81 protein-coding genes and 1 pseudogene (2 of these 82 running past the window's edge) are annotated in these 115,343 nt (G+C 71.7%); 30 read left to right on the top strand and 52 right to left on the bottom strand.

Features of this window, described 5'->3' with window-relative positions:
- Positions 1-339: the end of a glycerophosphodiester phosphodiesterase gene (locus tag POL72_RS05915; protein WP_272094035.1), read on the top strand. Its footprint begins 468 nt before the window's first position; only the last 339 of its 807 coding nucleotides appear in the window; the start codon falls outside the window, past its left edge; the stop codon is at positions 337-339.
- 26 nt (positions 340-365) lie between these two features.
- On the opposite strand, the gene POL72_RS05920 is transcribed toward POL72_RS05915, so the two are convergent.
- The 3 genes from POL72_RS05920 to POL72_RS05930 form a co-directional block, all read right to left on the bottom strand.
- On the bottom strand, positions 366-1,835 hold the full coding sequence (locus POL72_RS05920) for a serine/threonine-protein kinase (RefSeq protein ID WP_272094036.1): 1,470 nt from the start codon (positions 1,833-1,835) through the stop codon (positions 366-368).
- A 160-nt stretch (positions 1,836-1,995) separates the two neighbouring features.
- Complete coding sequence (locus tag POL72_RS05925; protein ID WP_272094037.1) at positions 1,996-2,883, bottom strand: LolA family protein; 888 nt, start codon at positions 2,881-2,883, stop codon at positions 1,996-1,998.
- 224 nt (positions 2,884-3,107) lie between these two features.
- A complete protein-coding gene (locus POL72_RS05930; RefSeq protein ID WP_272094038.1) occupies positions 3,108-5,021 on the bottom strand; it encodes an HTH domain-containing protein in 1,914 nt (637 codons plus the stop codon).
- Between the two features lie 863 nt (positions 5,022-5,884).
- Between POL72_RS05930 and POL72_RS05935 the strand changes: the two genes are divergently transcribed.
- Entirely contained in the window at positions 5,885-6,277 is a 393-nt protein-coding gene (locus tag POL72_RS05935) for a hypothetical protein (RefSeq protein ID WP_272094039.1), read from the top strand.
- Positions 6,278-6,310: 33 nt separating this feature from the next.
- On the opposite strand, the gene alaS is transcribed toward POL72_RS05935, so the two are convergent.
- The 3 genes from alaS to POL72_RS05950 all read right to left on the bottom strand — a co-directional run bounded on the left by alaS (position 6,311) and on the right by POL72_RS05950 (position 12,574).
- Positions 6,311-9,061, bottom strand: coding sequence for an alanine--tRNA ligase (alaS, locus tag POL72_RS05940; RefSeq protein ID WP_272094040.1), 2,751 nt, complete (start codon positions 9,059-9,061; stop codon positions 6,311-6,313).
- Positions 9,062-9,240: 179 nt separating this feature from the next.
- On the bottom strand, positions 9,241-10,080 hold the full coding sequence (locus tag POL72_RS05945; protein ID WP_272094041.1) for a HEAT repeat domain-containing protein: 840 nt from the start codon (positions 10,078-10,080) through the stop codon (positions 9,241-9,243).
- 301 nt (positions 10,081-10,381) lie between these two features.
- On the bottom strand, positions 10,382-12,574 hold the full coding sequence (locus POL72_RS05950) for a TIGR04551 family protein (protein ID WP_272094042.1): 2,193 nt from the start codon (positions 12,572-12,574) through the stop codon (positions 10,382-10,384).
- An 875-nt stretch (positions 12,575-13,449) separates the two neighbouring features.
- Between POL72_RS05950 and POL72_RS05955 the strand changes: the two genes are divergently transcribed.
- Positions 13,450-14,241, top strand: coding sequence for an OmpA family protein (locus POL72_RS05955; RefSeq protein ID WP_012237759.1), 792 nt, complete (start codon positions 13,450-13,452; stop codon positions 14,239-14,241).
- 96 nt (positions 14,242-14,337) lie between these two features.
- Here the strand turns inward: POL72_RS05955 and POL72_RS05960 are convergent, their stop codons facing one another.
- From POL72_RS05960 to POL72_RS05995, 8 genes are all read right to left on the bottom strand, one after another.
- Positions 14,338-18,213, bottom strand: a complete 3,876-nt coding sequence (locus POL72_RS05960; protein WP_272094043.1) for a serine/threonine-protein kinase — start codon at positions 18,211-18,213, stop codon at positions 14,338-14,340.
- Between the two features lie 85 nt (positions 18,214-18,298).
- On the bottom strand, positions 18,299-19,579 hold the full coding sequence (locus POL72_RS05965; RefSeq protein ID WP_272094044.1) for a WD40 repeat domain-containing protein: 1,281 nt from the start codon (positions 19,577-19,579) through the stop codon (positions 18,299-18,301).
- Positions 19,580-20,034: 455 nt separating this feature from the next.
- Positions 20,035-23,910: a serine/threonine-protein kinase gene (locus POL72_RS05970; protein ID WP_272094045.1), complete on the bottom strand. Its 3,876-nt coding sequence runs from the start codon at positions 23,908-23,910 to the stop codon at positions 20,035-20,037.
- A gap of 360 nt (positions 23,911-24,270) precedes the next feature.
- Entirely contained in the window at positions 24,271-26,973 is a 2,703-nt protein-coding gene (valS, locus tag POL72_RS05975; protein WP_272094046.1) for a valine--tRNA ligase, read from the bottom strand.
- 211 nt (positions 26,974-27,184) lie between these two features.
- Positions 27,185-27,919: a ferredoxin--NADP reductase gene (locus POL72_RS05980; protein WP_272094047.1), complete on the bottom strand. Its 735-nt coding sequence runs from the start codon at positions 27,917-27,919 to the stop codon at positions 27,185-27,187.
- Positions 27,920-28,132: 213 nt separating this feature from the next.
- Positions 28,133-28,342 carry a hypothetical protein gene (locus tag POL72_RS05985; RefSeq protein WP_272094048.1) on the bottom strand — a complete coding sequence of 70 codons (210 nt, stop codon included), beginning with the start codon at positions 28,340-28,342 and terminating at the stop codon, positions 28,133-28,135.
- A gap of 903 nt (positions 28,343-29,245) precedes the next feature.
- Positions 29,246-29,950: a hypothetical protein gene (locus tag POL72_RS05990; protein ID WP_272094049.1), complete on the bottom strand. Its 705-nt coding sequence runs from the start codon at positions 29,948-29,950 to the stop codon at positions 29,246-29,248.
- Between the two features lie 133 nt (positions 29,951-30,083).
- Positions 30,084-31,409 (bottom strand): peptidase MATCAP family protein, encoded by a 1,326-nt coding sequence (locus POL72_RS05995; RefSeq protein WP_272094050.1) that lies wholly within the window; start codon positions 31,407-31,409, stop codon positions 30,084-30,086.
- A 161-nt stretch (positions 31,410-31,570) separates the two neighbouring features.
- Between POL72_RS05995 and POL72_RS06000 the strand changes: the two genes are divergently transcribed.
- Together POL72_RS06000 and POL72_RS06005 are read left to right on the top strand one after the other, a co-directional pair.
- A complete protein-coding gene (locus POL72_RS06000; RefSeq protein WP_272094051.1) occupies positions 31,571-33,031 on the top strand; it encodes a serine/threonine protein kinase in 1,461 nt (486 codons plus the stop codon).
- Positions 33,032-33,561: 530 nt separating this feature from the next.
- Positions 33,562-34,602 carry a serine/threonine-protein kinase gene (locus tag POL72_RS06005; RefSeq protein WP_272094052.1) on the top strand — a complete coding sequence of 347 codons (1,041 nt, stop codon included), beginning with the start codon at positions 33,562-33,564 and terminating at the stop codon, positions 34,600-34,602.
- A gap of 135 nt (positions 34,603-34,737) precedes the next feature.
- Here POL72_RS06005 and POL72_RS06010 read toward each other — a convergent pair whose 3' ends face one another.
- On the bottom strand, positions 34,738-35,772 hold the full coding sequence (locus POL72_RS06010) for a serine/threonine-protein kinase (RefSeq protein ID WP_272094053.1): 1,035 nt from the start codon (positions 35,770-35,772) through the stop codon (positions 34,738-34,740).
- A gap of 169 nt (positions 35,773-35,941) precedes the next feature.
- Positions 35,942-37,711, bottom strand: a complete 1,770-nt coding sequence (locus tag POL72_RS06015; protein ID WP_272094054.1) for a serine/threonine protein kinase — start codon at positions 37,709-37,711, stop codon at positions 35,942-35,944.
- Positions 37,712-38,006: 295 nt separating this feature from the next.
- Between POL72_RS06015 and POL72_RS06020 the strand changes: the two genes are divergently transcribed.
- The 3 genes from POL72_RS06020 to POL72_RS06030 all read left to right on the top strand — a co-directional run bounded on the left by POL72_RS06020 (position 38,007) and on the right by POL72_RS06030 (position 40,078).
- On the top strand, positions 38,007-38,957 hold the full coding sequence (locus tag POL72_RS06020; RefSeq protein WP_272094055.1) for a sigma-70 family RNA polymerase sigma factor: 951 nt from the start codon (positions 38,007-38,009) through the stop codon (positions 38,955-38,957).
- Between the two features lie 165 nt (positions 38,958-39,122).
- Positions 39,123-39,539: a VOC family protein gene (locus POL72_RS06025; RefSeq protein WP_272094056.1), complete on the top strand. Its 417-nt coding sequence runs from the start codon at positions 39,123-39,125 to the stop codon at positions 39,537-39,539.
- A 35-nt stretch (positions 39,540-39,574) separates the two neighbouring features.
- Complete coding sequence (locus POL72_RS06030) at positions 39,575-40,078, top strand: SRPBCC family protein (RefSeq protein ID WP_272094057.1); 504 nt, start codon at positions 39,575-39,577, stop codon at positions 40,076-40,078.
- Positions 40,079-40,135: 57 nt separating this feature from the next.
- Here the strand turns inward: POL72_RS06030 and POL72_RS06035 are convergent, their stop codons facing one another.
- Positions 40,136-44,026 (bottom strand): ATP-binding protein, encoded by a 3,891-nt coding sequence (locus POL72_RS06035; RefSeq protein WP_272094058.1) that lies wholly within the window; start codon positions 44,024-44,026, stop codon positions 40,136-40,138.
- 394 nt (positions 44,027-44,420) lie between these two features.
- Between POL72_RS06035 and POL72_RS06040 the strand changes: the two genes are divergently transcribed.
- Both POL72_RS06040 and POL72_RS06045 read left to right on the top strand, forming a co-directional pair.
- Positions 44,421-44,687, top strand: a complete 267-nt coding sequence (locus POL72_RS06040) for a DUF6289 family protein (RefSeq protein WP_272094059.1) — start codon at positions 44,421-44,423, stop codon at positions 44,685-44,687.
- A 159-nt stretch (positions 44,688-44,846) separates the two neighbouring features.
- Complete coding sequence (locus POL72_RS06045; protein ID WP_272094060.1) at positions 44,847-46,037, top strand: endo-1,4-beta-xylanase; 1,191 nt, start codon at positions 44,847-44,849, stop codon at positions 46,035-46,037.
- A gap of 91 nt (positions 46,038-46,128) precedes the next feature.
- Here the strand turns inward: POL72_RS06045 and POL72_RS06050 are convergent, their stop codons facing one another.
- Positions 46,129-46,494 (bottom strand): DUF4180 domain-containing protein, encoded by a 366-nt coding sequence (locus POL72_RS06050; RefSeq protein ID WP_272094061.1) that lies wholly within the window; start codon positions 46,492-46,494, stop codon positions 46,129-46,131.
- Positions 46,495-46,652: 158 nt separating this feature from the next.
- Entirely contained in the window at positions 46,653-47,585 is a 933-nt protein-coding gene (locus POL72_RS06055; RefSeq protein WP_272094062.1) for a DUF2935 domain-containing protein, read from the bottom strand.
- Positions 47,586-48,095: 510 nt separating this feature from the next.
- Here POL72_RS06055 and POL72_RS06060 point away from each other — a divergent pair.
- The 3 genes from POL72_RS06060 to POL72_RS06070 are packed head-to-tail and all read left to right on the top strand — an operon-like array spanning position 48,096 to position 50,845.
- Complete coding sequence (locus POL72_RS06060) at positions 48,096-48,488, top strand: YciI family protein (RefSeq protein ID WP_272094063.1); 393 nt, start codon at positions 48,096-48,098, stop codon at positions 48,486-48,488.
- Complete coding sequence (locus POL72_RS06065) at positions 48,488-49,750, top strand: RNA polymerase sigma factor (RefSeq protein ID WP_272094064.1); 1,263 nt, start codon at positions 48,488-48,490, stop codon at positions 49,748-49,750. The genes POL72_RS06060 and POL72_RS06065 overlap by 1 nt, the downstream gene beginning before the upstream one ends.
- Before the next feature lie 12 nt (positions 49,751-49,762).
- On the top strand, positions 49,763-50,845 hold the full coding sequence (locus tag POL72_RS06070) for an AraC family transcriptional regulator (protein WP_272094065.1): 1,083 nt from the start codon (positions 49,763-49,765) through the stop codon (positions 50,843-50,845).
- A 64-nt stretch (positions 50,846-50,909) separates the two neighbouring features.
- Here the strand turns inward: POL72_RS06070 and POL72_RS06075 are convergent, their stop codons facing one another.
- The 11 genes from POL72_RS06075 to POL72_RS06125 all read right to left on the bottom strand — a co-directional run bounded on the left by POL72_RS06075 (position 50,910) and on the right by POL72_RS06125 (position 62,025).
- Positions 50,910-51,209, bottom strand: coding sequence for a hypothetical protein (locus POL72_RS06075; RefSeq protein WP_272094066.1), 300 nt, complete (start codon positions 51,207-51,209; stop codon positions 50,910-50,912).
- Positions 51,210-51,254: 45 nt separating this feature from the next.
- Positions 51,255-51,704 carry a hypothetical protein gene (locus POL72_RS06080; protein ID WP_272094067.1) on the bottom strand — a complete coding sequence of 150 codons (450 nt, stop codon included), beginning with the start codon at positions 51,702-51,704 and terminating at the stop codon, positions 51,255-51,257.
- A 216-nt stretch (positions 51,705-51,920) separates the two neighbouring features.
- Positions 51,921-52,766 carry a hypothetical protein gene (locus tag POL72_RS06085; RefSeq protein WP_272094068.1) on the bottom strand — a complete coding sequence of 282 codons (846 nt, stop codon included), beginning with the start codon at positions 52,764-52,766 and terminating at the stop codon, positions 51,921-51,923.
- 21 nt (positions 52,767-52,787) lie between these two features.
- A complete protein-coding gene (gene coaA, locus POL72_RS06090; RefSeq protein ID WP_272094069.1) occupies positions 52,788-53,714 on the bottom strand; it encodes a type I pantothenate kinase in 927 nt (308 codons plus the stop codon).
- Between the two features lie 44 nt (positions 53,715-53,758).
- Positions 53,759-55,219, bottom strand: a complete 1,461-nt coding sequence (locus tag POL72_RS06095; protein ID WP_272094070.1) for a hypothetical protein — start codon at positions 55,217-55,219, stop codon at positions 53,759-53,761.
- 173 nt (positions 55,220-55,392) lie between these two features.
- Complete coding sequence (locus tag POL72_RS06100; protein ID WP_272094071.1) at positions 55,393-56,034, bottom strand: bifunctional 4-hydroxy-2-oxoglutarate aldolase/2-dehydro-3-deoxy-phosphogluconate aldolase; 642 nt, start codon at positions 56,032-56,034, stop codon at positions 55,393-55,395.
- Complete coding sequence (locus POL72_RS06105) at positions 56,031-57,128, bottom strand: sugar kinase (protein WP_272094072.1); 1,098 nt, start codon at positions 57,126-57,128, stop codon at positions 56,031-56,033. The genes POL72_RS06100 and POL72_RS06105 overlap by 4 nt, the downstream gene beginning before the upstream one ends.
- 109 nt (positions 57,129-57,237) lie before the next feature.
- Positions 57,238-58,902 carry an MFS transporter gene (locus POL72_RS06110; protein ID WP_272094073.1) on the bottom strand — a complete coding sequence of 555 codons (1,665 nt, stop codon included), beginning with the start codon at positions 58,900-58,902 and terminating at the stop codon, positions 57,238-57,240.
- A complete protein-coding gene (locus POL72_RS06115; RefSeq protein ID WP_272094074.1) occupies positions 58,899-59,672 on the bottom strand; it encodes an SDR family NAD(P)-dependent oxidoreductase in 774 nt (257 codons plus the stop codon). The genes POL72_RS06110 and POL72_RS06115 overlap by 4 nt, the downstream gene beginning before the upstream one ends.
- Positions 59,669-60,787 (bottom strand): hypothetical protein, encoded by a 1,119-nt coding sequence (locus POL72_RS06120; RefSeq protein WP_272094075.1) that lies wholly within the window; start codon positions 60,785-60,787, stop codon positions 59,669-59,671. Before POL72_RS06120 ends, POL72_RS06115 begins: the two co-directional genes overlap by 4 nt.
- Positions 60,784-62,025 carry an enolase C-terminal domain-like protein gene (locus POL72_RS06125; RefSeq protein ID WP_272094076.1) on the bottom strand — a complete coding sequence of 414 codons (1,242 nt, stop codon included), beginning with the start codon at positions 62,023-62,025 and terminating at the stop codon, positions 60,784-60,786. Before POL72_RS06125 ends, POL72_RS06120 begins: the two co-directional genes overlap by 4 nt.
- A 575-nt stretch (positions 62,026-62,600) precedes the next feature.
- Here POL72_RS06125 and POL72_RS06130 point away from each other — a divergent pair.
- Entirely contained in the window at positions 62,601-63,461 is an 861-nt protein-coding gene (locus POL72_RS06130; protein WP_272094077.1) for a PAS domain-containing protein, read from the top strand.
- A gap of 69 nt (positions 63,462-63,530) precedes the next feature.
- On the opposite strand, the gene POL72_RS06135 is transcribed toward POL72_RS06130, so the two are convergent.
- Together POL72_RS06135 and POL72_RS06140 are read right to left on the bottom strand one after the other, a co-directional pair.
- On the bottom strand, positions 63,531-64,142 hold the full coding sequence (locus POL72_RS06135) for an antibiotic biosynthesis monooxygenase family protein (RefSeq protein ID WP_272094078.1): 612 nt from the start codon (positions 64,140-64,142) through the stop codon (positions 63,531-63,533).
- A 56-nt stretch (positions 64,143-64,198) separates the two neighbouring features.
- The gene (locus POL72_RS06140; protein ID WP_272094079.1) at positions 64,199-64,639 is read right to left on the bottom strand and encodes a hypothetical protein; all 441 of its coding nucleotides are present in this window, start codon (positions 64,637-64,639) and stop codon (positions 64,199-64,201) included.
- A gap of 255 nt (positions 64,640-64,894) precedes the next feature.
- Here POL72_RS06140 and POL72_RS06145 point away from each other — a divergent pair, with 255 nt between their 5' ends.
- The 3 genes from POL72_RS06145 (at position 64,895) to POL72_RS06155 (ending at position 70,381) form a co-directional block, all read left to right on the top strand.
- Positions 64,895-65,431, top strand: a complete 537-nt coding sequence (locus POL72_RS06145; RefSeq protein WP_272094080.1) for a GNAT family N-acetyltransferase — start codon at positions 64,895-64,897, stop codon at positions 65,429-65,431.
- Positions 65,432-65,540: 109 nt separating this feature from the next.
- On the top strand, positions 65,541-66,227 hold the full coding sequence (locus POL72_RS06150) for a GNAT family N-acetyltransferase (protein ID WP_272094081.1): 687 nt from the start codon (positions 65,541-65,543) through the stop codon (positions 66,225-66,227).
- A gap of 209 nt (positions 66,228-66,436) precedes the next feature.
- Positions 66,437-70,381, top strand: a complete 3,945-nt coding sequence (locus POL72_RS06155; protein ID WP_272094082.1) for a serine/threonine-protein kinase — start codon at positions 66,437-66,439, stop codon at positions 70,379-70,381.
- Positions 70,382-70,396: 15 nt separating this feature from the next.
- Here POL72_RS06155 and POL72_RS06160 read toward each other — a convergent pair whose 3' ends face one another.
- The 4 genes from POL72_RS06160 to POL72_RS06175 are packed head-to-tail and all read right to left on the bottom strand — an operon-like array spanning position 70,397 to position 74,341.
- Complete coding sequence (locus POL72_RS06160; RefSeq protein WP_272094083.1) at positions 70,397-71,167, bottom strand: response regulator; 771 nt, start codon at positions 71,165-71,167, stop codon at positions 70,397-70,399.
- A complete protein-coding gene (locus POL72_RS06165; protein WP_272094084.1) occupies positions 71,164-72,699 on the bottom strand; it encodes a sensor histidine kinase in 1,536 nt (511 codons plus the stop codon). Before POL72_RS06165 ends, POL72_RS06160 begins: the two co-directional genes overlap by 4 nt.
- A complete protein-coding gene (locus POL72_RS06170) occupies positions 72,696-73,613 on the bottom strand; it encodes a hypothetical protein (protein ID WP_272094085.1) in 918 nt (305 codons plus the stop codon). The genes POL72_RS06165 and POL72_RS06170 overlap by 4 nt, the downstream gene beginning before the upstream one ends.
- On the bottom strand, positions 73,610-74,341 hold the full coding sequence (locus POL72_RS06175; protein ID WP_272094086.1) for a sensor histidine kinase: 732 nt from the start codon (positions 74,339-74,341) through the stop codon (positions 73,610-73,612). The genes POL72_RS06170 and POL72_RS06175 overlap by 4 nt, the downstream gene beginning before the upstream one ends.
- 1,073 nt (positions 74,342-75,414) lie before the next feature.
- Between POL72_RS06175 and POL72_RS06180 the strand changes: the two genes are divergently transcribed.
- Complete coding sequence (locus POL72_RS06180) at positions 75,415-76,479, top strand: GDSL-type esterase/lipase family protein (RefSeq protein ID WP_272094087.1); 1,065 nt, start codon at positions 75,415-75,417, stop codon at positions 76,477-76,479.
- 198 nt (positions 76,480-76,677) lie between these two features.
- On the opposite strand, the gene POL72_RS06185 is transcribed toward POL72_RS06180, so the two are convergent.
- Positions 76,678-79,320 carry a pentapeptide repeat-containing protein gene (locus POL72_RS06185; RefSeq protein ID WP_272094088.1) on the bottom strand — a complete coding sequence of 881 codons (2,643 nt, stop codon included), beginning with the start codon at positions 79,318-79,320 and terminating at the stop codon, positions 76,678-76,680.
- Between the two features lie 192 nt (positions 79,321-79,512).
- Between POL72_RS06185 and POL72_RS06190 the strand changes: the two genes are divergently transcribed.
- Positions 79,513-80,379: a hypothetical protein gene (locus POL72_RS06190; RefSeq protein ID WP_272094089.1), complete on the top strand. Its 867-nt coding sequence runs from the start codon at positions 79,513-79,515 to the stop codon at positions 80,377-80,379.
- A 163-nt stretch (positions 80,380-80,542) separates the two neighbouring features.
- On the opposite strand, the gene POL72_RS06195 is transcribed toward POL72_RS06190, so the two are convergent.
- The gene (locus POL72_RS06195) at positions 80,543-81,379 is read right to left on the bottom strand and encodes a hypothetical protein (RefSeq protein WP_272094090.1); all 837 of its coding nucleotides are present in this window, start codon (positions 81,377-81,379) and stop codon (positions 80,543-80,545) included.
- A gap of 561 nt (positions 81,380-81,940) precedes the next feature.
- Here POL72_RS06195 and POL72_RS06200 point away from each other — a divergent pair.
- A complete protein-coding gene (locus POL72_RS06200; protein ID WP_272094091.1) occupies positions 81,941-86,170 on the top strand; it encodes a TOMM system kinase/cyclase fusion protein in 4,230 nt (1,409 codons plus the stop codon).
- A gap of 145 nt (positions 86,171-86,315) precedes the next feature.
- Entirely contained in the window at positions 86,316-86,765 is a 450-nt protein-coding gene (locus POL72_RS06205; protein WP_272094092.1) for a BMA_0021/BMA_0022 family TOMM bacteriocin, read from the top strand.
- Between the two features lies 1 nt (position 86,766).
- Here the strand turns inward: POL72_RS06205 and POL72_RS06210 are convergent, their stop codons facing one another.
- On the bottom strand, positions 86,767-87,939 hold the full coding sequence (locus tag POL72_RS06210) for an amidohydrolase family protein (protein ID WP_272094093.1): 1,173 nt from the start codon (positions 87,937-87,939) through the stop codon (positions 86,767-86,769).
- A 668-nt stretch (positions 87,940-88,607) separates the two neighbouring features.
- On the opposite strand from POL72_RS06210, the gene POL72_RS06215 reads away from it, so the two are divergent.
- Positions 88,608-89,714, top strand: a complete 1,107-nt coding sequence (locus tag POL72_RS06215) for a sensor histidine kinase (RefSeq protein ID WP_272094094.1) — start codon at positions 88,608-88,610, stop codon at positions 89,712-89,714.
- Positions 89,715-89,732: 18 nt separating this feature from the next.
- On the opposite strand, the pseudogene POL72_RS51570 reads toward POL72_RS06215, so the two are convergent.
- A pseudogene (locus POL72_RS51570) lies at positions 89,733-90,164 on the bottom strand (hypothetical protein); the annotation flags it as partial.
- Positions 90,165-90,366: 202 nt separating this feature from the next.
- On the opposite strand from POL72_RS51570, the gene POL72_RS06220 reads away from it, so the two are divergent.
- The gene (locus POL72_RS06220) at positions 90,367-92,220 is read left to right on the top strand and encodes a sigma 54-interacting transcriptional regulator (RefSeq protein WP_272094095.1); all 1,854 of its coding nucleotides are present in this window, start codon (positions 90,367-90,369) and stop codon (positions 92,218-92,220) included.
- 332 nt (positions 92,221-92,552) lie between these two features.
- Here POL72_RS06220 and POL72_RS06225 read toward each other — a convergent pair whose 3' ends face one another.
- Positions 92,553-93,350: a sensor histidine kinase gene (locus POL72_RS06225; RefSeq protein WP_272094096.1), complete on the bottom strand. Its 798-nt coding sequence runs from the start codon at positions 93,348-93,350 to the stop codon at positions 92,553-92,555.
- A 912-nt stretch (positions 93,351-94,262) separates the two neighbouring features.
- On the opposite strand from POL72_RS06225, the gene POL72_RS06230 reads away from it, so the two are divergent.
- Positions 94,263-95,438, top strand: coding sequence for a lactonase family protein (locus tag POL72_RS06230; protein ID WP_272094097.1), 1,176 nt, complete (start codon positions 94,263-94,265; stop codon positions 95,436-95,438).
- Positions 95,439-95,771: 333 nt separating this feature from the next.
- Here POL72_RS06230 and POL72_RS06235 read toward each other — a convergent pair whose 3' ends face one another.
- Entirely contained in the window at positions 95,772-96,236 is a 465-nt protein-coding gene (locus POL72_RS06235; protein WP_272094098.1) for a nuclear transport factor 2 family protein, read from the bottom strand.
- A gap of 84 nt (positions 96,237-96,320) precedes the next feature.
- Between POL72_RS06235 and POL72_RS06240 the strand changes: the two genes are divergently transcribed.
- Together POL72_RS06240 and POL72_RS06245 are read left to right on the top strand one after the other, a co-directional pair.
- Complete coding sequence (locus tag POL72_RS06240; protein WP_272094099.1) at positions 96,321-96,956, top strand: TetR/AcrR family transcriptional regulator; 636 nt, start codon at positions 96,321-96,323, stop codon at positions 96,954-96,956.
- 24 nt (positions 96,957-96,980) lie between these two features.
- Positions 96,981-97,532: a beta-propeller fold lactonase family protein gene (locus POL72_RS06245; RefSeq protein WP_272094100.1), complete on the top strand. Its 552-nt coding sequence runs from the start codon at positions 96,981-96,983 to the stop codon at positions 97,530-97,532.
- 63 nt (positions 97,533-97,595) lie between these two features.
- On the opposite strand, the gene POL72_RS06250 is transcribed toward POL72_RS06245, so the two are convergent.
- Positions 97,596-98,816 (bottom strand): Acg family FMN-binding oxidoreductase, encoded by a 1,221-nt coding sequence (locus tag POL72_RS06250; RefSeq protein WP_272094101.1) that lies wholly within the window; start codon positions 98,814-98,816, stop codon positions 97,596-97,598.
- A 124-nt stretch (positions 98,817-98,940) separates the two neighbouring features.
- Here POL72_RS06250 and POL72_RS06255 point away from each other — a divergent pair, with 124 nt between their 5' ends.
- Positions 98,941-99,948: a LysR family transcriptional regulator gene (locus tag POL72_RS06255; RefSeq protein ID WP_272094102.1), complete on the top strand. Its 1,008-nt coding sequence runs from the start codon at positions 98,941-98,943 to the stop codon at positions 99,946-99,948.
- Between the two features lie 118 nt (positions 99,949-100,066).
- Positions 100,067-100,987 (top strand): transposase, encoded by a 921-nt coding sequence (locus POL72_RS06260; protein WP_272094103.1) that lies wholly within the window; start codon positions 100,067-100,069, stop codon positions 100,985-100,987.
- Between the two features lie 58 nt (positions 100,988-101,045).
- On the opposite strand, the gene POL72_RS06265 is transcribed toward POL72_RS06260, so the two are convergent.
- From POL72_RS06265 to POL72_RS06275, 3 genes are all read right to left on the bottom strand, one after another.
- Complete coding sequence (locus POL72_RS06265) at positions 101,046-102,833, bottom strand: hypothetical protein (protein WP_272094104.1); 1,788 nt, start codon at positions 102,831-102,833, stop codon at positions 101,046-101,048.
- On the bottom strand, positions 102,820-103,581 hold the full coding sequence (locus tag POL72_RS06270; RefSeq protein WP_272094105.1) for a S8 family peptidase: 762 nt from the start codon (positions 103,579-103,581) through the stop codon (positions 102,820-102,822). The genes POL72_RS06265 and POL72_RS06270 overlap by 14 nt, the downstream gene beginning before the upstream one ends.
- Positions 103,582-103,655: 74 nt before the next feature.
- On the bottom strand, positions 103,656-104,606 hold the full coding sequence (locus POL72_RS06275; protein ID WP_272094106.1) for a hypothetical protein: 951 nt from the start codon (positions 104,604-104,606) through the stop codon (positions 103,656-103,658).
- Positions 104,607-104,812: 206 nt separating this feature from the next.
- Between POL72_RS06275 and POL72_RS06280 the strand changes: the two genes are divergently transcribed.
- The gene (locus POL72_RS06280; protein WP_272094107.1) at positions 104,813-105,418 is read left to right on the top strand and encodes a hypothetical protein; all 606 of its coding nucleotides are present in this window, start codon (positions 104,813-104,815) and stop codon (positions 105,416-105,418) included.
- Positions 105,419-105,455: 37 nt separating this feature from the next.
- Here the strand turns inward: POL72_RS06280 and POL72_RS06285 are convergent, their stop codons facing one another.
- Positions 105,456-107,480 carry an ABC transporter ATP-binding protein gene (locus POL72_RS06285; protein WP_272094108.1) on the bottom strand — a complete coding sequence of 675 codons (2,025 nt, stop codon included), beginning with the start codon at positions 107,478-107,480 and terminating at the stop codon, positions 105,456-105,458.
- A gap of 18 nt (positions 107,481-107,498) precedes the next feature.
- On the opposite strand from POL72_RS06285, the gene POL72_RS06290 reads away from it, so the two are divergent.
- Positions 107,499-108,173, top strand: coding sequence for a hypothetical protein (locus POL72_RS06290; protein ID WP_272094109.1), 675 nt, complete (start codon positions 107,499-107,501; stop codon positions 108,171-108,173).
- Positions 108,174-108,584: 411 nt separating this feature from the next.
- Here the strand turns inward: POL72_RS06290 and POL72_RS06295 are convergent, their stop codons facing one another.
- From POL72_RS06295 to POL72_RS06315, 5 genes are all read right to left on the bottom strand, one after another.
- Positions 108,585-110,087, bottom strand: a complete 1,503-nt coding sequence (locus tag POL72_RS06295) for a pyruvate kinase (RefSeq protein ID WP_272094110.1) — start codon at positions 110,085-110,087, stop codon at positions 108,585-108,587.
- 231 nt (positions 110,088-110,318) lie between these two features.
- Positions 110,319-112,787: a SpoIIE family protein phosphatase gene (locus tag POL72_RS06300; protein ID WP_272094111.1), complete on the bottom strand. Its 2,469-nt coding sequence runs from the start codon at positions 112,785-112,787 to the stop codon at positions 110,319-110,321.
- A 19-nt stretch (positions 112,788-112,806) separates the two neighbouring features.
- Positions 112,807-113,184 carry a hypothetical protein gene (locus POL72_RS06305; RefSeq protein ID WP_272094112.1) on the bottom strand — a complete coding sequence of 126 codons (378 nt, stop codon included), beginning with the start codon at positions 113,182-113,184 and terminating at the stop codon, positions 112,807-112,809.
- Positions 113,165-113,578, bottom strand: a complete 414-nt coding sequence (locus tag POL72_RS06310) for a hypothetical protein (protein ID WP_272094113.1) — start codon at positions 113,576-113,578, stop codon at positions 113,165-113,167. The genes POL72_RS06305 and POL72_RS06310 overlap by 20 nt, the downstream gene beginning before the upstream one ends.
- A gap of 291 nt (positions 113,579-113,869) precedes the next feature.
- Positions 113,870-115,343 carry the 3' portion of a SpoIIE family protein phosphatase gene (locus POL72_RS06315; protein WP_272094114.1) on the bottom strand. Its footprint extends 1,016 nt past the window's final position, so only the last 1,474 of its 2,490 coding nucleotides appear in the window; the start codon falls outside the window, past its right edge; its stop codon occupies positions 113,870-113,872.

Raw genomic sequence — 115,343 nt, forward strand, 5'->3', positions numbered from 1 at the left:
GCCTGGGATCCCCGCCACGCCTTGCTCGTCTCCTCGTTCGATCCGGTCATGATCGCCTCCTTCGGCGCCCTGGTGCCGGCCGTCCCGCGCGCGCTCCTCGTGCACCGGAGCCGCTACCACGACGCGGCCGTGCGCCTCGCGCCGGCGCTCGGGGCGCTCGCCGCGCACATCGAGCGGACGATCGCGTCGCCCGAGCGCATCGCGCTCCTGAAGCGGCAGGGCCGCGTGATCAACGTGTGGACCGTGAACGACCCGCGGGAAGCGCAGGACCTCGCGGCGCTCGGCGTCGACGGGCTCATCACCGACACGCCACGCCGCATCCGCGACGCGCTCGAGTAGCCAGCGTCGTCCGGCGCGGCCGGGCGCTACCTTCGCTGCCAGGGGTCGATGATCTCGCGCGACCGGCGCGGGCTCCGGCGCGGGGCCGACGGAGCCCGCGGGGCCTTTCGCTCGGCGGACGCAGCCGGCTCCGCCGTGGCCGCGGGCAGCGCGGCGTCCGCGGCTGGCGCGACCTCGGCCGCGGGCAGGCGCACCACCACCGCGGTCGATGCGCGGACCACCTCCAGAGCCGGCGCAGGCGCAGCTGCGCTCACGCTCTCGGGCTCGATCGGCGCGATCACGTGGTAGGGCGCGGCGTCCTCCTCGCCGACGGGCCGCAGCGCCGTCACCGCGACCGTCCCGCTGATCGCGGACAGCGCGCCGCACGCCACGAGCCAGCGGAGCGTCGCGCTCGCGTGAGGCCTGCGATCCGCGCGCACCTCACCGGCCGATGCCGCCGTCAGCGTGCCGTGCTGGGACGGCTCGGCCAGCGGGACGAGCGCGTCCTGCCGCGGGCCCTGGTCCCCGGACCGGGAGAGGGGGGCGAGCTCCCCTGGGGCCTCCAGCTCGCCGGTGCCGCCCGGTGACAGCCCGAGCAGCGTCCCCGTGCGCGACGTCACGGGCGCCGGCTGCGGCGCCGAGGGCACGGGCAGCGGGATGCTCGGATCGCCCGCTGCGGCGACGAAGGCGTGCACCATCTCCTGCGCCGACTGGAACCGCTGGGCCCTGTCGCGCGAGAGCGCGCGAACGAAGAAGCCGTCGAGATCGGCCGGCACGTCGGGCGCGAGGTGCGTCGCGAGCGGGATCGGCTCGACGAGGATCCGCGACAGCACCGCGCCGAGCACGTCGCCCTCGAACGGGAGCTTGCCCGTGACCGCGCGGAAGAGGATGACCCCGAGCGACCACAGGTCGCTGCGCGCGTCGAGGTTCCTGTCGCCGCGCGCCTGCTCCGGGCTCATGTAGAACGGCGAGCCCAGGAGCTCGCCGGTCCTCGTCGTCTCGTCGGTGAGGAGCTTGCCGGTGAGCTGCTTGGCGATGCCGAAGTCGAGGACCTTGACGATCTCCTCGTCCTCGTCGACGCGCGAGAGGAACAGGTTGCCGGGCTTGAGATCGCGGTGGACGAGACCGGACTCGTGCGCGCGGCGCAGCGCCTTGCCGGTCTGGATCGCGATGCGCGCCGCCTCGGCGAGGGAGACGCGGCGGACCCGCCTGAGGCGACGGCTGAGATCCTCGCCCCGGAGCAGCTCCATGACGAGGTACGGGACGGTCCCCCAGATCCCGTAGTCCTGCACGCTCACCACGTGCGGGCTGTCGAGGTTCGCCGCGGTCCGCGCCTCGCGGTAGAAGCGCGCGCGGAACTCCGGCGAGGCCGCGTGCTCCGGATCCATGAACTTGATCGCCGCCGGCGCCCCCAGCTGGAGGTGCCGGGCCAGCCACACCGAGCCCATCCCGCCCCGCGAGAGCGGCCCCTCCAGGCGGTATTTATCGCCGACGATCGTTCCCGGCTCGACGTCCATCGCCGACTCCTCCCGCCACGGCGAGGTAGATGGCGTCTGTCTAGACGTTCGGGCGAGCGGCGTCCACGCCATCAGGCGAGCGCTGCCGTACGCCAGCGGCGCCACCCCAGATGGCCTTTGTCCTTTCAGGAGCCGCCTGAGCGCGCCTGCTCAGAGCACCTTAGTCCTGGCAGTCGACATGACGGCGGACGACGCCGCCCGGGACCGGCTGCGTGAACGCCCCCGAGATGATGGGCGGATTCCACTTCGCCTCCTTGTACTGAAAGATCACGTCGTCCTCGGTGTTGGGCACCCGCATGCGGATCGATCGGGGGATCTCGGCCAGGCAGGCGCCGCCGCTCGGCGGGATAGGATCGTCGATCCCCTCCGGATCGACGCGCGGCGGCGCGGTGCGGATGGCCTCGTGATGGCTCAGCTCCACCTGATAGAGGTCTGTCCCGCGCTGCGCGACCCGGACCTCGCGGACGCGCAGGCGCTGCTGGCTCCACGGCGCGAGAAAGTCGCGGGGGTGCGGCTCGAGGTGGATCTCCTCCACCGCGTCGCGGGAGCCCTGGATCAGCACACGGTAGAACCCGTCGCCGTCCCAGGCGATCGAGGCGCCGTGCGGCTCGTGAGCGAGCACCGGCGCCTCGCCGCGGAGCAGCGAGACGAGGGCGTGCCCGGGGATGGGCACCTGGGTGAGCCGCGCCAGGTTGCACGTGCTCGCGGGCCCATGCAGGAACTGCTTCTCCCGGACATCCAGCATCTGGAACTGGGTGCCATTCGACGTGAGCGTGAAGAGCGTCGCGCCGAACGGGCTCACCACGTCGAAGCGCACCCGATCCGGATTGACCGCGAGGATGTACATGTCCCCGCGGAGCCGCCCCTGGCGCGAGAAATGGTCGACCTTGGCGGTGCCCTGGACGCCGTTCACGCAGGCATAGGAGGCCTTCATCCGGTCGAGCGCCGCGTCGGCGCTCGGGAACCGGGACGCGGGCGGATCCACGGAGGCACAGCCGGTCACGAGCACGGCGAGGGGCGCGGCCCACACGATCGCGCGATGGCGCATGGGCGCGGACGCTGGCAAGGATCGCCGAGCCCGTCAACCGCGGAAGCGGCGCCGAGCCCGTCAACCGCGGAAGCGGCGCCGAGCCCATCCACCGCCGGAGCGGCGCGAGGGGCGTGGCCGGGGAGGAGGGGTGTCGACGGGGGGCCGAGGGCCCAGGAGACGACGACGGAAGGGCCGCGCGTCCGGCCCGGAGCGAGCCCCCGGCCGGACGCGCGCGAGCAGGATCAGGACGCCCGGAGCGCCTCGAGCAGATCGACGTCGGGGATCGCGACCGGGAGGCGGGCGCGGAGCACGGCGACGTCGTTGTCCTCGCAGAGGCGAGCCACCGCGAGCCCGTCGAAGAGGGAGATGGGCGCGGTCCCCACGATCGCGGCCTCCTCGCGCGCACCGGAGAGCATCTGACCGGCGGTCAGGATCCAGCCGGCGGTGGCGGGGCCGTAGTGGTGGAGCGAGCCGCGCAGCTCGGTGACCCGCTCGCGGCCGACCTCGCGGCCGTCCCGCCGGATGACCAGCGCGAGCTTGATCTCGTCACCCGCCGTGCGGAGCGCGCCGGAGAAGTGGCTCTCGCCGCCCGGCGCCCCGGCGCGGCGCACCGCGCGCAGCTGGCCGATGCCGATGCGCTCGAGGGCGAGGACACAGATCTCGACGAAGGCATGGCCCGGGAGCTCGGAGAGCTTGCGCACGAAGGCGCGCCGCGCGGCATCGCGGTAACGCTCCACCGCGGCGAGCGCCTCCTGCTCCAGCCGCGCGAGGTCGCCCGGCAGCAGCCAGTCCGTCAGCGCGATCCTGCCGCCGGCGAAGCGGAAGCGAGGCCGCTGCCCGGCGGCGGTGCGGCGCGCGTTGTCGGCGCGCACGGCGGCCGCGACCTGGGACTGCACGAGCTGCACGTCGCCGGCGAGGCGGCCGCGGCGCTGCGCCGTCTCCGCGATCTGCCGGAGCGAGACCGCGCCCGCGTTTCGATCGAAGGTCGAGAGGATGCCGGCGACCGCATCGGCGAGATCACGGCCGGCCAGGTCGTCGAGCGCGTGCCCTTCGCCGCCGGTGAGCTCGATGACCTGCGGGCCGCGGTAGACGGGCTCGGCGCCGAAGCTGTCGGGGCGGTCCGCTCGGTCGATGCGCTCGGCCCGATCGGTGCGCTCGACCCGATCGGTGCGCTCGGTCCGGTCGGTGCGCTCGGCCCGATCGGTGCGCTCGCCTCGCTCGGGGCGATCGAAGCGCTCGGTCCGGTCGGAGCGCGGCGGCTCGCGGCCGTTCTCGCGCCGCGCCTCGAACACCGGCGTCGCGACGTAGGAAGGCAGCCCGCCGGTGCTCGGGTTGGCCTCCGCGGTCCCGCGGCCGCGGCGGCGCCGGCGGCGGCGGCGGCGGCCCTCGCCCTGCTCGCCCGACGAGCCGGGCGCCGCGCGGTCCTCGCCGCCGAGGATCGGCTGATCGTCGTCGTCCTCTTCGTCGAAGAGCTCCGCGGCGCCGGCCACGGCCTCGGCCCGCATCGCCTCGTCCGGGCCCGGCGGCTCCGCGTCGTCGAGCTCGCCCTCTTCCTCGTCGACGTAGGCGCTCGCGGCGCGCGGGGACGACGGCGTCGGCGACGGCACGGGCTCGCGCGCTGCCGCGATGTCCACGCCGTTCAGCCCGGCCGCGCTCGTCGCGCCGGCCACGACGTCCTCGTCGTCCTCGTCCTCATCGTCGATCGCAGGCGCGGCCTGCGCCGCCTCGCTTGCGGCTCCGCCCTCGACCTCGACCGCTCCGCTCTCCGCCTCGAGCTCCGCGGGAGCGCCAAGTTCGCTCTCTTCCGCCGCGTCGTCGGCGCCCGCATCGAACAGGGTCGGCTGCTCCTCGTCCTTGCGCGCCTTGGCCGCCTCGGGCTTGCCGCCGCGCTTCGCCTTCTTGCCGTCGAGCCCGGACTTGATGGTCTTCTCGTCCCACTCGCGCAGCGCGAACACGCCCGGCTTCACGCGCACCAGGGGGTTGTCCGCCGTGTCCTTCTTCAACGTCGCCGCCAGGCGGGCGCCCATCGTCACCTCTGGGCTCTTTCCAACGTGGCTAAGGAGGTTCTTCTCGATCGCGATATCGGTGATCTCTTTATAGTGAAGCGGTCTACCGATGAGGCGAAGCACCTCGGCGGCTGCATCCGTGAACGTCATCTTTGTTCGCCCTTCGGGCGCGCCGCCCGGCGGGCGCCCTCGTCGTCCCCATCGCGGCCGCCCCGTCCAAAGTGGCTGACGAAGCGCGCGGGATACCCCACCGCAGCCGGGAAACGCACATTCGCTCCCACTCGGCCACGACGCGCGGAACGGCGTGCTCGTAGCATGCTCGGAAACGGCGGTCAACGGGCCGCGCGATCCGGCTCAGGAGAAGCCGCTGACCGACCTCTAGGGCGCGGAACCGGGGGGCGGGCGGCGCGAGGCCCGGATCGACCGCGCGCCGCGCCGAGGGGAGCGCGCGGCGGCCGGCGACGGCAGCCTGAATGAACGCGCGGCCACGGCGCGTGGGCTCCTGGATGAGCATCGATATGGCTCGTGAGTGGATGTCGGCCAGTCCGGAGCACGGGAGAAGGCAAAGGAAGAAGATGAGTTGATGCGTTGCTCTGTCGAGGCGTGGAGTGCGTCGATATATCCTGGAGTCCAGGAGTCGAAGTCTCTCGCTCAACTCACCGCGTCGCCGCACGACCGCGCCACCACCGCGCGACCGAGGAGCGCTATGCGATGACGGAGGATGCGATTGGCCGCTGCGCGCCGGACCGACCGGGCATCACCGCAGTTCACCACCCGTAATCATGCGTGATCATGCGTGATCATGCGTAACCGCGCGCACCCACGCGTAACCGCGTGTAACCGCGTGTAACCGCGTGTAACCGGGCGTGGAAAGGCGCTCCAGGACGGCGCGCCGCGGTCGTCACGCGGTCGTCACGGCCGCGGCTCGCCCGGCCACGGGTGGCGCGGCGCGGCGCGGGCAACAGCGCTTTTGCGCTTTGCCATCTGCCGGACAGGAGGGCTACGCTAGGTGGGTGGAGCTTTCGCGGCTGCTCGACGAGCTCACCCTGGCGGCGGACAAGGTCGGCATCGCCGTCAGGATGGAAGCGTTCGATCCGCACCTGTCGGACGCGCGCAATCCGCGGGGCGGGCTCTGCACGGTGCTCGGCCGGCGGATCATCCTGGTCGACGCCAACGCGTCGCTGCCGGATCGCATCGCGACGGTCGCGGGCGCGCTCGCGCGCGTCGACCTGGAGTCCGTGTTCCTGCCGCCGATCGTGCGCGCGACCATCGGCGCTCACGCCCGCGGCGCGCGGCCCCGGGCGGCCGCGCCGGGCGAGCCAGCGCGGCTGCCGGCGCGCCCCGCGCGGGGCGGGAAGGCCCCGAAGCTGCTCCCGCTCGCCCGCACCAAGTGGCGTGACGCCTGAACGACTGTCCCGGCGGGGCGCGGGCAGCGCGCGCTACGAGGCGAGAGTCCGCTCGACCTCGGCGTAGAGCGCCGCGATCGCCGCGTCGAGCTGCGCCACGTCGGTCCCGCCGGCCTGCGCCATGTCCGGGCGGCCGCCGCCGGAGCCGCCCACGATGCGGGCGATCGGCTTGATGAGCTCGCCGGCCTTGAGCCGCTCGGTCGCCGACTTCGAGAGCATCACGGCGAGCTGCGCCTTGTCGCCCACGACCGCGCCGAGCAGCACCGCCGAGCGATCGCCGAGCTTGTCGCGCAGCTTCTCCGCGAGATCGCGCAGCGCGCCGGGGTTGGTGCCGTCCGGCACCCGGCGCGCGAGCACCTTGATCCCGCCGATCTCCCGGGCGCCGTCCAGCATCGCGTCGATGCCGCCGCCGCCGCCCTGCGCGGGGCCCGCCCCCTCCAGGATCCGCCGCTCGAGCTCGGTGACCTTCTTCTCGAGCTCCCGCTCGTGCGCCACGATCTTCCCGATCTTCTCGGCGAGATCGCCGCCCTGCGCCTTCGCGACCTGGCGCGCCCGGGCGAGCTCGGCCTCGACGCCCCGCGTGTACGCGAGCGCGTTCAGCCCCGTCGACGCGAGGATCCGCCGCACGCCCGCGGCCACGCCGCCCTCGCTCGTGATCTTGAACAGCCCGATGTCCCCCAGCGCGCACGCGTGCGTGCCGCCGCAGAGCTCCACCACCTCGGGCGTCATCGTGAGCATCCGCACCGTGTCGCCGTACTTCTCCTCGAAGATCGCCATCGCGCCCCGCCGCCGCGCCTCGTCCATCGGCAGGATCTCGGTCGTCACCTTCGCGTTCGTCAGGACCTTCTCGTTCACCAGATCCTCGATCCGCGAGATCTCCTCGCGGGTGAGGGGCCGGTTCTGCGTGAAGTCGAAGCGGAGGACGTCCGGGCCGACCCGCGAGCCCTTCTGCTGCGCGTGCTCGCCGAGCACCTTGCGCAGCGCCCAGTGCAGGACGTGCGTGGCCGAGTGGTTGCGCCGCGTCGCCGACCGCGCCGCGTGGTCCACCGCCAGGTGGACGCGCTGCCCCACGGCGATCGCCCCCTCGCTGACCACGCCCTCGTGAACGACCAGCCCGGCGAGCGGCTTCTGCGTGTCCTTCACCTCGACGCGCGCCCCGTCCGCCGTCACCTCGCCGACGTCGCCCACCTGGCCGCCCGACTCGGCGTAGAACGGCGTCTCGCGCACGACGATCTCGACCGTCGCCCCGGCCTCCGCGCGCTCGACGAGCGCGCGGACCTTGCGCGCCCGGTCGCCTTCGCCCTGGACCTCAACCCGGACGATCGCGACGATCTCGCTGTCGCCCTCCTCGTGCTCGTAGCCCGTGAACACCACCGGCTGCGCGAGCTTGGCGCGGGCCTCGCGGTGCGCCGGGTCCACCGCGGCGGTCGGATCGATCGGGCCGTCCGCCTCGCCGGCGCCCTTGATGATCGCCTCGGCCCCCTGGACGTCGACGCCGAAGTTCGACTCGGCGCAGATGACCTGGGTCAGATCGAGCGGGAAGCCATAGGTGGTGTAGAGATCGGCCGCGGCGGCGGACGGGAGCGTCCGCTCGCCGGACGAGCGCATCTCGTCGAAGCGCTCATCGAGGATCTTCATCCCGCGCTTCAGCGTGGAGCGGAAGCGGACCTCCTCGTCCTCGGTGACGCGGGCGATGAGCTCTCGCCGGTCGCGGAGCTCGGGGTACGTCTCGCCCATCCGCCGGACCACCTCGAGCGCGACCTCGTGCAGGAACGGCCGATCGATCCCGAGCCGGTGCCCGTGGCGGATCGCGCGGCGCATCACCCGGCGGAGCACGTACTCGCGCCGCTGCCGCTCGGGCATCACCCCCTCGGCGATCAGGAACGCGGCTGTCCGTGCGTGATCCGCGATGACCCGCATCGACACGTCGTCGTCGGCGCTGCCCCCCGTGTACGGCTTGCCGCTGAGCTCGGCCGCCTTGTCGACGAGCCCGCGGAGCAGGTCCGTGTCGTAGTTCGAGGTCACGCCCTGGAGCACGCTCGCGAGCCGCTCCAGGCCCATGCCCGTGTCGATGCTCGGCGCCGGCAGCGGCACGAGCGGGCCGTCCTTCTCGACGCGCTCGTACTGCATGAACACGTTGTTCCAGATCTCGGTCCAGCCCGTGCCGTCGATGCGCGGCTCCTCGCCGAAGCGCGCGACGTCGGGCTCCTTCCCGTGGAAGAAGTGGATCTCCGAGCAGGGGCCGCACGGGCCGACGTCGCCCATCGTCCAGAAGTTGTCGGCCAGGCCGAGCCGGAGGATCCGGTCGTCGCCGAAGCCCGTGACCTTGCGCCAGATCGCCGCGGCTTCATCGTCGGCCGGGAAGCCCCCCTCGCCGTTGTAGATGGTGACCACGAGCCGCGACGGCGAGATATCGTAGACCTTCGTCAGGAGCTCCCAGGCGAAGGCGATCGCGTCTTCCTTGAAGTAGTCGCCAAAGCTGAAGTTGCCGAGCATCTCGAAGAACGTCTGGTGGCGCGCGGTGACGCCGACGTTCTCGAGATCGTTGTGCTTGCCGCTGATCCGGATGCACTTCTGGCTCGAGGTGGCGCGCTGGTACGGGCGCCTGTCCTTGCCCGTGAAGACGTCCTTGAACTGCACCATGCCCGCGTTCACGAACATCAGCGTCGGATCGTTCTGGGGCACGAGCGGCGCGCTCGGGACGATCTCGTGCCCGCGCTGGGCGAAGAACTCGAGGAATGTGCGGCGGAGCAGGTCGGAGCTGGCAGGCGTTGCGATGGACATAGGAGGACGCGCGGTCTAGCACGACCGGAGAGCGGCTTCCGCCTGCTCGACGCGCGCCCGCGACGCCCGCCGCGGAAGACGCGCGCGCCGGGCCGGTGTGCGCCGGGTCGGGTTGCGAGCCGGCTCGCGCCGGGCACGGTGGCGCGCTGGCTCACGCCGGCGAGGCCGGACCCGCCGGGTCAGCGGCCGGAGGCGACGACGCTGCTGCCCGAGGCGGCCTCGAGGGCGAGCGGAGCCCTCTGGAGCGCGCTCTCGATCGCGCCGGCGACGGCGTCGCTCTGCAGCTGGGCGAGCTCCCTCAGGCCCTGGGCGCGCTTCGCCTCGGCGAGCGCCTGGGCCGAGCCGGTCATCGAGCCCTTCAGCGTCTGGCTCGGCATCTCGCGGATCACGTACTCGACCTTCGCGGCGAAGCCGACCCCCTCCGCCCCATGGCGCTTGCTCAGGTGGATGACCGAGCCGTCCAGCGTGAAGGCCGGCAGCTTGCGGCTCTTGCCTTCAGCGGCCACGTCCGTGCCGTCGGCCACGATCTCGATGTCGGCGAACTGCGCCACGCGGTTGCGCGTCTGCTGCCTCAGCTGCGATCCGAGCTTCGCGTCCTTCACGCCGGAGCGGTTCTCGAACTTGCCGAGGCTGACAAGGAAGCGCGCCTTGGACGACGAGCGCGACAGCTTCTCGATGGCGGCCTCGATCGGGCGCTTGAGGTTCGGGGCAGGCTCGAGGTTGAGCGCCGCCTTGAGCGCCGGGACCGCCGCGGGGTTGCCCATCGCGCCGAGCGCCGCCGCGGCCGACGCGCGCACCGCCGGGTGCGGGTCCCTGAGCGCCTTCTCGAGGGCAGGCCGCGCGCCGGGGCTCTTCGACCTGCTGAGCGACAGCGCCGCCGCGACACGGAGCCGGTAGTCCTTGCCGACCGCGATGTCGCGGAAAGCGGACGTGTCTGCGTCCTGGGCGACGGACAGGGCGGTCGACCCGAGCACCATCGACGCCGCCAAGAACATCGCAATGAAGAGACGACGAACCATCACGTCCCTCCGGAGAACGGCGGCTCGCGCCACCCGTTCTCCTCGGTGAACCACGGAAGTATCGCGACGCGCTGGCGTCCAGACAATCCTATCCTTGGCCAGGACGGTCGCGAGATCAAGGGCTGTTTGGCCCCGGATGGCTCATGCAGGACTCATGACGAGAGCGACGACGTCGCCGTTTCGCGCCGTCTCGCGCCGTTTCGCACGGTTTCGCGCCGTCTCGCACCGATTCGCCGCCCCGAGCGTTCATTTCCAGACACGCGGCGACGCGCGAGGCTGGCTGAGCGCCGGCGGGTCCGGCTCAGAAGAGGATACCGAGATACCAGCGCACCGTCTGTGCGGTCTCGAGATCGATCTTCTGGACCGTGTCTTCACCCCTGAGCTGGCCGAGCCCGCCGAGAGGAAACAGCACGCCGTACTGCACCGCCGTGTAGAAGCCGCCCATCTTGTCGGGGTCGTCGTTGAGCGTCCCGTCCTTGGACTGGAAGTACAGCTGCGCGTTCAGCTCGATGCCGAGATCCCGGGAGTTGCCGGGAGCCTGGAGGAACTCGGAGGCGCGGCTCCAGATGGCCGCGGCGCCGAGGCCGGCGCGCTGGCCGTTCTTGTCGCGGGCGAAGTCCCAGTCGACGCCAGGGCGGAAATAATACGCCCCCTGGACCCGAGAGAGGATGTTCCTGAAGAGGATCTGGTCGACCCGGTAATCGGGGTGGAAGCGGAATGTCGAGTAGGTACGATCGGTCGAGTTCTGGGGATCCATGGCCCCGAGCTGCGTCCCCTGCGGCTTGAGGGCGGGCGCGTCGTCGTCGCCGCTCGCGTACCCGAAGCCGAAGTGGACGCGCAGCCGGCCCTCCATCTCGGTGAGCTCGGCCTGCGTGGCGAGCCCGAACTGCCGGATGCCCCAGCCTGTGTCCTTCGGCGAGAGGACGTTCGCATAATCGCTCTCGTCCTGCCCGCGCAGGTCGAGGGATCCATAGATCATCGCCGCCTCGAGCTCGAAGCGGAACTTCTTGTAAAGGAGCTGGAGCCACACGTCGGGGATGACCATCTCCGCACCCCGATGCACGTACCCCGCCGCGACGTTGTCGGCGCTCTGGCCGAGCGACGCGGACAGCTCGGCGTTCGTGTCGCCGGCGGTGACGTCGTTCGCCAGCGTCTGCTGCCGGTAAGCGAAGTAGACGCCGCCGTTCATGACCATGTTGCCGCGGGCGAGCTCGAGCTTCTGGAGCTCGGGATTCTTGCGGCGGACGGCGACGAACACGTACTGATTGACGTCATCGGACTGGGCGAGGTCGTACGGCTGGCCCTCGAGGTCCTGGAGCGAGGCGCTCGTCGCGCCCTCGTTGGCCCAGTCCCACGCGCCGGCGAAGTAGATGTCGTATTTCTTGATGCCCGTGACGAACATCAGCCGGTCGACGGTCGACTGGTAGTCGGAGTCGTACCCATCACCGCTGTTCGCCACCATACCGAGGCCCCAGTGGTTCGGCATGCGGCCGAAGCGGAGGAGACCGACGGGGGTCATGTACTCTCCCCAGATCCGCTTGACGGAGATCGAGTCTTTCGTCGAGTTGACGCCGGCGCTGGGCGCCCACTGGGTGCTGGAGAAGGCCCCGAGCGGCGAGTAGCCGCCCCGGCGGGCGACCTGGTAGCCGCCGCCCGCCGCCGGCTGGTTCGCGTAGCCCTCCGGGGTCGAGCCGAGCACCACGTTGTCGAGGAGATCGACCTGCGTGAGGATGCGCAGGTTGTCGCTGATGTGCAGCTCGGGGTTGAGCCGGAAACGCATGTTCGCGCCGGCCTGGGTATCGTTCTTGCATGCGTCGAACGAGCGGGTGCCGCCGCTCGTGGTCTCGCTCGGGTTGCAGAGCGAGAGCACGCTCCCCTTGTAGGAGTTGTCGGCCGGCTGCGGCCAGAGCGCGCGATTGCGCGGGTCGATGCGGCCGAGGGCGAAGCTGTTGAAGAGCTCCCAACGGAGCCGGTAGTAGCCGTGGAACTCGAACGTCGGTCGCGCGTGGGACCACCAGTCCTCGGCGTAGACCTCGCTGGGCCGGGCGCCGATCTCGGCCTGGATCGCCTGCCGCTCGGGCTGCTCGGCCGCCGCAGCGGCTGCGGGCCCCTCCGAGGCGGCCGGCGCGACCGGCTGCGGCGCGGAGGGAGCGGCCGTGTCGGCCGGCGGCAGGAGCGGCTCGCGCGCCGCCGGGGGTTCGGGCGTCTCGGCGCCGGCCGGCGCGGCGCCGGGCTGGACCGGCGCGGCGGGCTGGGCCGGCGCGGCGGGCGCTGCACCGGGCTGGGCCGGAGCGGCGGGCTGCGCAGCGGGGGCGCCCGCCTGCCCGGCGGGCGGCTGCGCTGGGGCCGCCGGCGGCTGGGCCGGCCGGCGTGCCGGCTGGGCGGACGCGGAAGACGCGCCCAGCACGAGCGCGAGCGCGAGGCCCGACCGGAGGCGACGGCGAGGGGTGCCAGGGCGGCACGACGTACCCGGAGACCGCGACGAGATGGGCATCTGCTTGGTTTCGTTCGCGCGTTTTCGCCCCGCGCGCAGGAAGAGGTTGAAGATCCGAGCTCTCGGTGGCCCGGAGGCCGGGGGCCGATGTCTCACGCCCGGCCTGTGTGGTCAAGGCACCGCTCGGCCCCGAGCCCTGGAAGCCGGTCACGGATACACACCCGGGACGCACCGAAGCAGGGGCCACCGGCCACCTCAACCTCGGTCGGCTGGCGGGGCCGCCTCAACCTCGGTCGGGGTGGCGGCCACCTCAACCTCGGTCGGCTGGCGGGGCCGCCTCAACCTCGGTCGGGGGTGGCGGCCACCTCAACCTCGGTCGGGGTGGCGAGGCCGCCTCAACCTCGGCCACCTCAACCTCGGTCGGGGTGGCGGCCGCCTCAACCTCGGTCGGGGTCGGCCACCTCAACCTCGGTCGGGGTGGCGGGGCCGGGGCCGCCTCAACCTCGGTCGGGGTCGGCTACCTCAACCTCGGTCGGGGTGGCGGGGCCGGGGCCGCCTCAACCTCGGTCGGGGTCGGCCACCTCAACCTCGGTCGGGGTGGCGGGGCCGGGGCCGCCTCAACCTCGGTCGGGGTCGGCAACAACAAGAGCGCCCTGGGACGCCAGAAGCACCGGCGCGTCGAGTTCATCCTCGTGCACTCGCCGAAGGAGCCGCAACGGACGCCAGCAACGCCCGCGGCCACCGCGCCATCGCCTCCGGCAGCGCCGCCGCTCTCGCCTGCGCCGCCGAAGCCCCGATCCCTCCCCACCCGCAGCGCACGGCCACGCGGACGGGCGGATCTCGCCGTCCTCCCCTCTGGATCTCTCGCCCGAGCTGAGCGACGCTCTCGCCCGCAGCATCCCGCTCCCGCCGACGGAGCCATGGAGAAAGCGCTCATGAACCGGACACTCATTGCACTACCCCTCGCGCTGTCGTCGCTGCTCGCCGCGGGCTGCGGCCACTCCGAGCAGGAGTGGAAGTCGCAGCTCGACAAGTACAACCAGCTCCAGAACCGGAGCCAGAAGAGGGAGGCCGAGCTCGAGAAGGAGCTCGCCGACGCGAAGCAGCGCGTCGAGGAGCTCGAGAAGAAGCTCGCGGACCAGGGCGCCGACATCTCGAAGATGAGCTCGACGCTGGAGGACCGCGAGAAGGCGCTGGCCGAGTACAAGGCGCGCGCGAAGCAGCTCGAGGCGATCCAGGCGCGGTTCGACCTGCTCCGGAAGAAGCTCGAGGAGCTCGTCAAGCTCGGCCTGGAGGTCCAGGTCCGCAGGAACCGGATGGTCATCTCGCTGCCCGGAGACGTCCTGTTCGACTCGGGCAAGGACACGCTGAGCAAGGACGGCCAGCAGATCCTGAAGAAGATCTCGGACGTCATCCGGGGCGACAAGTCGCTCGTGGACCGCGACTACCAGGTCGCCGGGCACACCGACAGCCAGCCGTACAAGAGCGGCCCGTTCCAGGACAACTGGGGGCTGTCGCTGATGCGCGCCCGGGCCGTGCTGCTGTTCTTGATCGGCAAGGAGGGCCAGCTGCCGACGAGGCACTGGAGCGCGGCAGGGTTCGCGGACACGGACCCCATCGCGAGCAACAACACGCCGGCCGGCAAGCAGAAGAACCGCCGGTGCGACCTGATCGTGCTCCCGGACGTCGACGAAATGCTCGACCTGACGAAGCTCGCCACGAAGTAAGCGCCCGCAAAAGACGGGCCCGTGACGCCGGCAGCGGCGTGCCGCTTCGTGCGCCACGGGCTCACCCGCGTCGTTCGGCGCGCTCGCGGCAGTGGCTCAGCCGCCAAGCCACTGCCGCGCGAGCTCGAGCGTGCAGGCGTTGTCCGGCACGTCGCGGAGGAAGCGCTCGCGCCAGGTCGGATCGCTGAGCTGCTCGGCGCGCGCGAGCAGCGCCGTCCTGGCCGACGCGATCGCGACCTCGGCCTCGGCGCGCCGCCCGCTCGCGGCGAGCGCCTCGGCGTAGGTCAAGCGGACGAGCGACTCCCCCTCTTCCAGCGTGCCAAACTCTGCCAACCGCGCGCTCGCCTCGGCGGCAGCCCGCATCGCCTCGTCGGTGCGCCCGAGCCCGAGCAGCACGCGAGCGAGGATGGAAAATGCCTGCACGCCCAGGGTCGGCGCGCTCTCGAAGAGCGCGATGGCGGCGCGCGCCTCGCGCTCGGCGGCCTCGGAATCGCCCATGGCCAGGGCGATCTTCGCCAGGTAGCAGCGAGCGAAGAGCTCCGTGCGCACCATGCCCGCCCCCTGGCTCGACGCGACCGCCTCCTCGGCGAGCGCCCGCCCTTCGGCGAGCTGACCACGGTACCCGAGGACCTGCGCGAGGTTGGCCTGCCCAGAGACCTTCAGCTCGTCCAGGTGCATCCGGTCGGCGGCCTCCAGGGCTGCCCGCAGCATCGACTGGGCCGTCTCGAAGTCGCCGAGCTCCATGCACACGGCGCCCAGGCTCGCCCGGGCGCTGAGCGCGTTGCGATGATCGCCGGCCTGCTCGAAGGCGAGCAACGCGGCTTCCTGGCTGCCTGCACAGGAGCCCAGGTCGCCTCTGCACATCTCATAGGCCGCGCGCGCGTCGTGGAGGTGCGCGACCACCTCGAGATCCCTCGTCTCCGCGCTCGCGAGGGCGCGCTGGACCACATCGAGCAACGCGGCGCCCTCGGCGTACCGCCCGCCCAGCGCCAGCGCGCTCGCGCCTGCGGACAGGCAGCGGAGCTTCGCGTCCTGCGCGTCCCCGGAGGCGGCCACGTCCACCGCCTCGGTCGTCACGCGAGCGACGACGTCCAGTCGACCCAGCTTCGACGTGGCCCATACGAGGGGGATGATGGCCGAGAACCATGCGGCCGAGCCGCGCTCCACCAGGCCCAGCGCCTCGCTCCCCCGCTCCGCGGAGAGCGCGAGATCGCCGCGCCACACATGGGCTTCCGCCTGGATGTGGCGGAGCCTGCCCGCGGCGTCCCCGGCCGCGCCGCAGCCGATACCCCGCTCGGCCCGCGCGATCGCCGCGTCGAGATCGCCACCCCGGAGCGCCTCCTCCGCCGCGCGCAGGTACGCCTCCGCCGCCCGCGCCGGCGCGCCGCCGAGCTCGAAGTGCTCCGCCAACGCCATGGCGTCCGCCCCGCCGGCCCGCGCCAGCCAGTCGCCCGCAAGGCCGTGCCCGACGCGGCGATCGCGCTCGGTCAGCATGCCGTAGGCGGCCTCCCGCACCAGCGCGTGCCGGAACTCGTACTCCACCTCGCCCGCGATGCGCGCCTCGCGCCGCCGCACCAGGAGCTCGCGCCGCCCGAGCTCCGCGAGCGGCTGCGCCACCGGCGCGCCGCCCACCAGGGCCGCCACCGCGCCTTCCCACGACGTCTCGCCGAACACGCTCGCCGCGCGCAGCACCCGCCGCTCCTCCACGCCCAGCGCCTCCAGCCGCGCCTGCACCATCGCCAGCGCCGTCTCCGGCATCCCCTCGCCGCGGCCCTCGGCCACCGCGCGGATGTGCTCCTCCAGCACGAACGCGTTGCCCTCGGCGCGCGCAAGCAGTTCGTCCACCTGCGCAGCGCTCACGCCGTCGCCGAGCACCTGCCGCACCAGCCGCTCGCTCGCGCGCCGGGGCAGCGGCGCGAGCCGCAGCCGGAGCCCGACCCGCTGGCGCCACAGCTCTGGAAACAGCTCGTCCACCTCGGGGCGCGCGAGCGCCAGCACCAGCAGCGGGAGGTCCCTCGCGTGCTGGAGCGCCGCGTCGATCAGCCGCACCGTCGGCAGGTCGCCCCAGTGCAGATCCTCCAGCACCAGCAGCACCGGCTGCCGCTGGCACTCGGCCCGAACGAAGTCCTCGAACGCCTGGCGGATCCGGTCGCCCATCAGCACCGGGCTCTGGCGCGCCGCCTGCAGCTGCACATCGCCCTCGTCAGGAAAGGGCGCCCCCACCAGCTCGCCGAGGAACGCCGCGACGTGCGGCCCCGTGCTCCCGAGCCCGTCGAGCCGTTCGACCCGGGCCAGCACCTTGCTCCGCCGCACCTCCAGCGACTCGCCGTCGAGCAGCCCCATGGCGCGGCGGAGCGCCTGGGCGAGCAAGCCGAACGCCGAGCCGGCCGCCATGGGATCGGCCCTGCCGATCCAGACCTCGGCGGCCTCGCGCTGCTCCTCGACGGCGCGGAGGAACTCCCAGGCGAGGCGCGACTTGCCCATGCCCGCCGCGCCAACGACGACCACCGCGCTCGCGGTCGGCTCGTCCACGCAATGGCGCCACTCGGCCGCGAGCTGCGAGAGCTCGCGCTCGCGCCCCACGCACGGCGTCGGCTTCCCGAGCAGCCTCGGCACCGTGTCCGGCTCCTCCTTCCGGCCCCGCAGCCAGCACCCCTCCGGGCCCTGGACGGTCTCGAAGCGGCTCGCGAGCAGGCTCGCCGTCGCGCTGTCGAGCCGGATTCCCCCGGACGGCGGGCCGTCGCGCCCGACGATCAGCTGGGCCACGCGATCGACGAGCTCGCCGACAGGCAGCCTCCCCTCGATCTCCGCCAGCCCCGTCGCCACCGCCACGGGTGCGCCGCCGACCACCGTCCGGAGCGCGAGCGCGCAATGGGCCGCTCGCACCGCGAGGTCCGTCGGAGACTCGGCGCCCGACAGCGCGATGAGCAGCCACTTCGACTGCAGGAAATCGAGGCTCCCCCCGTGGCGCGCCGCGAGGTCCCGCAGCGCCTGGGCCTGCGCGATCCCATCGGCCTCCGCCAGCGTGGCGTCGGTCTCCTCGCTGCCATGGGCGGCCAGGATGACGCACATGACCCGCCGCTCCGACGTCGTGATCTCCTCGCCAGGCGCGCGCGGCGCCGCGATCGCGCCCCCTCCTGCGGCGAGCCCCTCGCCGGCGAAGGCGGCGAGCTCCGCCGCGACGGCGGCGCCGTCGCTCGGCCGGTGCGCCGCCGACTTCGCCAGCATCCGGGCCACGAGGCGCTCGAGCGGCTCGGGGATGCCGTCGCGCAGCTCCCCGAGCCGCGGCGGCTCTTCCAGCACGACCTTCACGAGGAGCGACAGCAGGTTGTCGCCCAGGAACGGCCGGCGCCCCGTGAGGCACTCGAACAGGATGCACCCGAGCGCGAACACATCCGCGCGGGCGTCCACCGGCGCCTCGCCGCTCACCTGCTCGGGGGCCATGTACCCGGGCGTCCCGAGGATCGCTCCGGGCGCCGTCAGGCTCCGCGTGAGCCAGAGCTCGCGCGCGATGCCGAAGTCGAGCAGCGTGGCTCGCTCCACAGCACCGCCCACCAGCATCAGGTTGCTCGGCTTCAGGTCGCGGTGGACGATGCCCTGCTGGTGGATCGCGCCGAGCGTCGCCGCCACCTGCGCCGCCAGCGTCACGCCCTCGGCGATCGAAAGCGGTCCTTGGGCGAGCCGCTGCTCCAGGGTGACGCCGTCGAGCCATTCCATCGCCAGGTACGGCTGTCCTGCGGCGGTCGTCCCGTGCGCCACGTACCGCACGACCCCTGGCAGCCGGAGCGCGACGAGCACCTCCGCCTCCCGCGCGAACCGGCGCAGATCGCTCGCGCTCGCGCCTTGCAGCACCTTCAGCGCGACCGCCTCCCCCGACCGCCGGTCACGCGCGCGATAGACGTCCCCCATCCCGCCGCTTCCGGCGAACCGCTCGATCTCGAACCTTTCCTCGACCACGTCCAAATCGCGCATTGCGTCTGCGATGTCGTTCACACGGGCCTCTGGCGGCGGCCCTCCCCCGCAGGATCACGGCGCCCCGCCAGGAGCCATATGTGATCTACAATACGATCATTCCGATGTGTGGTCTATCTCGACACCTGGATCGCAGAACGACCACGACGCGTTCTGGTGCCCGGGCGTCCGGAGACATTCGCGCGTCGGGGGTGGCGGCGATGGAGTGGATGGGCGCGTGCTCCTCGATGCGGAGCGGCGCTGCGGCGGCGCCGGCGTGAATCGGCCAGCGGACGAGCGCTTCATCGTCACCGCCGGCCCAGAGGTGCTCGGGCGTGAGGACCAGGGCGTGGACCTGACGTTCGAGCCCCTCGAAGCGGCGGGGCGGGGCGTCGCCGGGCTCGGCGTCGCGGAGCGCCACGGTGCCGTCGGTGCCGGCCTCGGCGAGCCAGCGGCCGTCGGGGCTGTAGGCCAGCGCCATCACGCTCTCTCGGAGCATGGTGGCCCGTGGCCAGGATGCGTTCCGGTCTTCCGCCTGGACGAGGCTCACCCGGAGCACTCGTCCCGTCATCCCGGCGACGACCACTTCAGGACGGCCGGGGGCCACGGCGAGGGCATAGAGCGGCCGCCGCTCGGAGAGCAGCGTGGCCGGCGCCCCGCCCTCGCCGAGCGGCAGGAGCGTCAGATCCCCTGCGGCATCGGCCGACAGGACGGACATGCCGTCAGGGCTGGGGCGAAGCGCCCAGGGGAAGTTGCGCAGCTGGCCAATCCGACGAGGGGGAGCGCTGGAGACGCCCGACATCGCGACGACGGCATGATCGAGACCCCCGGAGACCCAGCCACCATCGGGAAGCGCGGCCAGCGCGGTCACCTCGCCCGCGTGGGCGGACCACCGGCCCGCGAGCGACCATGTGGCCGTCGACCACGCGCTGACGTTGCCGGCGCCGTCTCCGACGAGCACGGCTTGCCCCGCCGCGACGCTGCGCATCCGCCGCTGCGGGATCCCGAGCTGCCGCACGGCGAGCTGGCGATCCACGCCCGTGCAGTCCGCGACCCTGGCCAGCGCGATCGAGCCATCGTCGCCGGCCACCGCGAACCAGGTCCCGGTGGGATCGAACGCAGCGGCGGAGATGCCCGCCGATCGCTTCAGCTCACACCGCAGCGACCTGTCGGCGAGGCGGAAGACGCGGGCGCTGCCGGCGGCGTCTCCGGCGAGCAGCAGATCGCGCCGCGGGCTCAGCGCGAGCCCGTACACCCAGCGCTCCAGCGCGCCGAGGCGTTCGAGCGCGCCGCCGGGCTGGAGCAGCGTCACCTCGCCCTCGCCGCCGAGCGCGAGGAGGCCGCCAGGCAACGCCACCGCGCTCGCGGCGTCGTACCTGGCTGTCACGGCCTGTCGCCCATTCCACACCACGACACCGGCGTTCCCGCCGGCGAACGCGCGCCACCCGACGCCGGCCGCGCGGGACCAGATGACGCGCGCGGCATGCGCCGTGCGGCACGGAATCACGCGCAAAGGCACGCGCAAAGTGTCCTGATGGGAGGCTGGCATGTCCTGATGGGCACCGGCGTGTCCTGATGGCGGCCGCGCATGTCCTGATGGGAGGCTGGCATGTCCTGATGGCCCCGAAGATGTCCTGATGGCCCCGAGGATGTCCTGATGGCCCCCGGAGTCATCCAGACGGTCACCGCGCATGTCCTGATGGCCGCGTGGTCAGCACCCGGGCCCCGCGGTGCGCACCTCGCTTGGCCTCAACGTCAACCGCTGGCGCTCCGATGACGTTCGTGGTGCACCGGGACATGGCCTGTGAGCAGGGCGCATCCGTCTCGGTCAGCCCCGATCGCTCACCCGCCGAGCCACCGCCGCGCGAGCTCGAGCGTGCGGGCGTTGTCCGGCACGTCGCGGAGGAAGCGCTCGCGCCAGGTCGGATCGCTGAGCTTCTCGGCGCGCGCGAGCAGCGCGGCCCTGGCTGACGCGATCGCGGCGGCGGCCTCGGCGTGTCTGCCGCTCGCGGCGAGCGCCTCGGCGTAGGTCAGGCGGACGAGCGACTCGCCTTCTTCCACGGTGCCGAACTCTGCCAGCCGCGAGCTCGCCCCGGCGGCAGCCTGCATCGCTTCGTCGATTCGCCCGAGCCCGAGCAACGCGCGCGCAAGTACAGCAGTGGCCTGTACGGCGAGCGTCGGTGCGCTCTGCGTGAGCACCACCGCGGCGCGCCCGGCGCGCTCGGCGGCCTCGAAATCGCCCATGGCGAAGGCGATCTTCGCGAGGTAACAGTGCGCACATAGCTCCTGTCGCACCATGCCCGCTCGCCGGCTCGACGTGACCACAGACTCGGCGAGCCCCCGCCCGTCGGCGAGCTGACCACGAGCCGCGAGCACCTGCGCGAGGATGTTCTCGATGCCGAGCTTCAGCTCGTGCAGGTGCATCCGGTCAGCCTCCGCCAATCCTATGCGTATCAAGGGCTCCGCCCTCTCGAAATCACCGATCTCCGCGTAGATGGAACCCAAGTTTGTGCGAGCACTGCATGCATTGCGGTGGTCGCCGGCTTGCTCGAAGGCGAGCAACGCGGCCTCCAGACTGGCAGCGCCGGCGCCCAGATTACCAGTGCAGACCGCGTAGGCCGAGCGCGCGTCGTTGAGGTGCGCGACCACCTCGAGATCTCGCGCTTCCACATTCGCGAGAGCGCGCTCTACGAGATCGAGCAGCGCGGCGCCTTCGGCGTACCGTCCGGCCAGCGTCAGATTGGCCGCGCCGGCAGACAGGCAGCGGAGCTTTGCGCCCTGCACGTCGTCGCGAGCAACCACGTTCGCCGCTTCGGTCATCCAGCGGTCGACATCGTCCAGTCGACCCAGTTTGAATGCGGCCCATACCATGGGGGTAATGGCCGAGAACCATGCGGCCGAGCCGCGCTCCACCTGGGCTAACGCCTCACTCCCCCGCTCCACGGCGAGCATGAGCTCCCCGCGCCAGACATGTGCCTCCGCCTGGACACGCCGGAGCCTGCCGGCGGTGTCCCCTGCAGCGCCGCAGCCGATACCCCGGTCGGCCCGCACGATCGCCGCACCGAGATCGCCGCCCCGGAGCGCCTCCTCGGCCGCGCGAAGGTACGCCTCCGCCGCCCGCGCCTGCGCGCCACCGATCTCGAAATGCTCGGCCAGCGACATCGCGTCCGCGCCGCCGGCGCGGTTTAGCCAGTCGCCTGCGAGGCCGTGGCCGACGCGGCGGTCGCGCTCGGTGAGCGTGCCATATGCGGCTTCCCGCACCAGCGCGTGCCGGAACCCATACTCCACCTCGCCCGCGATTCGCGCGTCGTACCGTCGCACGATGAGCTCCCGCCGCGCGAGCTCGGCAAGCCGCCGCGCAACGGGCACGCCGCCCACGAGGGCTGCAACCCCGCCGTCCCAGAACGTCTCCCCGAAGACGCTCGCCGCGCGCAGCACGCGGCGCTCCTCGATGCCCAGCGCCTCGAGCCGCGCCTGCACCATCGCAAGCGCCGTCTCGGGCATGCCCTCGCCCCGGCCCTCAGCGACCGCGCGGATCTGCTCCTCCAACACGAACGCGTTGCCCTCGGCGCGCGCCAGCAGCTCGTCCACTTGACCCTCGCCCACGCCGTCGCCGAGCACCTCGCGCACGAGCCGCTCGCTCGCGCGCCGAGGCAGCGGCGCGAGGCGGAGCCGAAGGCCCTTGCGCTCGCTCCAGAGCACCGGGAACAGCTCGTGGACCTCCGGGCGGGCGAGCGCCAGCACGAAAAAGGGCAGATCCGCAGCGTGCTGGAGCGCGGCGTCGACCAGGGTCACCGTGGGCAGGTCGCCCCAGTGCAGATCCTCCAACACGAGCAGCACCGGCCGCCGCTGGCACTCGGCCTTCACGAAATCCTCGAATGCCTCGCGGAGGCGGTCGCCCATCAACAGTGAATTCCGTCGCGCCGCGTGGAGCTGCACATCGCGCTCGTCGGGGAACGGCGCCCCGACAAGCTCGCCGAGGAACGCCGCAACGTGGGCGCCCTTGCCCCCGAGGCTGTCGAGCTGCTCGACCCGGGCGAGCACCTTGCTCCGCCGCACCTCGAGCGGCTCGCCATCGAGGATGCCCATGGCGCGGCGGAGCGCCTGAGCGAGGAGGCCGAACGCGGAGCCGGCAGCCATGGGATCGGCCCTGCCGATCAAGACCTCGACCGCGCCGCCGGCCTCCTTGAGGGCGCGGAGGAATTCCCAGGCGAGGCGCGACTTGCCGAGGCCCGGAGCGCCCACGACGACCACGGCGCTCGCGGTGGGCTCGTCCACACAATGGCGCCACTCGGTCGAGAGCTGCGCGAGCTCGCGCTCTCGCCCGACGCACGGCGTTGGCTTACCGAGGAGCGTGGGGATCGTCTCCGGCTCCTCCTTCGGGCCCCGCAGCCAGGATCCTTCGGCCTCATGCGTTATATCGAAGCGGCTGGCGAGCAAGCCCGCCGTCGCGCTGTCGAGCCGGATGCCCGACCCCGCCGCTCGGGCATACCGCGAGAAAAGCTGAACGACGCGATCGATCAGCACACCGACCGGCAGCCGGCCGGCGACCTCTGCCAGCCCTGTGGCGATGGCCATAGGCAAGCCGCCGAGCTCCGCCCGCAGCGCGAGCACGCAATGAGCCGCGCGCGCGGCGAGATCCGTCGGGGCCTCGGCGCCGGACAGCGCGATGAGCAGCCACTGCGACTGGAGGAGCTCGAGGCGCCCGCCGTGCCGCACCGCGATATCGCGCAGCGCCTCCAACCGCGCCGCGCCCTCGGCCTCCGAGAGCGTGGCGTCCGTCTCCGGGCTGCCGTCGGCCGCCAGGATGACGCACATGACCCGGCGCTCTGCCGTCGTGATCTCCACGAGCGGAGCGGGCGGCTCCGCCATCCCGCTCGCTCCGACGCGGAGCCCTGATTGCGCTGGGGTTGCGAGCTCCTCAGCGACGGCGGCGCCGTCGCGCGGCCGCTGCGCCGCCTCTTTCGCCAGCATCCGGGCCACGAGGCGCTCGAGCGGCTCGGGGACGCCGTCGCGGAGCTCCCCGAGCCGCGGCGGCTCTTCCAGGACGACCTTCATGAGGAGCGAGAGCGCGTTATCGCCAAGGAACGGTGGGCGCCCCGCGAGGCACTCGAACAGCATACAGCCGAGCGCGAATACATCCGCGCGGGCATCGACGGACGGCTCGCCGCGCGCCTGCTCGGGGGCCATGTACCCCGGTGTGCCGAGGATCGCGCCTGGCGCCGTCAGGCTCCGCGCAAGCCGGATATCCCGAGCGATGCCGAAGTCGAGCAGCGTGGCGCGTTCGACCGCGCCGTCCACCAGCATCAGGTTGCTCGGCTTCAGATCGCGGTGGACGATCCCGAGCTTGTGGACTGCGCCGAGCGTCGCCGCCACCCGTGCTGCCAGGATCACGCTTTCGGCAATCGAGAGCGGTCCTTGAGCGAGCCTCGCGTCCAGGGTGATGCCATCGAGCCACTCCATGGCCAGGTAGGGCCGCCCCGTGGCGGTCATTCCGTGCGCCACATACTGCACGACCCCTGGCAGCCGGAGTGTGATGAGCGCTTCAGCCTCGCGCGAGAGCCGGCTCAGGTCGCGTATGTTCGCGCTCTGCAGCACCTTCAGCGCGACCACCTCCCCCGACCGCCGATCCCGCGCACGGTACACGTCCCCCATCCCGCCGGATCCGGCGAGCCGTTCGATCTCGAACCGATCCCCGACGACGTCCGAAGCGCGCATCGCCCTTCTTTAGGTGCTTCGCGCGAGCCCCCCGAATGCCGACCTCTCGCGCACGACCAGCACAGCTCACCACAAACGCAGGTTGATTTCCATCATCCAAACGTTGGTTCCCCTCGACGTCCCGGGGTCCACGTGCCCTGAAATGCCGCCGCGCTCTTTCGTCCCTACAGCAAAGCCATAGGCCCTCGCGGAGGGAGCACGCCGCGCGGCGCGCGCACGGGCTGTTGTCTGAGCCCAATTGACGTCCTGTGTCCGGCGCGCTCCGCGCGACGGGCACAGGACGTCTCAGGCGAGTTCAGCCCGTGCGCGCGCCGCGCGGCGTGCTCCCTCCGCGAGGGCCGGGCGAATCAGAACCCGCGTCTACTCCGTGGCCGCCGCCTCCCCTGCCCCGGCCGCCGCCGGCGCCGCCGCCACCTCCAGCTCGCAGCGCACCACCTGGACCTCGCCGTCCGCGAGCTCCGCCCGCTCCACGAGCTCGTGCTTCCCCGCCCGCACCGCCGCGAGCACGTCCCCCAGCGCCGGCCCGAGCCGCGCCAGCGTCGCCGCGTTCGCCCCCAGCGCCAGATGCGTCACCACGCGCCCCACGCTCGCGCCGAGCTCGCTCTTCCGCTTGTTGACCGCCGCCATCGCCGCAGCCGCCAGCTCCAGGAGCCCCGCGTCCGCCGGCGCCGCGACCTCCGCGAAATCCCCCGCCGCCGGCCACTTCGCCCGGTGGATCGACCGCTGTCCCGTCTCCTCCGCGTACACCCAGGCCCAGACCTCGTCGGTGATGTACGGAAGCACCGGCGCGAACAGCCGCAGCAGCACCGAGAGCCCGAGCCGCAGCGCAGCCACCGCCGAGCCCCGCGCCGCGTCGCCAGCGCCGCCCTCGCCGCGCGCACGCGCCTTGGCCAGCTCCAGGTACGCGTCGGTGAACCAGCGCCAGAAGAAATCCTCCGTCCGCTCGAGCGCCGCCGCGAACTCCTGTGCCTCGAACGAGCGCGTCGCGTCCGCCACCACCGCCGACAGCTTGTGCAAGAACGCCCGGTCCAGCTCCTCGGAGACCGGATGGACCTCCGCAGACTGGCTGAGCACGTACTTGCCCGCATTCCAGATCTTCGTCACGAGGCGCTTGCCGATCTTCAGCACCTTCTCGTCGAACGCCGTGTCCGTGCCGAGCCGCGCGCTCGCCGACCAGTAGCGGACCGCATCCGACGAGTAGTTGTCGAGCAGGTGCATCGGCGTCACGACATTGCCCTTGCTCTTCGACATCTTCTTGCGATCGGGGTCCAGGATCCACCCCGAGATCGCGATATGACGCCACGGCACCGACGCCTCGTGCAGCATCGCCTTCGCGATCGTGTAGAACGCCCACGTCCGGATGATGTCGTGCGCCTGCGGGCGCAGATCGGCCGGGAACAGCCGCGCGTGGCGCCCCTCGTCGAGCCCCCAGTGCGAGCTGATCTGCGGCGTGAGCGAGCTCGTGAACCACGTGTCGAACACGTCGGACTCCGCCGTGAAGCCGCCTGGCTTGTCCCGCTGAGACGCATCGTATCCGGGCGGCACGTCGACCGTCGGGTCGACCGGGAGCATCTCGCGCGTCGCGAGCAGCGGCCTACCGTGATCCGGGTTGCCCTCGGCGTCGAGCGGATACCAGACCGGGAACTGCACGCCGAAATACCGCTGGCGGCTGATGCACCAGTCGCCCTGGAGCCCCTCGGTCCAGTTGCGGTACCTGAGGCGCATGAAATCCGGGTGCCACTCGATCTTGTCGCCGAACTCGAGGAGCTTTTCCTTCTTGTCCGCGAGCCGGACGAACCACTGCCGCGTGGGCACGAACTCGAGCGGCTGATCGCCCTTCTCGAAGAACTTCACCGCCCGCTCGATCGGCTTCGGCTCGCCCCGCAGCGCCGGGCCCGTGCCCGCCACCGCCGCGTGCTCGTCGCGGCGGAGGAGCTCGACCACGGCCGCGCGCGCCTGCTTCACCCCCTTGCCCTGGAGCGGGGCATACGCCGCGTTCGCGGCGGCCGGATCGCGGCTCTGCCAGTCGCCCTCCCCGAACGTCACCGGGAGGACACGGCCGTTCTTGCCGAGCATCTGGCGGAGAGGGAGCTTCTGCTCCCGCCACCAGATCACGTCCGTCGCGTCGCCGAAGGTGCAGACCATCAGGATGCCCGTGCCCTTCTCGCGATCCACGAGCGTGCTCGGGAAGATCGGCACCGGCGCGCGGAAGATCGGCGTGAGCGCCGTCTTGCCGAAGAGGTGCTGATACCGCGGATCCTCGGGGTGGGCCGTCACGCCGACGCAGGCCGCGAGCAGCTCCGGGCGCGTCGTCGCGATGACGAGCTGCTCGCCCGTGCCCTCCACCGCGAACGCGATGTCGTGGAACGCGCCGGACTGCGGGCGATCCTCGACCTCCGCCTGCGCGACCGCGGTCTGGAAATCGACGTCCCACATCGTGGGCGCGAAGACCGAGTAGAGGTGGCCCTTCTCGTGCAGATCCAGGAACGACAGCTGCGCCGTCCTGCGGCAGTGATCATCGATAGTGGCATACTCGTACTGCCAGTCGACCGAGAGGCCCACCCGGCGGAAGAGCGCCTTGAAGACCTGCTCGTCCTCGCGCGTGACCTTGTGGCAGAGCTCGATGAAGTTCGGCCGCGACACGATGCGCGGCGGCTCCTTCTTGAGCGCCTCCGGCGCCGCCTGCGGCAGCGAGAGGCCGCGCTCGTAGGGCGTGCGCACGTCCGTGCGGACGTGGAAATAGTTCTGCACGCGCCGCTCGGTGGGCAGGCCGTTGTCGTCCCAGCCCATGGGATAGAAGATGTTGAACCCGAGCATCCGGCGCTGCCGGACGATGACGTCGGTGTGCGTGTAGCTGAAGACGTGGCCGATGTGCAGCGAGCCCGAGGCGGTCGGCGGAGGCGTGTCGACCACGAAGGTCTCCTCGCGGGGGCGCGAGGGGTCATAACGGTACGTCCCGTCGGCCTCCCACGCGTCGGCCAGGCGCTGCTCGGCGACGGGCGAGTCGAAATGCTTCGGGAGCGTCGCTGGATCGATGGTGCGGAACGTCTTCTTGGTCGTCACGTGATCACCTGCAAAACTGACCCCGCAGGTACCGCCCGCGGGGGCGCGCATCCTACGTCGTACCCAGGGTAACGCTCAAGGCGCGCCGCGTCACCGGAGGGCGATCCACGCTCGCGTCCGCCCGGGATCGGCGGCTCCGTCCTGGAGAGCCCGGTGGCTCCGCCGCGGCGCTCGACCTCGACGCGCTCGACGCGCCCGCCGAGGCGGCGGCTCAGTCGTAGCGCTCGACGTGGACGTGCTTGCGGGGGACGCCGAGCTCGCCGCGGGCAAGCTCGCGCACGAGCGAGACCATCCGATCGAGGCCGCAGATGAAGACGTGCGGGGCCGGATCCCCGCTCACCCCGGCGAGCTCCCGGTAGAGCTCGGGCACGTGCGCCTGCACGTAGCCGCGGCGGCCCGGCCAGGACGGGCCGCCGCGCGAGAGCGTGATCTCGTAGCGGATCCGGTCCGAGCCGCGCGCGAGCGCCTCGAGCTCGTCGCGGTAGATGACGTCCTCCTCGAAGCGCGCGCCGAACAGGACCCACAGGTGCGCGGCCGCCCCGGCGCGCAGCGACGCGTGAAGCATGCTCCGGAGCGGCGTGACGCCGGTGCCGGTGGCGACGAACAGCGAGGGCGCTGGGCTCTCGGGATCGCGCGTGAAGAGCCCGTGCGGGCCGACGGCGCGGAGCGTCGCGCCGGGCTCCAGCCGGTGCAGGTACTCCGAGCCGGCCCCGCCCTCTACGCGGGTGACCGCCAGATCGAAGCGAGGCGAGCCGTCGGGCGCAGAGGCGATCGAGTAGGCGCGCTTCACCTCACCGCCCGGGAGCGGGAGGACGAGGTTGACCCATTGCCCGGCCTCGAACAGGAACGCCCTGCCGTCGCTGCGCTCGAACGAGAGCTCTCGCACGAAAGGGCTGAGAGGCCGGACGGCGACGAGGCGGGCTTCGAACGGTTCGGCTTGGATCATGATGGGGCCTCTGCGGGGCCACAGGCTGCCGGGCCGCGCGGGTGGCGAGGTCTTACCGCAGCCCTCGCCCTGGCCCAATCACGATCGGAGCCGTCATGGCGCCGCCGGACGGCGTGGAGTCGCGGAAGTCTAGGCCTTCCGGCTCCACGCCGCCGGCGCGCACGGCCGGGCCGCCGCCCGTTCGCGGCGCTCCGGCGCCGGAGCGCAGCGGATCTACCGCTGCACGCCCATGCGCCGGCGCTGCGGGATGTTCAGCGCCGGCCGGGAGCGGTCCTGGTGGGGGAGCTTGCTCGGCGGGCGGGGCTCCCTGTGCGCGGGCTTCGGCGCGGGGACAGGCCCCGTCTGCGGCGGGCGCCGGTCGGGCGTCTTGGCCGAGCCGAGCTCCAGTGTGCGTTCGGGGAGATGCGCGGGTCGCTCCGTCATGGAATCCTCCATTCGATCACTCATCACCACAGCAGAAAGAGCACCAAGGCTGAACGAACCCTTCGAAGAACCGGCTCTCATATACCCTCCATTCATCGTACGACCCCGGATTGCAGGCACACCGATGCCGCGACGGACGCTGGCCATGGACGCCGCCCAAAGGCCGCTCGACTGGCGCTCTCGCGCGATGGACGCACCTCCACGCATCGCCGGGGCAGGGCGGTCCGCATCACCACACGCCCCCTCGCAAGGCGCCTCAGCGCCTCGCCGTCAGGGGAGATGGCGAGTCGGACCGCCGCGCCACGAACCATCCGGCTCGGTGCTTCGCGCGAGCGGCCAGCGAGCGAGGGCGTGCGACCGCGAGGTCAGCGACCTTCAGCGCATCGGACTCGTTCGCATTTCGGCCACGCTCCGTCCCACGAGCACACGACCCACGCCCGCGCGGGAAGGCTGCGGGCGGCCGTCGTGGCTGCTCACGTGCGGCAGCAGAAGGGCGCCGTGTCTACCTGGGCAACAGGCGCTTCCCCTTCGGGGCCGCGTGACGGAGCGGTGGTATCAGAGGAAAGTGTGCATGATTGACGCGGGCGACGCGTCGACAGCAACGCTAGCACCGGAGCCAGAGATCGCCCAGCACTTTCTGGTGGTGGGGTGCTTCGGCCGAAAGTGGGGTCTTTTGAACCGCCAAGACGCCACAAGACGCCAAAAAACCACAAAATCTTGGCGTCTTGTGGCGTCTTGGCGGTTCCATCATTCCGGCAGGGGGGAGGAATTCCCCCACCCCATTTTCTGTGTCTTCGGAGGAGCGCTGTCCTCGCGGAGCGCTCCTCTCCTCATTATTACACTTCTGCTTCTCCCCCCGCTCCACGAGCGGCAGGAGCTCGCACGGGCGCCCCGAGCCACCGATCAGAACGTCAAGCGCAGCCCCACGCCGAGGGGGACCGCTCCAGGCGACGCGCCGACGGCGCCCGGACCGACGAGGAGGCGCGCGGCGGCCGGCCCGCGCCCCTCGAGTCCTCTCCGCAGCACCCGCTTCTTGCCGATCACGTAGAGCGGCAGGCCGACGCCAACCGCGGCCACGCCCCCGGCCGCCGTCGCCAGGGCCACCGTGTACGTGTCGCGGTGCTCCGTGGCGGCCTCGTCGTGGTTCGCGGTGATCAGCACGGCGCCGGTGACGAGGGCGGCTGCTCCGAGGCTCGCGAGGACGATCCCCGAGACCATCATGACCGTGCTGTTCCGCTCGGTCGTCCGCTCCACGAAGTCGCGGAGCTCTCTCTTCGTCGCCTCGATCTCCAGCTCGATCTGGCGCCCGTGGGCGTCTCGCATGTCCTCGTCTTCAACAAAATCGTGGACGGCGTCCGCCTCGTGCTTGAGCGCCTTGATCCTTGCCTCGTACGCAGCGACCGTCGCCTCCCACATGGCCTGCGGCGGGAGCCCCTCCACGGCCGGCGCGGCAGGGGGCGCGGAGGGCGCGAGCTGCGGGGGCGGCGTGCGGTCCGCGCCCTCCGCCGGCGTCTGCGCGGCTGCGCTCGACGCGAGCACCGCGCCGGCAAGAGCGAGCGCCCACGCGACGAGGCGGCGGCGCACCGCCGCCACGGAAGTGGAAGACACGCGCGCCGGGGGCGCGGAGGGATGCGCGAAACGGGAATGGACTCGTCCCATCGACGAGCGGCATACCTCAACCGTGGCGCAGGGACATCCGTCGCGTCCCGCTCGCCGGCTTACGCCCGCGATCGCGGCGCGCTCACCCCGCCCGCGGCCGGCCGCGGCGCTTGCTCCCCTCCCCGTCCCCGACCGGCCGCGCCTCGGCGGCCACGCGGAGCAGCTCCTGGAAGTGCCCCTCCACCGGGCCGAGGTCGATGCCATCCATGAACGAGGTGAACGCGAAATAGGGCAGCAGCGTCTGCCAGGCGCGAAGCCAGCCCGGCAGGTAGCGCGGCCGCTCCAGCACGCCGGCCGCGCGCAGGTCCGCCAGCACCGCGATGTCGTCGAGCGCGATCCGGCCGCAGACGAGCAGCTCCACCTCGTCGCGCAGGCCGCCGCGCAGGACCGCGGCCAGGAAGGCATAGACCTCGAGCAGGCCGGCCAGGTAGCAGGCGTCCTTCGTGAAGGGCGCGCCGCCCTCGACGAGCCCGCCGCGGCAGACGCGCTGGGCGTCGAAATAGGCGTCGCGGCGGCCGGCGCCGCGCTCGCGCAGGTACCTGTAGAGATCGAGGAAGCTCGCGCCCTGCTCGGCCATGTCCACGAGCCGCACCCGCTCGGCGAGCCGGGTGAGGCGGCCGATGGAGAGCGAGCGGCTGTACAGCTCGGCGAAGATGGCGAGCCCCTCCTGCGTGCGCGTGGTGCGCGGGCCGCCCGACCGCAGGAACGCGCACCGCGGCTGCGCCGCGCCGTTGTGCGCGGTGAGCGCGTGCGTCTCCACCTCGTGGTGCCACAGCCCCTCGGCCTCCCAGGACGCGAACGTGGCCTCCGGGCGGATGCGGACGCGGCTCATGCCGGCCACCACCTTGGCCGTGATCCGCGGGTCGAGCACGATCTCGAGGTCGAGCGGCGGCGTCCGCGCGGCGACGCGGGCGGCGAGCAGATCCCGGAGCGCGCCGGCGTCGAGCGGCTCCTCCTCGGGATCGCTGGCCTCGTCCCAGCCGTGGACGCGCAGGCGCGCCGTGAGGTGCTCGGCGAGGTCGATGTTGCGGACCTCGCCGCCGAAGAACCGCGAGCGCGCGCCGCCATAGAGCGCCCGCGACCGCTCGGCGAACTCGCGGGTCCCCGCCGCCTCGAGCAGCTCCGCGGCCTGGATCTGCGCGCGGACGTTGTCCCGCAGCCAGCCGAGCGCGGGCGCATCGCCGTCGATCGATCCGAGCAGCTCGCGCAGCTCGGCGATGCGCCGCGCGAGTCCGTCGCGATCCACGCGGTGCTCGATCTCGGGGAGGCGGTCCTCGCCGGCGGCGAAGAAGCGCTCCTCGACCTCGCGAGGCCAGGCGATGTCCTCCAGCAGCCGGAGCGCCTTGCCCTCGGAGAGGCGGGCGCCGACCCGATCGAGCTGCTCCAGCACGGCGCGGTCGATGCTCATGGCCCCATGCTCGCGCGAACCGCGGGGCGCGGAAAGCCGCCGGCGCGGGCGCTTGCGGCTCCGGCGCGGATCCGCGAGGGCGCGCGCCGGCGCTCCCCGTGGCCGCGCCGAGCATGTTGTTCAGCTCCTCGCATCCGGGATACATTGGAGCCTGAACCTCGATGAATGATGATCCCCAGCTGGCACACTGTACAGCACGAATCGGAACGGTCCTCCGGGGCAAATGGCGCATCGATTCGCTCATCGGCGTCGGCGGGATGGCTGCGGTTTACGAGGCGACACACAGGATCGGCCGGCGCTGCGCGATCAAAATCCTCCATCCAGAAATCGCGGTCTCGAAGGAGCTTCGAGCCAGGTTCGAGCAAGAGGCGCTCGCGGTAAACCAGCTCGGTCACCCCGCAGCCGTCAATGTCCTCGACATCGATACGAGCGAAGATGGCTCGCCGTTCCTGGTGATGGAGTTGCTCGACGGTGAATCGCTCGGCAAGCGCGCCCACGGCTCCGGCGGCATCGAGGAGCGCGAGCTGCTCCGCGTTGTCTCGACCGTGCTCGAGGTGCTCGAAGTCGCGCACGGGCTCGGCATCGTCCATCGAGACATCAAGCCTGACAATCTGTTTTTGACCTCTTCAGGCGGCGTCAAGGTCCTCGACTTCGGGATCGCTCGAATGCAACAGGGCGGCTCCAACGTTCATACACGCACCGGCGCGATGCTCGGGACTATACCTTACATGTCGCCCGAACAGCTCACGGGTGGCCAGATCGATGGGCGGGCCGACGTCTTCGCCGTTGGCGCGACGATGTTTCGAATCCTAGCAAAACGCCGTGTGCACGAGGGCTCCATGGAAAGCGAGCTCCTCATCAAAATGGCGACGCAGCCTGCGCCGGCCCTGCGCACCGTTGCCCCCTCTGTCAGCCCAGAGGTTTGCGCCATCGTCGATCGCGCGCTCGCCTTCGATCCATCGCGCCGCTATCCGACGGCCCGCGCCATGCGCGAAGACATCGAGCGGGTCTTGGGCGCCAATGCTACCCCTCACGCGCCAGCCCCGGTGTCGATCCGAGCCGACGTGTCGTCTCCCATCAGCGTCGATGGCCCGACGATGGCCGCTCCTGCTCCCGGCCAAGCGATGCAGGCACCGATGGTCGTCCCCGTGCTGCCTCAATCTGCTGCAACCAGCCCACGAACGAGCACGAGTTCGCCACTCTTGATGATTGCAGTGATTGCCTCGTTTGCTATCGCCGTTTGCCTCGCCGCTGTCTTCTTCGTTGTTCGTTCGCGAGGCTCCGACGAAGGCACTCGTGAGAGCGCGGACGACGAGACATCGCAAGAGGACAAGACGAGCGGTAGCTCTGGCACGATGGCCACGTCTTCCACTACCAGCACGCCATCCACGCCGTCCTCGATCGCTGCGCCCCCATCGACGCGCCGGCCCGCGCCCAATAGCAAGTATCGCCTCCTCGTCAAAGATGGCAAATATCCATTTTGCGTCACGTCAAAACTGAAACACGCCTATCCAGTACGCACGAATGACGAGGGCGTCAAAGTGTGCAGCGGCACCCCCGATGGCCCCATTCCGATTGAGGGCCTCAAAGCCTACCACCCCTCCGAGCTTCAATGGGAATAGCTTTGTGAGGTGCGGCGGCCTCGTCTTGCACCGTGGCGGCGTGCCGAAGAGCACCCAGCCGCCCAACTCTTCGGTCGCTGTCCCCCGATGTCTTCATCATGCCTTCGGGGCGGGAGGTTCCGGCGATGCGGGCGGCGACCAGCGAGCTACGGTTCGATGCACTGTGGACATCCTTGTAGGCTGATGTCGGCGTACGGAACCAGATCCACGAACATCGCGGAACTGCACAGGTTTTCCGTACGGAGGGTGGATTGAGCAGGATGTCCACTCGGACGGCGGTGCGGTTCCTCCGCTCTCAGCGCCTTTGTGCGTGTACAGTCCTCGGCATGCCAGGGACACTCCCACCCAAGGGGCCCTCAAGCACCGACGACGTCACGGTGCCGATGCTCGGGACACAAGGCGAGGCATCCGTCATTGAGCTCACAAGCTCGGCGCTGGTGGAAGAAATCGAGACTGCGGCGCGGCCGTGGTCGGACGACGCACCCACGTTGGTGCGCTCAGACAACAGAGCGCCAGCGCTGATCGGGAGCTTGATCTCGGAGCGGTACCGCGTCCACGAGCTCATCGGGGAGGGCGGCATGGGAGCCGTGTACCGCGGCGAGCAGGTGCACCTCCGCAAGCAGGTCGCGATCAAAGTCCTCCAGCCGAGCGCCCGGAACCTCCCCCAGATCGTGGCGCGGTTCGAGCGCGAGGCGATCGCGGGGGCGCATATCCAGCATCCGAACGTGGTCTCCGCAAGCGACTTCGGTCAGCTCGCGGATCGGTCGCATTTTCTCGTCCTCGAGTATGTCGAGGGCACCCCGCTCCAGGACGTGATCGCCTCGGCACCGCTCCCCGCGCGGCGCGCGCTCCACATCGCGCGGCAGATCGCGTCTGCTCTGGAGGCGGTGCACGCGAAGGGGATCGTGCACCGCGATGTGAAGCCGCAGAACATCCTTCTCGGCGCCCGTGATCAGGTGAAGCTCATCGATTTCGGCCTCGCCAAGGTGAACGTAGAGCTCCTGTCCACGGAGAGCCGCGAGGCTGCGCGCAAAGGCCAGGACCTCACCGCTGCCGACCAGGTCCTCGGCACGCTCAGTTATCTCGCGCCGGAGGCCGTGCGCGGCATGGATGCCGTCGATGCTCGCGCAGATCTTTATGCGCTCGGAATCATTTTGTACGAAATGCTGTCCGGGAGAAGCCCGTTCGACGCGAGCGACGGCCAATCTTCCTTCCGGAAGCGGCTCCTCGAGGATGCGCCCCCGCTCCGCCAGCGTGCTCCGGGATCAGGCATCCGCCCCGAAGTGGAGGCGCTCGTGATGCGGCTCGTCCAGCGAGACCCAATCCAGCGCTATCCGACGGCCACGAATGTGATCGCGGCCATCGACGGGGCCATTGCGGCGATGGAAGGCGCGCCGAGGCAGCTCGAGCCGACAGTTACGATGCAGCCCGGCGCTCCGGGGCACCAGACGAGCGCGACATCGCTCGCGTCCAGGTGGAGCTCGCCGGCGATGCGGCCGTGGCTCATTGCGTCCATCGTCGTATCGCTCTTGCTCAGCGTCGCGCTCTTGATCGCCATCCTGCTCAGCTGACAGAGACGCCCAATGGCCACATCGAGAGAGCAGGCTCGTCGCTCGACGGCAGCTCCATGAGCCCCGTCGGTTCGGTCCCCCGCCGCTGACGCCGCGCCACGGCCGCGCAGGGCGCCCTTCGCGAGGTGAGCTCCCTCAGCGACGCGGAAGCGGGGCCCCCGCCGGGATCCGCCCTTCCTCGACGGCCACGACGTAGGGCGGCAGGCGGCCCGACCGCACCGCGCGGACGTCGGCGCGCATCGTCGCCGCGTCCGGGTAACGCTCGACCTTGTCGAACGCGAGGGCACGATCCACGACGTCGCACACCTCCGAGGGCACGTCCGGCGCGCACTGCGCGAGCGACGGCGCCCGCGCCGTCGCCGCGGCGATGAGCAGGCGCGCCTCGACCACGTGGCCGTGGATCGCGCGACCGGAGAGCAGCCGAAACATCGTGGCGCCCAGGCCGAAGACGTCGGTCCGGCCGTCGATCTCGCGGACCATCCCCCTCGCCTGCTCTGGCGCCATGTACTCGCACGTGCCGAGCGCCACGCCCGTCTTCGTGGCCGTCTTCTCCGGCAGCTCCCCCATCCCGAAAGGAAGCGGATCGAGCACGCGGGCGATCCCGAAATCGAGCACCTTCACCCGCCCATCGCTCCCGATATGCAGGTTCTCGGGCTTGAGGTCCCGATGAACGACGCCGTACGCGTGCGCCACGACCAGCACATCGAGGACCCGCTCGGCGAGCGCCAGCACCTCGCCCACCGCGAGCGTCCCCACCCGGGCCATGCGGTCGAAGACCGTCTCGCCCTCGAGCACCTCCATCGCAAGGTAAGCGGCGCCGTCGTCCGCGACGCCCGACTCCAGCACGAGCGGCAGCCCCTCGCAGAGCGGGCCGACAGCCGCCAGGGCGCTGCCGATCGGGCCCTCGCGCAGGAAGCGCTTCCGGAGCTCCTCGATCTGGCTCAGCGACGGGTGCAGAACCTTCACCGCCGCGGCGCAGCCGTCAGCGCGCCGGCCGAGGAAGACGCTCGCCATCCCGCCGCCACCGAGCACGCGCTCCACCGTCCAGGTCCCGATCTGGGTGCCGATGCGCCGCGCCGCGAGCTCCTCGTCGTCCATCGAGCGGGCGGATGGTACCATCCCGTTCACCAGGAGCGATCGCGAAAGGCCCAGCAGCGTCGAAGCGGCCATCACGATGCGCCACGCCCATCGCCGCAAGCGTCGTTTCCGCTGGACTTTTCGCGGGCGCGGATGCCCTTGATCCCGCGCCCGGCGGACCGCCACGGCGCGGTCGAGCGCGCGTGCCGCGGCGCCCTCCTCGCGGACGCCATGACAGCAGCGCATGAGCGCGACGCGACGATCAGTCGGGGCATGGGGCCCCGCAGGCCATGACGTTGCCAGGACAGGCTTCTATCTGCCCGAGACACGTGCCGATGACGCAATCGGAGCCAGGCGTGCAGTACACCAAACATGGCGCGCTCGTCATGCAATTGACCGAGCAATCACCTTCGCACCAGATCTTGTGCATCCCCGATCCCATGCAGTTCACCAGCGCGTCTCGGCGCGCCCCGATGTCGCAGACGGTCCCGTCCTGACAAGCAATCTGGCACGGTTCATCGCACACGTGATCGCAGTCGTTTGTCAGCATACAGCTGGTCCGCTGCGACGCGCCGCGCCCTTCCTCGGGGCCGCGGCTCGATGGGCCAGGGAGGCGAGCTCTCGTGTCGCCCTTCTTCTCGGGGCCGGGATCCGGAGCCTTTGCCAGGAGGCGCTCCGCCGCCGGGCCACCGGGGACCTTGGCGGGCGGTGAGGCCGCCGGTCGCTGCGCGCCGGTCGCCCCCGGCGATCTCGCGTCGGGCTCGACGTTCACCGCACGGAGAACCACGGCGGCGAGCACGCCCGCGGCGAGCAGCGGGAACGCCAGCACGGCCCATCGCAGCCTCCGTCCACGTACCGTGGTCGCGGTCCACGGCGTCGCCTGGGTGAACCCCGACGCCGCCGGTGAGGGGGCACGAGCCGGAGCGACGGCCGATCCGCCGCCCGGGACGCCCTGCGCGCTCGACCTATTCGGGGCGCTGGCGATGGAGACATCGCGGATGACGCTCCCCATGTCACCTGCCGGCGGCGAGGCGGGATGCAGGCCACCGGCGCCCGAGGCGCGCACCGAGACGGCCGAGGAAGGGGCGAGCCCCTGCGGCATCCACACCGTCGTGGCGGTGCTGAGCGGATCCGCCGCGGGGGCCCCGGCCGCGCCGAACCGCAGGGCAAAAGCGGGCGGTTGACCGGCGAGGACCGCGCGCACGTCCTGCTGCATGACCGTCGCGCTCGGGTAGCGCTCGCCTCGGTCGAACGCGAGCGCGCGATCGACGACGGCACACACCCACTGCGGGGTCTCCGGAGCGACGCTCGCTAGCGGCGGCGCAGGCAGCGTGGCCATCTTGACGACCAGATCGGTGTCAGAGCTCGCGTCGTGGATGCGCCGCTTCGTGATCAGACGAAACATCGTCGCTCCGACCGCGAACAGGTCGGCACGCGCGTCGATCTCGTCGCCTCTGACTTGCTCCGGTGGCATGTAGGCGACCGTGCCGAGCGTCGTTCCCGTGCGCGTCCGAACGTAGTCGGCCGCGGCCTGCCTGACGCGGGCGACGCCGAAGTCGAGCACTTTCAGGCGCCCGTCGCGGAGGCGGAACAGGTTGTCTGGCTTGATGTCGCGGTGGATGATGCCGTGCGCATGGGCCGCTGCCAGCACGTCCAGCAGCCCGTCCACCATGGCCAGCAGCTCGGCCATGTCCATCCTGCCCAGGCGCCTTCCGTACCCGGCGAGCGACTCACCATCGAGCAGCTCCATGACGAGGAACGGGCAGCCGTCCGCCGTCGTGTCGATATCGCGTATCTCCACCGCGCCGGGATGGACGAATCGATTGACGGCTTGCGCTTCCTGATCGAACCGCGCACGCAGCTCGGGCATGCGCGCGATCTCGGGGTGGAGGATCTTGATGGCATCTCGCCGCCCGATCCTGTGCGCGCCGACGTAGACAGCGGCCATGCCGCCCGAGCCCAACAACCGCTCGATCGTCCACTTCCCGCACAACACTGTGCCAACTCTGCGCTGCAGTTCCTGGTCGTCCATATCCGGGTTCAGGGTTGCTAATTTGCCGAACGGAGTCCTCGCGGCGCCCCAGCACCGCCCTGACCGTCGCCCATCCTAGCCGATTGGCCGTGGCGTCGTGATCGCGCGACATCGTCGTGACCGCGCGACACTCGGCATGCCGTCCCGGGTGTGTCGACGACCGAGCGCAGCCGCAGGCCGGCTAGGCCGACAAAAAGCGCCCGAGTCGAGACCAGCGCCCTGCCCTCGGCGCGCATGTCGCGCGGAGGGAGCGTGACCGTGGATCCGCCCGAAAACCGATGGTACCGTCGGCGCGATGTCAGGGAGCGTGGACCAGCTCGAGGAACACCGCGCGGCGCTCACAGGGCACTGCTACCGGATGCTCGGCTCCGTGGTCGACGCCGACGACGCCGTGCAGGAGACCATGGTGCGCGCCTGGCGGAGCCTCGACAAGTTCGACGGGCGATCGTCGCTGCGCACCTGGCTGTACCGCATCGCGACGAACGTCTGCCTCGACGCGCGGGCCGATCGCGCGCGCCGGGCGCGCCCGCTCGAGGAAGGCCCTGTCGGCACCGTGGACGACGAGCTCCAGACGCGCCCGCGCACGCACTGGCTGGAGCCCGTCCCCGACGCGCACGCCCTCCCGGCGGACATCGACGCCGCGGAGCGGGTGGTGCTCCGCCAGAGCATCCGCCTCGCGTTCGTCGCGGCGCTCCAGCACCTTCCGCCGAAGCAGCGCGCCGCGCTGCTGCTCACGGAGGTGCTCGGGTGGTCCGCCGCCGAGGTCGCCGACAGCCTCAGCACCTCGGTCGCCGCGATCAACAGCGCGCTCCAGCGCGCGCGGGCGACGCTCGCGAGCCGCGATCTCGGCGACGTGCGCGCCACGCTGCCGGAGCCAGAGGCGGCTCTGGTCGACCGCTACGTCACCGCCTTCGAGCAGTACGACGTGGACAGGCTCGCGGCGCTGCTGCACGAGGACGCGACCCTGTCGATGCCGCCTTACACCCTCTGGCTCCGCGGCCCCGACGCCATCCGCGCGTGGCTGCTGGGCCGGGGCGCGGGCTGCCGCGGCTCGCGGCTCGTGCCGACGGCCGCCTGCGGCTCGCCGGCGTTCGGCCAGTACCGCCCCGCGCCGGAGGGCGGCCACCGGGCCTGGGCGCTCATCGTGCTCGAGCTCGCGGGGGACCGCATCGCCAGCATGACGTCCTTCCTCGACACCGAGACGCTCTTCCCGCGGTTCGGCCTGCCGCTCGAGCTCCCCGCGTAGCCCCCGCGCCCGGCCGGATCGGGGCGGCGATCTTTTTTTCCTGTCGACCGATGAGTCCCGGCGCAGGCGGGGGTCTGTGGGGGTGAACTCCGGCACGACGGCCCCCTTGGCCGCGCTCGTGGCCGGCATCACCCGGCGTCCATGCTCGAACAGGAGAAGAGGACCATGACAACGAACAGCGCTCGCAAGATCTTCGTCAACCTGGCCGTCCGCGACCTGAAGCGGTCGATGGAGTTCTTCGCGAAGCTCGGGTTCGAGTTCAACCCGCAGTTCACGGACAGCAACGCCGCCTGCATGATCGTCAGCCAGGAAGCCTTCGTGATGCTCCTCGCGGAGCCGTTCTTCAAGGGCTTCACGAAGCGGGAGATCTGCGACACGCGCACGCACACGGAGGGGATGTTCGCGCTCTCGTGCAGCAGCCGGGCCGAGGTCGACGAGATCGTGAAGAAGGCGATCGCGGCGGGCGGGTCGCACGCCATGGATCCGCAGGATCACGGCTTCATGTACGGCTGGAGCTTCTACGACATCGATGGTCACCACTGGGAGGTCGTCTGGATGGCCCCCGAGGCGATCCAGTCGTAGCCGGCGCCTCGACGAAGGAGAGAAGGAGGAGAGCCATGGTCGAGAGCCAAACAGCGAACAGCGATAGCTTCCAGGTCACGACGCCGTCGGCGGACGAGGTCCGCATGACGCGCCTGTTCGACGCGCCGAGGCGCCTCGTGTTCGAGGCGATGACGAGGCCCGAGCACATCAGGCGGTGGTGGGGCTGTCTGGGCGAGGGCTACTCGGTGCCCGTCTGCGAGATGGACCTGCGGCCGGGCGGCAAGTGGCGCTTCGTGAACCGCCACCCCGGGGGCGAGGCCGCCTTCCACGGCGAGAACCAGGAGATCACGCCGACGAGCCGGCTCGTGTTCACCGAGATCTTCGAGCAGTTTCCGGACACCGTCACGGTGGTGACGGCGGTCTTCACCGACGAGGGCGAAAAGACGCGGCTCACGGCCACGGTGCGTTATCCGTCGACGGAAGTGCGCGACATCGTCCTCGCGTCCGGGATGCCCAAGGGCGCGGGCATCAGCTACGACCGCCTCGAAGATCTGGTCGCGCAGCTGCAGCAGCGATGAGCCGACCGGCCGGCGGTGAGCGGGCGCGGCGCCGTCGGCCTGCGCGCCCGCGCTCGCTCACCCGCGCCGCTCGGCGAGCACCTGCCGCAGCGTCGCGCCGCCCACGGGCTTCGTGAGGTGCAGGTCGAAGCCGGCCTGCCTCGACGTGGCCTGGTCCTCGGGTCCACCGTAGCCCGAGAACGCCACCAGGTAGAGCGCGTCGCCCCCGGGCGCGGCCCGCGCGCGGCGGGCGACCTCGTGGCCATCGATGCCCGGCAAGCCGATGTCGATGAAGGCCACCTCGGGGCGCAGGTCCAGGAGCTTCGTCACGCCGTCCAGCCCGTCCACCGCGACCGTCACCTCGTGCCCCAGCGCCTCGATGAACTCGCTCATCACCCGGCGCACGTCCTCCACGTCCTCCACGACGAGCACCCGGCGCCGCTCGGCGGCCTCCGCCAGCGGCGGGGCGGCGGGCGGCTCGGCGCCCGCCGCGAGCGGCAGCGCCGCGCCCCGGCCGAGCGGAAGGCGCACGATGAACTCGCTGCCCTGGCCCGTTCCGGCGCTCTCCGCGACGACGCTGCCGCCGTGCATCTCCACCAGCCGCCGCACCAGCGTGAGCCCGAGGCCCAGCCCGCCCGTGCTGCGGTCGATCGTCTGATCGACCTGCGTGAAGAGGTCGAACACCCGCTCGAGCATCGCCGCCGGGATGCCGCGGCCCGTGTCGCGCACCCGCAGCACGGCCTCGAGCGCGCCGCCCGCCGCCTCCCGGGTCAGGCGCACCGAGATGGCTCCCTCCGGCGGCGTGTACTTCGCGGCGTTCGTCAGGAGGTTCGTGACCACCTGCTCGATCCGCGTGGCGTCGGCCCGCATCCCGAAGTCCCCCGGCCCGACCTCGACCGAGAGCGCGTGGCGCCGCGCCTCTACGGCCGGGCTCACCGCGGCGGCGGCGTTCCTCACCGCCGCCGCGAGATCGACGTCCTCGAGGCGCAGCTCCACCGTGCCGCGCGTGATGCGCGACACGTCGAGGAGATCGTCCACCAGGCGCACGAGGTTGCCCACCTGCCGCCGGGCGATCTCGCGGTAGCGCGCCGACCTGGGCGCCTCGCCCGCCAGATCGCCGAGCAGCGTGAGCGACAGGCTGATAGCGGCGAGCGGGTTGCGGAGCTCGTGCGCGAGCGTCGCGAGGAACTCGTCCTTGCGCTGATCCGCGAGCTTCAGCGCCTCGACGAGCGCCTCCACGCGCCGGCGGGCGTTCACCTGGTCGGTCACCTCGAAGGCGAACACGAAGATGCCCTCGACCGCCCCGTCGCGGTCGCGCATCGGCTGGAAGACGAAGTTGAAGAAGCCCTCCTCCGTCGTGCCCTTGCCCTTGCGATCGAGCCGCACCGCGAGCTCCCTTCCCACGAAGGGCTCACCGGTGCGGGTCACGGTGTAGAGGAGATCCGGGATGGATTGCCCCTGGAGCTCGGGCAGGGCGGCCAGGATGGGCTTGCCCACCTGCGCTCGTCCGCCGACCAGTTGCTGGTAGAGCGGATTGACCACCTCGAAGACGTGCTCCGGCCCGCGGAGGATCGCGATGGGCCCCGGGGCCTGCATGAAGAGGTCGTTCAGGTACTGGCGCTGCCCCTCGGCTTCCCTCCGTCGGCGCGCGAGCTCCACGTGGATGCGCACGCGCGCAAGGAGCTCCCTCGCGGAGAACGGCTTCACGAGGAAGTCGTCGGCGCCGGCCCCGAGGCTGTCGACGCGCACCTCCTCGCCCGCGCGCGCGGAGAGCATCATCACGGCGACGCCGCGGGTGCGCTCGTCGGCGCGCAGCGCCTTGAGCAGGCCGAAGCCGTCGAGCCGCGGCATCATCACGTCGGTGAGCACGAGGTCCGGGACGTGGGCGCGGGCGCTCTCCAGCGCGGCCTGGCCGTCGGCCACGGCCTCCACCGTCCACCGCTCGGCGAGGAGCAGCCGCTGCACGTAATCGCGCATGTCCGCGTTGTCGTCCGCGACGAGGATGTGCCCCGGCCGCTTCGGGGCCGGGCGCTCCTCCGCCGGCAGGGCATCCGGCGCCCGCTCGTCGCGCCCCCACTGCGCGGCCTCGTCGAGGAAGGGCGCCGCGCCGCGCGCCTCCGCCGCGGCCGGCGCGGGGGCGAGGTCGATGCGATCCGCGGGCAGGTGCGCCTTCCCGGCCGGGATCGCGACCGAGAAGCGGCTGCCCGCGCCGAGGCGGCTCTCCACGGCCACGCTGCCGCCGTGGAGCTTCGCGAGCTCTCGCACCAGCGCGAGGCCGATGCCGCTGCCCTCGTAGCTGCGGCCCCTGGCCCCCTCGACGCGGTAGAACCGATCGAACACGCGCGGCAGCTCCTCCTCCGGAATGCCGGTGCCCGTGTCCTCGACCGACAGGACGATCCGCCCCCCGGCCTCCTCCAGCGTCACCCGGACGCCCCCCGAAAACGTGAACTTGAAGGCGTTCGAGATGAGGTTGAGCACGATCTTCTCCCAGAGCTCGCGGTCGACGTAGGCCGGCTCGGAGAGGGGCGGGCACTCCACCGTGAGGGCGAGGCCGGCCCGATCCATGAGCGAGCGGAACGAGCTCGCGAGCTCCGCGGTGAAGGAGCCGAGATCGGTAGGCTGGTAGCTGGCCTGGATGCGGCCCGCCTCGATGCGTGAGAAATCGAGCAGCGTGTTGACGAGCCGGAGGAGCCGGAGGCTGTTGCGGTAAATGATCGCGAGGCGGTCGCGCTGAGGCGCGGGCAAGGGGTGCTCGGCGTCCGAGAGGCCGTCCTCGACGGGCCCCAGGATCAGCGTGAGCGGCGTGCGGAACTCGTGGCTGATGTTGCTGAAGAACACCGTCTTGGCGCGGTCGAGCTCGGCGAGCGCGTCCAGCCTGCGCCGCTCCTCCTCGCTGGCCCGGGCGTTCTGGAGGGCCGCGGCGCCGTGGCCGGCCAGGAGCCGCAGGAAGCGGCGGTAGTCGTCGTCCAGCACCAGCCGGGGGCTGGCGCCCGCGACGAGGAAGCCGGCCGGGCGACCTCCGTTGCCGGCGCGGGGGAGCGGCAGCACCACCGCCTGGCGGGCGGCCTCCGGCCACGGCCCTCCCGGAAGGGAGCCGACGCCTGCGGGCAGCTCCGACAGATCCACCTCCACGTCCTCGCGCAACACGCGGTGAAGCGGCCACACCGCGCCGGCCGCCGCGCCGAGCTCCACCGCCGCCGGCGCCGCCGCGTGGCCCGGGTCGAGCCCGGCGGTCCCTGCGAGCCGGGCGGGCGCGGCGTCGTCGTCCACGAGATAGAGCAGGGCGAAGGGCACGTCGCGCCCGGCCTCAGCCAGGGTCTCCATCATCACCCGACAGACGTCCTGAACGCTCCTGGCGTCAGCCGCCCTCGCCGCCAGGGCCCCGAGGATCTGCAGCCGTCGCTGTCCGAGGATGTACCCTGTGCTCTCGGAGCAAGCGACGAGGATGCCCGCGACAGCGCCACTCTCGTCCCGGATGGGGCTCTGACCGTAGCTGAAGTAGCACTCCTCCATGAAGCCGTGCCGATCGAGGACGAGCAGGCCATCGCGGACGTAGGTGGCCCCTCCCGCGAAGACCTTCTCGATCATCGGCTCGATGATCTCCCAGATCTCCTTCCAGCACTCGCGGCCCGCCTGACCCATGGCGGCCGGGTGCTTCGTGGACCCGAGGATCGGGCGGTAGCCGTCGTTGTAAAACTGGATGAGCTCCCGACCCCACCAGAGGAACATGGGGTGTTCGGACGAGAGCAGGATGGACAGCGCTGTCCGCAGCGACTGGGGCCATGCCTCGACCGGGCCCAGCGCCGTCTGCGACCAGTCGATCGAGCGTATCAGCGCCCCCATCTCCCCGCCGCCAGCGAGCGCGCCGCCGGCCGGATCCGGCCCAGCCCCGGCGCCCGCTTCCCCGACGCGCCCCACGCCGGTCCGCTCCTCGACGCGGTCGCGCTGGCCGGTGCGCCGTCTCGTCATGGCGGACACCTGCTTTCTTACCACAGCCGAGTCCAGCCATCTTCGGCGCCGTCACGTTGGGTCCGGTCGCCCGCTCGGATCGACGACCACCTCGATGGGTACCGCGCAGATACGCCGGCCCAGCCCCATCGGGGCGACTGAATTTCCTTGACACCTCAATCACTCCACCATCTGCGGGACACCTCCGTGGCGCCCTCGCAGAGGCTCGCGCGCGCTCTCATCATCTCCTGAAATCACGCGCGGACGCGCGGCCCTCCTGCCGCCGAATGAATATTTACAGAGCTCCGCAAAGACCACTCCGGCGCGGAGCGCTTGCTCGATCCGAACAATCGGTCTAAGCTCTCTCGCATAACTTCGGAGGCCGAAATGGCCTCCCATTGCAAGAGGAGCGTCCATGCGTCGTCTCAGCCCTGCTGCCCGCATTCGGTACTTCTTCGCTGCCCTGACGGCAGGCGCAGCGATGTTGGGCACCACTGCCCTGCTGGTCCCCTCGAGCGCGGCGGCGCCCGGGGGGAATTGCACCTTTTACAGCGACGAGAGCCACGACACGGTCGTCGGCCAGTACGGCCGCGACTGCTGCAACAACCGGATCGCGTGGGGCACCACGACGCAGCACTACGAGTGCGGCGGGTGCTTCACCTGCACACCGCCTCCTCGCTGAGGGAAGCGCCGGTGAACGGCGGCCGGCTCGATGGCTATCGCCGGCCCCAGTCGTTCAGCTTGCGAGAGGAATTGAACAGGGAGACGGGGGATCCGTTGGATTTTCTCCCCGTCTCCCTGTGAATTTTCCCGAAAATTCGGGGGGGATCTTCAGATCGGCATGAACAAGAACCGTTCTTCTCGATGGTTGTACGGCACAGCCAGCATCGCGCTCGGAATCGTGGCCCTCTCCGGCTGCTCTGGCCGGGTGGACCGGGGCGACGATGCGCCGGGCGGCTCGTCGAGCGCGGGCGGCCATGGCGGCAACGCCGGCACGACGGGCGCCGGCGGAGCTGACACGGGCAGCACGAGCGCTGCTGGCTCTGGTGCGGGCGGCTCGTCGAGCGCGGGCGGCTCGGGTGACGGCGGCTCCGGAGGTTCTGGAACCACCAGCTCCGGGGTCGGCGGCTCCAGCGACGGGTCGGGCGGCTCGAGCAGCACGGGCGCCGGCAAGTTCGTCGGCAACATCACGACGGACCGCGCCGTGCGCGACGGCTTCGTCCGGTACTGGGACCAGATCACGCCCGAGGTCGAGGGCAAGTGGAGCGCCGTCGAGCCGTCCCGCGGCGAGCGAGACTGGAGCAGGCTCGACGCGATCTACAAGTACGCGCAGGACAACGACATCCCCTTCATGCAGCAATCCTTCGTGTGGGGAGCCACGAGCCAGGGCTGGCTCGGGCGCCTCTCCGCGGAGGAGCAGCGGCAGGCCGTGATGGACTGGATGCAGGCGTTCTGTCAGCGATACCCCGAGACGAAGTACATCGTCGTCGTGAACGAGCCGCCGCCCCACACCACGCCTTCCTTCAAGAGCGCCATCGGCGGCGACGGCGAGAGCGGAGTCGACTGGATCGTCAACTCCTTCAAGTGGGCTCGCGAGTTCTGCCCGGACGCGACCCTGATCCTCAACGACTACAACATCATCGAGTACCAGAGCGACCACGACCGCTTCGTCGCGATGCTGAGCGCGGCGCTGGAGGCGGGCGCCCCGATCGACGCCGTCGGCGCGGAGGCCCACGACGTGTACAAGAAGGACGCCGGCACCGTGAAGGGCTTCCTCGACAGGTTCGCCGCCATGGGCCTGCCCGTGTACATCACCGAGCTCGACATCGACATCGCGGACGACGACGAGCAGCGCAGGGTGATGGAGGAGCAGTTCACGATGCTCTACAACCACAGCGCCGTCAAAGGCATCACCCTGTACGGTTACATCGTCGGCTCCACCTGGCGGGACAGCACGGGCCTCATGCACCCGGACGGCACGATGCGGCCGGCCATGGCCTGGCTCATGGACTTCCTCGGTCGCGGCCAGTGATCCCGCCTGCGTGGTGAGCGCTCGAGATCGAGGTCTGGCTGCGCCGGAGGCGGCGATGGCGGAAGAGGCGCTGTCGGCCGGGCCGCCAGGGCTACGTCCGGCCGAGCCACGCGATCGCGGCGTGACGCGCCTCGAACACGCCGAAATGCTGACCGCGGCGCTCCTCGGCCACCATCTCCCCGAACCGGCTGCTGAAATCAACGGCCCCCGGAGGGCACACCACCGCGAGCCGGATCCAGTAGTTTCTCAGCTTCTGCAGGATCTCCCCAGCCTCCCCTGAGCTGAGGTCGAAGAAGGCCGCCGTCAGGTTCGCCGGGTGGAGGAGCGCACACCGCACGCCGCCCGAAAAACAGGCCTCGATCACGCGGTCGACGTCGCGGACGCTCGCCATGAGCCCGTGGTCCGGCGACCCCTCCACGAACTGCACACCGCCCTCGTCGACCACCGCCAGATCCATGGCACCCCTCCGACACCGCCTCTGCGCCGCGGGCTCGGCGGAGAGCTCCGCTCGGCCCGCGACCAGGGTAATCCCACCGAGCGGCCGCTGTACAGGCGGCAGCGCGCGGCGGCCCGGACGACGGCCGTGCTCGCCCCTGCCGCGCGGCGCCCCGGGCGTCACTGGGCGCGCCTGACCTCGTCGGAGAACCTCACCGCCTCGCGGAGCACGTGATCGGCGAGCGTCGGCTCGATGATGCTCTTGATCTGCCCCGTCTCGATGCCCTGTTCCGCGGCCGTCTTGAAGTCGATGACCTCGTCGGCCATCGTCGCGAGCTGCCCGCTCTCGACCCGGAACTCGTGCGCCTGGTACAGCTGCCCGGCGCGCGCGGTCGCCTGGTCGATGAGCGCGCGCTCCTGCGGGTCGAGCAGGTGCGCGATGAACTCGAGGTGCTCCGCCATGATCGTCGTCCAGAACGCCCCGATTTCGTCGCTCTCGAGCGCGGTGTTGCCGTACGCGAGCCGATCGAGCCGGGCGACGAAGCGCTCGGCCTCCCGCGCGATGTGGTCGAAGAAGAGCGGCCAGACGAGGCTCCGGAGCGAGCCGCTCTCCTGCGCGCGCTGCATGCGGCGCTTGTACTCGATGAACCGCTGGACGCTCGGCCGCATCGAGGCGAGGAGCGAGGAGATCCCGTAATCACCATAGCCCCGGTCGCGCGCCGCGAGGAAGTGCCTGGCGAAGAGGTTCTGGTACTGCCGCGCCTCGTCCCGGGGCCCGCGGAGGTGGTCGCCGGGCATGAGCAGCGCGATGAAGAACGCATGTTCCATCATCTGGTCCGTCCAGAAGAGGACCTCCGAGACGGCGTGCGCTGCATAGCCGGCGCCCGGGGCGGGCAGGAAGACCGGCTTCCTCGAGCGCCGGTCGACGGAGATGCCGGGCGTATAGGCGACCCCTTCCGGGAGGGCGAGAGGCGCGATCGACTCGCAGACCGCGTAGCTCTTGTCGGGGAGCGCGAGGCTCGGTGTGGCGAGCAGCGAGGCACCCGCGGTGGCCATCGCGCCGCCGGCGAATCGCCGGCGTCCAAGTTTCCCTTGCGGAACACGCTTCTCCATCGACGCTCCTCCAGGTTGATGCATCCGTGAGAATCGGAGCGTGAGGGTGCATGTCCTGCGCCCGAGCCAAGGAGTCGACTCGCAGGGCGGTCAGCCGGCGCGCGCCTCACCGATCACGACGGCCGGTGACGCGCGGAATCACCACGCCCGAGCGCCTCGTCAGCAGAGTGGTCGCTTGGAGGCGCGCCGGACGTCACCCGCGGAATCCGCCCGTGATGGGCCGCCTCGCGGGCGGCGCCCTGCGAAGACAGAGCACATCGCCCCTCCTCTACCGACTACCTGCGACCGTGGAGCACATCGCGCCGTGGAGGACAGACGCTCGCGACGACAGACCTGCACACCCCCGCTGGCGCCTTCAACGCACCCACATTCACACACGGCCGTCCTTTGTGTCGGCTTCCAGATTTCTTCGCTATCGTCGCCCGGGATGTCGAGGACCCGCCCTCGGCTCCGACATCCCCACGAAGGCGCGCCCGATCCCGGGGCGGCAGCGAAGAAAAGGAGCCGATCATGAAGTACATCCTGATGATGAACACCCCGTGCGGGGGGCCGTACCAGGTCGCCAACTGGCAGCAGAAGGACTTCCAGGCGCACATCGCGTTCATGAAGAGCTTCCACAGGAAGCTCAGCGAGTCGGGCGAGCTCGTGGCGGCCGAGGGCCTGGCGGGGCCCGACCAGGCCAAGCTCGTGCGCGCAGGCAAGGACGGCGCGCCGATCACCGACGGGGTGTTCCCGGAGACCAAGGAGTTCCTCGCCGGGTACTGGATCGTGGACGTCGAGAGCCCCGAGCGGGCATACGAGATCGCCGCGCAGGCGTCCGCCGCGCCCGGCCCCGGCGGCGCGCCGCTCAACATGGGAATCGAGGTGCGAGAGGTGATGAGCGCGCCGCCCGTCGATCTCTAGTGGCCTCTCCGTCCCAGGGCCCCACGGCCGAGCGCCTGCTGCGCGATCTCGCGCCGCAGGTGCTCGGCGCCGTCATGCGGCGATTCCGAGATTTCGGCGCCGCGGAGGACGCGGTCCAGGAGGCGCTGATCGCGGCGGCCACGCAGTGGCCGCGCGAGGGCGTGCCCGACGAGCCGCGCGCCTGGCTGATCCACGTGGCGTCGCGGCGCATCGCCGATCACGTCCGGAGCGAGGCGGCGCGCCGCCGCCGCGAGGCGATCGTGGTCAGCCTCGTGCCGCCCGAGCTGCAGATCGCCCTCGCCGCCGACAGCGACGAGGCGCCGCTCGAGGACGACACCCTCACCTTGCTGTTCATGTGCTGCCACCCCGCGCTGTCCACGCCGTCCGCGATCGCGCTGACCCTGCGCGCCGTCGGCGGCCTGACGACCCCCGAGATCGCAAGGGCGTTCCTGGTCCCGGAGGCGACCATGGCGCAGCGGATCAGCCGGGCCAAGCAGACCATCAAGGCGTCCGGCGTACCGTTCGAGCGGCCGACGCCCGAGGCGCGCGCGGAGCGCCTCGGCGCCGTCCTGCACGTGCTCTACCTGATCTTCAACGAGGGTTACACCTCGAGCTCCGGCCCCGCGCTGCACCGCGACGATCTGTCGGGCGAGGCGATCCGCCTGACGCGCGCCGTGCACGCGCTCCTCCCGGACGACGGCGAGGTCGCGGGCCTCCTCGCGCTCATGCTCCTGACCGACGCGCGGCGCGCGGCGCGGACCGGGCCTCTGGGCGAGCTGATCCCGCTCGCGGAGCAGGATCGAGGCCTGTGGGATCAGCGCGCGATCGCCGAGGGCGTCGCGCTCGTCACGGCGGCGCTGTCGAGGGGCTCGATCGGCGCGTACCAGGTGCAAGCCGCGATCGCGGCGGTGCACGACGAGGCGGCGCGGGCCGAGGACACGGACTGGCCGCAGATCCTGGCGCTGTACGGCGTGCTGATGCGGATGTCCGACAATCCCATGGTGGCGCTCAGCCACGCGATCGCGACCGCGATGGTGCACGGCCCTCGGGCGGGGCTCGATCTACTGAAGGCGCTCGACGCCGACGCGCGCCTCTCGGGTCATCACCGCCTCGACGCCGCCCGCGCGCACCTCCTGGAGCGGGCCGGCGATCGCGAGGCGGCGATCGCGCACTACAGGCGCGCGGCCAGCCGCACGACGAGCGTCCCGGAGCAGAACTACCTGGCGACGCAGGCGGCCCGGCTGAGCGACGCGATGAGATAGACTCGCTCGTCCATGCCGTCTTCCCCGTCGCGGCCCACGGTGTCCATGGCCATCGTCGGCCGGGTGATCTCGTATGCCGCCTCTCGCGGGCTCCGCCACGGCGATCTTCTCGAGGTCGCCGGCGTCTCCGCCGAGTCGCTGACCGACGCGGACAGCCGCATACCGGTGACGTCGTTCGGCGCCCTGTGGGCGCACCTGGTACGCGCGCTCGACGATCCCGGGGCGCCCATCCGCCTCGCCGCGCGGACGCGCATGGAGGAGATGCACGTCATGGGCTTCGCGGTCATGACGAGCGCGAGCGCCCGTGAGGCGCTCGACCGTGTCGACCGCTACATGGTGCTCCTGCAGGATACACCGCGCTGGGTGACCGATACCACGACGGACCGGGACGCTCCGTTCGCGGAGATGCACCGCGCGCCCCGCTTCACGCTGGGCGCGCGCGTCGCGACAGAGTGCAGCCTGGCGGTGTACATCCGTTGCTTCCGCCAGTGCGCTGGCGTCGAGTTCTCGCCGCTCCGGGTCTGCTTCCGCCACGCCGCGCCGCGCGATCTCGCCGCGCACCGGGACTTCTTCCGCTGCCCTGTCGAGTTCGACGCGCCCCGCGATGGCTTTGCCTTCCCACCGTCGTTGCTGGACCTCGTGCCTCGCGACGCGAACCCGGCCCTGAGCGCGTTCTTCCACCAGCACGCGGAGGAGCTCCGCCGCCGTCGCGTCGTTGACGCGTCGCCCATGTCCGCTCGGGCGCGTGACGTCATCGCGCACCTCCTCGCCTCGGGCGAGCCGTCGGCGACCGCCGTAGCGCGGCGGCTCGGGACGAGCGAGCGCACGCTGCGGCGGCACCTCGAGGACGAGGGGACGACGTTGCGGCAGCTCGTTGGCGAGGTGCGCCGTCAGACCGCCGAGGAGCTGCTCCGCGAGAGCGACACATCGATGTCGGAGATCGCCTTTGTGCTGGGGTTCTCGGAGGTGACGGCCTTCGCGCGGGCCTTCAAGCGCTGGTCCGGGAGGACGCCCGGCCGGTTCCGTGAGGACACGCGCGGCGGCCGGGGGCGCCGCGCCGCCGCAGGCGTGGACCGCGCGGCGGACGGCGGCTGACCGCTGGGGCGATGGGCCCGCCTGGCGCGGGGCCTCGGGCCGCGGCCGTCGAGCGCGCCCGGCCTCAGTACGATATCTCGGCGGCGGCGACCTTCTCTCTCGCCGCTTCCCACGACAGCGGGAGATCCCCCGCGCCGACGGTCCACTGGGTCACGACGCCGTGGACGCTGACCGCGCTCGCCGCGCTCATCGCCGAGAGGTGGGCGTCCGACATCACGAACTTCCCCATCGCCTCTTCGTCCTTCCACACCGTGATGGTCCTTGCATAGCCGCACTTCGCCGACGTTCCGAGCGTGAAGCCGATCAGCCCTTCCTGCGCGGGCAGCTGGGCGAGGATGGGCCCCATCAAATCGATTCGAGACATGATGAACCTCATGACAGGGAAGTGAGTGATGTTGTCGGGTGCAAATCAGCGATCGTCGACGCGCACGGGCGAGACCACGCCGAAGACGAGCACGGGGAAGGTCCGCTGCAGGCGGCGAGACGTGAACTCCGTGCGCCGGCCGAAGCTCCTGACCGAGACGCGCGCGCCCACCGGCTGTCCGCTGCCGAGGGTCACGGCCCACATCGGGCTGCCGCCGTCCGGCCGCACGGCGAGGTAGGTATAGCTCCCCGCTGCGAGCCGCTCCTCGACGACGCCGACAACGGGCGCGAGGTCGCCGAGGGATCTCGATAGATCGCCGAGCGGGCTGCCGGGCGGCGCGTCTCCCGCGGCGTTCAGGTCAGCGTGCGTCCCAGGATGCGCGGCGGAGTGGAAGCCGAGCCAGCTGCCGGCGGCCACGGGCCCGACCAGCAGGGCAGCGGCCACGAGGGCGCGGGTCCGAGGGAAGCGGGAGGTGCGGTGAGCGGCGAGCAGCATGCCGGGAAGCTACGCCCCGCGGCTGGAGCCGGCCTTTGCCCGTACGGCCAAGTTGTTGGCCCGCTCGGCCACGCCTCCGGCGCCACCGACCCGACCCAGGTTGGGCGCCCCCCGGCCCAGGAGGCGACCTGACCCCGGTTGCGTCGGCCTGTGTGGTGACCTGACCCAGCTTGCGTCAGCTGACCCAGGGCGAGTGGGTCAGACCGGGTCCGCCGTTCAATCCACGGGGAAATGTTCCGCTATCCAGGCCTCCCAGCCCGGCGCGACTCGGGTGGCCTCGAGGTAACGACCCAGCTGGTGGGCGTCATCGAAGGCAGACATTCCCCACAAGCGGAACGCGTCGACATAACCCATGTCGTCCTCAAAAGAATCGGCGAAGTCGGCGGGCTCCAGGCCGAGCTGCCAAGGCGCCTTGACGTAGCCGGCGCAGAGCAGTCGAGCCAGCGAAAGGAGCCCATTGCGAGGCTCGATCGGATCTGCGTCGCCGCTCGCGAGCGCTGTCGCGCACGCTCGCCACCCCTCCGGCACGGCGGGAGGCGTCCATCCGTCGCCTCTCCGCAGCTCGGCGACCTGGCGCGACCAGAACCAGAGCTCGCGGGTGTTGTAGCGGGCCGCCTTCTCGGGCGTCTCGTACGATTCCCAGGGCCAACGCACGCCGTCCTGCTGGCCGACCCATATGGTGAAGGAGACGTCGCTCGCGATGAGCCCCTGCTCCAGGAGCGCCGAGCGACGCGAGGCCGCCGCGATAGGGTCCTCCCCGTCGCCGTCCTCCTCCTCGTCCTCTGCCCGATCATCCGTCGGGTGCAACACCTTGTGAACGGCCTCTGCCCAGGTGATCGGCGCGGGAGGGTGGCGTCGCAGGTAGGCGATGCGTGTCTCGCGGTCCGGCGCGAGCTGCTCGAGAAAGACGCCCCACATCCCCATCCAGTCTTCACCGGAGCCCATCCGCCAGCCGATCGTGTAGCGCTCGTAGTCGGGGAAGCGCTCCCACGGCGGAGCGATGTCGCCGTGCGCGTCGAGGTGCTGGCGGAGGCGGGAGCGACAACTCTCTTTCCAGTCCATGGCGACAATCCTCCTCTTGGATCAGAGCCGGCGGAGCTGCACGGCGCGCACCGCGTGGTCAGGCCCCTTCTCGAGCACGACGTCGGCGCGCGCGCGCGTCGGCAGGATGTTCTCGGTGAGGTTGGGGCCGTTGATCGTGCGCCAGATCTGCAACGCGAACGCGCGCGCCTCGTCGTCGTCCATCGCGGCATAGCGGTGGAAATAGGAGGTCGGGTCGCGGAACGCCGTGGCCCGCAGCGCGAGGAAGCGCTCGATGTACCATCGTTCGAGGTCGGCCTCGTCCGCGTGGACGTAGATCCCGAGGTCGAAGAAGTCGCTGACGGCGATCGCCGCGGTGCGGTCAGGGCCCTGCAGGACGTTCAGCCCCTCGAGGACCACGATGTCGGGCTGCCTCACGGTCTGCGCCTTCCCGACGACCACGTCGTAGGTGGCGTGCGAGTACACGGGCACGTCGATCGCCTCGACGCCGGCCTCCAGGTCGGCGAGGAACTGCACGAGCCGCCGCAGATCGTAGCTCTCTGGAAAACCCTTGCGGTGCAGGCCGGCGCGCGAGGCGAGCACCGCGTTGGGGTACAGGAAGCCGTCGGTGGTCACCAGATCCACCCGCGGGTGGTCGGGCCACCGCGCGAGCAGCGCCTGCAGCACGCGCGCGGTCGTGCTCTTGCCCACCGCGACCGAACCCGCGATGCCGATCACGAAAGGCCGCCGCCCGACGGGGCGGCCGAGGAATGTGTCCTTCACGCGGCGGAGCTGCTGCGCCGCGCCGACGTGCAGGTTGAGCAGCCGGGAGAGCGGCAAGTAGATCGTCGCGACCTCGTCGAGCGAGAGCCGATCGTTGAGGCTCCGGAGGACCACGAGGTCGGCCTCGGTGAGGGGGAGCGGCGTGGCCGCGCGCAGGCCGGCCCACTGCGCGGCGGAGAAGACCTCGTAGGTCGTGACGGCATCCATGGTCGGTCGGGAGCGATAGTACGCTCCCCGCCCGCCGTCGTCGCTCAGAAGAAGCTGTAGAGGGACAGCTTGATACGCTCGTTGGTCGCGGTCACGTCGTCCGCGAACGTCTGCTCCGAGTACTGGAACGAGAGGCCCGCGCGGATCGCCGGCGTGATGTCGGCGAACAGGTTCCCGTCGATGTAGCGCGACTCGTGGAAGGCCGTGCGGAGCGCGCCGTAGCCGTTCTCCTCCGTCACCCGGTCGTTCGAGCCCTGGGTGTAGTTGCCGGAGATGGAGAAGCGCCCCGAGGGCGGCAGATAGTACTGGAGCCCGACCATGAACCCCGTCCAGCCGATCGTCTTCAGCTTGTTGTTCGCGTCGTACACAGCGAGGCCGTTGTCGATGTTCGGCGTATAGGTCGCTCCCTCCTCCGGGAGCGCCGGGTGCGGCACGTTGCTCGCGACGCCGACAACGTCCGAGATGCCCGTGCCCGTGAAGAACGAGCCGGTCAACGTCAGCGCGTTGCCGGACTCTTCAAGCGACTTGGCCGGGATGATCGGGAGCAGCGCATCGACGGAGATCCCGTAGCCGTTGGCCGAGCTCGACTCGACAGGGGCCGCCGCGTGCTCGTTGACCCTGAACTTGCGGAAGATGCCCGAGACGCCGAGCGTCAGCGGGTCGTGCAGCATCCCGCCGGCGCCGAGCGTGTGGATCCCCTTCCAGCCGTTGAAGCCGACCTTCAACCCCGCCTGCATGTCCGGCACCTCGGAGTCGCGCTGCGGCGGCTTGAGGACGGCGGCGGCGAGCTCCACGTTGGCGGCGTCCCCCTTGAAGTTGTGGCCGACGCGCAGCTGCGGCATCCGCCCGAACACCTGGTTCATCACCGGGAAGAAGGACGTCGTGGCCGGGAAGAAGTACGGCTGCCACCCGAACAGGTGATAGCCCTGTCCAATCAACAGATCGACGTAGTCCGACTCGACCTTGATGTTGGCCTGACGCAGACGGAAGGTGCCGCTGCTCACCAGCGAGGCCTCGGAGACGGTGGGCGGCTGGTTGCCGAAGAAGTCGAGCTCCAGCATGGCCGTGGCCTTGATACCGGACACCTCGGGCGCGCTCACCTTGACGCCGAACCTGGAGTTCCGCGCCGTGAAGTGCGTGCGGCCGTGCGAGCCGGCGTAGGTGTCCTCGCGCTGGATCACCGTGGCACCCACCGACTCCCCAAAGCTCTGGGTGGAGTCGTGCATGATGTCGAACTCCGCCATCCCGTAGATCGTGGCCTTCCACTTGGAGGTCACCGGAACGGGATCCTTGGAGGCCGGCTTGACGGCCTCCGCCGGCGGCGCCGTCGGAGCGGCCACGCCCGCAGGCGGCGTGGCCGGCGCCTGCGCGTCCGTCGGCTGGGCCGGCGCAGCGGCCTGCGGAGCGGCGGCGTCCGGCGCCGGCGGGGGAGTCTGGGCGTGCGCGACCGCCGCCACGAAGAAAATCGACGCACCGACTAGGTTCGCAACCTTCGATTGATTCATGTTCGAAGCCCCTGGGTTATCCATGGCGCCGGGAATCCCCTGCAAACGCCGCAACTATTGGTTTTAACTACGTTTTACGTCGCACCGCGCAGCGCGCGCACCACGCCCGTCTCCACCCGGGGAGCCGCTGGAATCGATAGGGTGAACGGCGGGCGCGCCTGCTGCGCGCTGCCTCAAGATGCGCGGCCCGCGTCGCAGAACGCGCGGGCGCGGGCGACGAGCTCGTCGCGCCGCCCGTCGCGCAGGAGCTTGAGATCCACGAGGTTGCCGCCGACGCCGACCGCCACCGCGCCCGCCGCGAAGAAGGTGCCCACGTTCTGCAGCGTCACGCCGCCCGTGGGCATGAGCGGGATATGGGGCAAAGGCGCCTTGAGCGCCTTGAGGTAGGAGGCGCCGCCGAGGGCGTCGCAGGGGAACACCTTCACGACATCTCCGCCCGCCCGGTGCGCCGCCACGACCTCGGTGGGCGTGAGCGCGCCGGGGGCGTGGACGACGTTCATCGCGACGCACGCCCTCACCGTCGCCTCGTCGAGCGCAGGGCTGACGACGAAGCGCGCCCCGGCCTCGACGCACGCCTCGGCGGTGCGCGCATCGAGGACCGTCCCCGCGCCGACCAGCGCCCGCTCGCCGTGGCGCGCGGCGACCTCGCGCACGACCTCCACCGCGCCGGGCACGGTCATCGTGATCTCGAGCACGTCGATCCCCCCCTCGAGGAGGGCCTCGACCGCCTGCAGCGCCTCGTCGGCCGAGCCGGCGCGCACCACAGGGACGATGCGGCCACGCGCGATCCACTCGAGCACAGAGCGCTTGTTCATCGGTCCACCCGGGCCGTGCCCATCTTCATCGCCTTGAGCACCTCGTCGAGGGTCGCCATCGTCGTGTCGCCGGGCGTCGTCATCGCGAGCGCCCCGTGCGCCGCGCCGCAATCGACCGCCCACTGCGGCCCCTTGCCCATCAGGAAGCCGTAGATGAGCCCCGAGGCGAACGAGTCGCCGCCACCCACGCGATCGAAGATCTCCAGGTCCTTGCGCTCCGGCGCCTTGTAGAGCCGGCCGCCCTGGTACAGCACCGCGCTCCAGTCGTTGCGCGTCGCCGAGGTCGCGACACGGAGGGTCGTCGCCACCGCCTGGATGTTCGGAAATACCCCGATGACGCGCTCGATCATGCTCTCGAACGCGCCGACGCGCAGGGTGGCGTGCCCCTCGTCGACGCCCTCGACCTCGAAGCCCAGGGCAGCCGTGAAGTCCTCCTCATTGCCCAGCATCACATCGACGTACGGCGCGAGCGCTCGATTGACCTCCTGCGCGCGGGCCTGACCGCCGATCGACTTCCAGAGCGAAGGACGGTAGTTGAGATCGTAGGAGACGACGACGCCGTGCCGCCTGGCCGCCTCCATCGCCTCCTTCGCCACGGAAGGCGTGGTCTCGGAGAGCGCGGCGAAGATGCCGCCGGTATGGAACCACCGCGCGCCCTGGGCGCCGAAGATCGTATCCCAGTCGATCTCGCCGGGCTTCAGCTGAGACGCGGCCGTGTGGCCACGGTCCGAGAGGCCGACCGCCCCGCGGATGCCGAAGCCGCGCTCGGTGAAGTTCAGGCCGTTGCGCACGAGGCGCCCCACGCCGTCGTGCGTCGCCCAGCGGACGTGCGTGAGATCCACGCCGCCCTGCAGCATGAGATCTTCGAGCAGGCGGCCCACGGGGTTGTCCGCGAGGGCGGTCACGATGGCCGACCTGAGCTTGAAACAGCGGCGCAGGCCGCGGGCGACGTTGTACTCGCCGCCTCCCTCCCAGGCGTGGAAGCTGCGGGCGGTGGAGATCCGCCCGTCGCCGGGATCGAGGCGCAGCATGACCTCGCCGAGGGAGACGAGATCCCAGCGGCAGGTGGAAGGATCACGGAGCGTGAAGGACATGGATCACTTGCAGGGGTGCGGGCCGCGTGGCCGGAGAGCTGGTGGACAAGCAGGGTTCAAGGGGCCGCCGCCATCGCGGAGATGCGATGAGGCGCGTCGATGCCGGTGATCACCGATCGCCTCCTGGCGCGCGAGACGACTCGACCTCTGCGGCGGACGGGCCCGTGTAGCCCTTGGCGGCAGCGCCCTTCCCCTCGACGATGGGCCGCCCATCGCGGTCGAGCTTGACGAGCTCCGCCTTGGTCCCCGCGGCCGTCGGCCAGAGGTACCAGCGCGCGTCCATCCAGCCCACGTGGGCGGCGGGGCCCTCGACCGGCGCGCCCGTCGCTTTCAGCTGGGCCTGCCGCGCCGCGCGGTACTGGTCGAGAGAGGTGTACGCAGGACGGTTGAGGGCGAACTGCAGCCCCGCGATGCTGGCGAGCATCGCCAGGCCGCCGGCGACGACCGCCACGCTCGGCACGCGCCGCTTCGGCGCGACCGGCTCGACGCGCGGCAGGATGAGGTGCAGCGCGAGCAGGCCGACGAGGTACAGCGTCCCCGCGAGCAGGAACGGCAGGGCGTACGAGCCCGTGGCCGTGAGCGCCCAGCCGACGAAGATCTGGAAGAGCGCTCCGCCGACGACGCCGAACGCGGTCATCACGCCGACCACCGTGGCCATCGCGGGGCGCGGGAGGGCGTCCGAGACGAGCGTGTAGAGGTTGCTGCTCCAGCCCTGGTGCGCGGCCGCGGCGAGCGACAGGATCGCGACCGCGACGTAGATCGTAGGGATGCCCGCGACGCTCGGGACATCGACGAGCAGCCCGACGGACATGACGGGCACCGCGGAGAGCGCACACGCGAGCATCGCGAGCTTCCGCGCCGTGCCGACCGATCGGCCGCCCGCGATGAGCTTCGACGACAGCCAGCCCCCGCCGATCGCGCCGCCGTCGGCCACCAGGAACACGACGGGGATCGCGTAAGCCATGAAGGTCGGCTTCAGGTTGAACTCGCTGACAAGGAACTTCGGCAGCCACGTGAGGTAGAACCACCACGGGGCGTCGGTGAAGAACTTCGCCGCCGCGACCGCGTAGACAGGCCGCATCCCGAACACCTCGCCGACGCCGAGGGACCCTGTCGCCTCCTTCGCGTCCGAGCGGATGTGCGCGAGCTCCTCGGGCGATACCTTCGGGTGCTCCTCGGGCCGCCGGTAGAGGCGCGCCCAGAAGAAGATCCACACGACGCCGACGCCGCCCAGGAGGAGGAAGCAGGTCCGCCAGCCGTACGACTCCGCGATGCGCACCGCGAGGAGCGGGGCCAGGATGGCGCCTACGTTCGATCCGCAGTTGAACAGCCCGGTCGCGAGCGCCCTCTCCTTCTTGGGGAACCACTCGGCCACGGTGCGGACGGCGGCCGGGAAGTTACCGGCCTCGCCCACCCCGAGCAGGAAGCGGATCCCGGCGAAGCCGGCGAAGCTGGCGACGATGGCGTGGCCGGCCGAGGCGATGTTCCAAAGCAGGAACGTCGCGCTGAGCCCCTTGTGCGGGCCGACGCGGTCGATCCAGCGACCGACGAACACCATGCCGAAGCCGTAGGCGAGCAGGAAGCTCACGTTGATGAGCGCGAGATCCGTCGGCCCGAGGCGCAGCTCGTTCTCGAAGAACGGGATCAGCAGGGAGAACAGCTGCCGATCGAGGTAGTTGATCGTCGTCGCGAAGAAGAGGAGCGCGCAGATGGTCCAGCGCGTGCGGGTCATGACGCCGGCGGTCGCCGGGGCCACGGGAGACGCTGCGGTCATTGGTTCACCCCGGAGGCGAGGAATCCACCGTCGACTGTGATGCTCGTGCCGGTGATGAAGCTCACCGCGTCAGAGCACAGAAAGAGGGCCGCGCCGACCAGCTCCTGCGTGTCGCCGAAGCGGCCGAGGGGCGTGCGAGCGAGCAGCTCCTGCCCGCGCGGTGTGCCGTTGAGGAGGGCGCGGTTGAGGTCCGTCACGAACACGCCCGGCACGAGCGCGTTCGTCCGGATACCGTGCTTCGCCCACTCGGCGCCGAGGCTCCGGGTGAGCGCCAGCACCGCCGCCTTCGACGCTCCGTAGGCCGCGACCTCGTGGAACGCGACGAAGCTCGACAGCGAGGCGATGTTGACGATGCGGCCCCGGCCGCTGTCCTTCAAAGGGCCATGGAAGGCCTGGCAGGCGCGCAGCATGCCGGTGACGTTGGTGTCGAGCAGGCTGGCCCACTCGGCCTCTCCAACATCGGCGGTGGGCTTCCGGAAGGTCCGACCGGCGCAGTTGACGAGGATGTCGACGCGGCCGAACGCCTCGAGCACGCGGTCGCGCAGGGCGTCGAGCGTCGCGCGATCGCTGACGTCGCACGCCGCCTCGATCGAGCGGACGCCCCGCTCGCGGATCTCGGCGGCGACGGCCTGCACGCGGTCCGCGCGGGTGCCCGTGGCGACGGTGTGGGCGCCCGCCTCGGCGAGGCCGAGGGCGATCGCGCGCCCGATGCCGGAGGTGCCACCGACCACGACGGCCGTGCGGCCCGAGATGTCGAAGAGGTTCGTCATGCTCCCAGCCAGTCCTTCGCGATGCCCCCGAGGAGCGCCCGCGCGTCGCGCTCGATCTGCGCGTCGGTCGGCGGGACGGGCATGGCCCCGTAGCGCCGGGTCAGCGCTGAAGCGATCGACCGCCGCGAGTGGCGCCACTTGTAGATGAGCTGATCGAGGACGCGCGCGTCGGAGTGCTGCGGCACGAAGGTCGGCCCGAGCATCTCCAGGCGCATCATCGTCGTCTCCTCGATGAGGCTCGGGTTGTTCATGAACCACCAGCAGCCGAACGGCAGGACGTTGGCGAACTTGCGCGCCACGACGCAGAGGGGGTGCGTGTTCTCGCGCGCGAGCGTCGTGACGAGGAAGCGCACGTCGGGGTTCTCCGCGGCGAGCCGCTCGAGCGGGATCAGGTCGACCGTGCTCACGCCGTCGCCGGCCACGCCGAGGCGGGGGTTCACCGCGCGCCGGACGCCGATCATCATGGCGAACGGCAGCCCGTGCTCGCGGCACGCGTCCAGCACGGCCCGGGGCGGCGCCGAGACCTCGTTGACCGAGATCGCCAGGTAGCGCGGCCTCATGCGGGCGATCCACCGCTCGAGCTCGGACGCGAGATCGCTCGCGTGGATGAGCCGATCGAGGCGCAGCGCCGTGTAAAACCGCGGATCGGGCGTGGCGCCCGACTCCCAGATCGCGCGCTCCGCCGGGTCGGTCGGATCGTTCGTCATCGCGAGCGCGCTCACGCCCGAGAGCCGCAGCACGTCCTCCACGTGATCCTCGACCCGGCGCTCGGCGAAGAAGGCGCGGGCCTCGCGCAGATCCGGCGCGGCGGGGTCGAGCCCGAACGCGGCGAGCACCGTCGCGACGCCCGCGGTGGCCTCGGACAGCGGCGATCGGCGGACGAAGAGCGACGCCCACACGAGATCGGCCTGCGCCTTCTTGTCGAGCGCGAAGAACGCCTCGGGCGTGACCTTCGGCTCGGCGCGCAGCGCCTCGGCGACGAGGTAATGGTACGTGAGGAGCTCGTCGACGCCCCAGAGGTTCAGCGCGGGGAACTGGGGCGCGAAGAGGTGGGTGTGAAGATCGATGATGGGCGCGGCGTCGACGGCCGTGGCCACGCGCTCGGCGAGGGTCATCTCGGCACCTCGGGGATTCGGTCGTCCTTCGGATCGGCCCAGCGGTCGTTCGGCACGGTCGCGCACCAGGCCGGCCGCAGCGGGTCCTTGTCGTAGGGATAGGAGCCCAGCCGGCGGTACTCCTCGGCGTAGTGAGCGAGCTTCTCGCGATCGAGGCGGACGCCGAGGCCGGGGCCGGCGGGGACGCGGATGCGGCCGTTCCGGTACGGGAGCGGGCCTCCCTGGATCACGTCGTCGCGCAGGTGGTGATAGTGCGCGTCGGCGGCGAACGAGAGGTTCGGGATGACGGCGCCGAGGTGCAGCATCGTCGCGAGCTGCACGCCGAGCTCGCCCGAGGAGTGGACGGCGACGCCGAGGCCGAACGTCTCGCAGATCCCCGCCGCCTTCACGCACGGCCGGATGCCGCCCCAGAACGTCGTGTCGAGCAGGATGACGTCTACCGCCGTGTCGAGGACGTTCGCGGCGAGCTGCTCGAAGCCCACGACCACGGTGTTGGTCGCGAGCGGCATCCGCACCTTCTCGCGGGTGCGCCGCATCGCGTGGAGGCCGAAGACGGGGTCCTCGAGGTAGTCGTTGTTGAGATCCTCGATCGCCTGCCCGAAGCGGATGCCCTGCTCCGTCGACCAGACCGCGTTCGGATCGAAGCGGACGCGATCCCGGCCCACGGCGTCGGCGACCGCGCGGTAACACTCGAGCTCGTAGTCCGGGTGGAACACGCCGCCCTTGAGCTTGTGCGAGGTGAACCCGTGGCTCTTCTTCAGCTCCTTCGCCTGCTCGACGAGCTGCTCCGGCGTCCGCACCTCGCCTGATCCGTCGGCGTTCGGGTAGCGGAAGAAGAGGTAGGACGCGAACGGCACCTCGTCCTGCAGCTTGCCGCCGAGGAGATCGTGGACCGGCACGCCGAAGGCCTGTCCGAGCAGGTCGAGGCACGCGAACTCCAGCGCGGCGAGGACCTGGGTGCGGTTGTTATAAAGAGAGGCCGTCGGGTTCGCGATCTTGAACCGCATCTCCTCGAGGCGGGCGGGGTCGTGGCCGACCAGGTAGCCCTTCATCGCGCGGAACACGGCCTCGGCCGACTCGCCGCCGCCGCCCATCTCGCCGAGCCCGATCAGCCCGTTGTCCGCCTCGATCTCGACGATCGTGCGCACGAAGCGGCCCCAGTGACAGCCGTTGGCGTGGCGCAGGGGCGCCTCCAGCGGCACGGTGACGGTGGTGGCGCGGATATCGACGATTTTCATGCAGGACGGGATTCCTGGGGCCCCCAGCGGTCCGACGTGCCTCGACAAGAGGCATCCCGACGGGCAGGGACACCTGCCTCGGCGGGCCATCGCGCGATCGTCTGCAGAGCGCAGGGAACCGATGAGCGAGGTAGCGAGTTATATATGCAGCGGCCTCGTTTGGAAGGAGATTTGCCGAACGGCCCGGATGAATTCCCGGACCGCGACAGAGTGATCACACCTCGCGGTCGAATCTGGACGGAGGCCATCGCCGCGCCGACGACGCCGCGAGAGGGGGCTCCGGGGGGCGGCCGAGGTCGCTGCGGCGCGGCACCGTCACGCCGGAGCCGCGCCGGGGCGGGGGGTTCACCGCCGCTCGCTGTCCAGGTGCCCCCTGCGTCGTGATGTAGCGGCAGTTAGCAAGGCGAGGCACACGCGCGCGCTCGGTGGACGTTTGGTGGACGCTCAGCGGCGCGCGCGCGCCAACACGTCTGCGGGTCTCCGCCGTGATCCGCCGCATTTCTGCCCTTGCATGGCCATCCACGATGGCTGATAAAGAGAGGCGGATCGGGGTCGGGGGAGATGGGCTTGGCTGAATGGCGTTCACGCTCCGCTGCATCGACGTCTCGGACTGGAAGACCTTCGGGCTGCTCCAGCTCGTGATCGACACCATCCCGGATCCCATCTTCGTCAAAGATCGGCAACATCGCTGGATCGCCTGCAACCCGGGCTTCTGCGGGTTGATCGGGCAGCGCTACGAGGATCTGATCGGCCGCAGCGACCCGGACTACTGGCCGAAGGCGCAGGCCGAGGTCTTCTGGAGCTACGACGACGTCGTCTTCAACTCGGGTGAGCCGAGCGAGAACGAGGAGAGCGCCACGGGCTCGGACGGGGTGGCGCGCACGATCTGGACCCGCAAGTTCCCCATGAAGAACGAGCAAGGGCAGGTGGTCGGCCTCTGCGGGCTCATCACGGACATCACCGACCTGAAGCAGCGGCACATGGAGGCCGAGCGGATCGCGGCCGAAAACCGGGAGCAGCGCGCGATCATCCAGATGCAGGCGGAGCTGCTCGATCGCGTGGCCATGCCGGTCATCCAGGTCTGGGAGGGGATCCTGCTCATCCCGCTGGTCGGCGAGATGAGCGATCGGCGCGCGTCCCAGGCGCTGGAGAGCCTGCTCGCGGCCATCGGGCAGCGGCGCGCGGAGTTCGTGATCCTCGACATCACCGGCGTGCCGGTGATCGACTCCGCCGTGGCGCGCCACCTGGTGCGCGCCGTGCAGGCGGCAGAGCTGCTCGGCTGCCGGAGCGTGATGGTGGGCATCGGCCCGGAGATCGCCAGGACGCTGGTCGGCCTGGGCATCGACTTCGGCCGGATCACCACGCAAGGCACGCTCCAGAGCGGGCTCGCCTACGCGATGAGCCGCCTCAGCGGGCAGCGCGCGGCCGCCCGCTGAGCCCGGGGGCTCGCCCCGCCGGCGCAGGCGACGCCGGCGCGCGCAGGGCGCGGCCGCCGCCGCGTCGGCTCAGGGCGCACGGGCGTCGAGCGCCCGGATGCGACGGGCCGACTCGGCCATCGAGATGCCATCGGTCTCGGCCGTTTCCCAGTGGGTGACCACATAGGTGGGTTCGAGCAGCTCGTCCGCGGCGTCGATCGCCGCGAGGTGGGCCGGGCCCATGACGAACTCGTACATCGCGTCGGTCGAGGCCCACACGGCCAGCGTGCGCCCGGAGCCGCAGGAGGGCGACTGGCCCAGCTGGATGGCCAGGAGGCCGGGCTGTGACGCGAGGTCCGCCTGGATCGCCCCGAAGATCTGCCCGTATCGCTGCATCACGGCCTCGCCCCGCCGTGGAACCCCGTACGTCGTGCTGACCGTGTACGACGACCCCTCCGGAGGCGGCCGGAGCTTCCCGGTCTCCGGATCGACGCCGGGCCCGCTCAGCGCGTCCGCCTCCAGATCGGCTTCGAGCACGCCCCCCGTGCACTCGGCGAGGGGAACGTCGGTCGTCTTCCCGTCGGAATCGGAGCTGCACCCCGACAGGATCGCGCCGAGCGCCGCGATGACGGCGGCGGCGAGCGCGCCCGAGGAGCGATCGAGCGTCGCGCTCAGCATCTTGTCGAATCCACGTGTCGTCATGGTCATGGTCCTCTCTGCTCTGTCCGTCGCCGGAGGCTCTGTCCGTTATCGGGGGCTCAGTCAGCGCGCGAGACGATCCCGAAGACGAGCTCCGGGAACGTCCGCGCGAGGCGGCGTGAGTGGAAGTTCGCCTTGCGACCCATGCTCCGCACCTGCACCGGTGTGCCGGGAGGCGGCGCGTCGCCGACGGTGACAGCCCATGTGAGGCTCTCGCCGCTGCGCACGGCGACATAGGTATACGGGCCGGCCGGGAGCCGCTCCTCGACGAGGCCGGCGATGGGCGCGCGGTCGGCGGCGGCGCGGGAGAGCTGGCCGAGCGGGTTGCCGGCCGCCGCGTCGAGCGGCCCGGCGGCCACAGAGGGCCTGTCGAGTCGCCACGCGAGCACGACGAAGAGCGCCGCGAAGACCGCGAGGCCGAGGAGCGGCTTCACGAGCCGGCGCCGGGCGGATCGCGGCGCGGAGCTCCGCGCGGCGAGGGCCGAGGAGACGAGCGTCATCTGTGGCTCCTTGCGATCACGCGTCAGGCCTCCCTCCGTGGGGGCGCCGCTGCGTGACCGGATGGACCTCCGTTCCCGGACGGTCCCGGAACGTTCAATCGACGCCGCTCTTTCGTCCGGGGCGGCCCGAGGAGCCGCGGCATGCGGCGTGCGGCGTGCGGCATCGACGACCCCCCAGGGGTCGCCCTCCCCCGGAGCGCCGTCGCACCCCGATGTTGCGGGTGGGCCCGTGGCTGCCTAGCCTGCGCAGCCCCGATGACATCGACGTTCATTCGACCTGCCGTCGAGTCCGACCTGCCTCACCTACCCGAGATCGAGCGCTCGGCGAGCCGCGCATTCCGGGGGACGGACCTCGACGTCGAGGCCCTGGCGAACGCGACGCCGGCGGAGGGCTGGCGCGGCGCGCTCCGGGCCGGGACGCTCTGGGTGATGGACGACGGCGCCGGCACGCCTATCGCGTTCCTGGGCGCCGAGGCGGCCGGCGAGGAGCTCCACATCCGCGAGCTCGACGTCGTCCTCGACCGCCAGGGGCAAGGGCTGGGGCGACGCCTGCTCGCCCACGTCATCGCGTGGGCGCGGGCCGCGAGGCTGGAGGCGCTTACCCTGACCACCTTCCGGACCGTGCCCTGGAACGGGCCGTTCTACGCCTCCATGGGCTTCCGCGAGCTGTCGCCGGCCGAGACGCCCCCGCGGCTCGCGGAGATCCTCGGGAACGAGGCGCGCATGGGCCTCGACCCGGCGCAGCGCTGCGCCATGCGGCTCGACCTCCATCGCGGTGACAGCGCTTCGTAACGATTCCTGTCCAACTCGGTCCACGCCGCGATCGGCCCGTTGAACGGATCGAGCGGGTCCGCGGACAGCCTTCTTGGGGTGGATCGAGCCGCATGATAGGGCTCGATCCATGAGCACCGCGTGGGACTGGGTCGTTCCGATTCGACAGAAGCACTTCGGCGAGCCGCTCGCAGGCCTCTACCCGCTCGAGCGCCTCGCCGACGGCGACGCCTACTGGGCGCTGCACAAAGCCGAGCTGCTCCGCCATTTCCCGCCCGAGGTCTTCTTCAATCTCCGGGCGCTGTCCGGCGAGGAGGGGGAGCGCGCCCGCGCCCGCCTCACGGCGTCGGAGGGAGCCCACCGCCTCGCAGACTTCTGGGCGGCGCGCGACGGCGAGGCGATCGTGGCCATGTTCTCGGGCCACCAGAAGGACGCGGAGACCTACCGCATGTGGCACTCGGCCGTTCACCCCGACTACCGCCGGCGCGGCCTGTACCGGGAGTTCGTCCGCCGGGTCCTCGCGTACACGCGAGAGCTCGGCTTCGATTACGTGGTCAGCGAGCACGCCCCCGGCAACAACGCGGTGCTCATCGCCAAGCTGAAAGCAGGGTTCCGCATCGTCGCCATGGATATCGACGCCGCCACGGGGACCAGCCTGAACCTCAGGTATTTTCACAACGAGGCGCACCTCAGGGTCTACGAGTTCCGCTGCGGCCTGGCCACGATCGACGAGCGCCTGCTCGCGGCCGGCACCGGCGCGATGCCGCTCTTGCTGGAGCAGCTCCGGCGCGGGTCGGGCGCCGACCCGGAATCATGATGCATCGAGGCGGCTCAGCCTCCCGACAGGCGGGTTGCGGCGTGAACGAGGGAGCGTGATCGGGCCAGGGTCCTCGCGGAGCTCGGAATCGGACGACGCGCATCCGCGCCGGCCGAGCTCGCCTTCGCACATCGCGCGGGCCCCACGGCACGGTCGCGCCGTCCGTCCGCCTTGCCTCGCGCTCCAGTGAAGGTGCATCCTTCACGCGCATGCTGCCTGGCAGGCTGCTGGACGGCCGCTTCGAGCTGGCGGAGATCGCCGGATCCGGCGGCATGGGCACCGTTTACCGGGCCCTCGATCGCTCGAGCGGGACGGTGGTCGCCGTCAAGCTGCTGCGCAAGGCGGCGGACGCGCGCGCGCAGGCGCGCTTTCTCCGCGAGGCAGAGACGCTCTCCCGGCTGGAGCACCCCCACATCGTGCGCTACGCGACGCACGGCATGGCGCCGACGGGGGAGCTGTACCTCGCGATGGAGTGGCTCTCCGGCGAGAGCCTCTCGGATCGGCTGGCGCGGCAGGAGCTGCGCATCGACGAGTCCATCGCCCTGGTGAGGACGGTGGCAGACGCGCTCGGCGCGGCGCACGCGCGCGGGATCGTGCACCGCGACATCAAGCCCAGCAACCTCTTCCTGGTCGAAGGCGCGCTCGATCGGGTCAAGCTCCTCGACTTCGGCATCGCGCAGCTGGCGGACGCCTCGAAGCGGCTGACGCGGACGGAGGCGGTGCTGGGCACGCTGGGCTACATGGCGCCGGAGCAGGCGCGGGGCGAGCGGGACACCCTCGACGCGCGCGCGGACATCTTCTCGCTCGGCTGCGTGCTGTACGAGTGCCTGACCGGGAAGCCGGCGTTCCGCAAGCAACACCCGATGGCGCTCGTGTGGAAGCTGCTCCTGGAGGAGCCGCCGAGGACGAGGGAGCTGCGGCCCGAGGTGCCCCACGCGCTCGACGAGCTCGTCGCGCAGATGCTCGCCAAGGATCCCTCGGCGCGGCCCGAGGACGGCGCGGCCGTGGCGCGCACCCTGGACACGCTCGGCGCCTGGAAGACGAGCAAGGTGTCCTCGGCTCCCCTTCCCAGCGCGGTCATCACCACGGGCGAGAAGCGCCTGGTCTCGATCGTTGCGGTCCGGCCGGCGCAAGCCTCGTTCTTCGAGTCGACAGAGTCGCTGGATCTGCACGCGTCACCGCCGAACGCGCTCGCCGTGGTGCGCCGCGCGGCCACGCCGCTGAGCGCGCAGGTGGAAGAGCTCGGCGACGGGATGGTGGTGACGCTCGTGGTGAGCGCGGGCAGCGCGACCGACCAGGCGGCGCTCGTGGCGCGCTGCGCGCTGCAGATCTGCGCGCAGCTCCCCAGCGCGGCGGTCGTGCTGGTGACGGGGTGGGGCGAGCCGGCGGGTCGATCGCCGCTCAGCGAGGTGCTGGACAGGGCGGCCGCCCTGCTCGACGAGGCCGCCGCGCCCGGCCGCGCGGAGAGCCGGCGCGAGGGCGTCCAGGTCGACGCGGTGACGCGCGCCCTGCTCGACGTGCGCTTCGAGGTCGTGGAGCGGGGCGGGATCTCCTGGCTCAGGGCGGAGCGCGAGATCGGCGAGGGGCCGCGCAAGCTCCTGGGCAAGCCGAGCCCCCACGTCGGACGCGAGCGGGAGCTGCGCCACCTGCTCGACCTCGTCGACGAGAGCTTCGCCGAGCGGCGCGCTGCGGTGGCGCTGGTGACCGCCGCGGCGGGCATGGGCAAATCGCGCCTGCGCCACGAGGCCGTCGAGGTGCTGCGCCAGCGCCACCCCGACGTGAGCCTGAGCGTCGTCCGCGGCGACTCCATCGGCACGGGCGCCGCGTTCGCGATGCTCGCCGGATCGCTGCGGGGCGCGCTCGGGATCGCCGCGGGCGAGGCCGTCGACGTGCGGCGACGGAAGCTCGCGCAGGCCCTCGCGCCGCTGTTCTCGGGCGAGGAAGGGCTACGGGTGGCCGGGTTCCTCGGCGAGCTGCTCGGCGTCGCCCCCCTCCCCGACGAGGATCTGCCGGCGCTGCGGGCCGCTCGGCACAACCCGGCGATGATGGCCGAGGGGATCCAGCGAGCGTACCTCGACTACGCGCGGGCCGTGACGGGCGCGCGCCCCGTGCTCGTCGTGCTCGAGGATCTCCACTGGGGAGACGCGCCCTCGATGGGGATCTTCGACCGGGCGCTGCGGGAGCTCGGCGACCGGCCCTACGCGGTGCTCGCCTTCGCCCGGCCCGAGGTTCACGCGGTGTTCCCGAGGCTCTGGGCCGAGCGGGGCCTCTCGGAGCTCCGGTTGCGCGAGCTGCCCGCCCGCGCGGCCGAGCAGCTCGTGCGGAGCGCGCTCGGCGGCGCGGGCGGGCAGCGCGCGCCCGGGGAGATCGCCGCCCTCATCCAGCGGGCCGGGGGCAACGCCTTCTATCTCGAGGAGCTCATCCGGGCCCTGGCGGAAGGTCGCGGCGGCGCGCTGCCGGAGACGGTGCTGGGCATGGCGGAGGCGCGCCTCGCGGCGCTCGGGCTCGAGGCGCGGCGGCAGCTGCGGGCGGCGAGCGTCTTCGGGGAGGTCGCCTGGGTGGGCGGCGTGCGCGCGCTGCTCGGCGCCGGGACGCCGGGGACGAGCGAGCGCGACGCGTGGGCCGAGCTGGTCGAGCGCGAGATCATCGAGCGCCGGCCGAGCTCCCGGTTCGCGGGCGAGGAGGAGATCGCCTTCTGCCACCCGCTCTTGCGGGAGGGGGCCTACGCGATGCTGACGGATCGCGACCGGGCGCTCGGCCACCGGCTCGCCGGCGAGTGGCTGATCGAGGCCGGCGAGCAGGATCCGATGGTGCTGGCCGAGCACTTCGCGCGGGGCGACGACCCGTCGCGCGCCGCGGAGCAGTACCTGCGCGCGGCCGAGCTGGCCCTGCGCGGCGCCGACGTGCCCGCGATGCTCACGCGCGTCCAGAAGGGGCTCGACTGCGGGGCCACGGGGGAGACGCTGGCCGCCCTCCACGTCCGCCAGATGGACGGCCTGCTCTGGAGCGACGCCCACGACGAGGCCTACAGGGCCGCGCTCCGGGCGCTCGAGGCCTCCGCTCCCGGCAGCCACACCTACCGGCGCGCCCTGATCGGCGCGCTGAGCTACATCGTGAGCTTCGACGACCGAGGGGCGCTCGACGCGCTGCTCCCGCGGCTCGATCCAGCGGATCTCCCCGCCGATCTCCAGGGAGCGGAGCTCGCTTGCCGGATCGTCCTCTGCCTGCTGTGGGAAGGGATGCCCGCGCTGGCCGAGCGGTACCTGAGCCGACTCGAGAGCGACGTCGCCAGGGAGCTCGCGGGCAATCCGCAGGCCGAGATCTGCGCCCAGATCGCGCGGGGCGCCTGGCTGTGCCAGACGGCGCGCGACCCGTGGGGGGCGCTCGACGCGCACCTCGCCGTGGTGCGGCACTTCGAGTCGCTCGGCCATCAGCTCTACGGGCTCGTGGCGTCGGTGCTCGCGGCCATGGACTGCGTGTGGCTCGGCGCCTTCGACGCCGCCGAGCAGCACCTCGATCGCGTGCTCGCCGCCGAGGGCGCGCCCGGCTTCGTCTCCAGCCGCGCGCTGACGTTCCGGATCGTCACGCTCCTCGAGCGGCGAAATCTCGCGGAGGCGCTCGAGCAAACCGGCGCCGCGCTCCAGCGGGAAGCCACGACGCCCATCGCCAGGAGCCGCAGCGCGACGACGCGCCTGCTCCGCGTCGAGGCGCGCTGCCTCCTTGGCGAGCTGGTCGAGGCGGAGGAAGAGCTCCGCGCGGTGGGGGACCCGTCCGCGCTGATGCCGCCGCTCCAGGCGACGCACCTGTCCTTGATGGCCGAGATCCGGCTCCGGCAGGGGCGCGCGGAGGAAGCGGCCGCGCTCGCCCGCGACGCGCTCGCGGCGGAGCGGCGCGCGGGCGCGGTCTTCACGCCTCGTCAGGAGGCGCTCCCGGCGCTCTACGCCCAGGCGCTCCGCGCGAAGGGCGACGTCGAGGAGGCCCGCGAGATCCTCCGCGCGGCGCGCGACGATCTGCTCGCGCGCGCCGACCGGATCGGCGACCCCGCGTTCAGGAGAGGCTTCCTGGAGGACGTCTCCGCCAACGCCCGCACGCTCGCGCTCGCCCGCGCGTGGCTCGGCGAGGTCCCCTCGCCAGCCACGCGCGCGCCCGCATGAGGTGGGCGCGCGCGCTCATCCCTGCGCCGCGTCCCCGCGCGCGCGGGCGATCGTGTGGATGAGCTCATGCGCGTCGAACGGCTTGTGCAGGCACGCGTACCCGCCCTTGCTCATGATCGCGCTGACCATCTCCGGGACCGCGTGGCCGGTCATGGCGATCACCGTGACGCGCTTCTTCAGCCCCCGCATCTGCGCGCACGTCGTGACGCCGTCCTGATGGGGCATGACGAGATCGAGCACGCAGACATCGATGCCCCGCTCGCTGACGTACTGGACGGCGGCCCGCCCATCGTGGACGGCGAGGGCCGACAGCCCCGCGGCCCGGAGGACGGCCACGATCGAGTCGGCGACCTTCGGGACGTCGTCCACCACGAGGACGGCCGGCGAGTCCACCGCGCGAGCGACGATGCGCGCGAGGTGGTCCATCGAGAACGGCTTGTGGATCACCGTGTACACCCCCTCGGCGATCGCCTCCTCGATGAGCTTCTCGAGCGCGAACGCGGTCATCAGCACGACGGTGAGCTCCGGCTGGATCCTCTTGAGCTCCCGGAACGTCTCGACGCCGTTGAGCCCGGGCATGCGGATGTCGCTGATGACCAGCGTGAACGCCTGCTGCCGGACGAGCTCGAGCGCGTGGATGCCGTCCCTCGCCTCCACCACCTCGTAGCCCTCGAGCTCGAGGCTGGCGGCGAGCGTGACGCGCATGCCCTCCTCGTCGTCGATCACGAGCACCCGCTTGCCCCGCTGCGCGGCCTCCTGCACCTGCATGGCTTGCCCCCCCGTCATGCGCCCTGAGTTCCGGTCGGCGAAAGGGATGGCTCCGCGGCCTCCGGCTCCTCGCGCACCGGCAGCCGCACGACGAAGGTCGTGCCGTTGCCGAGCGCGCTCGTCGCCGCGATCGTGCCGCCGTGCCGCTCCACGATCCCGGCGCTGATCGCCAGGCCGAGGCCCGTCCCCTTCAGCTTGGTGCTGAACAGCGGCTCGAAGATCCGCGCGAGCGTCTCCTCCGAGATGCCCGTCCCATCGTCGACGACCGAGAGCGTCACCCCGTCGCCCGTCCGCTCCGCGGCGATGCGCACGCGCCCCTCGCGCTCGGCCGGGATCGCCTCGGCCGCGTTCTGGATCAGGTTCACGAGCACCTGCCGGAACTGGTCCTTGTCGATCTCCACGACGGGGAGCGTGTCCGGCACGTCGTTGTCGATGCGCACGCGCGGCGGGATCTCGACGACCGAGATGGCGTCGTCCACGAGGGGCCTCAGCGCGCACGCCGCGAAGCGCGGCCGCCGCTCGCGCGCGAAGTCGAGCAGGTTGCCGATGATCTTGGTGCACGCCGCGAGCTCTTTCTCGATGATCGAGAGGAACTGCGTCACGCGGGGCTCCGCGCCGAGCTCGGTCCCGGCGAGGCGCTTCTTGAGGTAATGGTTCGCGTTCCGGACGGCGCCGAGCGGGTTCCTCAGGTCGTGCCCGACGCTCGCCGCGAGCTGCCCGACCGCCGCGAGCTTCTCCATGCGCATCCTCGCCTCCTGGGCGGCGCGGAGGCTGGACGCCATGTGGTTGAACGCCGCGCTCATCCGGCCGAACTCGTGCTCATCGAGCTCGGGGAGGCGCAGCTCGAGATCCCCCTGGGCGATCCGCCGGGAGCCGTCGATCAGCGTGTTGAAGCCGCGGTCCACCGAGCGGAGGAGCCGCCCGAGCAGCACGACGAGGACGATCAGCGCGCCGCCGGTCGCGGCCGCGCCGAGCAACGCGATTCGCGCCCGGAGGTGACGCTCGTCGTCGAGGATCCTGGCCACGTCGCGCTCCGCGTCGTACACGGCCGCGCTGATGTGCGGGAGGAACCCCGCCTTGTACTCGCGGTCGGAGAGCTTCACGAACATCTCGTGTCGCTCGTTCGTGCGCTCGCGCTCGACATGGATCGTGGCCGCCACGCCTTCGGCGATGCGCTCGAAGCTCTCCCGCATGAAGTGGATGTGCTCGATCTCCTCCGACGATTCCTCGTCGGTCTCCCTGATCTCCTCGTCGGCGCTCATCGCCCTCTTGCGCGCCTCGATGGCGTCGAGATCGCGCGCCGTGGCCTCGGCCGCGCTCGTGAGCTCCGCGCTGATGCTGCCGTGGAGCACCGACTTGACCGCCTCGTTCATGTAGCGGCTGGCGTTGCTGGCGAGGGTGACGTGCAACCTCAGGTCGTCGTAAGACGCCTCGGCGCGCCGCTGGAAGACGAGCATCTCCGCGATGGCGAAGTAGAAGGCGCCGCCGGCGACGAGGACCGCCGCCAGCGCGACGCCGAAGATGGAGGCCAGTGTGGCTCGAATGCTCATGGGGAGCGGCTCCTGCTTGCGTGCTTCACGTGGTCGTCGCCGTCGCCCGCGAGCTCGATCTCCCTCGTGAAGAGGAGCATGAGCCCGGCGTCGGGCGTCTCCCCCGCGAGGCCGAGCTCGAGCGCGGCGCCGAGCTCCAGGCCGCGCGCGGGGTGCCAGAGCACGCCGGGCGCGACGAGCAGCGACGTGGTGTCCTCGAGCTCGGCGGCGAGCTCGAGGGTCGGCACCACGTCGCCGAGCGGCAGGATCACGCCCACCGAGGCGCCGGGGCTGAGCTCGGTGTCCTCGCGCGCGTCGCGCCCCGCCGCCGGGAGCCGGATCTCGGCCGACGCGGAGATGCCCACGTGGACGCCCCCGATCGCCTTGTCGAGGCTCACGAACGGCTCCAGCGTGTACCCCGGCGCGCCGAGCCCGCGCGCGCCGGCGGGGAGCCCGGCCCCGAGCCCTGCGGACAGCGCGAGCCCGAGCCCCCGCTCGTTGACGAGGTTGTACAGGGCCTCCAGCTCGACGGAGCCGAGCCCGGCCACGACGCCGCTTTCCTCGCGCGCGAGCTCCAGGGGAAGCTCTCCCCCGAGCTGCAGACGATCGGTGATACCGAGCTCCAGCAGCAGCGGGATGCGGAAGCCGACCTGGCGCCCGTCGCGTTCCCACCTCGGCGCGCTCGTGATCTGCAGCTCGAGCGCCTCCTGCGGAAAGGCCGTCTCGCCGAGGAACAGCTCCTCGATCGGCGGCCGCGCCGGCTCGTCCTCTGCCTCGGTCCGCTCCGGCTCCGCGGGCGCGGCCGCCGTCGACGCGACGAGGAGCGAGACCAGCGAGGCCCGGGGGCGCGCGCGCCGCGCGGAGGTCCTGGCCGCTGGCTCCCGGGCCGCCGGCGGGCGCAGCGCGCGCCCTGCGGGCTGACCGCCCACGCTCACGGCGCCGGCTCCGATCCGACGTCGCCGAGCACCGGCGTGGCGGCGAGCGGCAGCGCGATGACGACCGACGTGCCGGGCGCCCGCTGCTCGACGGCGAGCGTCCCGCCGTAGCGGCGGGTGACCCGCCTGGCGATGTTCAGCCCCAGGCCGGAGTGACCCGGCTTGGTCGTGTAGAACGGCCGCAGGATCGCCTCGCTGTCGGCCTCGCAGGCGGCGGGCGCCGTGTCCGTGACCTCGATGCAGTACCGCGCGCCGCTCGCGGTGCCCCGGACCGTGACCACGCCGTCCCCCGGCGTCGACTCCACGGCGCTCTCGATCAGGCACCGCACCGCGACGGCGAGCTCGATCGGATCGGCCTCGACGTCGCCGTCCTGAGCCGAGAGGACGATGCGGGCCCCGGACGTGCCGATGCGCGCGCACGCCGCCGCGCGGCGCACGCAGCCCGCCGCGCTCACGCACACGCTCCTGCGGTTGAAGACCCTCGCGGCGTCGACCGACTCCTCGAGCCGCGCGCTCGCCGCGACCACCTCCTCGTCGATGATCCCGAAGAACTCCTCGATCCTCGGGTCCGCCGTGTAGGCCGCGTCCCGCGCGACCTTCCGCCTGATATAGAACGACGCATTCCGGACGATCGCAAAGCGGTTGCGCAGGTCGTGACGCAGCACGGACAGGATCTCGTCCGCGACCGCAGCCTGCTCCGCTGCACCCAGGGGATCCCAGCTGTTCATGCCGTTCCTCGCTCCTCGGCCCTCGCGAGCGGCGCGGCCCGCGTGTCGCCGCCGACGAGGAACACTCGAACCCTTCTCTGCACCATCGCGCCGACGCCGCCGTCGCCTCGACCGTGTGAGAGCTCGGGATGAGTTCTTAAAGACACTGACACAAACGTCGTCTCCCTGGGGCCATCGCGCGCCCGAGCCTCGCGCCGCTGCGTCGCGGGCGCACGAGAGCACGCCTGCCTGATCCGTGCCATCGGCCACGTCTGCACGTCTGAACGCCTGTACGACTGGTGCGACGCCACCCCTCAACCAGCGTCACCCTTGATAAACATACGTGACAAAGTTTGTGTCAGTCAACGGCATAATAATGCCCTCCACAGCACATCTCCATTCAACGGATTTCCGTCCACCTTCCGCCCTCGTACCCCTTGCCCTGCATCACGGATCACGGTGATTGCCGTGGTTGCCCAGCCAGCTGGCCAATACGTCGCTGGACATCGCCGTGTGTCGTGAACGAACCGCCGCGGCTCTCCTCTCCACATGCGTGGCGTCGCTGCGGCGGGTGGACAGGCGGAGACGCTCGACCGCGCATCCCAGGCTCCGAGGGCCGACAGCTGGCAGACGTGCCGTGTGCGGACCGACTCACGACCCTCGGCGCGTCCCGGGGTGACGCCTCCAGGAGCGGGCGCCGAGCGCCACGCGTCCAGGCGACAGCCGCTCGCGCCGGCGCTCGCGTCGGCCTCGATTCTGCCACCGCTTCAGATTTGCGATGAGTGTGCTCCGGAGCGCACCCTGGCACGCGGATCCGAAAAAAAAACGCCTCTCCGTGATTGGTTCGGAGCCGTTCAAGACACAGTGACGCGAGCCGTGCTCGCTCCCCGTCGCCCCCGCCGCTCGCCTCGTCGGCGTTGCCTTGCCGCTCGCGGCGCGCTCTGCGCCCGCAGCTGCGCGCGCTCGTCGCGCCGCTGGCCTGGCACCTCGACCGAACGTGCCGTGACGGCCTGCGGGACCGGGAGGCGAAGGGCCAGCGCCATCCGGCGTGGATGGAGCTGATGCTCATGTCGTGACTGGAGGAAGGCATGTTCATGGACTGGAACGTTCGATCGGCCGCGCGCCGGATGGTTGCCCGGGTGTCCTGTCTCGCGCTGCTCACCGCCGCCTGTTCCGCCGATCCGGAGACGGCAGCGGGCGGCGCCGGCGGAGGCGGAGGGACGGGCGGCGCGGGCGGGAGCTCGCAACCAGAAGCGAGCAGCTCGAGCGCGAGCGCGGGCAGCACCGCGATCTCGGCCGGCTCCACGGGCGGCGCGGGGGCCGGGGGCGACGCGCCCGCCGGCTCGGGAGGCTCGGCGGGATCTTCAGGTGGGCCGAGCGGTAGCGGCGGCGCGGGCAGCGGCGGCGCGGGCGGCGCGGGGCCGCTGCAGGACATCACGATCTGGATCGCGGGGGACTCGACGGTCGCCAGCGGGCAGACCCCCTGCCCGACCGGCTGGGGTGGCCAGTTCGCGGCGCTCTTCGACGAGCGGGTCACCGTGGTGAACAGCGCCGTCGGGGGCCGCAGCGTGCGCACGTGGCTCTACAACGTGAAGACCACCATGGATAGCGCGGGGGAGTGCGAGCTCGAGCGTGACTCGAGCGGCGAGCCCGTACTGCAGAGCAGGTGGGTCCAGATGCTCGACGGCATGAAGCGGGGCGATACCCTGTTCATCCAGTTCGGCATCAACGACGGCTCGAGCACGTGCGATCGGCACGTGGGGCTCAACGCCTTCAAGTCGAGCTACGGGATGATGGCCCGAGCCGCAGAGGAGCGAGGCGCCCAGCCCGTGTTCGTGACCCCCGTGAGCGCGATCTCCTGCAACGGGAGCACGGCCCGGGGGACGCGCGGCGGCTACGTGACCGCGACCCACGAGGCGGGCAAGGAGTACGGCGTGCCGGTGATCGACCTGCACGAGCTCAGCATTGCGCTCTACAACACCCTGGGCTTCTGCCCTGTCCCCGGGGGCGACGTGAGCGCGACGACCAGCGGCCCCGTCGGCGAGTTCTTCTGCGATGATCACACGCACTTCTCGCGCTCCGGCGCGGTGCAGATCGCGAAGCTCATGGCCGGAGCCGTCCGCGATCAGAAGCTCGGCCTGGCTGCGTACCTCGAGTGATCCCCGCCGGCGCGCGCCGGCCAAGGCCGCGCCGCCCTCGCGGCGCGGGCCCCCTCGGCAGCCCTCCTGCGCACCCACTTTGGCGCCCTGTCGTACGATCGCACGGCTCCTGTGCAGCTCGAGCGCTTCTCTGCGCGCCCGCGGCAGGCTGACCTCGCTGTCGCCGGCGGCGACCGTCAGCTCGGCGCCCGGGTAGCTCTACTGCGGCAGCTTGGCGCCGTCGAACTTGGCGCCGTCGAGCTTGGCGCCAGTGAGCTTCGCGTACCGCAGGTCCGCGTCGCGGAAGTCGGCGCCGCGGAGGTCGGCGCCGTCGAACTCGGCGCCGGTGAACTCGGCGCCGGCCAGCTTCGCTTCGCGGAGGTCGGCGTTCGAGAAGACGACGCGGCCGCAGCGAGCGCCTTCGAGAGCCGCCCCGCGGAGGTCGGCGCGGCGGAAGACGCAGTCGTAGAGATCGACCCCCTCGAGGCGCGCGTCCGAGAGCTTCGCCTCTTCGAACGGGATCACCATGAGGTCTGCCTTTCGCAAGTCGGCTCCCGTGAGATCGATGCCCGAGAGCTGCACGAACCCGCCGCTCAACGTGCGCCAGCGCGACCGCCAGCGGTTCCAGCGCTCGATGCCGTCTTTGACCTCGCCTCGCAGCATCGCGCGCGACTCTTCGAACGTAGGGAGCAGCATCTCGATGAGCTTCTTCTCGCTCAGCTTGATGACTTTGTCGCCCTTGGCGATGCGCGCGTCGATCTCGGTCTCCGCCTTCGACGGGACGTGCTTCGCGTACGGAATACGCGCGCCGACGAAGTGCGTCGCGTCCTTCGCCTTCTTCGCGACCGCGCCGCCGAGCTCGATCAGCATGTCTTCGCGGAACTCGCGCGACGTGCGCACATCCATCGCCGAGCTCTGGAATCTGCCTGCATAGAGAATGCATATCCCGACGAGGCGCTCCTCGAACATGCCCTGCGGCTTCTTCTCTGCCAGCGGGGTGAAGCCGAGATCGAAGGGAGCGACACGCTCCTTCGCGCCTTCGATCGGGCGGATGGCGAGGTTGCCGTGCCCGTCGATGTGCGCGATCTCGGTTCCGTCTTCGGAGGCGGTGAGCGGGAGGATCTCGAAGCCGTGGAACTCAACGTCTTCCGGAGCCTCGGGCTCGTCGAGCCATTTGCCCGTCTCGGCGTCGGCCGTCCTCGTACGGCCCGCGGAGTCGACGACGACCGCGCGGGCATCGTCGATGAACGCGACCTGCCCGAGGCGCTTGTCTGGATGGGAGAGGGTGGCTGTCACCTCACCCGAACGCGGATCGATGAAGACGAGCGCGCTGTCCGACGAATGATTGCTGATGTCACGATCGATGCTGACAGCGATCCATCCGACGCGCGAGACGGCGACGCCGCCGCAGTACTCGGGCGCACCGCTCTCCAGCTCGATCGTATGGACGGGTGTCTCCGGATCGTCGAGCCGCCAGATCCGGACCGCGTCGGACACCGAGACGGCCCAGGTGTCGTCGGACCCGAACGTGCACGCCGACACCTTGGCGTCGTGCGAGAGCGCCGCGGCGCGGACGCCGCGCGCGCGGTCCCAGAGCTCGACGTTCGACGCGACGGGGAGCATCACCGTCTTTCCGTCGCGCGAGACCGCCGCCACGCGCTGGGGAGAGATCGCGTCGTTCGCGAAGATCGCCTCGCCCTTGTCGGTGATCTCGCGCACCACGAGGGCGTTTTGGGGCTCGACAATGAGCAGCTCTCCCTGCGGGAGGTTCGCGAGCGCAGCGGGGCCCCTCGCGCGCCGCTCGCTGACCGTGCCGTCGGTCCTTCGCCAGGACCAGATCCCCGACGAGCCGGCGACGACGACGCGCTCGCGGCTCAGCGCGATCGCGTGCGGCGCGTCGATCCCGAGCTCGCTCGAAGCCGGCTCACCGTCCGAGGTCCAGATGCCGATTCCAGACGCCGTCGAGCCTGCGGCGAGCCACTTCCCGTCGCGCGAGAGCGCCATCGCGGGGCCCTGGCCGTACGCGTGGTGGCGAGGCGTTCGGACGCGACGGATCTCGGCGCCGCTGCGCTTCCACCAGCGAAAGTAGCGATCGTTGCCTTGCGAGACCACCGTCTTGCCGTCGGCCAGGAACGCGAGCCAGCGACAACCGGCCGGCCCCGCGTCCTGCTCGCCCGAGCCGTAATCTTCCTGGAAGCGATGCGAGCCCAGGAGGCGGACGGGCTCGAGCGACGCGCCGTCCCAGAGGTGGACGTCGCCTTGTCCGTGGCCGCCGGCGAGCACGCTGCCGTCGGGTGAGAACGCGAGTACGAGGATCTTGGAGCTCTTTCGCTGGGCGAGCTCCTCCTTCGACTCGCGATCGAAGACGCGGACGATGCCCTTCTGTCCGCCGGTCGCGAACGTCGCTCCGTCGGGTGAGAAGGCGAACGCGAAGATCTCGCCTGCGGGCTCGCGCAGGTCGTGAAGTCGTTTGCCGGTACGCGCGTCGAAGACGCTGGCGACGGAGTCTCCGCCGTAGGTCGCGACGATCGCGCCGTCGGCGCTCACGGTCGCGAAGGCGAACTTCTTCGTCGCCTTCTCTCCGAGCTTCCACGAGAGCTCGCCGTCCTGGTCGAGGCGCGCGATGGATCCGCGCGCCCACAGGAGAAGGTCGCTGTCAGGCAACGCGAAGACGCCAGTGAAGCAACCGATCACCGTCTGCTCGTCGAGGGCACGACCGTCGTCGACGGCGAAGCGATGCACCTTCGTGCGCTTCTCGCCGGTCACGAGAGCCACGAGCGTCTTGGAGTCCGGAGAAAAATCGAGACCAGTGAAGCTGCCGGGCGCGTTGAAGCGGGTCGCGCCGAAGACCTGTCGGATCATCGAACCGAATCTTATTCGGATCCGTTGTCTTTCAGCGCTCCATCGGCCGTCGTCTTCGGACGTGCGAGCCGGCGCGCACATGGGGTAACCATCGGGGCCTGACCGACGTTGATGTCGCCGCCGAGCCCACCGTGATCGAGGACGAAGCGGCATTCGGGCGACCAGCTACCGGTCCGGCCGCGGATCGGGTACTTGGTCTCGGTGACGCGCCATCTGCTCGGCCTCTCCGCGCTGATCTCCAGCCTCGTCCTCGCCGGATGCAATGCGATCTCGGGTATCGACAGCCTGACCTTCGACGGCGTGGGCGCGAGCGGAGGAGGCGGCGCCCTGCCTGGCGATGGGGGTGGCGGGTCGGGCGGCGACGGCGGTGAGGCGGGCGGCGGCGGTGAGGCAGGCGGCGGCGGTGAGGCGGGCGGCGGCGGTGAGGCGGGCGGCGGCGGTGAGGCGGGCGGCGCGGGCGGCGGCGGCGAGTGCGAGGGGGAGCCGTGCCCGACGCCGACAGGCATCGACGTCGTGGAGCAGACCTACACCGAGCTGCGCGGCAGCCCCGGTACGGCCACCCCTGCCATGGACCGGTGCCCCGAGAGCCAGGTGCTCCTCGGGTTTCGAGGGTCCCTGGGGCCGCTGGGGGAGTCGCTCATCCATGCCAAGATCCAGGCGCAGTGCGGCCACCTGGAGCTCACGGGAGACGGCCCGTACACCATCACCAGGATGCCCGGCGACGTGACCCCTTTCCGGGGCAGCGAAGGCACCGAGTCGTGGGAGATGATGTGCCCCGAGAACGAGGTGGTTGTGGGCTTCAGCGGCTGGTCTGGCAGGTACCTCGATCTCCTCTTCATCGCTTGTGCGCCGCTCCTCGTGACGGGACCTCCCGGCGATCTCCGCGTCGCGCTCGGCCCCGTCACGTGGCCGGACGGCGTGGGCGGCGACGGCGGCAGCGAGTTCCCGGACACCTTCTGCGGTGCAGACCAGGTCGCGAACCTCGTTCAGACCGTCGTCGAGGGCGGAGCCATCGGCGCCTTCGGCCTGGGCTGCGCGACACCCTCGCTCACGTACTGACCCGCCCGCGCTTGCGCCGGAGGCGCGTCCTCTGGGCGCCATCGGCGTTGCAGGGCTTGCGCTGCCAGGCTCTGTCCGATGACCCCGGGACGTTCATGCGTCAGGTACGAGAGTCCTTGCGATCCGACGGATCGCAACGGTTCGCCCCCGCGGAATCGTTCCGTCAGAACCCGATGTCCTCGCGGATGGCGACAACGATCTTGCAGTGGTTCACGAGATCGTCCGTCGTCTTGACCTCGGTCGTGTAGTTGAGGCCGTACGGCCAGAAGTGCTGCGTGTCCGCGTGCACGACGTCGCTCTCGTTGCCCGTGATGGCCCTGAGCTGGCGCGTCGCCGCCTCACCCCTGAAGACGCCGTCCACCACCAGCGCGCCGAACTCGCGGCTGCCGACCCCCACGGTGTGACCGATCTCGTGCATGGCGGTGATGTAGTTCATGGAGCTCGTCGCGCCGAACCGGATCGATCCATTGACGTTGCCGTCGGCCGTCGCGACCGACGGCACGTAGGACACCGACAGGCGCTTCTCGATGCTCGTGTGACAGTTGTAGTACGACAGCGCCTCATCCATCGCGCTCGTGATCTTGTCGTAGGCAGACTGCTCCTCCGCCGTCGGCGAGGCGACCTTCGCGAGCGTGTAGGTGATTCCCCCCGTCCCCGGGCAGCCGGTGTCCGCGCCGCCGTCACCCGCGCCGCCCGTGCCCGCTTCGCCCGCGCCGCCCGTGCCGCCGGCGCCGGCGCCTCCCGCACCGCCGGTGCCTGCGCCGCCCGTGCCCGCTTCGCCCGCCCCCGCGCCGCCGCTCCCCGCGGCGCTGCCGCCCGCTCCGCCGTCTCCTCCTGTCGCGCCGCCTCCCGAGGTCTGTCCGCCGGAAGCGGCCGCGCCGCCGCTCCCGCTGGCGACGCTGCCGGCGTCCGCGGGGCTGTCATCCGAGCCCGCGCACGCGACCGGACCAGCCGCCGCCAGCGCGAGCAAAACGATGTGGGTCGCCAGTTGCCTCAGCATGTTTCGTGCTCCTTCCACAAAGGATTGAAAAGCATTGAATCGTCGCTCACCGTCCGAGGAAAGCTCGCGGCTCCCCTCGCGCGTCGAGCGCCGACGAAGTCCGCGATCTGCCCTCTCACCGGCCGTGCCAGAGGTCAATTCGCCGATGTTCCCCGCGACTTGCCCGGTCGCCGCGGCAGCAGCCACGATAGAAGTTTGTAGCCGAGTCGAACTCAACAAGAGGAGCTCAGCCGCCGCCCCGCGAGGGGCGCGCTTGCGCACGCCGGCCCGCCTCCACGAAGCCAAGCCCGACGGAGCCGACCGGACGCGAGCGCCTTCCGGGGTTTCTTCGCCGAAGGCACCGGAACCCGGTCAGCATCGACGGACGTCGACGGAGTACCACCCTATATGAACCAACGTGAGCAGCGAGGTCGGCCGCGGACGAGCTGTGCTGACGAGATCGACAGCCGCTCTGTCCAGACGCTTCATCGATGAGGCGGGCCGGCCGGCGCAGCGCGCCGCCCTCCCCGGATCACGCCCGCTCCCCCGGCCGCGCCGGGCCGCCCGATGGAGGGAGATGGGATGAGCCACAGCGCCATCGCGTCGGGCGCCGTGTTCCAGGAGCGCTACGAGATCGTCTCCGCGCTGCGCGAGAGCGGCTTCGCCGACGTCTACAAGGGGCGTCAGCTCGCCACCGGACAGACGGTGGCCATCAAGGTCATGCACCCGATCCGGGGCTGCAAGCCCGCCGACGTCGCGCGGCGCTGCGCCCGCTTCCACCAGGAGGCGCGGTTCTGCGCGCAGCTCCACCACCCCAACATCGTCCGGCTCATCGACGCCGGACAGGCGGACGACGGCACCCTTTATACCATCTTCGAGTTCGTGCCCGGCCAGAACCTGGCGGAGGTGCTGGCCGAAGAGATCGCCCTCGATCCGCGCGAGGCGCGGTACCTGATGCTCCAGGTCCTCGACGCCCTCGGCTGCGCCCACGCGCAGAACGTCGTCCACCGCGACCTCAAGCCGAGCAACATCATGATCGTCTCGACCGGCGCGCGGCGGAACGCGCTGGTGCTCGACTTCGGCATCGGCGCGGTCATCGCCGGGGCCATGGAGGGCGTCGATCCCAAGCTCACCCCGAGCAACGAGATCCTCTGCACGCCCGCGTACGCGGCGCCGGAGCAGCTCCTCGGACAGCCGGTGAGCGTGCGTTCGGACCTGTACGCCTGGGGGCTCGTCTTCCTCGAGTGCCTCACCGGCAGGCCGTCGATCACCGGCAGATCGGTGCAAGAGGTGCTCTTCCGGCAGGCCAGCCCCGAGCCGATCCCGATCCCCCCGGCGCTCCTCGGGCACCCGCTCGGCGCCCTCCTCCGGCGCGCGACCCTCAAGGACATGTCCGCGCGCGTCGTCACGGCCTCGGGCCTGCTGCGCGAGCTCGAGGCCTGCGACGTGGATGCGCTGAGCCGCGAGGACCTCGCCGAGCCCGCGCGAGCGCGGAGCTCGCCGTCAGCCCCGATCCGAAGCGCGGTGGACGCGAGCCCGTGGCGCCGCGTCGCGAGCGAGACGGCGCCGCTCGACGCGCCCCCGCGGGAGCCCCGGGCGCTGCCCGGCGACCACGCGGCGGCCGAGACGATGCCGTCTCCGGCCACGCCCCGGCGCGTGGAGGCGCCGGCCACGCCGGGGCCCGAGGGAGCGGAGCTGGAGCGACCCGACGGCGAACGGCGGCCCCTCACCGTCGTCTGCTGCACCTTCACCGCCTCGGGCCCGGGGCTGAAGACCACCGACGTCGAGGAGATCGACGATCTGCTCGACGAGCAACAGGACGTCTGCGCCGAGCTCGCCCGCCGCCACCGAGGGCGCTTCGCCGGCGCGCTGGGGGATCAGGTCCTGCTGCACTTCGGCTATCCCTCCGCGCAGGAAGACGACGCCCGGCGCGCCGCCCGCGCGGCGCTGGAGATCGTGGCGGACGTGAAGGCGCGCAGCGCGCGGCTCACGGCGGCGCGGGGCGTGGCGCTCGAGGTCCGCATCGGGCTCCACACCGGCCTCGTGGTCGCAGGCCAGCTCCAGCGGCACACGCACCACCTCGGGACGACACCGCAGATCGCGGCCCGGCTGAGCGCGATCGCGGCGCCGGGCACGGTCGTGGTCAGCGGCGAGACCTTCAGGCTCCTCCGGAGCCGGTTCGCGCTCGATCCGATGACGCCGCCCGATCTCTCGTCCGTCGCGCGCCCGCTCGCTGTCTACCGCATGGGGCAGGAGATCCCTCCCCCGGCCCAGGACCAGGACATCGCGGGCCGCGACACCGAGCCGCTGATCGGCCGGAGCCAGGAGCTCGATCTCCTGCTCCAGCGCTGGGGCCAGGTCCGGCAGGGCATCGGGCAGAGCATCCTCATCACCGGCGGCCCCGGGATCGGCAAGTCGCGGCTCACCGGGGAGCTCGCCCGCCGGCTCCGCGGCGAGCGGCACAGCTGCCTCGAGTGCCGCTGCGTGCCCGATCAGCGGAGCAGCGCCCTCTACCCGTTGATCGAGCTCCTGGAGCGGCTGATCGACACCGGCCGGGACGACGCGACGGGACGCCGGCTCGCCCGGCTCGAGGCGCTCCTCTCGCGCCGCGGCTTCGATCTCTCGGAGATGGTGCCGCTGCTGGCGGCGCTGCTGTCGATCCCCCTGGAGGGGCGCTACGCCGCCCCGCTGGATCCGCCGCCGCGGCAGAAGGAGCGGACGCTCAACGCGCTCGCGACGATGCTCTTCGACATGGCCGATGAGCAGCCCGTCCTGTTCGTGGTCGAGGACCTGCAGTGGGCCGATCCGACGACCCTCGAGTGGCTCGGCGTGATGATCGCCGACGTGCCGTCGGCGCCGCTGATGGCGGCCTTCACCGCGCGGCCCGAGTTCTCGCCGCCGTGGTCGATGTCGGGCATGCTCCAGATCCAGCTGAGCCGCCTGGATCGGTCGGACGTCGAGCACCTCGTGGCGCGCCTCGCCGGCGGCCGCGCCCTGCCTGAGCCGGTGCTGGCGCAGGTGGTCGACCGGACCGACGGCGTCCCGCTCTACGTCGAGGAGCTGACGCGGATGATGCTCGAGTCCGGGGCGCTCGTGGAGGAGGGGGACCACTACCGCCTCGCCGAGCCGCTCTCGGCGCTCGCGATCCCCACGACGCTGCGGGGCCTCCTGGTGGCGCGCCTCGACCGGCTCGGCAGGGCCAAGGAGACGGCCCGCATCGCCGCGGCGCTCGGCCGGGAGTTCTCCCAGGACGTGCTCTGCGCCGTGTCCACGCTCGACGGGGAGCATGTCCAGGAGGACCTCGAGCGGCTGATGGCCGCGGATCTCATCCACAGGAAGCGGCGGCTGAACAACCCGACGTACCAGTTCAAGCACGTGCTCATCCGGGACGCGGCCTACGAGTCGCTCTCGAAGCGGAGCCGGCGGAAGGTGCACGCCACCATCGCCCGGACGCTCGAGGCGCGCTTCCCCGAGATCGTCGCGGCGCGGCCCAACCTGCTCGCGCACCACCACGCGGCCGCCGAGCAGCTGGAGCGGGCGATCGCGTACGCGGAGATCGCGGCCGAGCGCGCGCTGAAGCGGCCCGCGAACGCCGACGACACCGAGGCGATCGTCCACGTGACGCAGGCGCTCGGCTGGCTGTCGGCCATCGCGGACGCGCGGGAGCGCGCGCTGGCGGAGCTGCGCCTGAACAGCCTGCTGATCCTCGCGCTCATCGGCCGGCGCGGGTACATGCCGAAGGAGCTCGAGGCGGCGGTCCACCGCTGTGAGGAGCTGAGCGACGAGCTCGGGGAGAGCTCGATGACCCCGCCGACGCTGTGGGCGATGTTCTGGTACCACCACATGCGGAACCATCGCCCCGAGGCGCGGGCGATCGCCGAGCGGTGGCTCGACCTGGCGAGGCGGTCGCAGGACACCGGGCAGCTGGTCTCGTCGATGGTGCTGCTGGGACAGTGCTCGTTCTTCGAAGGAAAGCTCGCAGAGGCCCGCCAGCAGCTCGATGGCGGCATCGCGCTCTACGACCCTCGGGCACATCGGGAGCACGCATTCCTCTACGGCGTCGATGTCAAGGTCTGGGGCCAGTACACGCTCGCTGTGGTGCTCTACCTGATGGGCTTTCCAGCCCAGGCGCTCGCCCAGGGGCAGGCCGCGGTGGCGTGGGCGCGTGAGCTCGATCACCTGAACAGCGTCGGGATGGCGCTGCTCCACCTGGCCGGCGTCTACCACTATGGCCACGAGCGGGCGCAGGTCGCCGCGGTGACCGACTCCGTGCTGCAGCTGACGGAGCATCATCCGCTCTGGTTCAAGGTGCACTGCTGGGCCCTGCGCTGCTGGGCGCAGCGCGATCTCGAGCAGCTGAGGCAGCACGTCGAGGTGATCCGGGACGCCGGCCAGAAGACAGGACTGCCGTACTGGCTCTCGCTGGTGGCGGAGCTCGAGGCCGAGCGCGGGCAGCACGAGGCCGCGATCGAGCAGCTGGCGAGCTGCCTCCTGCTCGCCGAGGAGTCGGGGGACGTGTACTACCTCCCGGAGCTCTGCCGCCTGAGGGCGCTGTCTCTCCGCGCCTCCGGCGCCGACGCCGAGCAGGAGAGCGAGCGGTGCTTGCGGCGATCGATCGCTGTCGCGCGCGAGCAAGGCGCGCGAACGTTCGAGCTGCGCTCGACGCTGGCGCTCTGCCGGACGCTCGCGCAGCAGGGCCAGCGCGACGAGGCGCGCCGCCTGCTCGGGGAGATCACCGATTGGCCCGCGGAGTGCGCCGATCTTCCCGATTTTGCCGAGGCGCGAGCGCTGCTCCAGGAGATGACCGATTGATCTGCCCCGGCGCCGCCTCGGTCGCTCTCATCGCATGTGCATTTATCTGCATTGGATGCGCGCAGGGCTCGACGGCGCGCGGCGCCGGTTCCATGAGCCTCATATCCCACGCAAGGACCTGCGGCGCCGGCAAGTGGAGGGTGCCATGTTTTCCCATCAGTCATCCAAGTACACGTCCAGGATGCCGAACACCGACGGCGATCCCGCGCATCTCGACGAGGAGGCGCGCCCCCCGGGCGAGCGAGGCGCGATGGAGGAGGGTCTCCTGGAGCTGGAGGGAGCGTGGCTGCGCGCCGTCGCGATCTGCTGGGAAGACCCGACGCAGCTCGATCGGCTGAAGAGCGACCCACGGGGCTTCTTGATGGCGTGCTGCGGCTATCGGCTGCCGCCGGGGATCGACCTCACCATCCGCGAGGCGCGGGAGCCAGGCTCGCCGGGCGGCGACGCGCTGCGCTTCTGCGAGCAGCGCAAGGGCTGGGACCCGTCGCCGCGCGCCATCACCCTCTATGTCCCACCGCCGCCGGAGCTGGACGATCAGCCCGTCGCGCTGGCCGAGCTCGCGAGCGACCCCGGGTCGGTCAGCGTCATCTGCTGAGTCATCCGTCGATACCGTAGAAGCTGGCGGCGTTGTCCCAGAGGATCTTGCGGAGGCCCTCGCTGGGGAGCCTGCGGCGGAGCGCGAGCGCCCGCTCCACCATGCCGGCGTCGTGATCGATGTGGGGGAAGTCCGTCCCGAAGATCGCCCTGTCCTCGCCGAGCCACGGGATGGCCTGCTCCAGGCACGGCTCGTCCGGCTCGATCTCGACGAAGCACTGGCGGCGGAAATACGCGGACGGGTCGCGGCGGACGTGCGGCGCGACCTCCTCGGCGAGGCCCCGGTACTCGATCTCGTCGAGGCGCCAGAGCCAGTAGGGCAGCCACCCGCAGCCGGCCTCGAGGAAGGCCACCCGCAGGCCGGGGTGGCGCTCGAGCACGCCCCCCTCGATCAGCGCGAGCAAGGCCATCATCTGCTCCATCGGGTGCGAGCAGGCGTGCAGGGCGAAGCGGGTGCGGAAGCGATCGGCGCCGGCCGCCGGCAAGGAGGCGTGCGTGCCCTCGTGGATGGCGACAGCGATCGAGCGCCGCTCGCACTCGGCCCAGAACGCTTCATACGCAGGGTCGCCCAGCGTCCGCCCCGCGACGGGGTTCGGCCGGAGCACGACGGCGCGGAAGCCGAGCGCGGCCGCGCGCGAGAGCTCGGGCACCATCTGCGCCGGATCGTGCGGGCTCATCAGGGCCACGCCCCGGAGGCGCGAGGGGTCGTGATCGCAGAAGCCCCGTAACCACGTATTGTACGCCCTGGCGAACGCGCTCCCCAGCGCGGGCTCCAGCGGCGTCATGCCGAGGAGCGCCAGCGCGAGCGTCGGATAAAGGAACGCCACGTCGATGCCCTCGCGATCCATGTCGTCGAGCTGCGCCCGCGGCTGCTCGAGCGGCCCGAGCGACGCGAGCGCCCCGAGCCGCCGGCGGCCGGCGGCGGCGATCACGCGCCTTGTCCGCGCGCTCATCCGGTGATGGACCGGCCGGCCATCCACCATCGGCTGCGGTGGGAGCCGGAGCAGACCCTCCGGCCCGAGGTGCGCCACGCGGTCGGCCAGGGGCTCGCCCTCGCCAGGGTACGCGAGGTAAGGCGCGTGAGCGCGGAGCTCCGGATCGAGGTGGTCCTTCCACAGATCGAGCGGCTCGATCACGTGACGATCTGCGTCGAGGATGCGATAGCCGTCGCGCACGGGACATCTCCTCTTCTGCTGCTGCCGAATCCCACCGGGCCTGGCCTGGCGCCGCGGTCAGAAATCCTGCCAAGATTTCTGTGACGACGCCGCGAATCCGGATGAAATTTCAATAATTTCTAATAGTTCCATATGGTTTGCGGCCGAGCCAGTCTCCGGCGTGGCCCGACGCGCCGCCTGCAGCCGTCGCGTCGCTCGCTGCGGATAGACTGACGGATAGAGCGCGCCGGGTGCTTGGCCGTGCAGCGCACGGGCGAGGGACGCGTCATCGCACGGCAATTCTGCGCCGCCGGTAATTCTGCACGAATTGCCTGGAGATCTGCGTGGAGGGAATACCCTGTCGCATCGCGGGGTTGGCTTTCCGAAAAGCCCTGCCGAGGGGCCCCAATGGGGGCTGTGAAGGCCTCGACCCAGCGCCTTCATCGGCCCCGCCTTCATCGGTCCCGAGTTCGCCGCCGCGTTTGCGGAGGCCCGTGCGCCGCTGCGGGGCGGTTCGAGCGCGCGGTCGAGGTCCAATGCGCCAATGCTCTCGGGCGGATCATTCCACCCACACCCTCTCTCAGTGACAATGCGATGCGAGCCCGGTTGCTTGCGTAGCCCACCAGGCGGGCCCATATTCGTCCAAAGTGACAATCTCCCTGCAAGCGCGCTGCTCAAGCTCACCCGTCGTGCGCTATGGCGTACCCCTCATTGCCGGCGCAATCGCATTGACACTCGCCATCAGCGTTCCTTCAGAACTTCCGCTGAAGCTCCCGCTCATCCAGCTTTACGCGATGCTCATCATTGCCAGCGCATGGCTTGGCGGATTCTGGCCGGGGCTCGTCGCCACGGTGTTTTGCACTGTTGGAGCCAGTTACTGGCTCGAGCCGCGCGGGCTCTTGCTCCAGATCCACCATTCAGTCGACGTTGTCGCGCTCGTCCTGTTATTCCTGTTCGGGGCGGCGCTCAGCGCTCTCGGCGAGAACGCACGCAAGGCGGTCCGGTACGAGCGCACCTCGCGCGAGCTGGCCGAGAAGGTCGCCGAGGCAGAGCGCTCCGCTGCGCAGGCCAGGGAGGACATGCTCTCGATGGTCGCCCATGACCTGCGCGATCCGCTCGGCGTCATCGATCTGAACGCCGCGCTGATCTCGAGGGCTTCGACGGCAGAGGGGAACGCGGAGATCTCGCGGCGCGCGGCGCTCGTTCACCGGACGGCACAGCGGATGGAGGCCATCATCCGCAACCTGCTCGACGTCGCGCGGATCGACGCTGGAGGGTTCGCCCTCGACATGGCGACCGAATCCGTGGAGCCTTTGCTCGCCGAAGTGGTCGAGGCCCACGTCGACCACGCAAAGGTGAGAAACATCGAGCTCCAGCACGATGTTCCGGCAGGGATCCCGCACATACTCTGTGACCGTGCTCGAATCCACCAAGTGCTCACCAACCTCGTGGTCAATGCGATGAAGTTCACGTCGACCGGAGGGAAGGTGGCCCTGCGTGCCGGCGTCTCGGGCCGCTTCGTGCGATTCAGCGTGACGGATACGGGAGTCGGGATCGACGGCGACGAGCTGCCCCGAATATTCCAGCGTTACTTCGGCGAGAAGCGCACGCGCGGCGGGGGAATCGGACTAGGGCTCTTCATCTCCAAATCGATCGTGGAGGCGCACCATGGCACCATAGAGGCCGACAGCAGGGTGGGCCATGGGTCTACCTTCTCGTTTACCGTGCCTATCATCGCCCAAGCCAGCGCCCCGGAACCGACAACGACGACTGCAAGCGGCTCGGGGAACAGGTAGGCTTCGCTCGGCCAGGCGCGCGCGGCGCAGGGGCTCGTCGCCCTGGTAGGTCGCGCTGTGGCGCTCGATCGCCTCGCACAGCGCGCTCGCCCTGGCCTGGGCGGGGGGCGGCCCTTGCCGCCGCTCGCCCGGTAGAAATCGCCGAACGCAGGGGCGTCCCACGCCGGCCCAGCGCGGCCGCGCGCCCGGCTGGAAGACCGGACCGAGCCACGGCTCGACCCCGCCGGGCTCGAAGACCTGGCCGTCGAGCGCGGCGACGAGCTCGTCCGCCGTCCGCCGGCCGTCGAGGAGCGGCCTCAGGAGGCGGAGCATGGCGCGCTCACGCTCGCCGATCAGGAATACCGTCTCCTTGTTACCACCGAGCTCGACACCCAGGTGGTGCTCGAATTGCAAGGTGCTCCGGGTGCATTGGACGCGTTGGAGGCGCGGGGTGCGTGGGATGCGCTTCATGAACACCGGACCCTGATGGACAAAGCTGGTGCGTCACGCCCGCCGGAGGCGCCCGTGCTGGTGCGCAATTCAGCGTCAACGGGCGCCTGCCCGGGGCGCGGGCGGGCGGGCTCGCCGGCGCACGCCGCGGGAGCGCGCGGACGGGCGCGACGCGCCGCCCGCGAGCCCGGAGGCGAGGTCGTGTGAGAAGGGGGTGAACAGCGTGGCAGTCATTCGCGAGACGGACATCGGCCCGGAGACAACGCCGCTGTCCAGCAGCTTCATCGATGCGATCCAGGGGGTCAGGCAGGACGATCGACGCGTCGCCCTGCTCGTCTACCACCGCGACGGCGCTGAGCGCGCCGTGCTGAGCCCGGGCGTGCCAGTCGTGATCGGCCGCGCGCCGCCGTCGCAGGTCCAGATCGGCGACGTCAGCCTCTCGCGCGAGCACGCCCGCTTCACCCAGTCCTGCGACAGGGTCGTCATCGAGGACCTGCGCTCGACCAACGGCACATGGCTCGGCGGCGAGCGCATCACGCGAGGCGAGGTGAAGCCGGGCGAGGAGGTGATCCTCGGCAAGGTGGTGGTCGCCGTCCGCTCGATCACGGCGGCCGAGGACGAGCTGCCAGGGCTGATGAGCCACGAGCAGCTCCGCGTCGCCCTCGAGGAGGAGGTGAAGCGCGCGCGGTACTTCGGGCGGAGCTTCGCCGTCGTGATGGCCCGGGTCGCCCGCCAGCCCGGCGCCCACGTGAGCCACCTGTTCCCGCGCGTGCGGGCGCTGCTGCGCCCCGTGGACCGGATCGCGCTCTACAGCTCGGACGTGGTTGCGGCGCTGCTGCTCGAGGCCGGGGCCGAGGTGGCGCTCGACGTGGCGCGCGCGCTCGCCGCGCCGCCCGGGGGCGGGTCGCCCGTCGTGCTCGCGGGCTTCGCGACGTTCCCCGACGCGGGGACCGTGGCGGAGGAGCTGCTCGATCGGTGCTGGAGCGCCGTGCGCAGCGCGACGGTGGAGCAGCCGGTGCGCTCGGCGCCGGGCGGGACCTGGAAGAGCAGCCCGGGCCCCGGCCACGCCGAGCCGGTCGTCGTGAGCCCCGCGATGCGCCGCGTCTTCGAGATCGTCAAGCGGGTCGCGCGCTCGTCGATCCCGGTCCTCCTGCTGGGCGAGACGGGGACGGGCAAGGAGGTCGTGGCGCGGGCGATCCACGACAGCGGCCCGCGGAGCGGCAAGCCGATGGTGTGCGTCAACTGCGGGGCGATCCCGCAGCAGCTCGTCGAGAGCACGCTCTTCGGCCACGAGCGCGGCGCGTTCACCGGCGCGTGGCAGCAGCAGCGAGGGGTGTTCGAAGCGGCCGACGGCGGGACGGTCTTCCTCGACGAGATCGGCGAGCTGCCGGCCGTGGTGCAGGCCGCGCTCCTGCGCGTCCTCGAGACGCGGCAGGTGACCCGCGTCGGCTCGAACAAGCCGATCGACGTCGACGCGCGCGTCGTGGCGGCGACCCACCGCGACGTCGAGGCGATGTGCGGGTCCGGGGCGTTCCGCAGCGATCTGCTCTACCGCCTGAACACGATGACGATGACGATCCCGCCGCTCCGGGCGCGCCCGGAGGACATCGAGCCGCTCGCGCTGCGCTTCCTCGACCAGGCGAACCAGGCGAACGGCCGGTCGGTCCGCGGCTTCGACGCCGGATCGCTCGCGCGGCTCCGGGCGTACTCCTGGCCGGGGAACGCGCGGGAGCTGCGGAACGCGATCGAGCGGGCCGTGGTCATCGCCGAGGGCGAGTGGATCGCCGAGCAGGATCTGCCAGAGCGCGCCCGGGCGACGCCCACCTCGGAGCCGGCGGCGGAAGGGGAGCCGCCGTACCAGGTCGGAGAGCTCACGGCCGCGCCCCCGGGCGGGGACTACCTGAAGACGCGGCTGCAGCGCTGCGAGGCCGAGCTGATCGTCGAGGCGCTCCGCAAGGCGAGCGGGAACCAGACGGAGGCGGCGCGCGCGCTCGGCATGCCGCTGCGCACGCTCGTGTACAAGCTCAAGGCGCTCGGCATCAAGCGGCTCGGGTACGCGCCCCCCCGGGAGCCGTAGCGCGCGGTCGGGGAGCGGTCAGCCGCGGTGGCTGGCCGCTCCGCCCTTCCCTTCCCGGGAGCCGCCTTCGATTGCTGACGAGCGAGGCGTCCCCCTCCCTCGCTGGACAGCGCGCGAAGCCAGGAGACGATCCAGTGCATGGCGTTGGGGTTCTCCGGATCAGGTGGAAGAACGCGCCGTGATCCAGGGTTGCGAGCACGGCCTCATGGCTGAGGACGTCGCTCAGCGCGCTCCAGAACCCGCTGTTCGTAGAGGAAGGCGGCTCCCGGCGTGGCGCCGTGGCGCATGCTGGCCTGGTCGTCCTCCGCGAGGCTTCTGAAGGAGCAACGATGTCAGGGAGCGAGCGCGAGGGTGGCCCGACTGGCGGGCTCGGGCTCGAGGGGGAGCTCGACCATGAACGTCGAGCCACAGCCTGGCGAGCTCTCCACGCCGATGGTTCCGCCGTGAGCGCGCACGATCTCGCGCGCGATGTAGAGGCCGAGCCCGAGGCCGCCGAAGTGCACGACGCCGCCCACGCGCTCGAAGCACCGGAAGATGCGGGCCTGGTCCTCCTCCGCGATGCCCGCGCCTTGATCGCGGACGAGGAGCTCCGCCCCGCCGGGACAGGCCTTCACCTCGATGGATATCGGCCGGCCCGCGCCGAACTGGATGGCGTTCTTGACGAGGTGGAACACGAGGCGTTCCATCTGCTCGCGGTCCCAGCGGCCGACGATGCCCTCCGGCGCGTCGACGGAGATCGTGGAGGACGGGGAGCGGAGCTCCACCGGGAGCCCCGCGATGGCCTCCCGGACGAGCGCCCCGAGATCGACGGTCTCGCGCTCGGGATCGAGCGGGCCCGCTCGGAGCCTGATCGCCTGGAGCATGTCATCGCAGAGCCGGGTGAGCCGGTTGACCTGCCGGCCGACGACCTCGAGCGAGGCGACCCACGTTGACCCGTCGTCCGCACGCTGCTCGCTCAGCCGCTTCATCCGCTGCACCTGCAGGTTGAGCGAGGTCAGCGGCGTCAGGAGCTCGTGTGACGCGAGCGTGAGGAACTCGTCCCGAACACTGGCGCCCGCGTCGGGCTCGCAGGCGCGGGCGGGCCGGCGAGCTTCGGGGGTTCCAGTGAGAGGGGCGTTCGAGACGGGCATGGTTCAACTCCCGTTGAAGAGTGGATCGACTTTCGCGATCGCGTCCGAAGCATCGGCGATGCCATGCGTCATCGCCCTCGGAGAAGCACGGTTTCCGCCGCATCTCGCGCGGGCTCCGGGCTGCCGAGCGCCCGTGTGTCGTGGCGCCCGGCGAACGGTTGCTCAGGTACGCAAGAAGCAGAGCCGGTGCCCGCGAGCGGCAATGCCAGGCTCGTCCGTCCGGGATGGAGCGACGCGACCCAGGTTGGGGCGACCAGGTTAGGGCGACCCGACCCAGGTTGGGGCGGCGGCCCAGGTTGGGGCGGCGGCCCAGGTTGGGGCGGCGGCCCAGGTTGGGGCGACCCGACCCAGGTTGGGCGGCGGCCCAGGTTGGGGCGGCAACCCAGGTTGGGGCGGCGGGCGGCGACCCAGGTTGGGGCGGCGGGCGGCAACTCAGGTTGGGGCGGCGGGCAGCGACCCAGGTTGGGGCGCGGGCGGCGGGCGGCGACCCGGGTTGGGGCGGCCCGGCCCGGCCCGGTCCGACCCAGGTTTGGGCGGCGGCGGGTTGGGGCGGCGGCGCGGCGACCTGCTGCCCCAACCGCCGGCGGAGCGGTCAACGCCAGCGGAGGCGTCGTCGCTCCCTCGTCACGCGAGGCAGGGTCACGCACGCGCGCCGACCAGGCTGCCGCAGGCGGCTCGACGCACAGGTGAACGGCTGAGGCGCGCCGGAGCCGACCGGTCGACGACAGCGAAACCGCGGAGGAGCTGCCGCGTAGCAGCCGATGAACCCGCCCGATGGAGCGCGCAGAGCCGCGCGCCCGCGAGCTCGGGGCGCTCCGTGCCCGTCGTCACGACGGAGATGCGCCTTGACGATCGACGCACCGACAAGCCCGCGCCGCTGGGTTCGCGGCGCCATTCCCCAGGAGCTTTCTCATGTTTCGCAGCACGATGAGCATCACGGCCCTGAGCTTCGGTCTCTTCGCAGCGGGCGCGCCCGGCGACGCCATGGCGCACGGCAGCGGCGTCCACCGGCACGGCCAGATCTTCGTCATGACCAACGCCGGAGACGGCAATTCCGTGATGGAATATGACCGGGCGGCGGACGGCTCGCTCTCGTATGCCGGCACGTACGCGACCGGAGGGCTCGGCGCGCCGACCCGGCCGATCAACGCGCTCGGATCCCAGGGCTCGCTCGTCCTCAGCGACGACGGGACGCTCCTGTTCGCCGTGAACGCGGGCAGCAGCGAGGTGTCGATGTTCCGCGTCGGCCCGCACGGCCTGACGCTGCTCGACGTGGTCGACTCGGGCGGCGACTTCCCGGTGAGCGTCGCCTCGCACGGCGACCTGCTCTATGTCCTCAACGTGGGTGGCGAAGGCAACATCGCCGGCTTTGAAGTGAACCCGTGCGGCGAGCTCGTCCCGCTCGACGGGTCGAGCCGGGATCTCGGCCTCGGCGGCACGACACCGCCGTCGCTCGGCGCGACGCCGAGTCAGATCGGCTTCTCTCCCGACGGCGAGGTGCTGGTCGTGGCGGGCAAGGGGTCCAATCAGCTCCAGGTGTTCCCCATGAGCGGCCGCGGGCTGCCCAGCGACGCGCCGGTCACGACGATCTCCAGGGGCCTAGTCCCGTTCGATTTCACCTTCGATCGTCGCGGCCATCTCATCGTGGCGGAGGTCGGAGGCGACGGCATGCCCGCGACCGGCGACACGAGCGTGGTGTCCTCGTACAAAATCGGGTCCGACGGGAGCCTCGCTGTCATCAGCGATACGGTCGACACCTTCCAGCGGGCGACCTGCTGGATCGCCGGCGCCCCTGGGAGCCGCTATGTCTTCACGGCCAACACGGGCAGCAACACGCTCTCCGGGCTCCAGGTCGACGCGCGTGGCGCGCTGACGCTGCTCGACGACGGCGTGTCCGCCTCGTTCCCCACCGGAACGGCGCCGATCGACCTCACGATGACGCGCGACGGCCGCTTTCTGTACACCCTCAACGCCGGCGCCGGGACGATCGCGGCATTCCAGGTGAGCCGCGACGGCGGCCTGGTCCCGCGAGGCGAGGCGGGTGGATTGACGCCTGGAGGCGGCGCGCAGGGGATCGCTGTGAGGTGAGGCGACCCGACCCAGGTTGGACAACCCACCCAGGTTGGGTGAACCGGCGGCGGATCCTGGCCGTCGAGGACGGTGGCCCCGGCATTGAGGATCCCGGGCAGCCCTGACCAGGGGGTCGTCGGGTGCCGGGTCGACCGGTCTGGGTCTCGACATCGTCCGCCGCGTCGCCGCCACCACCGGCGGGAGCCTCGACGTCGGACACAGCCGTCTCGGTGGCGTGCGCGTCGCCCTCGTCTTCAGGCAGCCGGCGGAGGAGAAGCAGCCGCGCCGCACTGGCGCAGCAGGCACCAGGCCGAGGAGACCGGCCGCAAGGCGGCCAAGGAGACCTGAGCGTTATGGGGCGGACGTGCCGGTTCCGCCGAGGTCCTCGGGCGTCAGTTTCAGCGCCTCCGTGATCGCCAGGACGTCCTGGTACTCGCGCCAGCTCTTGATCAGGCCGTCGCGGACCCGCAGCACGCCGATGAGGGTCGTCGAGGCGCGCAGGCCGGTGGTGGTAACCGTCCCGCCGAGCTCGTATTCGACGACGATGACCTCGGGGTCGTCGGTCTGATGGGTGGCCAGCTCGCGGAACCTGTCGAAGCACACCGGCAAGACCGCGCTCCTGGCCTCGTAGAACGCCAGCCACGCCTCGCGGCCTTCGTGACGTCGCATGCCAGGAGGGGAGAACGGGGTTTCGACCACGATGTCCTCGGCCAGCAGTTCGGCCGGGAGGAGAGTGGGGCTGTCCCCGAAGAGTGCTTCCTGCATGCGCCGGTAGATCGTGAGAGGACCCGCGGCGCCGGTCGTCGACTGGGGCATGGTGGAGGCTCCTTGACAGTAAGATGAGTTTGACTCATCATCACCATGGTGAGTGCGACTCACTTTGTCAAGAACGGAGTGCCGATGGATCGAGACGGTGTGCCGCCCGCCGGCGGCGGTGCCGGTGAACGACCGGTTCGCGCCGACGCCCGCCGCAATCGCGCGCGCATTCTGGAGGCGGCCGAGGCGGTGTTCGCCGAGCAGGGTGCCACGGCCTCGACGGAGGCCGTGGCCGCGCGCGCCGGCGTCGCGATCGGCACCGTGTTCAGGCACTTCCCGACCAAACCCGAGCTGCTCAAAGCCGTGGTGATGAACCTGCTGGACCGGCTCATCGCTGAAGCCGACGCCATGGTCGGCGACCCTGACGCTGTCGCCGCCCTGTTCGAGTTCTGCGCCCGCGTCATGGAGATCGGCGCCCAGAACAGGGCCGTGTTCGCCCGACTCGCCGAGACCGGGGTCCAGGTCCGTGTCGGCGACGCCCTGACACGCCTCCGGCCCGCCGTCGATCTGCTGCTCGAACGCGCCAAGGAGGCGGGCACCGTCCGCGACGACTTGCTCCCCACCGAGCTGGTCGCCCTGCTCGCGGCGATCTGCCAGGAGGCGATGACCGACGAGTGGAGCGAACCGTTCCGGCAGCGCGCGCTGACCATCCTCTTCGACGGCATGCGACCGGCTGCGGCCGGAGAATCGATCGCTCGAGCGACCCGAGCGCGCCGATAGGCTTGGACGAGCTCGGCGTGGGTCGTGCCGCTCCTCCGCAAGAACGAGGCGGCGAGCGCCACCTTCGCCGACATCCTGCGCAGCGAGGGCATCCAGGACGGCGCCGCGGCGACCCGGCGACCCGACCCAGGTTGGGGCTGCGGTGCGGCGACCCGGCGACCCGACCCAGGTTGGGGCTGCGGTGCGGCGACCCGGCGACCCGACCCAGGTTGGGGCTGCGCTGTCATCAGCGATACGGTCGACACCTTCCAGCGGGCGACCAGCTGGATCGCCGGCGCCCCTGGGAGCCGCTATGTCTTCACGGCCAACGCCAGCAGCAACACGCTCTCCGGGCTCCAGGTCGACGCGCGTGGCGCGCTGACGCTGCTCGACGACGGCGTGTCCGCCTCGTTCCCCACCGGAACGGCGCCGATCGACCTCACGATGACGCGCGACGGCCGCTTTCTGTACACCCTCAACGCCGGCGCCGGGACGATCGCGGCGTTCCAGGTGAGCCGCGACGGCGGCCTGGTCCCGCGAGGTGAGGCGGGTGGATTGACGCCCGGCGGCGGCGCCCAGGGCATCGCCGTTCGGTGACGGTCGTTCCTCGGCGTCCAGGGTTTGCCGCCCTCGGCCAGCACGCCAGCCGGGGCGCGGCGCTCACGCGGCGCGGATCACCTCCTCCGCGGCGCGGCGCGGGCCGCACACGCCCTCTCGCTCCGGGAAGCCCAGCCGGAACGCGAAGGTGAGCTGCCGGTCGCCCAGGCCAAGCGCCTCGGTGAACGAGCGCTCCATTGCCGGTGCTCGTCCGAGCATACGCTCCCGGTCGATGATCTCCGGCACCTGGTTCAGCGGGTGCATCGCGATGCCGCGCGCGGTCGCCCAGAGATGCATGCGTTGCCACAGGCGCCCGGCGCGGAGCGTCGCGCCCAGGTCGTAGCGGTCGCGGACCGCGATGACGCCGATGGCGGGATCGCCGGCGAGATGGACCTCGCGGGTGACGCGGAGCCAGTCGTCGTGCATCTGCTCCGCCGACGGACGCGGCAGCAGCTTGACCGCCGCGGTGAGCAGCGGCCCCAGCCCCATCACATCGAGGGTCAGCCCGTCCCGATGGCTCGGTACCGCCTCCGGCGCCAGCCTGAACCACGCGTCGCTGTCCCGCACCATCGCCGCGTCGCGGACGATGGTCTCGGTGGCGCGCAGCGTATGAGCGGCGAAGCTCTCGCGCTGCTCGGGGCGCTCCAGCCAGACGATCTCACCGTCCGAGCCCGCTTCGCTCAGGCGCGAGAGCTCCTGGAGCGCCGATACCGGCACGCGCTGCGCCTGGTACGGGCCGCGGTTCGTGTGTCGCCGTGCGATGACCTCCGCGAGCGGGGACTCCGCTGCGCCTGGCTCGATCCGGACGCTCGCCACCCGGATCGCCCGCGGCGCCGCGCGCTCGAGGGCGCGCGATCCCTCCGGGTCGGAGCCCCGGAGATGACCGGCTTCGAGCTCGACATGGGGCGCCCATCCCATTGAACCCGCCGCGAGCGCCAGGTTCTCGATCGCGCAACCGAGCCCAATGTGCATCTCGCGCAGGAACGGATCCATGGTGCCGAGCGATCGAGACCTGTCCGAGAACACGTCGATGCGATCCGGGTGGACCTCGAACAGCCAGGGTTGCGTGTTGTGCGGGCTCGCGGCGAGCACCGCCGCGCGCACGAGCTCGGCGAGCTCGCCGCCGCGCTGCCCGCGGAACGCGGTCCAAGGCGCGAACGGCTCGCCCGTCCGAGCGTCGAACACACCCCGACCGGCCGCATACCAGCCCGCTCCCGCGGCCACGGCGAGCGTCGCGACGCCCTCCAGCAGGCGCCGCCGCGAGACCTTGAGTTTCCTCTCCATGATGCGCTCCATCCTCCAGAGGACGTCTGGCCGGGCTCCGCGAGCGACGGCCATGCGCATAGATTGAGGCGGTTCTAATGATTAGTACAAGATATCGCTCTACTATGATATATTAGTATACCTAATGCTCGAGGCGCTCCCCGACGACCTGAATCTCCTGCTCGCGCTTGACGTGCTGCTGCGCGAGCGGCACGTGACGCGCGCTGCGAAGCGGCTCGGCATCACGCAGTCGGCTGCGAGCCAGCGGCTCGGACGGCTGCGCGAGTTCTTCGGTGATGCGCTGCTCGCTCCGGGGCGGCCGCTGCTCGCCCTCACGCCGCGCGCCGAGGCGCTCGCCGATCCGCTGGCTCAGGCGCTCGCGAACCTGCGAGCGGCGGTCCAGGCCGGTGCGCCGTTCGACCCAGCGACGTCGGAGCGCCGCTTCGTGCTGCTCGGCAACGACCTGCTGGAGGCGGTTGCGCTGCCGCGGCTCTTGCCCATGCTGGCGCGCGAGGCGCCGTACATCACGGTGCAGGTCGACCGCGCCGAAGCGGACTTCGTGAGGCGGCTCGAGCGGGGAACGGCGGATCTGGCGTTCGTCCCGGAGTTCCTCGTGCCCCCGTCGTCACGACAGCTGCGCTTGCCGGAGGAGCGATTCGTGACGCTGATGCGCAGCGACCATCCTGCAGCGACACAGCGGCTGACCCTGGAGCGCTATCTGGAGCTCGGGCACGTGCTGATCGCTCCGCACGGCATGCCGGGCAGCCTGGTCGATCGCGCGCTGGAAGCTCGTGGGCGGCGCCGGAGGATCGTCGCGCAGGTCCAGCACTTCGTGACGGTGCCTTTCCTGATCGCGGCCTCGGACCTCGTGGTGACGTGTCCAGCGACCGTCGCGGCATTGTCGACGCCCTTCGGCCTACGCGCGGTCCGGCCTCCGGTCGAGCTCGGCGTGGACCGATCTTCGGCTGTCTGGCACGAGCGCGTGCACGACGATCCAGGCCATCGCTGGCTGCGCTCCTGGCTCAGCAAGGCGATCCGCGCGGGTGCGAGGGCCCGACCCCGAGGGCCCGACCCAACCAGGTTGACCCGACCCAGGTTGACCGGAAGGGCGACCCAGGTTGACCGGAAGGGGAAACCCGACCCAGCAGGTTGACCCGACCGCAGGGGTGGCTGAGCACAGTCCGACATGGCGCCGCCACCAGACGGCACGGGCAAGTACTTGAGATCGTTCACCGCAATCGCCGGCACGGCTCTTGGAGTTCTGCACGACCATGAGCCAGCCCCGCCAGATCGCGCCCGGCGCAACCTACCTGATCACCCGTCGCGTCCTGCGCCGGCATCTCCTCTTTCGCCCCGATGCAGCCATCACTCAGCTCTTGGTCTACGCCCTCGCGGTCTCGACCCGTCGCTACGGCATCAGCGTCCACGCGCTTTGCGCGATGTCGACGCACCTGCACCTCGTCGTGACCGATGCGAACGGCGTTCTGCCGCGCTTCCTGCAGTTCTTCCATCGCATCGTCGCGCTGGGCACGAAGGTGCTTCGCGCGTGGGAAGGGCCGGTGTGGGACCACGAAGCCACGAGCGTGGTGCGGCTACTGACACGCGCGGCGGTCGTGGAGAAGATCGCCTATGTCCTCGCAAACCCTGTGGCCGCTGGACTCGTCCCGCATGCGCATGAGTGGCCGGGCGCCAAGGTGAAGGTGGGCGAGATCGGCCTGGGCGTGTTGTGCGCAGCGCGTCCCGCCGCATACTTCGACCCGAAAAATCCACAGTGGCCGGAGGAAGCTACACTGTCACTCGCGCTGCCGCCGACCATCGACCATGACCGCGCGGAAGACTTTCGCCATGCCATCGCCGCCGAGCTCGAGAGGCAGGAATTGCAGGCGCAAGCGGAGGTGAAGCAGCAAGGGCGCCGCTTCCTTGGCGCGGAGCAAGCCGGCAAGGTCTCACCTCATGAGCGCGTCACGAGCCTCGAGGCGCCGCGCTCTGGCAATCCAACGTTTGCAGTCGGCCGCAAACAGGGCGACGCATGGCGCGTGGCTCGTGCCGCTGTGCGCGGGTTTCGCGCCTTGTACCGCGCGGCGCTCGATCGGTGGCGTGCCGGAGTGCGCAGCGTGGTATTCCCGGCAGGAACGTGGTGGATGTGCACGTTTCACGGCGCCAACACGGCCGATGTCGTGCTCACGGTGTAGGTGCTTCGAGGGTGGAAGGGTAGCGACAACCTGGGTGAGGTAGCGCGCGGCTCGCGGGTCAACCTGGGTGGCTCGGGTTGTTCGTGACGACAAACCCCAGCGCCTCCACGCTGGCGCGGGCGTCGCCGTCCCAGCCGAGCTGCGGATCCAGGCGAAGCTCGCCCGGCGCGAGCACGGCGGGCAGCGCCATCAGACCAACGAGCTCGACCGCATCGAGCTCCGCGCCGGTGTCGCCCGCGAACGGCGGACACAGTACGCGCCCTGCCGGCGCGAGCGCCAGCGCTGCGCGCAGCGGCTCGCCCAGCGTCGCGCGCAGCACGGCTAGATCGTTGCCGACGGCGGCTGGCGTGGCGACCGCCGGCCAGATCCAAACCGTGAAGCCGGGCAGGTCGGCCACGCAGACCGCCATCGCGCGCTCGGGGGGGAGCGCGCGGCCACGGGTGCCGAGGGGCGATGCCGCGATCGCCGCGACGATGAGCCCCGGCCGGGCGAGCGTCAATGCTGCGAGCCGACCGAGGTTGCGCTGAGCCGCCGTCCGGCGAGCGGCGATCGCGGCAAGGTGGTCAGGACGATCGTAAACGAGCTCGACCTCGCGCTGCATTGCCACGTGAGGCGATGTCTGCGCCGCCGCGGCGAGCGCCCGCTCGCGGGCATCGCCATCCGGCGCCGGCCTTCCCATCGCCGGGGGTGGGTCCATTTCCTCGATTTCCAGACGCTCCCGGAGCAGCTGCGCCACCCGCGAGGACAGACCCAGGGAGCCGAGCGACCAGGCGGCGGAGAACCAGTCCGCCGGCTCCGCGGGCGCGAGCGCCTCGGCCGACGCGCGATCCCAGGCGGCGAGCGCCTCTCCGAGCGGAAGGCCGAGCGCGCGGAAGAGCGCGCCCGCCTCGTCGAGCGCCGCCGCCGCGCCCGGATCGCCGAGATCCCGCCGCGCGCGCCCGATCGCCCTCGAAGCGTAAGCGACCCAGGTTCGGAGCGGCGGCGCGGCGCGCTCGGCAATGTCGCGGGCGGAGGTCGCCAGCGCGAGGGCGTCGTCGGCGCGGCCGAGCTCGAGCGCAAGCTCCGAGAGGAACGTGAGGGCGCGCGCGCGGCCGAACGCGTCGCCGAGGCGCGCGCACAGCCACTCCTGTCGCTGGAGCGGGGCCCGGGCGCGCTCCAGGGCGCCGAGGCCGAGCGCCGCCGCGCCGAGCTGGCCGCAGGCGATCGCCTCGCCCACGGAATCGCCGCGGCGGCGGTGGAGCTCGGCCGCGTGCTCGAGCAGCGCCTCGGCCGCGCCGTGCGCGCCGAGGGTCACGTAGAGCGTGCCGAGCGAGTTCAGGATCTGCGCGCGCTCGCCGAGGAACGGCTCCGAGCGGCGCAGCGCCGACAGCAGCGTGCGCTGCGCAGCCGCCGCGTCGCCGAGGAGCCGCTCGGCCGTACCGCGGTAGTGGGCGGCGACGACGGCGGCGCGGCGGCCGGGATCGCCTGCGGCCGCGACGGCGTCGAGCTCCGCGATGGCGGACGCACAGGCCGATCGTACGTCGCGGCGCAAGCGCGCGAGCGCCGCCTCGCACCGCGCGAGGTCACGGGCCTCGGTGGCCCCTTCTCGGTCGAACGCGGCGACAGCGCCGTCGAGGTGCAGGACGGCGGCGTCCAGCGCCCCCTCACGCAACGCGAGCGCGCCGCGCCCAAAGCCGAGCGCCGCCGCGACGAGCGGGCCGCCATGAGGCGCCGCCGCCGCAGGATCGCGGCCGGCACCGAGGAGCGCCTCGACGCGGTCGAGCTCGGCGCGGACCTCTGCGCCCGGCGCGCTCCGCAGCAGCCGCGACAGCGGCGACACGCTTTCGAGCGGATCAAGCGGGAGCACCGCGCTCCTCCACCCCCTCGCCGCGCGCCCCGCGCGCGAGCCCGTGCAGCGCCGCCTTCACCGCCTCGATCGAGAGCTCCGGCCAGGCGGCGCGGATGCGCGCGACGTGCGCGGTCACGTGGGGCGCAGCGAACGACGTGCCGGTCCAGCGCCGCTCGCCGCCGCCGGGCGCGGGCGCGAGCACGTCGTCGCCGGGCGCGAGGATCTCGTGGTCGAGCGTGAGCTCGCTCCGGAGCGCCTCCGGGTCCTGGAAGGCCCCTCTACCGACGCCGATCAACGACTTGAAGCGCCCTGGATAGGTGCGGAACGCCGCCGCGTTCGGGCCGGCGGCCACGAGCACGACCTCCGCGGTGTAGGCGGCGTCCGCGACCTCGTAGAGCTCGACCAGCGAGCGGTAGTCGCCCGGGCGGAGCGGCGCGTTCTTCGGGATGTCGATGCCGAGGCTCAGGTTGACCACAGAAAATCGCTCGCCGACGCAGAAGCGCAGCGCGGCGACGAGCCCGTCACGCGAGCACCGCCCGTCGTCGCCGAGCGCGCGGACGCTCGTGATCTCGGCCGCGGGCGCCATGCGGTGGACGATGCCCGCGCACGCCGTCCCGTGCCCGCTGAGATCTCCCGGAGCGCACGGCGCGACCCCGTACGCGCCGCCGCCAGCGCCGCGCTGGACCAGGGCGACGTGCCGCAGCGCCGCTGCGCGCAGCGCGGGGTGCGAGGCATCGACGCCGGAGTCGATCAGCGCGACGCGCACGCCGGCGCCGCTTCGCGAGCTCGGGCGTGGCGCACCGTGGAGTTCGCCGCCCGGTCCTGCCGGAGAAGCCGTGGTCACGCGGAGCTCCCCTCCCCTGCGGAGGCCGGCGGCCCTGCATCGCCGGCGCCGCTCGCGTAGGCGTCGATCCGCGCGAGGAGGTCGAGGGCCAGGCGGGCCTCCGCCTCGCCGCGCTCGGCGAGCCTCCCCACCACCGCAGCGAGCTCCAGGCGGCGGCGGTACTCGGGCGTGAGGCGCAGCGCGTGGATGTGCCGCTCCAGCGCCGCGCGGAGCGAGGTCGGCGGCGGTGCCGCTCCTTCCGGGATGGGAGGCTCCGCGCCCGACGCTTCTCGCCGGCCCGGCCCCGCCGCCGGCTGGCCTGGCGCCTGCGCGAGCAGGTCGGGCATCGCGCGCGCGAAGAGCTCGAAGACGACGCGCTCGGTGCGGAACGACTCCACGGTGAGCGCGAGGACCTCGGCGAGCCGCTCGGCCATGTCGAGCTCCCGCCCTCCGAGGGGCGCCCCGTGCGAGAGCAGCGCGGCGCCGCCAACGATCGCGTCGCCGACGCGGATCGGCACGAAGATCGCGGACGTCGGCGCGGCGCCTAGGAGCGGCCGGAGCGGCGCGATCATCGGATCGCCGTCGGACAGCTCCACCGCGTGCCCGCCGCCGCCACCGAGCAGGTATGCGAACGGGGTGCCGCTCGGCGGCAGCTCCGCGCCCGGGGCGCGGAAGCCGACCGCGTCGGCGACGACAGGGACCGTGAGCCGCCCGAGCGTTTCCATCTCGAGCGCGACGAGCGCCTCCGAGCACGGCATCGCGAGGCACGCGAAGCGCAGGTGCTCCCCGAGCCCGCGCACCCGCGCCTCCACCGCGCCGAGGAGCGCCGCCGACTCGACGGTCGAGAGCAGGTCGCGGAGGCGCGCCGTGAAGGGCGCGAGCGGCGAGCGCAGCGCGTGCGGGTGGGGCGGGAGGGCCCGCGCCGGGGCGGGCGAGACACCCGGCGCGGAGCGGTCGGCGAGCGGCATGGGCCGCCGATGCTACCGCCGGACCGCGCCGGAGCGAACCGCCATGACATCCGTGAGATCCGGTTGACGTACCCAGCTCCTCTCCTAGCATGCAGTGACATGCGGCGATTCGGCTGTCCGGCGCACCGTCCGAAGCGTCCGTCCGCGCGCACGGCCGTTCGAGCGCGATCCACGGCCGCGAGGCCCCTCGATCCGGCGCGGTCGCGATGAGCCCGCCCGTCCGCGAGGGGCGGCGTCGCCTCGCCGTCATCCTGTGGGGTGTCCTCGGTGTCGTGGCCGTGCTGGTCGAGGCCCTCTGTCGTCTCGGCGCGACGGCGGCGCGCATCCTGACGGTGCATGCGCTCACGACGGGACAGCTCGTCCTGCTCGCGGCCTGGACGGTCACGATCGCCTACTTCGAGGGGTACCGCGGCTTTCAGCAGCGCTTCTCGCCGCGGGTCGTCGCGCGCGCGCTCCACCTCGCCGAGCACGGGCGGCCCCTCCACGTGGCGCTTGCGCCGCTCTACTGCATGGCGCTCCTCCACGCGACGCGCCGCCGGCTGATCGCGACGTGGGCGCTCGTCGCAGGCATCGTGGCGCTCATCCTGCTCGTGCGGCAGATGCCCCCGCCCTACCGCGCGATCGTCGACGCAGGCGTCGCCTTCGCGCTCGCCTGGGGGGCCGTATCCATCCTCGTTTGCCTCGCGCGAGGGCTCGCGGGCCGCCCGCTGGGAATCTCGGCGGACGTGCCCGAGGAGCCGCGCCGCGCTGCCATCGACGCCGAGCATCTCGCCCGCCAGGCCGCGCGGGCAGGCGGCCCCTGCGATCCGTGACCTCCGCGCGCGAGCGGGGTGACCGCGCGCGCCTTCATCAGCCTGCCGCCGGGCTCGCGGACCGCTGCAGCGCCTCGGCCAGAAGCGACCGATAGAGCGGCGAGCTCTCGCGGAGGGATTCGTGCGTGCCCACCGCCGCGACCCGACCGCCGTCGAGCAACACGTTGAACGTCGACCTGAGGAGGTGCGGCGCGTGGGTCACGACGATGGCCGTGCGCCCGGCGGCGACCTCGCACGCCGTGCGGAGGACCGCCTCGGCGGTGGCGCCCGGCAGGCCCGCCTCCGGCTCGTCCAGCACGAAGACCCGCGGCTCGCGCAGCAGCACCCGCGCGAGCAGCAGCCGCCGCGCCTCACCGCCCGACAGGCTCGGCGGTGAGGCGCGCACCTCCGTCGCGAGGCCGCGCGCGAGCCGCGCCTCGCCCTCCGCCGGCGGCGCGCCTGCGAGCTCGTCGAGCTCCACGCGGCGGAGCGCCTCGCGCATGCGCTCCTCCGTGGGCGCGGGATCGAGGCCGAGCGCCAGGTTGTCCGCGATGCTCCGCTCGAACAGCCGCGTCGATTGCCCCACCACGCCGAACAGCCGCGGGAGCTCCTCGGGCGGGATCTGCCGCAGATCCACGCCGCCCACGGCGATCGCGCCCGACGACGGATCGTCGAGGCGCAGGAGCAGGCGCAGGAGCATCGACTTGCCGCTGCCGGAGCGACCGCAGACGCCGACCACCGCTCCGGCGGGGATCGAGAGCGACACGCCGTCGAGGACGGGGCGGCTCGCGCCCGGCGGCGTGAACGTGACCCCCTCGAAGGCGATCGACAGGGGGCGCCTCGCCTCGCCGTCGAGGTGCATCGCGAGGCCGCCGGAGGGACGGGGCGGGTGCTCGGGCAGGCGCAGCAGCGCGAGCGTCGCGCGCAGCAGGGGGGCGCGCTCGATGAAGCCGGCGCGGAGGGCGTCGAGCGCCTCTAGGCGCGCCATCAACAGCGGCACCACGAGCAGGAGCTCTCCGACCTCCCCCGCGCCGGCGCCCCCGCGGGAGGCCGCGAGCGCAGCGACGATGACGAGCGGCGAGAGCGCCGCGAGCGTGCCCTTGATCTGGCCGGAGACGGCGAGCGCCTGGCCGAAGCGGCGGCGCGCGTCCGCGACCCGGCGCGCGGCCACGGCGAGCTCTCCCTCGGCCTGGGCGCGCGCGCCGAGCAGGCGAAGGTCCTCCGCTCCCGCCAGCGCCTCGCCTACCGCGCCGAAGACGGCCGTGTCGGCGTGCTGCATCTCCCGCATCGCCCGCGCCACGCGGCCCGAGGCCCGGTCCGCCGCGAGGCGCGAGGCCGCGAACAGCGCGGCGCCGCCCGCGAGGACGAGCGCCATGCCGCTCGAGACCAGCGACCCGGCGAGGACCGCGAGCGTCGCGAGCGCCTGGGGCAAGCCGGTCGCGACGGCGATCGCGAAATCGGCGACGAGGCCGGCGTCCCGCGCGATCGCGAGCCGCACGACCTCCGCGCCCCGGACGGGCGGCGCGGGCCCGGCGCTCGGCGGCCGCGGCGCGGGCCCCGCCGCCTGCGCCGCGATGAGCGCGCGCCCGGCGGCGTCCACGTCGCGGGGCGAAGCGAACAACGCTGCCCGGAAGAGCGCGACGCGGAGCGCGGCGGTGAGGTCGCCGCCGAGCTCCGAGCTCTTCCGGCCCGAGAGCACCGCCAGGGAGGCGGACACGAGCGTGGCGCCGAGCGCGGCGAGGACCGCGGCCGCCGGCGGTGCGCCGGCGAGCAGCCGGGCGAGGGCGCCGCCGATGCCGCCCGAGGGCGGCGCCTCGCGCCCGGCGACGGCGCCGAGGGCCACGCCGGCGATCGCCGGGAGCAGGCCGGACAGCGCGCCCGCGAGCGACGACCACGCCACGACGAGGGCGAGGCGCGCGGCGGCGCTGGACGAGGCACCGCGCAGGCCTCCCGATGACGACGACATGGGCGGTGCGCCCCCCTCGCGCAGCGAGCGAAGACCGATCCGCAGGATCGCGAGGAGCGCGCGCATCGACGTGCGATGCCACGGTACACTGCCGATGCCGTTGCGCGCGACGCGCATTCGATCGACCCTCTCCTCGTGCGTACCGCGGTCGTGGTCCTGCTTCCGCTGCTCGCGGCCTGCGAGCGCCCGCCGCCCGCGCCGCCGGCGGGGACCGACGCGGGGGCGCTCACCCCCTGGACGCGCGGCGTCGCTGCGTCGCTGGACGACCGCGGCGCCCGCCTCCGGACGGACAGCGCGCCGGCGGTGGGCTCCGTCGAGCCAGACGCGCTCGAGGAGATCCTCGCCGCAGCGCGGGAGGCCGCCCCCAGGCCGGCCGATGGCGTGAGCGTCGAGAAGATCGGCACCAGCACAGGCCTTCCAGCGCCCTCCGCGCTCCCGCCGGAGCCGGCGCCCGCCCCCGCCCCTGCCCCCCGGTCGCGCGTCGAGATCGGCGCGCCCATGGTGCAGGCCAACATGTCGAGCCCGGCGATCGAGAAGGCGGCGCGGGCGCAGCTCTACTGGGACCTCGTGCAGCGCTGCCGCGGCCCGGGCGGGAGCCTGCTGCCGCCTGACGCCATCCGGGTGGAGTTCAACGTCGACGCCGAGGGCTATATCGTGGTGCCGACGATCATCGGGAGCGCGTCCGACCCCCGGTACGACGAGGCGGCCACCTGCATGCGGCGGGAGCTGTCGGGCGCAGCGTTCCGCGCGCCGGCGGGCGCGCGCGGGCTCCCAACCCGGGTCGACGCCACCGTGCCTTCAGTTGACTGAGCCGGAGCGCCTCCGGGGGGCGTGCTGGCCGCCTGCCGCGGGCTACCCACCCCACCGGGCTGCCCACCCCCGGCTGCCCACCCGGCTGCCCACCCAGGTTGGGTCATCCGACGCCCCAACCCGGGTCGGGTCCACCGGCCACGCCCCAACCCGGGTCGGGTCCACCGGGTCGCCCAACCCGGGTCGGCTCGCCGGCTGCCCACCCAGGTTGGGTCATCCGACGCCCCAACCCGGGTCGGGTCCACCGGGTCGCCCAACCCGGGTCGGCTCGACGCCCCAACCCAGGTCGGGTCCACCGGCCCACCCCCGGCTGCCCACCCAGGTTGGGTCATCCTGGCTACGCACCCCGGGCTCGGGCTGCCCACCCAGGTTGGGTTGACCCAGACCCCCAACCCGGGTCGGCTCGACGCCTCAGTCGAGGCGTGAGACCCCGAGCGACCGCATGAGCGCCCGCTTCTTGTCCTGGTGCTCGTGCATCCGGCGCAGGACGTCGACCACGAAGGTGACCGTCGCGACGATGTTCTCACCCTGGTTGAGCATCACGCACTCCGCGCGCGAGCTCATCGCCGCGTCCGTCACCTCCCCGCGGGTCGGCACGCCGGTCTTGTTCAGGCTCTCGAGCACCTGCGTCGCCCAGATCGCGGGGACCAGCGCGGCCTCGCAGAGCCACAGGAGCTCCTCCTGGACCTCCGCCAGCCGCATGAACCCCATCTCGACGGCCATATCGCCGCGCGCCAGCATCACCCCCACGTTCTCGCTGCGCATCGCCGTGAGCAGCAGCCTCGGAAACCGCGCGAACCCAGGCGTCGTCTCGATCTTGAGGACGATCCCCAGGTGAGCGGCCTCGCGCGCGCCGAGCTCCGCCTGAATGCGCTCCACATCGGAAGGAGACCGAACGAACGAGAGCCCCACCATGTCCGCGTGGCGCGCGATGAAGCCGAGATCCTCCAGATCCTTCGGCGTGAGCGACGGGATCCCGAGCTCGGTGTCCGGAAAGTTCAGGCCCTTTCCTGGCTTCAGCTTCACGGAGCCCTGGCGGGCGAAATCCACCTCCACGAGCGCGGCCCCCTCGGTCACGAGCTTGACCGTGCCGCCGAGCCGCCCGTCGTCGTAGAACACCCGGTGCCCGGGCCGGAGGTCGTCGACGACCTCCGGGATGGTGCAACCGAGCGCGAGCACCTCCCCTGCGCCGGTGCTGCCCGCCGAGGGGCGCGCCCGCTTCACGTCCTTGCAGAGCCAGAGCCAGGGCCGCTCCCCCGGCTCGGACAGCGTGATGCGCGCCGGATCCCCGTCGATCTTGCTCACCCGCGGGTTGGGCCCGGCGATGTCGCAGAGGACCTTGCACCGGACCCCGGTCTCCCGTCCTGCCTCCCGGAGCCGCTCGATGAGCCCAGCCCACGCGCCCGCGTCCTCCTTCGCGCAGTTGATCCGCGCGACGTCCATCCCGCCCTCGAGCAGCCGCTTCAGCTCGCCCTTCCGCGCGTCCCCGGGCAGCGTCACCATCACGCGCGTCGTTCGCCCCTGGCGCCCCTCCCCGAGCAGCGCCCGCGCGTGCTCCTCGAGCAGCGCGCCCCCCGACGCGAACGTGGTCGGCGACTCGCCGGGGGGCCGCACCACGGGGCGCCGCGCGAGCGCGTCGAGCGCGCCGCGCACGGCGTCGAGGGAGGCCAGCGCGCAGCGCTCCAGGCGCCCCAGCGAGCTCAGCCCGAGCGACGCGAGCTGCCGTTGCAGTTCGCGGATGTCCTGCTGCCGGACCGCGAGGTAATGCAGCAGGTTCGTCGCTCCCGCTCGGTGCTTCGGGTGCACCGCGTCGATCAGGTGCCGGTTGCGCTGCTCGTGCTCGATGGCGCTGGCACGCAGCGCCTCGACGGCGGCGAGGGCGCGCTCGACAACCTGCAAGTCGGGATAAACCATGGCGCGATCTCCGGGCTCCGGCGCGCGGACCCTCACGTCCGCTGCAGCGCGACGCGCGGCGCGCGCCGCGCGCCGCGACGATGAGTCCAGCATCGCGCGCAAGACCAGTCCAGCGCCCGACGCCGGAAGAGCGCGGGCGAGGACGGAACGTCTCCATTCCTCCACAGCAGCGTCATCGAGCGCTGCCATGCGTCGGACGACGCGCCGGTAAGCGTCGCGTAGCCCCCGGCGCTACGCCGGCGCCCGGTACCGCGCCACGACGACCGTGATGTCGTCGTCCGGGCTCGGGCACCACCCCTCGACCTCCCTCAGGATCCTGTCTCGGATCGCCTCGGCCGGCGCGCTCTGCACGGCCTCGATGGCGGTGCAGAGCCGCTCCAGCCCGAACTGCTCGCGGTGCGCGTTGCGCGACTCCGTCACGCCGTCGCTGTAGAGCACGAGGACGTCCCCGTCCTCCAGGACGAACTGGGCGTCCCGCGTCACCTCGTCGATGACGGGCAACACGCCGATCCAGACGCCCGAGCTCGGGATGCACACGCACCGCCGCGTGCGCGCCGAGCACACGATGATGTCGTCGTGCGCCCCCGCGAACGTCACCCGCCCGCCCCGCTCGTACCGGAGCAGGAGCAGCGTCGCGTGCTCGTCCCGCTTCAGGCGGCCGCGCACGTTCTTGTAGAGCGCCTTGTTGAGCGCCGCGAGCAGCTCGCTCGGGCTCGCGCCCGGGTCCCTGCTCGTCAGCGCCGACACCATGCTCTGGATCATCAGCATCACGAGCCCCGCAGCGAGCCCGTGCCCCGCGACGTCGCCGATCCCGAGCCAGCCCCCCTCGGGCGTCGCGATGACATCGTAGTAGTCACCGCCCACCTCGGCCGCCGGCGTCATGGCCGCGGAGAGCTCCAGCCCCTCGATGTGCAGGTGCTCCGGCACCAGCGTCGTCTGGAGGCGCGCCGCGAGCACCGTCTCCTGCCGCTCGCTCTCCTGCTCCAGCCGCTCGCGCAGCTCCACCTGCCGCACCATCTCCCGGTGCAGCGCCACGGTCTTCACCGCCGAGCCGATCTGGAGCCGCAGCGCGTCGTAGACCATCTCGTTCATGCCGCTGTTCAGCGCCATCACCCCGAAATACTCCGTGTCACCGAAGGTGAGCGGCATCACGACGACGCTCCTGCGCTCGCTCGAGCTCAGGAACCCCGGAGGGGCCAGGGAGCGCGACGGGAAGATCTCGGTCGGCGGCGCCACTGCGCGGCCGTCCTCCATCAGGAAGAGCGTCTTCAGGGTGGCTCGCTGGGCGTCGTCGTAGAGCGAGACGGCGGCGCGCGTGAAGTGCAGCCTCGGCATCTCCGAGGCCAGCATGCGCTGGAAGAGCGGCAAGCTCAGGCACGTCGAGAACCACCGCCCGCTCCAGCTCAGGTCGATCGAGGCGACCTCGACGTCGAGGCGCTGCCGCCCCTCGACGCGCACGGACGCGCTCCCGATGAGGACGCGGCACGCATGCCACAGCTGCTCCAGGGCCTCGTTCACGGCGGCGTCGCCCCCGTCCTCGACCGGCCGCCGGAGCCGCGCGCGCAGGAGCGTCACCACGCCCTGGAACAGATCGAGGAACACCCCCTCGCGCCCGGCCGTGTCGAGGACGCGCTCCAGCACGTGCAGGAAGCACCCCTCGTGGCCCTCGAGCTCCTCTTCCAGCGCCGACAGGAGCCCGCCGGCCCAGCCGTCGAGCGACGCGGCCGGGATCCCCACGGCCTGCTCGAGCGCGCGCTCCAGCTCGTGACGCCGGCCGCCGAGCGACACCGCCCCGAGGCGCGGCGGGCTCGTGAGCGGCCGCATCGCGACCGCCTGGTACGCGCAGCCGCAGGACTCGCGCCGCGTGAGCTCGATCTGCTGCATGTTCCGATCGGGGACGGCCTCGCCGTCGAGCATGCGCACGACCGTCTCGAGCGCGATCTCCCCGAGCCGCTTGATCGGCTGACGCACCGTCGTCAAGGACGGCTTCGCGTAGCGCGCCACGCCCACGTCGTCGAAGCCGCACACCAGGATGTCCCTCGGCACGTGGAGGCCACGCGCCTTCAAGAGCTCGATCGCGCCGAGGGCCATGTTGTCGTTCGCCGCGACGACGGCGTCGAGCTCGACCCCGCGGTCCAGGATCTCGGCCATCGCGGCGCGGCCCGTGTCGATCGTGAACTGGCCGCTCGCGACGAGGCGCTCGTCGTACGGGATCGCGCGCGCGGCGAGCGCCTTACGGAACGCGTCGGCGCGGATCTTCGCCTCCTCGTTGTTGACCGGCCCGCCGATGTACGCGACGCGCCGGCACGCGTGCTCGTCGAGCAGGTGGCCGGCCGCCATCTCGATCCCGAGGCCGTTGTCCACGACGATGCTCGGGATGCCCTCCAGCGGGATCCCGATGCTGCAGAGGGGCATCGGCGCGTAGTCCTCGCAGAAGCGCTGCACCCCCTCGGCGCCGACGAAATTGCACAGCGTCGCCGACGCGACCACGATGCCGTCGACCGCCTCCGCGCTGACGAGGCGGTAGATGCTGTTCTGGGCGGCCTCGGAGGGACCATGGGCGGAGAGCGTCTCCCCGACGGCGATCACGAGGTTGACGTCGTGCGCCTCGGCGGCGCGCTCGACCCCGATCCGCAGCGCGGATTGGTACTCGCCGCGCACATAATCCATCACGAGGGCGATCGTCCGGCGCTTCTTCATCTTGTCCTGCGGCTCTCCGTCAGGTGTCCTCGATCGAGACCAGCTCCGGAGACATGCGCTCGAGCGCCGCCAGGCTCCGTCTTTGCCATCCAAGCCGCGCGTCCGTGCGGAACTGCACCTTGCACTTCAGCCCCTGGCCCGCGAGCCCGCAGGTGAAGCTGATGAACGCTTTCAGGCAGCTCGAGTTGAGAAAGTAAAGAGCCCTTATATCGAACTGCACCACGCTGATGGAGAGGCGCATGACCTCCGCCTGGAGGGCCCTGAGGCAAAGGCCGAGCGGCGGCGCCGCCGCCATGTCGCCCGTGCCGGTGAGCTTGACGCCGAGGGTGTCGTCCCTCAGCGTCGGCTCGATCCCGAAGCTCTCCGTGACGACAGGCTCAACCCGTAAACCGCTCATCTCCCCTCCATCCCGCAACGGGCGCCTGCGCGATGATCGTCAGCCTGCTCCCCTCGATCGTGTAGTCCACGTCGAGCCCGCCCTCCGCGCGCACCCGCGCGAGGCCGAGCCCGGATACCCCTTCTACCATCGCCGTCTCACGGATGAGTTCGTCATAGTGCTTCACAGGATCGCTCGCCGACCTCAGCGCGGAGAGCCGCCGCTCCACCTCGCGCAGCCGCTCCGGCGACGCCTCGTTCCGCGCGCGAATCACGAGGACCCGCGCGCCCTCGCCCCCCTCCAGCGCGAGCTCGAGGCTGACCTCCCGGCCGGACGAGTACTTGACGAGGTTCTCGGCGAGCTCGTGCGCGGCCATGTAGAACCGCGAGCTCGCACTCTCATCGTCCAGCACCATCCCACAGAAGCTGGACACCAGCCGCAACACCGCGCTAGCCATCCGTTCACTCGGGAAAAACGTGATGCACAAGAACGGTGAAGCGTCCTGGCCCAGTCCGGAAGCTAACACGGTTCACGCAGCGTACGTAATTCTTGCACCGGATCCAATCCCCCTTGGTCGGCCGTGTGCTCATGTAGGCGAGCGAACGATCGCGAGCGCCCGGCGCGCCGTTCACGTCGTCCGTCACGACCCCAGCGTTCGCCGCTCCGCCGCTCCGCCGCGCGCGTCGGCCGCGGCTCGACCGATGCGTCAGGGCTGCCGGGGGGCGCGGTACCTCGCCACGACGATCGTGATGTCGTCGTCAGGGCTCGGGCACCACCCCTCGACCTCCTTCAGGATCCGGTCACGAATGACCACGACGGATTCGGTCTGGACGGCCTCGATGGTGGTGCAGAGCCGCTCGAGGCCGAACTGCTCATGGTGGGCGTCGCGCGCCTCGGTCACTCCATCGCTGTAGAGCACGAGGACGTCGCCGTCCTCCAGGACGAACTCGGCGTCTCGCGTCATCTCGTGGATGGATGGCAGCGTGCCGATCCAGACCCCCGTGCTCGGGATGCACACGCAGCGGCGCGTCTTCGCGCGGCACACGAGGATGTCGTCGTGCGCCCCCGCGAACGTCACCCGCCCGCTCCGCTCGTACCGCAGCAGGAGCAGCGTCGCGTGCTCGTCCCGCTTCAGCCGACTGCGGACGTTCTCGTACAGCGCCGCGTTGATCGCCGAGATCACCCTGGCGGGGCTCGCCCTCGGATCCCTGCGCGTCAGCGCCGAGACCATGCTCTGGATCATCAGCATCACGAGCCCCGCAGCGAGCCCGTGCCCCGCGACGTCGCCGATCCCGAGCCAACCGCCGTCGGCGGTCGCGAGCACGTCGTAGTAGTCGCCGCCCACCTCGGCGGCCGGCTTCATGACGGCGCAGAGCGAGAGCCCCGCGACCGACAGCCGTTCCGGGACCAGCGTCGTCTGGATGCGCGCCGCGACGACGCTCTCCTGGCGGACCCTCTCCTGCTCCAGCCGCTCGCGCGCCTCCACCTGGCGGACCATCTCCCGGTGCAGCGCCGCGGCCTTGACCGCGGAGCCGATCTGGAGGCGGAGCGCGTCGTAGATCAGCTCGTGCGCGCCGCTGTTGAACACCGCGACACCGAACTTCTCCTCGTCGCCGAACGCGACGGGGAGCGCGATCATGGTCGTGCGCTCCCGGCCCCCCAGGAACCCGTCGGGCGCGAGGCGCCGCGCCGGGAAGCTCGCCGCCGGCGGCTCCACCTCGCGGCCGTCCTCCATCAGGAAGAGCGACCTCATGACACCTCGCTGCGCCTCGGGAGCGTCGTCATACAGGGACACCGCGGCCCGCGATATCCCGAGGACAGGCAGCTCCGACGCGAGCACGCGCTTCAGGCTGGGCAGGCTCAGGCACGTCGAGAAGCTCCGCGCGCTCCAGCTGAGGTAGGTCGCCGCGAGCTCCACGCTCAGCCGCCGCTCCCCCTCGATCCGCATCGACGCGCTCGAAATGACGATGCGCGACACGTGCCAGAGCCGCTCGAGGGCATCGTAGAGAGCGACGCCCCCGCCGCCCGACGGCGGCCGGCCGAGCCGCTCCCGGAGCACATCGATCACGCCCTGGAAGTGATCGAGGATCGCGCCCCCGCGCCCCGCCGCGTCGAGGAGCGCCTCGAGCGCGTGCCGGAAGCGGCCCTCCCGCCCCGCGAGCTCGTCCTCCAGCGCCGAC

It is taken from the genome of Sorangium aterium (assembly GCF_028368935.1).
GTDB classification, from domain to species: Bacteria; Myxococcota_A; Polyangia; order Polyangiales; family Polyangiaceae; genus Sorangium; species Sorangium atrum.

What these genes read in the sequence shown, in the direction of transcription:
- POL72_RS06035 (WP_272094058.1), bottom strand. Translation starts at nt 44,026, where the DNA reads ATGACGAGACGGCGCACCGGCCAGCGCGACCGCGTCGAGGAGCGGACC.
- POL72_RS06230 (WP_272094097.1), top strand. Translation starts at nt 94,263, where the DNA reads ATGTTTCGCAGCACGATGAGCATCACGGCCCTGAGCTTCGGTCTCTTC.
- POL72_RS06050 (WP_272094061.1), bottom strand. Translation starts at nt 46,494, where the DNA reads ATGGATCTGGCGGTGGTCGACGAGGGCGGTGTGCAGTTCGTGGAGGGG.
- POL72_RS06195 (WP_272094090.1), bottom strand. Translation starts at nt 81,379, where the DNA reads ATGCTGAGGCAACTGGCGACCCACATCGTTTTGCTCGCGCTGGCGGCG.
- POL72_RS06105 (WP_272094072.1), bottom strand. Translation starts at nt 57,128, where the DNA reads ATGTCCTTCACGCTCCGTGATCCTTCCACCTGCCGCTGGGATCTCGTC.
- POL72_RS06130 (WP_272094077.1), top strand. Translation starts at nt 62,601, where the DNA reads ATGGCGTTCACGCTCCGCTGCATCGACGTCTCGGACTGGAAGACCTTC.
- POL72_RS05985 (WP_272094048.1), bottom strand. Translation starts at nt 28,342, where the DNA reads ATGACGGAGCGACCCGCGCATCTCCCCGAACGCACACTGGAGCTCGGC.
- POL72_RS06030 (WP_272094057.1), top strand. Translation starts at nt 39,575, where the DNA reads ATGGTCGAGAGCCAAACAGCGAACAGCGATAGCTTCCAGGTCACGACG.
- POL72_RS06200 (WP_272094091.1), top strand. Translation starts at nt 81,941, where the DNA reads ATGAGCCACAGCGCCATCGCGTCGGGCGCCGTGTTCCAGGAGCGCTAC.
- POL72_RS05925 (WP_272094037.1), bottom strand. Translation starts at nt 2,883, where the DNA reads ATGCGCCATCGCGCGATCGTGTGGGCCGCGCCCCTCGCCGTGCTCGTG.
- POL72_RS06155 (WP_272094082.1), top strand. Translation starts at nt 66,437, where the DNA reads ATGCTGCCTGGCAGGCTGCTGGACGGCCGCTTCGAGCTGGCGGAGATC.
- POL72_RS06300 (WP_272094111.1), bottom strand. Translation starts at nt 112,787, where the DNA reads ATGAAGAAGCGCCGGACGATCGCCCTCGTGATGGATTATGTGCGCGGC.
- POL72_RS06255 (WP_272094102.1), top strand. Translation starts at nt 98,941, where the DNA reads ATGCTCGAGGCGCTCCCCGACGACCTGAATCTCCTGCTCGCGCTTGAC.
- POL72_RS05920 (WP_272094036.1), bottom strand. Translation starts at nt 1,835, where the DNA reads ATGGACGTCGAGCCGGGAACGATCGTCGGCGATAAATACCGCCTGGAG.
- POL72_RS06150 (WP_272094081.1), top strand. Translation starts at nt 65,541, where the DNA reads ATGAGCACCGCGTGGGACTGGGTCGTTCCGATTCGACAGAAGCACTTC.
- POL72_RS06135 (WP_272094078.1), bottom strand. Translation starts at nt 64,142, where the DNA reads ATGACGACACGTGGATTCGACAAGATGCTGAGCGCGACGCTCGATCGC.
- alaS (WP_272094040.1), bottom strand. Translation starts at nt 9,061, where the DNA reads ATGTCCATCGCAACGCCTGCCAGCTCCGACCTGCTCCGCCGCACATTC.
- POL72_RS06250 (WP_272094101.1), bottom strand. Translation starts at nt 98,816, where the DNA reads ATGGAGAGGAAACTCAAGGTCTCGCGGCGGCGCCTGCTGGAGGGCGTC.
- POL72_RS06280 (WP_272094107.1), top strand. Translation starts at nt 104,813, where the DNA reads ATGAGCCCGCCCGTCCGCGAGGGGCGGCGTCGCCTCGCCGTCATCCTG.
- POL72_RS06060 (WP_272094063.1), top strand. Translation starts at nt 48,096, where the DNA reads ATGAAGTACATCCTGATGATGAACACCCCGTGCGGGGGGCCGTACCAG.
- POL72_RS06075 (WP_272094066.1), bottom strand. Translation starts at nt 51,209, where the DNA reads ATGTCTCGAATCGATTTGATGGGGCCCATCCTCGCCCAGCTGCCCGCG.
- POL72_RS06010 (WP_272094053.1), bottom strand. Translation starts at nt 35,772, where the DNA reads ATGGCCGCTTCGACGCTGCTGGGCCTTTCGCGATCGCTCCTGGTGAAC.
- POL72_RS05995 (WP_272094050.1), bottom strand. Translation starts at nt 31,409, where the DNA reads ATGAGCATCGACCGCGCCGTGCTGGAGCAGCTCGATCGGGTCGGCGCC.
- POL72_RS06175 (WP_272094086.1), bottom strand. Translation starts at nt 74,341, where the DNA reads ATGAACAGCTGGGATCCCCTGGGTGCAGCGGAGCAGGCTGCGGTCGCG.
- POL72_RS05970 (WP_272094045.1), bottom strand. Translation starts at nt 23,910, where the DNA reads ATGCGCGCTTCGGACGTCGTCGGGGATCGGTTCGAGATCGAACGGCTC.
- POL72_RS06285 (WP_272094108.1), bottom strand. Translation starts at nt 107,480, where the DNA reads ATGCGCGTCGCGCGCAACGGCATCGGCAGTGTACCGTGGCATCGCACG.
- POL72_RS06205 (WP_272094092.1), top strand. Translation starts at nt 86,316, where the DNA reads ATGTTTTCCCATCAGTCATCCAAGTACACGTCCAGGATGCCGAACACC.
- POL72_RS06070 (WP_272094065.1), top strand. Translation starts at nt 49,763, where the DNA reads ATGCCGTCTTCCCCGTCGCGGCCCACGGTGTCCATGGCCATCGTCGGC.
- POL72_RS06040 (WP_272094059.1), top strand. Translation starts at nt 44,421, where the DNA reads ATGCGTCGTCTCAGCCCTGCTGCCCGCATTCGGTACTTCTTCGCTGCC.
- POL72_RS06305 (WP_272094112.1), bottom strand. Translation starts at nt 113,184, where the DNA reads ATGAGCGGTTTACGGGTTGAGCCTGTCGTCACGGAGAGCTTCGGGATC.
- POL72_RS06000 (WP_272094051.1), top strand. Translation starts at nt 31,571, where the DNA reads ATGAATGATGATCCCCAGCTGGCACACTGTACAGCACGAATCGGAACG.
- POL72_RS06160 (WP_272094083.1), bottom strand. Translation starts at nt 71,167, where the DNA reads ATGACGGGGGGGCAAGCCATGCAGGTGCAGGAGGCCGCGCAGCGGGGC.
- POL72_RS06100 (WP_272094071.1), bottom strand. Translation starts at nt 56,034, where the DNA reads ATGAACAAGCGCTCTGTGCTCGAGTGGATCGCGCGTGGCCGCATCGTC.
- POL72_RS05955 (WP_012237759.1), top strand. Translation starts at nt 13,450, where the DNA reads ATGAACCGGACACTCATTGCACTACCCCTCGCGCTGTCGTCGCTGCTC.
- POL72_RS06235 (WP_272094098.1), bottom strand. Translation starts at nt 96,236, where the DNA reads ATGCCCCAGTCGACGACCGGCGCCGCGGGTCCTCTCACGATCTACCGG.
- POL72_RS05950 (WP_272094042.1), bottom strand. Translation starts at nt 12,574, where the DNA reads ATGCCCATCTCGTCGCGGTCTCCGGGTACGTCGTGCCGCCCTGGCACC.
- POL72_RS06145 (WP_272094080.1), top strand. Translation starts at nt 64,895, where the DNA reads ATGACATCGACGTTCATTCGACCTGCCGTCGAGTCCGACCTGCCTCAC.
- POL72_RS06180 (WP_272094087.1), top strand. Translation starts at nt 75,415, where the DNA reads ATGGACTGGAACGTTCGATCGGCCGCGCGCCGGATGGTTGCCCGGGTG.
- POL72_RS06080 (WP_272094067.1), bottom strand. Translation starts at nt 51,704, where the DNA reads ATGCTGCTCGCCGCTCACCGCACCTCCCGCTTCCCTCGGACCCGCGCC.
- POL72_RS06225 (WP_272094096.1), bottom strand. Translation starts at nt 93,350, where the DNA reads ATGCCCGTCTCGAACGCCCCTCTCACTGGAACCCCCGAAGCTCGCCGG.
- POL72_RS06310 (WP_272094113.1), bottom strand. Translation starts at nt 113,578, where the DNA reads ATGGTGCTGGACGATGAGAGTGCGAGCTCGCGGTTCTACATGGCCGCG.
- POL72_RS06045 (WP_272094060.1), top strand. Translation starts at nt 44,847, where the DNA reads ATGAACAAGAACCGTTCTTCTCGATGGTTGTACGGCACAGCCAGCATC.
- POL72_RS06275 (WP_272094106.1), bottom strand. Translation starts at nt 104,606, where the DNA reads ATGCCGCTCGCCGACCGCTCCGCGCCGGGTGTCTCGCCCGCCCCGGCG.
- POL72_RS05980 (WP_272094047.1), bottom strand. Translation starts at nt 27,919, where the DNA reads ATGATCCAAGCCGAACCGTTCGAAGCCCGCCTCGTCGCCGTCCGGCCT.
- POL72_RS06240 (WP_272094099.1), top strand. Translation starts at nt 96,321, where the DNA reads ATGGATCGAGACGGTGTGCCGCCCGCCGGCGGCGGTGCCGGTGAACGA.
- POL72_RS06055 (WP_272094062.1), bottom strand. Translation starts at nt 47,585, where the DNA reads ATGGAGAAGCGTGTTCCGCAAGGGAAACTTGGACGCCGGCGATTCGCC.
- POL72_RS06110 (WP_272094073.1), bottom strand. Translation starts at nt 58,902, where the DNA reads ATGACCGCAGCGTCTCCCGTGGCCCCGGCGACCGCCGGCGTCATGACC.
- POL72_RS06295 (WP_272094110.1), bottom strand. Translation starts at nt 110,087, where the DNA reads ATGGTTTATCCCGACTTGCAGGTTGTCGAGCGCGCCCTCGCCGCCGTC.
- coaA (WP_272094069.1), bottom strand. Translation starts at nt 53,714, where the DNA reads ATGGATGCCGTCACGACCTACGAGGTCTTCTCCGCCGCGCAGTGGGCC.
- POL72_RS06020 (WP_272094055.1), top strand. Translation starts at nt 38,007, where the DNA reads ATGTCAGGGAGCGTGGACCAGCTCGAGGAACACCGCGCGGCGCTCACA.
- POL72_RS06165 (WP_272094084.1), bottom strand. Translation starts at nt 72,699, where the DNA reads ATGAGCATTCGAGCCACACTGGCCTCCATCTTCGGCGTCGCGCTGGCG.
- POL72_RS05945 (WP_272094041.1), bottom strand. Translation starts at nt 10,080, where the DNA reads ATGGTTCGTCGTCTCTTCATTGCGATGTTCTTGGCGGCGTCGATGGTG.
- POL72_RS06115 (WP_272094074.1), bottom strand. Translation starts at nt 59,672, where the DNA reads ATGACGAACCTCTTCGACATCTCGGGCCGCACGGCCGTCGTGGTCGGT.
- POL72_RS06260 (WP_272094103.1), top strand. Translation starts at nt 100,067, where the DNA reads ATGAGCCAGCCCCGCCAGATCGCGCCCGGCGCAACCTACCTGATCACC.
- POL72_RS06140 (WP_272094079.1), bottom strand. Translation starts at nt 64,639, where the DNA reads ATGACGCTCGTCTCCTCGGCCCTCGCCGCGCGGAGCTCCGCGCCGCGA.
- POL72_RS05960 (WP_272094043.1), bottom strand. Translation starts at nt 18,213, where the DNA reads ATGCGCGATTTGGACGTGGTCGAGGAAAGGTTCGAGATCGAGCGGTTC.
- POL72_RS06095 (WP_272094070.1), bottom strand. Translation starts at nt 55,219, where the DNA reads ATGAATCAATCGAAGGTTGCGAACCTAGTCGGTGCGTCGATTTTCTTC.
- POL72_RS06015 (WP_272094054.1), bottom strand. Translation starts at nt 37,711, where the DNA reads ATGGACGACCAGGAACTGCAGCGCAGAGTTGGCACAGTGTTGTGCGGG.
- POL72_RS06125 (WP_272094076.1), bottom strand. Translation starts at nt 62,025, where the DNA reads ATGAAAATCGTCGATATCCGCGCCACCACCGTCACCGTGCCGCTGGAG.
- POL72_RS06120 (WP_272094075.1), bottom strand. Translation starts at nt 60,787, where the DNA reads ATGACCCTCGCCGAGCGCGTGGCCACGGCCGTCGACGCCGCGCCCATC.
- POL72_RS06185 (WP_272094088.1), bottom strand. Translation starts at nt 79,320, where the DNA reads ATGATCCGACAGGTCTTCGGCGCGACCCGCTTCAACGCGCCCGGCAGC.
- POL72_RS06085 (WP_272094068.1), bottom strand. Translation starts at nt 52,766, where the DNA reads ATGGACTGGAAAGAGAGTTGTCGCTCCCGCCTCCGCCAGCACCTCGAC.
- POL72_RS05930 (WP_272094038.1), bottom strand. Translation starts at nt 5,021, where the DNA reads ATGACGTTCACGGATGCAGCCGCCGAGGTGCTTCGCCTCATCGGTAGA.
- POL72_RS06025 (WP_272094056.1), top strand. Translation starts at nt 39,123, where the DNA reads ATGACAACGAACAGCGCTCGCAAGATCTTCGTCAACCTGGCCGTCCGC.